Below are 113,808 nucleotides of genomic sequence, written 5' to 3' on the forward strand. Positions count from 1 at the left end.
GAGAGATAGCCGCGGTCGAACTGCATGCCTTCGACGACTTCGAGTTCGGTCTCGGCGGTCTTGGCTTCCTCGACCGTGATGACGCCCTCATTGCCGACCTTCTGCATCGCTTCGGCGATCATCGAGCCGACCGAAGCATCGCCATTGCCGGCGATGGTGCCGACCTGGGCAACCTCTTCCGAGGTCTTGATCTTCTTGGCGTTCTTGATCAGCGTCGCGACGACGTCGCTAACCGCGAGATCGATGCCGCGCTTCAGGTCCATCGGGTTCATGCCGGCGGCAACCGCCTTGTGGCCTTCCTGGACGATCGACTGCGCCAGAACGGTCGCGGTCGTGGTGCCGTCGCCGGCGATGTCGTTGGTCTTCGAAGCAACTTCGCGGACCATCTGCGCGCCCATGTTCTCGAACTTGTCGGAAAGTTCGATTTCCTTGGCGACGGTGACGCCGTCCTTGGTGATGCGCGGGGCGCCGAACGACTTGTCGAGGACGACGTTGCGGCCCTTGGGGCCGAGCGTGACCTTCACAGCGTCGGCGAGGATGTTGACGCCGCGCAGCATGCGCTCACGGGCATCGCGAGAAAATTTTACGTCTTTGGCAGCCATTTTTAGCTCCTGGCAGGGGCTTGAATTGAGCCCGGGGTTTAAGTGATGGTGAGGCCGATATTCAGCCGATGATGCCCATGATGTCGGATTCCTTCATGATCAAAAGGTCTTCGCCATTGAGCTTGACTTCGGTGCCCGACCACTTGCCGAACAGGATGCGATCGCCGGCCTTGACGTCCAGCGGCACGAGCTTGCCGGCTTCGTCACGGGCGCCGGAACCAACGGCGATGATGTCGCCTTCCTGCGGCTTTTCCTTAGCCGTGTCGGGGATGATGATCCCGCCGGAGGTCTTGGATTCGGATTCGACCCGACGAACGACCACGCGGTCATGCAGCGGCCGGAAATTCGACTTTGCCATTTTGGATATCCCTGGTGCGGAGGTTGAAAGGTTCTCCGTTGCCGGAGCGTGGTTAGCACTCGCCAGTGGAGAGTGCTAACGTGGCGCTGAAATAGGCTGCGGGCTCGTACTAGTCAAGACGTACGAGGGGACGGCCGAAGAGCAAAGGATTTGGAATCGGCGCGGAAGGCTCGCCCCCGTACGGTGCATCCAACTGCCTTAGCGAGCGTTTCGGCCGTAAGCTCTGGGCCAACTTTCGTCTCTGTTTGGAATGTGAAATTATGTGAAATTAATGGCCGAGCAGTCGGCCGGAATCGATGGCCAGCCAAACAGTCTTGAGCTTTTTGCAATTCATCATAACCTAAGTGGCATCGCCAAAAGGAGCGCTTATCGCAATCGATGGTCTGCAAATGCCTGCCGAAGCGCCTGGCAATCCTAAAGCAAGGCGCTCGCAATTTGCTTGTTCGGTAGGTTCCGATCAGCAGGTCGAGAGGAATGCTCGTTTTGAGGACGATGTTTGGGAATTTCGTGATCGAGGTGGATTGTTTCCGTGGTGAGGTTTGCGTCGGCGATTAGATAGACAAGATGGCGCGCCCGTCCAGTGCGCCTACCGCGCGAATCTCTCCCTTCACGAATTCCGCCGTGAACGCAGCGCGTTGAGCCGCAACGGCACCGGAAAGCCTTGACGATCATGCCGGGTACTGGCGTGTGCTGCGATGTTGTAGGTGGTCAGGCGGGCCTTGACGTCATTGCGACGGTAAATGAGCAGCGGGGACCGGGTGGGGGGCTTGGGGTTAGTCCCCGCTGCTTTGAGCTGCCTTCGCAGGGTGCAGTGGCAGCACAACTAAATAGTGACTGAGCGATGACAGGACCCAGACAGCGGAGCCTTGGGCACCCTGTCAGTCTTACATCGGCTAGTGCCGCCCCCAAGGCTACCCGGGCGGGTGTCTCAAGAGTGCGGCGGGGACGGACCTTCAAAGATTGCGACTTCCGCACCCCAGCCTACACTCCGGCCTGACGCGCGTGCCCACCCAATGACGAGTGCCCACCCAATTGACCCCAGCGTCAAGCGACAGGTCATTAGTAGCCGATAAAGATCGCCCCCAAATCGGCCCCTTGGGCTAGCTCGGATAGACAATTCGGGTGAGCGGGTTCAACGGGGTCAAAAGGAGGGGTCGGAATATCCGGGCCAAATTTTCTTACGACCCATCGGATAACAGGCTCATGCGTGGCACCCCCCGTGCCCCTTCGGTTTCACCACACAGGCCCGAGCGAGACGACCGCCAGACGCCGAGAGGCTGCCCGGTGGCGGTACCTCAGACCGACATGAGCACGCGCTGGCGGGCTATCCTTGTCCAGCGGTTGGAGTGCGGAGTGTGCGTAGGGCATACCAATCGGGACGCCTACTTGCGGCTGTCGTCAGTGCAACGTAGCTACCGGGTAACGAAATGGAGGGGTCTATGTTTCTATGGCCGCATTGCGCTCCTGGTCCTCAGGCCGCTCCCGGTAGCGCCCTTCCTGCTTGGCCTTTCGGATACCCTGGGCCTGCCGCCGCCGCCTGTCGTCATAGTCCTTGCGGGCAATCGCAGCGATCATGTCCAGCATCATCCCGTTGATGGCCTCCTGCATCCGGCCGGTGAACTCGTCGGTTCCGCTTGAAGCCATGCTCCAGGAGGTGGGGAGGTCGAGACTGGTCTTCGTCTGCGCGATGTGGATCACCGGCTTCGACGTGCCAACCTGCTCGACGATCCATCTCGACAAGCCAATGAAGAACCACACTCTGATGCAGACGATCGCGCGCGCGAACCGAGTTGCGCCCGGCAAACAAGCGGGTCAGCGCGGATCGATCCGCTGCGCGACCAAACGCAGTCGTTGCGCGTGTGCAAGGTCGAGGAGGCGATCTTCAAGTTTACGGATCCCAACATTGCGGGGAAATCCAAGCTCACGCGGCGACTCGCGCCCGGTCGGCCGGATTTCGCAATAACCATCCGCAGGAAACATCGCGGAGCGAACCGACGCCGGCAGACGATCAATGACAAGCGTCTGAATTGTGACGACCTGCTCGCGCCGATAGGCGCCTTCGGCGACATCCCGCCAACGAACGCGTCCGCGCTGGCGAACCCAACGGACCTCGGCGACGGTGATATGCATATAGTCGCCGGCAATGGCCAGGCCACGATCAGATCCATCGCAGCTTCGTTGCGCACCGGGACGACCGCGGCGACGGAGCACATAGCCTTCGGCCTGTTGGCCTTCGCGATACATCGGTTTTCGCGCGCAAGCGTCCACACCGCGTCTGCCGCTCCCTTCGCGCTGCTGTATTCCTCTATGAGCCTATCGCGATCGCCTCCCGCATGGCGACGTCCATTGACGCTGCATGCTCTCTGCGTAGCCGAAAGGCCTCGAGGAATCGCTGGTGCAAGGAAGAGACTGCCATCCGGAACTCGTTCACAATGTCGTTGATCACTGCTTGTGCGACAGAGGGGTTGGCGGGCCTTCGCTCTTAATGATCTTGAGTGAAACGGAGCCGGGTCGGCTGCTTACGTCGACCGCTTAGGAAGAGGCGACCGTCGCGCGTTGGGCCGAGCAGTACGGAAACGGCTGCAGAGAGATAGCACGCGGGTATAGATATTGGGACATGCGAACAGCGTGTCGGAGGAGCACCGTGTCGATGTCACCATCGGCATCGACGTAGATGCAGCGCATCAGCTTCACCAGTTTGCCTGTCTCTGCGTGTCTTCTCGATCGTTTCCCCGACCAGATGGAGAGGCATTCTAATTTTTCCGTACTTCAGTACGTACTGCCGAGAAAGCCTTTCTTGGGTCGTCTTCCGAAGCGGAAACGTTGAAGGACAGAGGATCATTGGGCCTATGTGTCCACGCTAGCACGGTGATTCATCCAAAAAAATGCACGACAAGCTCCATCGAACAGGAGATTTGTCGTCAACCTGCCAGCGTATTACGTGATGTTGCTAGCACCGAAGAATTTCAAGCATCAAAGACTTGCCAATGAACGAACTCAAAAAGGTGTGCCCACACAATGTCACAGCAAATGAGAATGCGAAGCTTTGGCCGATCGAGGATCGACAGGATTCGACACGACACCCATCTCCTGCCAGCCCATTCCCGTCTACTCGACCTAGGGCTGTCGAGCATGAGCAAGACCGTCCTTGCCTTATGGTCTGTGAACTCCGGCGTTGACCTCGCCGAATGGCAGTCGTAAGTAATGCAGTCAAAAGTGTGCATACCGCGACGGCGACCACATTGTTTTAGTCTTTTCAACAGTCTAAGAATCTGACGGTATTCTTGACGGCATTCCTTGGAAAGATGATAAGATTTTACCAATCAAAACAAGCAGTTATAGACCTAATTGATCATTGAGTGGGAATAGGGGAAACGGCGGCAACAACGAGGGCCTAGCACGTCAGCGTCTCTGCCAGTGTCCCTGCACCAATTATCCTTTACCGCTTCGATCGCCCTTCCGTAGCAACCTGGCAACACTGAAACGCGGCTAAGCGCGAATGTAAAGCGTCCTCAGAACCGCGTAGAGCCTTGGCGTACAGCGGCGCGCAAATAGGCGGGTTTGGACCAGCGACAATGGTCGCGGAAGGTATTGGGACGCTCTGCTGCGGGGCGCGAAGAAGAGGCGAGCATGTCGTCACCGGATCTGGAATCCGTGGGCCAACGGATCGCGATCGTCGACGAAAATCGTGTTGTGGCCGATAATCCGCGCCCAGCCGCCGACACTGGGCTTGATGCCCTTGAAGGGACCTATGTCTGCCTCCGCCTCGACGCGGCCTTCGAACACAGTGCCGATCAGGCTTTCCTGGCGGAAGGTGTCGCCGACCTTCAGTCGTCCCTTGCCATGGAGTTGCGCCATGCGCGCCGAAGTTCCAGTCCCGCCTGGCGAACGGTCGATCGCCTTGTCGCCGTAGAACACCGCGCCGCGGCCGTCGGCGTTGCTGCTCGAGGGCGCATCGCACCAGATGGCGTGGTGCACGCCGCGTATTTTCTCGTCTTCGGGATGGACTGGATCGCAGATCGGCTCGAGCGCATCGCGAAGACTGCGGCTGAGGTCCACGATATCGCTCGCCGACATGCCGTCCAGGCCCTGCCATGATTTCTGCGGCTCGACGACAGCATAGTAGTTGCCGCCATAGGCGATGTCGACGATGAGCCGACCGAGACCAGGGACTTCGACGGCGATATCAGCGGCATGCAGATAGCTGGCAACGTTGAACATCCGGACGGAGTCCACGAACTCACCAGGCTTCTCGTACTGGATATCAACCCTGCCGGCCGGAGTCTCGATCGAGAGCTTACCCGGCACACTGGGCGTTACCAGGCCTTCTTCGATTGCTGCCGTCACGAGACCGATCGTGCCGGCGCCGCACATCGGCAGGCAGCCGCTGACCTCGATGAATATGACGGCGAAATCACAGTCCTCGCGGTACGCCGGATAGATGATCGCACCCGACATGATGTCGTGCCCCCGCGGCTCGAACATCAGTGCCCGCCGGATCCAGTCATGATCGCGTACGAACAGGTCACGCCGCTCGGCGATGGGAATATGAGGCAGCAGGGGACCACCTCCGGCGACCAGGCGCACGGGATTGCCGCAGGTGTGGCAATCGATACAGAAGAAACTGCGGCGCACGGGAATTCCCTTTTCGGTTCAGGCGGCCTTCGCCGCACCAGGCGCCTGGCTGCGCTGCAGCACTCCCCTGGAGACCCTGTCGAGGAGGATGGCGACGGCGACGATCGACAGCCCAGCCCTGAGGCCGAGGCCCATTTCCATCCGCGTCAATCCCCGCGTCACCTCGGCTCCGAGACCGCCTGCTCCGACGAGGCCGGCCAGGACGACCATGGCCAGCGACAACAGGATGCACTGGTTGAGACCGACCAGCAGTGTCGGGGTAGCCGAGGGAATTTCGATCTTGAACAGAATCGACCGCGGCGAGGCGCCGGTGGCTTGCCCGAGTTCCAGGAGGTCTTTCGGCACCTGGTTGAAGGCCAGGGTGGTCAGGCGCAGCATTGGAGGTATGCCGTAGACAATGGTGGCGATGATCGCCGGAACGCGGCCGAGGCTGAAGATCATCACGGCAGGGATGAGATAGACCCACGGCGGCACGGTCTGCATGATGTCCAGCACCGGTCGGATCGCGGCCTCGAACTTCCTGTAGCGCGATGCCAGGATGCCAAGCGGGAAGGCGATCGACACGGAAATGATCACCGCAACCGTCACCAGCGCCAGCGTCTGCATCGAAGCGGTCCAAAAGCCCGCCAGCAAGCAGAACGTAAGCGCGATCGCGGTCACCACCGCGACCCGGACGCTGACGAAGAATGCGGCGAGAAGGACAGCCACTGCGATCGTCGCGTAAGGCGGCGGATAGAGCAGCGCGGTTTCGATGCCGCCCAGCACCGCCTCGATCAGCTTGGTCACCGTGTCGAAGAACGGATGGAAGTTCTTGTTCAGCCAATCCACAACGGGGGCCAGGTAAGCCCCCGGCGAAAACCGGAACAGATCAGGGTTCATCTTGCGCCTCCCTCGGCGCGATGCGCCGCGCTCTGCGTGAACCTGTCGAGCACCATGGTCAGGATGACGATCGCGATCGCGGCATTGATCGACGTGGCGATGTCGAGCGTACGCACGGCTGTGTAGATCGTCTCTCCGAGACCTCCCGAACCGACGATGCCGGCGATGACGACCATCCCGAACGCCATCATCAGGCTCTGGTTGATCCCGGCCATCACGCTTGGGATGGCGAAAGGCAGCCTGATCTTGATGAACATCTGCCAAGGTGTCAGGCCGGTTGCCTGGCCGAGCTCGATGAATTCGTGCGGCGTCATCCGGATGCCCAGGGACGTGAGCCGGATGGCGGGCGGCATCGCGACGATGACGGTAGCAACGAGCGCGGTCGCCGGCCCATAGCCGAGCAGCGCGATCGCAGGGAGGAGGTAGATGTAAGGCGGCAAGGTCTGGATCAGGTCGAGCACGGGCTCGAGAAATCGGTCGAACGACCTGACGAAACCGGCCACGAGCCCGGTGGGAATACCGACGACAAGGGCGAGGATGGTGGCGGTGGTCACTAGGGCCAATGTGCTCATGGTTTCGGTCCAGAGCCCCATGACCGCGCAGAAGATCAGGGCAAGTCCCGCGAGGACGCCGGACAGGGCGTTGATCAATCGCCAGCCGAGCAGTGCCGCGATGATCGCGATCACGTAAAACGGTGCGAGCTGCAGGAGCCAAAGGACGCCGTCGTAAGTCCCTTCAAGCACGGTCCTGAAAAAGTCGAACAACCATTCGCCGTTGTCGCTGATCCAACCGAGCGCGGTGTCCGTCCAGGCATCGAAAGTGTCCGTAATGAATGCAGTGTCCATTTCGATCTCCCGATTTATGCCGCGGCGAGTTCTCCCGCGGGCGCCCCGGCAACACCGCGCAGCAAGCCACGGATGGTGACGACACCAACGACGGTGCCGTTCTCGATGACCGCGACCGCATCGCGGTCGGACTTCATGGTGAGGTCGATGAGTTCGCCGATGTCGGCCTCCGGCGAAGTCCGAAGCAGCGCGTTGACGTCGCAATGCGGGTGCGAACTCTTGAACTCGGCTACGGGTCGCATCACGGAGTGCGCCTTGACCAGGTGAATCCTGGATATGCCCGCCACGAAATCGGAGACGTAGTCATCGGCGGGTTTGGTTACGATCTCCTCAGCCGTTCCGACCTGGACGATGACACCGTCCTTCATGATGGCAATGCGGTCGCCGATGCGGATGGCTTCCTCGAGGTCGTGGGTAATGAAGACGGCCGACTTGCCGAGCGACTTGGTGAGGTTGCGAAATTCGTCTTGCAGTTGGCGACGGATCAGAGGGTCGAGAGCACTGAACGGTTCGTCCATGAGGATGATTTCGGGGTCTGCCGCCAGCGCCCGAGCGAGGCCGACGCGCTGCTGCATGCCGCCGGACAGTTCGGCGGGATACCGCGACGTCCAGTCGGCAAGCCTCACCTTTTCGAGCGTTGCACGAGCGATCCTGTTGCGCTCGTCTTTCGCAACGCCACGTACCTCAAGACCGAAGGCGGCATTCTCGAGAACCGTCCGGTGAGGGAGAAGCGCCACGCTCTGAAACACCATGCCGATGTTGCGGGCGCGCATATCGCGAAGGTCGGCCGCACTCAGCTTGGCGATCTCCTTTCCCTTCACCGTGATCTTGCCGAGGCTGGGTTCAATCAGACGATTGAGGAGCCGGATCAGCGTCGACTTGCCACTCCCCGAGAGCCCCATGATGCAGAAGATCTCGCCGCGGCGGACCTGCAGGCTGGCGTCGGAGACACCCACCACGCAGTCGAATTCCTGCAGCACCTGCTTCTTGGATAGCCCACGTTCGGTTATGGCCTTGACGGCGGTCTGGGCACGACCACCGAAAATCTTCCATACGGACTGGCAGTCGACCAGAACTTCGCTGGTGGCATTCATCGCAGTGTTCATCGCTTTCCCCACGGGCCGGCTTGGCGGCGGCCCTTCATGTTTTCATAGCTCCGGGACGGGCCGCCGATGTCGGCGGCCCGCCGTTTCGACAATTATTCGGCCTTGATGTTCTCCCAGCGCTTCAGGAGGTCGGCATGGCTGTCGGTCCAGGCCTTGATGGCCTCGTCCATGGTCTTGCCTTCGTTGACGGCGGAGTTGATCGCGGTGATGTCGGCAAGCGGCACGTAGACGCTGGCGATCACTTCGCGTGCATGCGGATTGTCGGCGGAGAAGCCCTTCTTGCCGATCCAATAGTAGCTCTGCGGCGGTGGGAAGACCGCCTTTGGGTCCTTGAGGAACTTCACGTCATACTTCTGCATCATCCAGGAGGGCTCCCAGATCGTGACGGCGATCCATTCCTTGCGGTCGACAGCCGACTTGAGCGCCGCGGTCATGGCAGCGGTGCTGCCTTCCACGAGTTGCAGTTTCAGGTCGTATGCCTTCACCGAGTTCGCGGTGTCGCGCATCAGGCCGGATCCCGGCTCGATGCCGACGATCTTGCCGCCGAACTTGTCGGCGTTGTCATTCAGCTGGTCCATGGAGTCGATCGTCACGTATTTCGGCACCGCCACGCCCTGGAACAGGCCATGCGAAACCGGAGAGATCTTCTCGAGCTTTTTCTTGTTCTTGTCCCAATAGTCCTGGGCGACGTAATCGGTCTGCGAGGCGAGGATCTGGATGTCGCCCTTGCTCAGCGCGGCGTAGGCGATGCCCCATTCGGAGAAGTCCACCACCTTCACGGTGTAGCCGGAATCTTCGAGCACCTTTTTGGTGATGCCGGTGATGGGGGTGAGGTCCTCCCAGGACATCGTGCCCACGGTAATGGTCTTTTCTTCGGTGTGGGCGGACAACATCGTCATACCGACCATCGCGGCAGCGCAGAGCGCTTTCCACAACGTCTTCATTCTACTCACTCCTTTTGTTTATCGTTCCCATTCTCATTTGAAGACTTTGCGGTCGGCTCAGTCTTCATATTGCGCGGCGGGGGCTCATCCCTCGCGGCCTGCACGCAATTCCTGCAATCGGATCACGGTGTTGACGCCGAGCCATGCGAGCGGCTCCGGTGGGAGCCTCGCGGGTTCCGGCTGATCCGAGAATTTGTCGAGCATGTCCGAGCGGGTACCGGTCGCCAGATCGGCGGCCATGACGCCCGCGAGCGTGCTTTTCACGGTCCCGAGACCGTTCTCACAGCACGCGGAGTAGAGGCCCTGTTCGATTTCGCCGAAGGCGGGCACATGGTTCCGGCTGAGGCAAAGCCGTCCGGCCCAGACATGCTCGAACGGCACGTCCTTGAGGTCGGGAAACCTGGCGTCCAGGGAAGTCCGCTGCTCGGCGGCGATCCCGGCCAAGCGCCTTTCGCCCACCTCGACGCCCCAGTCGTAGGTGAACCGCGTCCGAATCACGATGCGCGAGGACCCATCGATTGTGATCTTCCTGACGGTCGCCCCCATTGGATCGGCCGGAAGCAACGCCCACCTGTCCTTGCCCGTGGACCGCAAGGTGAAAAGGGTAGTCATCGATGCATAGGTGAAGATGTGCATCAAACGACCACGGAAGTGACCGAAATCCTCGATATGGCCGTTGACGCCCAGGATGACTTTCGGCGCGGTCACGCTTCCGCGACGCGATACGGCCCTCCACATCCCGCCCTGGCGCTCGAGTCCAAGCACCGGCGAGTGCTCGAATATATCGGCCTTCGATGCCAGCCCCGCGGCGAAGCCGCGGATATAGTCGGCGGGCTGGATCATCACGGCGCCCGGCGTGTAGAGACCTCCCAGATAGTAGGACGATCCGGTGATCTCCCGCATCTCGTCCGCATCCAGGAAGCGGTGCTCCTCGCCGATGTTCGAGAGCGAGCGGCCATAGTTCGCATTGAGCTTTATTCCACGCTCTGTCGCCGCGGCATTGATCTTGCCCGACGGATCGAAGGTGAGCACGGACATGCCGTATTCCGCCGCGGCGTCGGCGGCGAAGGAAATCGCAAAACGATTCTGGGCGATCTCCACCTTCGTCGCGGTTTCGCTGGCGACGGAATATTCGCCCGACGACAGATTGTGCGGGACGTCGATCATGTAGCCGGAGTTTCGGCCCGAGGTCCCTTTGGCGATCTCTCCCGCCTCCAGCAGGACGATCTTGTCGCGAGGCCGCAGTTGACGCAGCCGCCGCGCCGCGGAAAGGCCCGCGAAGCCCGCCCCGATGATCAGCCAGTCGGCCGACACGTCGCCATCGAGCGTCCGGACGGGGAAGCTGCGTCTGCTGAGCGCCTCCCATCCCGAGGTTCCGGATTCCGCCGGAAGACGCTTGACGACGATGTTGTTCACCGGATGGTCTCGTCCACCGAACGATCCGAGACGTCGATCCAGACCGTCTTCAATTCACAGTAATTGTCATGCGCGAAGACCGACTTGTCGCGTCCGCCGAAACCGGATTCCTTGTAGCCGCCGAACGGCGTTGTCGCGTCGCCTTCGCCGAAGCAGTTGACGGTCACGACGCCCGCCCGGATTTCGCGCGAAAGCTTGATCGCCTTGCGCAGGCTTGCGGTGTAGACGGACGCAGTCAGCCCGTAGTTCGTGTCGTTGGCGAGCGCCACGGCTTCGGCAAGCGAATTGAACGTGGTGACCGAAAGGATCGGTCCGAAAATCTCCTCCTGAAACAGGCGGCTCACAGGTGTAACACCATCGACGACGGTCGGTTCGATGTAGATGCCCTTGTGCGTGGCGCCGCCATGGGCGATGGCGAGCTTTTCGGTCTTCACGTCAGCGAGGAAGGATTTCACCTTCTCGAAATGGCTCTTGCTGACCAGCGCGCCGATGCGATTTTCCGGATCGAGCGGATCGCCCGTCTTCCACTCGCGCATGTAGGCGCCGATCCGCTGCAGCAACTCGTCCTTGATGCTGGCGTGAACGATGAGCCGTGACGTGGCCGAGCAGTTCTCGCCCATGTTCCAGAACGCGCCGTTGACCACCTGTTCGGCGACGAGGTCGAGGTCTTCGGCATCCTCGAGAACCACAGCCGGGTTCTTGCCGCCGCATTCGAGGACGACGCGTTTGAGATTGGAGTCCGCCGCATAGCGCAGGAAGCGCCGACCCGTCGGTGTCGATCCGGTGAACGCCACCATGTCGACGCCCATATGCATGCCGATCGGTTCGCCTACATCCTTGCCGCCGCCTGTGACAACATTGAAGACGCCCGCTGGGATACCCGCCTCATGCGCCAGCTCGGCGACACGAAGCGTAGTCAGCGTCGTCTCCTGAGCCGGTTTCACGATCACCGAGCATCCGGCGGCAAGCGCCGGACCGATTTTCCAGGCCAGCATCAGCAACGGAAAATTCCACGGCAGGACGCAACCGACGACGCCAACCGGTTCGCGCACAACCATGGTCAGTGCGTTCGAGCCCACGGGAGCCGTGTTGTCATAGAGCTTGTCGATCAGTTCGGCATGCCAGCGGATGGTGTGGATCGTGTCTGGAATGTCGACGGTCTGGCATTCGCGGACCGGCTTGCCGCTGTCGAGGCTCTCCATGACCGCAAGTTCGTGGCGGTTGCGTTCCATGAGCTTCGCAAATTTGAGCATCACGGCCTTGCGCTCGCCAGGCGAGCGCAAATGCCAGCGGCCGTCGTCGAAGGCTTGCCTGGCCTTGGCGACGGCGAAATCGACATCGCTAGCGTCGCATGCCGCGACCTCGGCAAGCGTGTCGCCCGTCGCCGGATTGGTCGTCTTGAATGTCTTGCCGGAGTTTGCAGGACGGAACGCCCCGTCAATGAAGGCATTGGTCGGAAACTGAAGGTCCGCGGCGATCGCCTTGTATTCGGCAGCGGTCAAAGGTTCATGCATGGTTTGCTCCCGACGTGATCTGGGCGACCGTGCGCTTCAAGGTGGCGACGACAGTTTGGAGAGTTCGCTTTTCTTCCGAATTGAGGGGACGCAGCGGCGCCCGCACGGGGCCGGCTTTGAGGCCGATCAGCTCACAGCCGTGCTTGATCGACTGAACGAACTTTCCGCATTCGAGGAAATCCATGAGCGGCAGCATCGCCGTCATGATGGCGCGGCCCTTGTCGAAATTCCTTTCGAGCACGCAGGCCTCGTAGAGCGCGACATGCTCGCGCGGCAGAAAATTGGAGCCGGCGCAGACCCAACTCCTGGCACCCCATGCAAAGAATTCGAGAGCCTGGTCGTCCCAGCCGCAAGAGAGCGCGATATTGGGGAACTTCCGCGCCAGCAAATGGACGTTGCCCATCTCGCCGGAGCTCTCTTTGATGGCGACGACGTTCCTGGACCTGCCGACGCGGGAGAAATAGTCCTCCCGCATCGTCACGCCCATGCGGGCCGGATAGTTGTAGAGCATGATCGGGAGGTTCGCCGCGCGGTCGACAGTGAGGGCGTGAACCGCATTCTCACGCTCGGTCGGCAGAGCGTATGGAGGCGACGACACGAGGATGGCGTCAGCACCGATCTCCTTTGCCGCCTTGGCATATTCGACCGAGTCTTCGGTCTTGGTAGAGCCCGTTCCAATGATGAGCGGAAGCCGGGTGCCAATCACCTGCTTGGCATAGGCGGCGAGATCGAAGCGCTCCTGGGTGCTCTGGGCGTAGTATTCACCCGTCGATCCACCAACGATGATGCCGTGGACGCCCGCTTCGATGAGCGACTCGAGCACCGCCGCGAAGGCGTCGCGGTCTATCTCCCCGTCCGGGTCGAGAGGTGTGATGGCCGGGGTGTAGATACCTTCGAACTTCAAGACAGTTCTCCATCAGTGGAGTGGCCATTTCGACCAATGCGTCCTTGGGGCGCATGAGACCGTCTGCGAATTCTCATGCGAGAATTCTCAGCGCTCAGAACCGGTCGATCGCACTTGATGTCTTGGAAAATTGCACACGACCGCGAGGGAGTCAATGCATTGTATTATCTATGTACACATTATTTATATTTTGATAACACACGACCTGCTCGCAAGAGCGAGCCTGGGACGGGCTGGGTTCGGCTGAATGTGCCTGTGCCTTTCACTGCCGGCAAACTGCCTAAGCGCGTGACCAGAGCGGGGTCGCGGTAGAGGGGGCAAGCCCACAAGACCAGAAGTAACGAGCGGCGCATCTCGAGCCGTTTAAGGTGATTTCAGCAAAAGGGTGTGATTCTAACCGGAGGGTTAGGCGCTAGTGCTGAAAGTTGAGGTCCTCGAATTTCGCCGGGTCGCTAATGGCGTTGCGTTCAAGAATCGCCAACGAGTGCATCCGCCTTCAATCCTTGGGGCGCGATAAACATCTCCATGTTTTCGCGCGACAGTTCCCAGTGCTCGAACACGAGATCGACAACGGCGTCCTCTTCGTGAGCGCCGATAGCGGAGATGAAGCCGTCGTGATGCTCGACCGCTATCTGGAGTCGCTTGCGCATGTCAGCGTTGCGTGGTCGGAAGAAGGTGTGACCGATACGAGCGTGGTCTATCAAAAGCCTGCCGAGACTTGGCTGAAGGTAGACATTGCCGGACATCTCGCCAATGATCTCGTGAAATCGGTTGTTCTCGAGCACCATGGAAAGCGCGTCGCTGGACATACTTGCCTTGCGGAAACGCTCCTGTGTGTCCTTCAGATCCGAAAGCTGTGATGGTTTGAAATTCTGGACGGCCAATCGGCCGATCGCTGCGTAGATCATGGGCGCGACCAGGAAAAAATGCCGAAGTGTCGAATGGTTCATCGGAACAACCCGGGCTCCCCTGTTCGCCCGAATTTCGATGTATCCTTCGCCCTCCAATCTGCGGAAGATTTCCCTGACCGGGGTCCGCGAAAGGCCGTAGCGCTCGCTTAGCGCCATCTCATCGAGATCCTCGTCAGGATCAAGTTCCATCGTCAGGATGCGACGCTTCAGATCATCGTAGAGATTGCCCTTGCTGCCCTTCATTGCGCACCTTCGGAATGGTTCTGATAGTCAAACATCTATTGCGACAGGAAGAATCGCATGCGGTGGTCAGCGAGTCAACGGATTGTATTTTCTTGGTACACAATATATAACCCGTCATCGATGGCTCACCCGCCAGAAGGGAGACAGCCGAATCCGTCCCACTGCGATCGAGCAAGGCCCAACGATAGCCCAGGAAAAAGGAATGCCCAAGAAGTTCGCGTTTCTCCTGGTTCGCGACTTTACCCTCTCGCCGCTCTCGCTCTTCATCGACACGCTGCGCTTGGCTGGCGATGAGGGCGACCGGAGCCGCAAGATCGAATTCGACTGGCAGATCGTCGGCGAACGCGGCCTGCCGATCAGGGCGAGTTGCGGCGTCGAATTGCTTCCGACGAAGGAGATCGGCAATCCGGAGGACTTTGACAACGTCGTCGTGGTCGGCGGCCTGCTCGACACCAACCGTGCCCTCAGTTCAGAGAAAGAGGCATTCCTCTTGCGGGCCGCCGAGAAACGAGTGCCTCTTACCGCGCTTTGCACGGGAAGTTTCGTGCTTGCCCGTTACGGCTTGCTAGATGGCTATAGCGCCGCCGTCAGCTGGTTCCACATCAAGGATTTTCGGGCTGAGTTCCCCGACGTGAACGCGCATGCCGATAGTCTGTTTTCCGTCGACCGTGGCCGCTCAACATGTGCCGGAGGCACGGGCGCGGCTGACCTTGCCGGCTTTTTCGTGTCGCAATTCATCGGTCAGAAAGCGGCGGAAAAAGCCGCCAAGATACTCGTCCTTGATCGCATTCGAAACATCAGAGACGTGCAACCCGTCGGGGATCTTTTTCCCGAAGCGTCGAGCCGTGCGGTCAAGCGGGCCCTGCTGTTGATGGAAAGCAATCTCCAGGCGAAAGTCTCGATCACCGAGATCGCAGCCCAGTTGAATTGTTCCAGGCGTCAGCTGGAACGTGTTTTTGGAACTGAATTGGGTGTCAGCCCGATGGCGGCGTATCTCGCGCTACGCGTGCATTATGCGAAGTCTTTGCTGGAAGACAGCGACTTGCAGATAGGGGAAATCGCGTACCGATGCGGTTTCGAGAATGCTGGTCATTTCAGCCGGGTATTCCGTCAGCACACCGGTATGACGCCTACCCACCTTAGGCATCCGACCCGCTCGGTCCGCATTCCCGCAAAAGAATGATTTATCACCCTGCCGGTGACGGCCATGATGACAGCTTTGCGTTGGCGATTGAACGTTCGACTTCGGCGAGAAACCGGGCGCGCCTTGGTATCCATCATACCCGGAGAACGTGCGTCGTCTCTTCCATTTCTGCGCGAGGCAGAAGGCTGGACAGCCCATGGACTTTGCAGCCATTCCCGCTTGCACCGTTGTACGTCAGTTTGCGACAGAAGCCGACGTTCCCGCATTTACCCCAATTCTTCCCCTAAACAAGCACGACCCGGCAAGCGTCGCCGGCGATCTCCTGCGCGTCGGTCGCGCGATATGGACAGCCCCGCTAAAAGTGGGGCGTAGGCGGCGAGTTTGCGGGATACGAACTCGGTGAGGAGCCGCACGCGCTTCGTCTTGCGTGTCTCCCCCTGAGTGAGAACCCAGATCGGTCCATACAGGTGTAGGTTGGTACCTGGCACCCTCTCCAACAAGGGATCGGTATCTCCGACGAAACACGGGAGCGTCGTGATGCCTATACCTTGCCGGACCGCCGCGATCTGCGCTTCGAAATCCATAGTCCGGAACGGAGTCCCAGTCGTGCGAAGTTCTCCCTCGCGGGTCCAGTCCGGTACTCCATGACCGCTTATGGCGATCCACCTGGGATCCGGCCCGCCCGCCTGCCACTCGGCTAGTCGATCGCCGGACATGTAGAAGCCGCCGAACAGCTCCGGCCCCTTCAGGCCGTGAAGATTGAGCGGCAGGGCTTCGCGGTCGTAGACGACGCGGATCGCCACGTCGGCCTCTCGGTTGGTCAGGTTTGCCAGCTCGCCGGACGACAAGATTTCCATCTCGATGCCCGGATGCAGGCGTACGAAATCCGCGAAGTCCGGCATGAGCAGGTGTGCTGCGAGGGGCGCCGGCAGCGTCACCCGCAGAAGCCCGCGCACGCTTTGATCGCGCCCCAAGACGCGCGTTTCCAGTTGGTGCGACGACGCTTGCATCTGGTCCGCGAACTCGAGGACCTCCTCGCCCGCAGCTGTTAAGCGGTAGCCCGAAGGCAGCTTTTCGAACATCTGCGCCCCGAGGCGGTCCTCGAGCTGGGCGATGCGTCGCAGCACGGTCGCGTGGTTCACTCCGAGACGTTTGGCGGCGGCCCGCACTGAGCCTCCTTGCGCGGCGGCAAGAAAGTAGCGAACGTCATCCCAGTCGATCATGGTGCATTTCCGCGCCGCGCAGTCGGCTTCCGATGCTCATTCTAACATACGGAGCCGGAGTTTGCGCGAACATCGTGGCGTTTGATTATCGGTATGGATCGTTTTCGCACCACCGATGTGCGCTATTGCTCACTGTCTGGCTGACTTCGGCAGGGCCATGTTGAGCTTCTCGGGAAGACGTCCCGTCCGGTCAAAGACCCGAAATAGCGAAACGAAGGATACACGATATGCCCAGATTGAATGGAAAGACCGCCGTGATCACGGGTGGCGCCACCGGCATCGGCCTCGCCGCTGCAAAGCGCTTCATCGAGGAGGGCGCTTTCGTCTTCATCTTCGGCCGTCGGCAGGATGCGCTCGACGCCGCCCTCGTCGAGCTCGGGTCCAATGCCCGCGCGGTGCAGGGCTCGGTCTCCGATGAGGCCGATCTCGACAAGCTTTACGCGGCGGTGAAGACCGAGCGCGGAACCCTCGACATCGTCTTTGCGAACGCTGGGGTAGGAAGCCAGCTTAAGCTCGGCGAGATCACCGCCGAGCACATCGACGAAACCTTCGACGTCAATGTGAAGGGTACGATCTTCACGGTCCAGAAGGCGCTGCCGCTGATGGGCGAAGGCGGCTCGATCATCCTGACCGGATCGAGCGCCGGCACCACGGGCGCCCCGGCGTTCACCGCCTACAGCGCAAGCAAGGCGGCTGTGCGCAACCTCGCACGAACCTGGGCAGAGGATCTCAAGGGCACCGGCATCCGGGTAAACGTCCTGTCGCCCGGGGCCATCGCGACCGAACTCGCGACCGAAGCGCTCGGAGAGGGCGGCTTGAAGGCTTACGGCTCAATGACTGCGTTTCAGCGCATGGGCGATCCGGCAGAGCTCGGGGCGGCGGCGGCCTTCCTCGCCTCGTCGGACAGCAGCTTCATGACCGCCAGCGAGGTAGCCGTCGACGGCGGCCTAGCCCAACTCTGACCCGCTTCGCCTGGACGGGTTCCATTCGATATTCAGCGCCCGACCGGGCGTGGTAAAACAAAGGAAAATAAACATGAGCTACGCAATTATCGGCTTCGGCAATACCGGCCAGGGCTTGGCCAAGGCGTTTGCCCGCAAGGGCATCGACGTATCCGTGGCAACCACGCGCGACCCGGAAAGCTTTGCAGCCGATGCGGCCGCGATCGGGCCTACGATCATCCCCAAGACGCTGGCGGAGGCAGTCAAAGCGGACATCATCTTTTTGGCAGTTCGTTTCGAGGCGCACCCGGATGTCGCGAACGCGCTGCCCACCTGGCAGGGGAAGACCATCGTCGATGCGACCAATGCCTATGGCGTACCCCCTGAGGAACTGGGGGGACAGCCGTCTTCCAAGTTCATAGCGCAGGCTTTCTCTGGTGCAAGACTGGTCAAGGGCTTCAACCATCTGATCACTGCCACCCTTGACCAAGATCCCGCCGTACATGGTGGCAAGAGAGTCGTGTTCCTGGCGAGCGACGATGAAGACGCTGCAGCGCAGATTGGTACGCTCGCGGAAAATCTCGGCTTCGCGCCGATCAAGCTAGGCGGGCTTTCGGAAGGCGGACTGCTCGTGCAGGCGCGCGGGAACAGCTGGGGCCGGCTGATCTTCAAGGACCTGGTCAAGTTCGACTGATGAACATGACGTCCCACCGGCAGGGACACGATGCACGCATCGGATCGAGCATGATCCGATGCGTGCGGCCGAGGTGACGCCTGGAAGCAAAGGATGAAGTGCTCCGCCTCTCGTCAGCAGTATGATGAATACTTAGTTTTGACGGTCGAGCGCAGCAGAAGCCTATCCGGTCGACGGGTTCGCCAGGATGGAGCCCGTAATGATGCGAAAGAGATGATCGGCCCGCGGCGCGAATGAGGGTTGGTCGACCGCCCATCCGAGAGCCGTCATCAGGGCGAACAGGTCATCCCCATTCATGTCGGGCCGCGCCGCGCCTTCGGCCTGTGCACGGAGCAGCAGTCGCGCGCTCGCCGAGTGCACCGCAGCGCATGAAGCATAAAGAGCGGAGTCCGGGTTCGTGTGGGCGGCGGCCATCATGGCGACGACGCCCCTATAGCTTTGGGCGAACACCAACCATTCCTGGAACCAGGAGATGAGCGCCTCGTCGGGTGAGTTCGACGTTTCGAGTTCATCTGCCTTCTGAGTCAGTGCGTCCAGATTCGTACACAGCAGCGCGTCGAACAGGGCTTCTCGCGTCGGGAAATGACGAAGCAGCGTGGCTAACCCGACCTCGGCTCGACGGGCGATATCGCGCATCGATGCGTCGGCGCCGTGCTGGGTGACGACCTCACGCGCGACCGCAAGGATGTGGCTGTAATTTTTTTTGGCGTCGGCTCGCATAGGTCACCTTGATAATCGGATCAGTGATCCAGATATACGGATCAGTGGTCCACAAGTGTATATGGAGCCGGAGGCGCTTTCCGGCAACCCGAAAAGCGAAGTCATGGGAACACGAACATGAGCACTATCAGCATCATCGGCTCAGGCGGTATGGCCGCAGCGATCGGCGATCTTGCCGCCAAGGCCGGACACACCGTCGAGGTGATGAGCCGCGACGCCACCAAGTCGCGGGCGCTGGCCGAGCAGGTCGGAGCCGGCGCGACGACCGGAACGTTTGGCGCCGCCCCGGTCGGGGACATTGTCATCCTGGCGGTTCCTTATTCGGCCGTTCTCGACGTGGTGAAGCAGTACGGCGAAAAACTGGCAGGCAAGCTCATCGTCGACATCACCAACCCCATCAAATCCGACTTCACGGGTTTCTTGACTCCTGAAGACAGTTTCGGCGCGCAGGAGATCGCCAAGGTTGCTCCTGCCAATGCCACTATCGTCAAGGCGTTCAACACCCAGAACGCCCAGGTCTTGGCTGCCGGTCCTATCGGGGGCCATCCATTGGACGTGTTCATCGCCGGGGACGACTCTCAGGCGAAGGCGCGCGTCTCGGCGTTCATCGACAGCCTCGGGCTACGTCCGATGGATACCGGGCGGCTGATTATGGCGCGGACGCTGGAGCACGCCTGCATGCTGTGGCTGGGCCTCATGACCCGCTCCATCAAACATACCAACTTCTCAATCCGCGTCAGCCTCTCGGCTGAGCCCGCGGCACCACGTCTCGCATCACATTACCCAAGGAGCAGCAGCATGCGCGTTTTAGTTACTGGCGGGACCGGTCATATCGGTTCGCACATCATTCCCGAGCTCATCGCGGCCGGACATGAGGTCATTGGCCTGGTCCGGTCGGACACGTCCGCGACGGCGGTGTCGGCGCTCGGCGCCAAGGTACGTCGCGGGGATATCACCGACCTCGACGGGCTCAAGGCGGCGGCGGCGGAGTCTGACGGCGTCATCCACGTCGCGCACAGGCAGGATCTGCTTCCGTCCGGCGGGATCGACGCCGTGGCCGCCGCGGAGCTCCAGATCATGCTCGCCTACGGCGAGGCGCTGGCGGGGACCGGAAAGCCGCTCGTCGTCTCGGGGAGCATCGGCTCGGCGGGGTGGGAAGGCCTGGGCCGGCCAGCCACCGAGAAAGATCCGGCTCTTCCCGGCGGCGAAGCATACAAGGGCACCCTGCGGGTTCGTAACGCCGTGGAACTCGCCGTGATCGGCCTCGCGGAGCGGGGCGTGCGGTCTTCGGTCGTCCGAATTCCTCCCATCGCGCACAGCACGACCGATGCCGGCTTCCTCCAGCTGCTGATCGGTCTCGCGAAGGAGAAGGGCGTTATCGGTTACCCCGGTGACGGCGCGAACCTCTGGCCGGCTGTGCATGCCCGCGACCTGGCCTCCCTTTTCCGCCTGGCGCTGGAGAAGGGGCCGGCTGGCAAATATTGGCACGGGATTGAGGGCGACGGCATCCGGTTCCGCGAGATCGCCGAGGCCATTGGCAGCCGTATGGGCATGCCCGCTGTGCCCATCCCTGCGGACGTACTGATGCTGCCTGGCTTCTTCGGCTTTCTCGCGAATTTGGTCGCGCTGGACCTTCCGGCGTCCAACGCCATCACCCGCCAGACTCTCGGCTGGTATCCAGGTCAGCCGGGCCTGATCGAGGACCTCGACAACGGCCATTACTTTCCGGCGGGTCGTATCGCGATCCCGTAATTCGTCAAACCAATAAACGGATCCCCCGTCTAGCGACCACCAGCAATACCCCCACTCAATAGGAGACTACACATGAGCACTATCAGCATCATCGGCTCAGGAACGATGGCCGCCGCTATCGCGGTCCGTACCGCCAAGGCCGGACACACTGTCGAGGTTGTCAGCCGCGACCCCGCCAAGGCGCGGGCGCTCGCCGACCAACTTGGAGCTGGAGCGACCACTGGGATATACGGAGCCGCCCCCGCGGGCGACATCGTCATCCTCGCCGTGCCGTACAGCGGTGCAGCGGCGGCGGTAGCCGACTTTGGGAAAGCGCTCGATGGCAAGGTAATCGTCGACATCGCCAACCCGGTTACCCCCGACCTCTCCGGCCTCGTCACGCCCCACGGCAGTTCTGGCGCGCAGGAGACCGCAAAGGGCCTCCCCGCCGGCGCGCATGTTGTGAAGGCGTTCAACACGATCTTTGGTCACGTGCTTGCGAAGGGTGGACGCCTCGACGCGTTCATCGCAGCCGACGATGCGGAGGCGAAAGCGCGCGTCTCGACGTTCCTCGAGAGTCTCGGGCTGCGTCCGCTCGACGTGGGCGGCTTGCACATGGCCCAGACGCTGGAGGCGCTCGGTTTGATGATGATTGGCCTCGCCAAAAACGGCGCCGGCACCTGGGACTTCGCCATGAACGTCGATATCGGCTGAATCACCGACATCAGCCCTCACCGGCAGATCCGCAATACCACTGGAAGCAAGTCATCTCACGTTTGGAGCGGACATCGGAGGTCAATTCGTATTGGACCGGTCGGCCGGTCTTCTGCTGCACTACAGCCAAGGAATCAATCATGATCACTCCCTTCCAGATTCCCTATGATACGGACCAGGCCGCTGACCTTCGTGGCCGCCTCGCACGGACGCGTTGGGCCGACGCGGTAACTGACGACTGGACCATGGGAACCGAGCGCGGCGTCCTCAACCAGTTCATCGATTTCTGGCGTGACGGCTATGACTGGGCACAGCGGCGAGATCGGCTCAACCAGCTGCCTCATTTTCGGACGACGGTCGATGGCCACGGCATACACTTTCTGCATTTTCGCAGCGCACAAAGTGGATCGATCCCGCTACTGCTGATGAACGGTTGGCCGTCCAGCTTCGTGGAGTTTCAGCGTATAGCGCCGCTGCTTACCCGGGGAAAGCCGGCGTTCGATGTCGTGATCCCCACCATGCCCGGCTTCGGCTACTCGGACAGGCCAACCCGGCCCTACGAGGCGGAGCCCAGTGACCTTTATCCGAAGTTAATGACGATGCTGGGCTATGGGCGGTTCGTCGTGGCTGGGACTGACATCGGCTCCGGCCTTGCCACCCGGATAGCGCTTCGGCATCCGGCGCGTTTGCTGGCTCTCCATGTCTCGACGGTCGCGCCGAAGCCGATTCCAGAAGATGCGTCGCCCCTGTCGAAGTCCGAGATCGACTATGACGAGCGCCTCCAACTGTGGAGCCGGGAGGAAGGGGGCTATCAGGCGATCCAGAGCTCGAGGCCACAAACTCTCGCCTTTGGGCTTGCCGACAGTCCTGTTGGCCTGGCCTCGTGGATTGTCGAGAAGTTCCGGGCCTGGATGGACTGCGATGGCGACGTCTTCTCTGTCTGGCCACTCGAAGACCTGGCTGACGCTCTGACGATCTACTGGATGACCAACACGATCGGGTCGTCTGTCCGCTACTATTACGATGCCGCCCGGCTGCGGCCGCCGCTGCGGGCGGATGACTTCGTGCATGTCCCCACCGCCGTCGCGATGTGGCCACATGATCTGGCGCTCGCGCCGCGCGAGCGGGCCGAGCGGCTCTACAATGTGCAGAGTTACACCGTCTTTCCGCGTGGCGGGCATTTTCCGGCCTGGGAAACGCCGGAACTCTACGCCGACGATTTGCGAAAGATCGCGCTCGCCGCGATCTGAACGAACAAGCGTGTTCCGCTTCACCCGCTGGCGGGCACGGCTTGTGGAGATTGCCCGCCAGCGGCGTGCCGAGCAGGCGCGGCTGGCCAAGCTCGAAGAACAGCGGGTGGAATATTTCGATCGCAAGCTGGCGCAGGCAGAGCAGCGTGATCGACTACGGACGTTTCTGATGACGCTTCCCCCTGACTCCATCTCCGAGGAAGCGTCTGTTCGCTCTATCACCGGGCGGTACGGCACGAGGGCTCCTTCGGTCGAGCAGGCAGTCCAGGTATTTGCGAGGCAACAAGGCGAAATCGTCGTACCGAGCGGCGCTGCCGCAGTCAAATCATTGCAGCCGGCTGTTGTGGCGCAGCACCAGGCCGACCGCGCCGAGCAAGGCATCGTTCTGCGTGTGCTTGCCAATGATTATCCGCGTGCGCAGGGCGGGCGCGATATCGCGGGACTTGATGAGCGTGTGGCGTTCATATGACGTGATCAGCGGTGCCAGGAGAATGTCGCCTGCCAACGCCATGCGGCCACCGATGATGATGAGCGGCGGATTGATCACCGAGCCGATCAGACCAAGACCGCGGCCGGCGAAGTCCGCGGTGTCCTCGATCATCCGTAGCGCCCCGACGTCGCCCTGTTCAGCCATCATGATCACCTCGTCCATCGTCACCGGCCGCCGCACGATGCGCGAAATCTGCTCCAGCGGCCGGGCAAAACTCGCATAGAGCTCCAGGCATCCGCGATTGCCGCACCGGCAAAGATCGCCGCCGGGATCGATGCTGATATGCCCGAATTCGCCGGCGCCGCCGGCGGTTCCGGTCACCAGCCTGCCATGCTGGACTATGGCCCCGCCGACGCCGAGATCGATCTTGAACAGGACGAAATCGTCTTGGCCGACGGCCGCGCCCCACATCAGCTCGGCAATGGCCGAGCAGTTGCTCTCGTTGTCGGCGAAAATCGGCTGTTCGAGAACCGGCCCGAACACATCGCGGATGTTGACCCCGGCCCAGGTCGGAACAATACTCGCACGCTGCACCACGCCTTCGCGGCTGACAGGGCCCGAGACGGAAACCCCAACCCCCAGGAGCCCCGCCATCGGCAGACCGTTCTCTTCGTAGCATTGGGCAATTGCTGATTTGGCGAACTCGGCCGCCTGTTGTGGCTGGTAGTCCAGACCCATGGGAAGAGTTTGTTCGGCAATGACAGAATGCGAGACGTCGGCAACGATGCACCGCATCTCGTCGAGGCCCAGATGGATCCCGACGCAGGTGCCCGCAACAGGATTGAGCGTCAAGGTCGCGGCAGGCCTGCCAATGCCCCTGGCCCCGTCGTGATGGGCCGAGGATTCGATCACCATTCCGGATTTTTTCAAGCCGTTGAGCGCCGTTGAGACCGTCGATCGCGCCAAGCCGGTGATATGCGCGATTTGCGAGGCAGAAAGCACGCCGCGCTCACGCAGGCAGCGCACGATCAGGCTCTCCGGTGATGCGGAGGGCCTGTCGATCAGCCAGTTTCTAAGCGAAGGTTTGTTCATGATGAGCACAAAGGACGTTGACTGATAGCTCAAATATGTCATCTTGGAAAGAACGGAGATACTGCATCCCCGTCTGCGACGACCTCAAATTGTCTGCGACGAGCTCAAAACTGCGTCCACAAGCGGTCGATACGAACCGTGCATCACCTATGGGAGTGAAACGATGGAATATCTGAGGACGGCCGTTGCGGCCGCTACGGCGTACACCCTTGTTGCGGGAGCCGCGTTCGCTGAGCCCAAGACCAACCTGTTGCATCAATGGGCGTCCGGATCGGACGCCCAGGCTATTGCCAAGCTCGGTGAGATGTTTACCGCCAAGGGTGGCGCCTGGCAGCAGACCTCCATCGCCGGCCACACGGCCAACACGCTGGCGAAACTGCGCGCCGACGTGATCGCCGGCAATGCACCCCCCGCGGTACAGCTCAAGGGACCCGAGATCGCCGAATGGAACGAGACCGGCATGACCGCCAATCTCGACGAACTGGCGACGGCGGAAAACTGGGAAAAGGTCGTCGCTCCCGAATTGCTGCCGGTGATGAAGCCGACCGGCAGCTGGGTGGCGGCGCCGATGAATATCCATCGCATCAACTGGCTGTGGGCATCGCCGAAGGTAATGCAGGAAGCAGGCGTCGCCGAGGTGCCGAAGACATGGGCAGACTTCAACGCCGCCTGCGACAAGGTCGTGGCATCGGGCAAGATCTGCATCTCGCACTCGACCGCGGACTGGACCGATTCGACGGTGTTCGAGGTCGTCGTCTACGGAATGGATCTCGATCTCTTCAAGAAGGCCTTCGTCGAGGGTGACGTCGAGGCGATGCGCAGCGACGGCATGGTCAAGGCCTTCGAACAGTTCCGCACCATGACGACGAAATATATGGACCCCGGCATGAACGGGCGCGACTGGGATAGCATGTCGCATCTGGTCGGCCGCGGCGAGGCCGCCTTCCACATCATGGGCGACTGGACGCTCGGCCTGCTCACGGCCGGCGGCTTCAAGGAGGGCACCGACTACATCTGCGCCCAGGCGCCGACTGATTGGGGCAAGCCGGGCTTCATCCTGAATTCCGACTCGGTCGTGTTCTTCCAGCAGAAGGATCCGGACTACGTCGAGGGGCAGAAACTGCTCGCCAGCACCATCCTGTCGCCCGAGTTCCAGACGGTTTTCAATCAGACCAAGGGCTCGATCCCGGCCCGTCTCGACGTCGATCTTTCGAACGGCTTCAATCCCTGCCAGCAGCTCTCCCAGAAGGATCTGCAGGCGTCGATCGATGGCGGCACGCTTGTCCGGTCGATGGCGCATAACATGACGATCCCGCAGAAGGTGCGCGGCGCGATCATGGATACGGTCACCGAATTCGTGGCGACGCCGGACATGACCGCGCAGGACGCAGCCAGCGCGATGGCCGATGCGGCCGAAGCGCAGATGTGAAGACGCTGCCGATGATGTCGCGCGTCGCCCGGCCCCGACTTCGCCGGAGCAGAAGATGTCAACGCGTGACCTGACCGTACCGGTTGCGGCTACCGCAACCCCGTGGCGACAGCGCCTGGGCACGATGGTGCCCATTCTGGTGCTGGCGCCGTCGCTTGCGGCGAGTTTCATCTACGTCTTCGTCTTCACGCTCTGGACGCTCTATCTCTCGCTCTCCAGTTCGTCGCTGATGCCGACCTATGGGTTCGTCGGTCTGGACAATTACGCTTCGCTCTGGGCGAACCGGCGCTGGAACATCGCCTACACCAACCTTTTTCTGTTCAGCGGCTTCTATATCGTCGGCTCGATGGCCATCGGACTGCTTCTGGCGATCCTGATCGACCAGCGCGTTCGCGGCGAGGCGGTCTGGCGCACCATCTTCCTCTATCCGCTGGCAGTCTCCTTCATCGTCACCGGCACGGTGTGGAGTTGGCTCTATAATCCCGTCGACGGCATCCAGGCCTTCGTGCGGGGGCTCGGTTGGACCGACTTCAGCTTCGCCCTGACGGCCAACCGCAACACCGCAATCTATGCGGTGGTCATAACCGGTATCTGGCAGTCGTCCGGCTTCGCAATGGCGCTTTTCCTGGCTGGCCTGCGATCGGTCGATCCGGATCTCATCAAAGCAGCGCAGATCGACGGTGCGTCGGTTTCCCGAACCTATCGGAAGGTCATCCTGCCGACGATCGCCCCGATTTTTCTGGCGGTGGCCGTCATCCAGATCCAGTTCGCCATCAAGACCTTCGACCTGGTGGCGGCGTTGACGCGGGGTGGGCCAGGTGTGTCGACTACCTTCCCGGCGATCTATGTCTACGACCTGATGTTCCAGCGTGGGCAGATCGGCGAGGGTGCCGCCGCGGCGATGATGATGCTCGCTGCCCTCGCGGTTGTGCTGGTGCCCTATTCCTTGTGGATCGTTTGGCGCAGGCGGGCGGAGGGCCGCAATGGCTGAAATTGTCACCAACGCCCGGCATGATCCCGAAGCGGCCGCGGCTACGCGGCGATATTTCTGGGGTCGCTTCCTTGTCTATGCGGTGCTGACGCTTTTCGCCGTCATCTACCTTGCACCGCTGCTGGTCGTCGTCTTCAACTCGTTGCGGGAGCAGTCCGACATTGCCCGTAACGGCCTCATCTCGCTGCCGCGCAGCTTCCGCCTCGACGCGTGGGCGCAGGCTTGGGGCACCTATTGTGTCAGCGGCACCTGCGAAGGCATGAAGCGCAATTTCTTCAATTCGCTCTGGATGACGATCCCAGCAACGCTCATCTCCACGCTCCTCGGCGCCATGAACGGCTATGTGCTGTCGAAATGGCGTTTCAAGGGCTCGGAAATTCTGTTCAACCTGATGCTGCTCGGCGTCTTCATGCCCGGCCAGATCTCGCTGATGCCGTGGGCGTTCCTGCTCGGCAAGCTCGGCCTGACCAATTCGACGTATGGTCTGGTGTTGATTCACGTCGTCCAGGGCGTCTCGTTCACCACCCTGTTCTGCCGCAACTTCTACGTCAGCATACCGGATGACCTTATCAAGGCGGCACGCATCGACGGCGCCGGCTTCTGGCGGATTTTCCGCAAAATCATCCTGCCGCTGTCGCCGCCGATTTTGATCGTCACCGTCATCTGGCAATTCACCGGCATCTGGAACGAGTATCTGTTCGGCGTCGTCTTCACCTCGGGCCAGCAGCAGCCGATTACGGCGGCTTTGGTCGCTCTTACTGCCGGCGGCACGACCGCCCGTGCTTACGATGTGATGAGCGCAGCCGTGCTGATCGGCGCGCTGCCGCCGCTGCTGATCTACCTGTTCGGTGGAAAATACTTCGTGCGCGGCCTGACACAAGGCGCCATCAAGTGAGGCGCCATCAAATGAGGCATCGCCCATGTCCGCGCTGATGATCCGCGACCTTCACAAGAGCTATGGCGGGCTCGAGATTCTGGCCGGCATCAATCTCGAGGCGCGAACCGGGGAGTTCGTCGCCCTCGTCGGCCCGTCGGGATGCGGCAAGTCAACCCTGCTCGCCATGATCGCCGGCCTGGAAACCGTCACCTCGGGCGAGATCTGGATCGGCGACCGGCTGGTGAACTCCGTGCAGCCCAAGGACCGCGACATAGCGATGGTGTTCCAGTCCTATGCCCTCTATCCGACCATGACGGTGCGCCAGAACATCACCTTCGGCATGGAGAGCCGAGGCGTGCCCAAAGCGGAGCAGGCGGAAGCCGTAAAGCGGGTTGCCGTACTGCTGCAGATCGAGCAGTTGCTCAACCGCAAGCCCGGGCAATTGTCGGGTGGCCAGCGGCAGCGCGTTGCGATGGGGCGCGCCCTGGTACGCGACCCAAAATTGTTTTTGTTCGACGAGCCGCTGTCCAATCTCGACGCCAAGCTGCGCGTCGACATGCGCACGGAAATCAAGAAGCTTCACCATCGCGTCGGCAAGACGACGGTGTACGTCACTCACGATCAGGTCGAGGCGATGACGCTCGCGTCCCGCATTGCGGTGATGAACCAGGGCTCGGTGCAGCAGTTCGACACGCCGAAGCGGATCTATGACCGGCCGACCAACATGTTCGTGGCCGGTTTCATGGGATCGCCGGCGATGAATTTCATTCCCGCCCGGCTTACCGGCTCAACCAGCATCGCAGTGCGCGCCGCTGACGGCGGCGACGCCACTCTTGCTCTTGCCCTTGCCGCGCCACTGCCTGTCGGTGCGCCAAAGGATGTGGTGCTCGGTGTTCGGCCCGAACACATCTACCGTTTCACGGCGGACCTGAAGTCGCGCAAACCTGCTGTCGAGTCCATGCAGGCGCCGGTCGAACTGGTCGAGCCGACCGGCGCCGAGACGCTTGCCGTCCTCAGGCTAGGCGACCTGGAGATCACCGGCCGATTCGAGCCGGATGACGCTCCCGTCATGGGCGAGACGATAACGCTCGGCATCGACATGTCGCGCGCCTGTCTGTTCGATCCAGCAACCAGGGCGCTTCTGTGATCTGATGTCCATGCAATTCGCGACTTACCCGAGCTTGACCGATCGCGTCGTGCTGATCTCCGGCGGCGCCTCCGGGATCGGCGCCGATATGGTTCGCGCTTTCGTGGCGAATGGCGCCCGCGTATGCTTCCTCGATGTGCAGGATGGACCCGCGGAGGCGCTGGTGCGCGAGCTCGGTGGCGTCGCCAAACAGGCCCCCCTGTACCTCCATTGCGATGTGACGGACGTTGATGCGCTGCAGGCTTCGGTAGAAGACGTGCGCGCTAGGCTCGGTCCGGTCGCCGTTCTGGTAAACAACGCTGCCGATGATCAGCGCCAACCCGTTGACGCGGTGACGTCAGAATATTGGGACCGCAGCTTCGACGTCAATCTCCGGCATCACTTCTTCGCTGCGCAGGCGGTGCATCCGCATATGAAGGAAATCGGCTTCGGCTCGATCATAAACTTCTCTTCCATCGCCTGGCGTTTCGGCGCGGACCAGATGGTGGCCTATGCCACCGCCAAGGGGGCTGTGGTGGCGCTGACGCGCGCATTAGCGCGGTCGTTCGGATCCGACAACATCCGCGTCAATGCAGTCGAACCCGGCGCCGTCATCACCGAGCGGCAGCGCCAGCTGTGGTTCAGGACCCAGGACGCAATCGACCAGACGGTGCAACGGCAATTGATCCGCCGCGTCCTGCTGGGCGAAGAGATTGCGCGGACCGTGCTCTTCCTTGCCGCCGATGACAGCCGCATGATCACCAAGCAGTCCATCGCCGTCGATGCCGGTCTGCGTTGATGCGATCGACTCTACATCTTTCAACGGGACTGCCAAGCTGATGCTTCGTTTCGGCCTCAACCCATACGGACTGACCTACACTCTCGGCCTGCAGGGGCGCGATACGCCGCGGCACAATCCGGACGGGACGGGGCTGGAAGGCTTCATGGCGCTTGCGCAGGAACTGGGCGCACGCACGCTCGAGATCTATGAACCATGGCTGACCGACTTGCCGGACGCCGAAATCGTCGAGCTGCGCAGGCGTCTGGCCGCGCTCGACATCGTCCCGGTGGTCAGTGGCGGACTTCTGATGGCCGGTCCGTTGGACAGCGCGTTTCGGGCGGCGCGCCTGCTCGAGGCGACAACGATCCGTATCGCACTGACCCCCGTCCTGTGCGGCGACCGCAACCTGTGGGGCCCGAAATGGAGCGAGTTCAACGCGACGATCCGCGCTGCCTTGACGGAATGGGGGCCGCGTGCGGCGGCTGAGGGCCGGGTGCTCGGCATCGAAAACCATCAGGACTTCGGCAGCGACGAACTGGTCGCGTTCTGCGAACTCGGTGGGCCGGGCGTCGGCATCACCTACGACACCGGCAACACCTTCCCTGTCGGCGAGGCGCCGCTTGCCTTCACGCGGCGCATCGCACCGCACGTCCGCCATGTCCACCTCAAGGACTATCGCGTGCAGTTCACCGATGAGGGCTATCGTCTGGTCCGCTGCGCGATCGGCGACGGCGCCGTGCCCTTCGCCGGACTGGCAGCCATCCTCGCCGAGCATCACGACACGCTGACCGCCGTGCTCGAGCCGGGCGCGCTGGAAGCCCGCCACGTTCGCTGTCTCAGCGACGACTGGTGGAACGGGTATGCGCCGAAGACTGCGCGCGAGTTCGCCGCCTGCCTGAGTGCTGCGCGCGTAAACCGCCTTGCTGACGACGCCGACTACCGGACGCCGTGGGAGCGCGACGATGACGGCGCGCTGGTTTCGTATGAGCTCGACATGATCCGGCGCAGCGCCGCCAACATGAAGAAGTTCGATTTCATTGCAATGGAGAAATCAGCATGACTGCCCGAGAACTCAGCGGCCTGACTGCCTTCGTGACCGGCTCGGGACGCGGCCTCGGCCGCGTCATGGCCGCCCGCCTGGCCGAACTCGGCGCAAACGTCGCCATCCACGATCTCGACTGGACCCGGCCGTCGCAATATGGCGAATTCGCAGACCTCGGCGAATCCGCCAGGGGTCTGGAAAAGCATGGGACACGGGTAACCGCGGTTACGGGCAACATCGGTGACAGGCAAGCCGTTGCCGAAATGAAGAGGAAGATCGAAGCGGAGCTCGGCGATGTGCACGTTCTGGTCAACTGCGCCGGCGGCGACATCGGCGCCAAGGGGGTAAAGCCCAGTCCCAACAACGCGCTCGACATCGACTATGAAGACATCAAGGTGCTGACCGAGAACAATCTCATCGGCACGATGCTGGTCTGCCAGGCGTTCATTCCGCCCATGGTCAAACGCGGCTCAGGCTCGGTGATCAACATTGCCTCAGCGGCAGCGCATATCGGATGCTCGCCGGAGGTGGTCTACTCCACGCTCAAGGCGGCCGTCGTGCATTATACGCGTTGCCTCGCCAAGGAACTGATCGACGATGGCGTGCGCATCAATGCGGTGAGCCCCGGCGCCACCAAGACGGCACGGTTCCAGGCGAGCCGCGTCGTCGATCCGGAGCGCATGGATTCGAGCAAGAAATCGCTGAACCGCTATGCCGAGCCTGAAGAGATCGCCGAAGCGGTGGCCTTCCTCGCCGGTCCGCGCGCGCGTTTCATCAACGGGCAGGTCATTCGCGTCGATGGCGGCTTCACCATCTTCCCAGGTTGAATCGCGGCCGGCACGCGAACTGTCGGGCTGAGCGCACCCCAATGAGCAGGGCCGCGACGGCCCATTTGCCGACCTTACTTCGTTGATGAGTTGCGACGTGCTCGCAGAGCTCGGGAATCGACGGTGAAGTTCGGCAACACGTCGATTCTCCTGGCGACACGCTGACGTTACAGCCCGCCTGTATGCACCCACGCAATGGCTCAGATTTGTCTGGGTCGGTCTACTCGGCGCCCTGAGAAGGCGAAGATTCCGGATCGAGGCGCTTGGGCCACCGTGCGCCTGGGCAGAGCGAAACGGTCCGGTCTATAAGCTCAGAGGCGCAACATTAGAGGTTGGGGGAACAGATGAGGGAAGAGAACGACATTCAGAAGTTGGTGCGCACGCTGCGTGCTCGAGCCCCTGACGACGCGGCTGAATTGCTAGCCCGAGAGTCTCCCGAGTTCATCCGCGACGCACTAATGTTGTTACCGGATAGGCACGCCCATAAGGTGGCGGAGTATTTGCCATCGCAAAGGAGGCCCATCAAATATCATACCGACGGCAAGGATCTCGCGATCCCCGAGGCCATCGTCGAGCTGATGGATCCGATCCCCGCCAGCGTTGCTGTCGGGACGACGGTAGCCGCCGCTGTCGAAGCCGTCAGGCGCGCGCAGGTGCCGAGCGAGTTGACTTACCTCTACATCACGGACGAGGGCGATAGACTGGTTGGCCTAGTGGTCTTGCGCGATCTGATGCTGAGTGAGGCCGACGCGACGGTGGATCAGATTATGCTGGCGAGTCCGTTCGTCCTTCACGTCGATATGCCTTTGAGCGAAGCCTGCAAGGCGGCGGTACGCCGTCACTACCCGGTCTATCCCGTGGTGGACGCGGAGAACCGGCTGCTCGGGCAGGTTCGCGGCTGGCGGCTGTTCGAGCAGCAAATCATCGAGATTTCTGCCCAGCCTGGCCAGATGGTGGGTGTCCAGAAGGAGGAGCGTTCTTTCACTCCGCTATTTTCAGCCTTCTTGAAACGTCATCCGTGGCTGCAGCTCAACCTGCTGACGGCCTTCATAGCCGCTTTCGTGGTCGGCTCGTTCACAGGCACGATCGAGAAGATCGTCGCGTTGGCGGCGTTCCTCCCGGTGTTGGCCGGACAGAGCGGAAACACCGGCTGTCAGGCGCTGGCTATTACGCTGCGTGGCCTCGCCTTAGGGGATGTGGACAAACGACCGAAGCTGCACTTGGTGCTGAGGGAGGGAGCGCTCGGGATCGCCAACGGCTTGCTCGTCGGTCTGGTGGCGGCTGCGGCCATGTGGTTCTACGCTTCACGGCAGCCGGAGTCGGCATCCCAGGCGCCCATGCTGGCGCTTGTCATCCTGCTCGCCATGTCCGGATCGTGCCTCATGTCCGGGATCTCCGGCGTGCTGATCCCGTTGGGCCTGCGGCGGGTCGGCGCCGATCCGGCCGTGGCTTCCGCGATCTTCCTCACGACGGTGACCGATATTGTAGGCATGGGCTTGATGCTGGGACTGGCCACCATGCTTGTGCTGTAGGCACGCTCGACGGACGTGATCGCGGACGAGGACGTTGTTGCCTATGAAGTGACCTCGTCGGCGTTCAACAAGATAACAAAGGCTAAGCCGCACATCGCGCAGGCCGTCCTGAGAAGCATCGCTCGCCAGCTCTCCGAGCGCTTGCGCACCGCGGCGGAAGACCTTCGGATGAGCTCCATGTGACCCTGATGCGTCGTGCGGCGACCAGATACGTGGAGAATCGCGCAAACAATATTGATCTTGTCGGCTGCGCAATCCACCGCTGATTATGATTTTGATTAGTTGCCGTTTGTAGCGAATACTTGCTGGAAGCCAAGCAACGCTGAGAAGATGTTTGACCAACCAGCGTAGGCGAAATGCGAATGAACGCGATAGTTTGTTGCGCAGCTGCAACAGCTGCTGAAGACTCGGAGGTTTCCTGACAGTTCTGTCGCTTTTTTTCGTGCAGGCGTGCTAGATCCGCTGCACTAGTCGGGTTGGGGTGGGTTCTCGGCATGCATTCCTCGTTTTCAATGATCCTCGGCTTCGCCGCGGCGCTGCTTTGTACCGGCATATTGCCGGCCGGCGCACAAGGTCTCTATCCGGCCTATGACGATGCGTTTTCGGCCCGCATTGCCAATCCGACCGACAACGGAGCGCTAGCTCAATTCGTCACAGTTGCCGTCAACGCAGGGCAGTACGATCAGGCGATCTCGTCGATCGAGCAGTATCTCATCAAACATCCTCGCGATGCGCGCGCCCGGCTCTCGGCCAGCCGGTTGTATTATCATGTCGGCTCCTATGAATTGGCCCGGCGGCAGGCGCAGTACGGCCTCGAGGTCGGGGACCTGTCCGCGGATGAGCAGCAGGAAGCCGTTCGCCTGCTCGCCCGCATCGAGCGCGCGTTACGTGGCGTCACTTGGGAAATCGCTCTGACTGGCGGCATGTTCAGCGCATCCACCGATTTTGAGCCGGGCGGGGCCGAAGACGACCGCACCTTGGTCTCGCCCTATGGGCGGGCGGAAGGCTTTATCCGATGGGATCTCGGGACGCCAAGTGCTGATGCACTTGTCCTCTCGGGCTCGCTGGCAGCGACAGAGCGCTTTTTCACCAAAGACCTGTCGGTTCCCGGTGCCGAGGAGACTTTTATCCACGGGAACGCCGCCATTACCTTGGACAAGGGACTGCCCAACAGCGGGATCGATTCGCTACGGCTGCTACTTTCCGCGTTCGCCGTCACAGATCGCTTCGACAGCGACGTTCACGAGACCGGCGTCGGTCTAAGTGGGCGCTTCCTCGTGCGCCCCACCGTCGAGACGACGCTTTTTGCAGGTGCCGGCTACATCGATCTAAGCAGCTCGAAAGGCATCTTCGCCGATAGCAGGGTCTTCTATGAGGCAGGCGGCAGCTACCGCTTCCGCAATGGCCAGGCGCTCGGACTGCGCCTAGTCGGCTCGACTGACTTCGCCTCCGGAGCTGACGAAATCGGCCGCAGCTACATGGGAGAGGTCCGCTACGGCGGCGTGCTGATGGAAGTACCGGACCTGTTCGCATGGTCTCACCAGGTCGCCGTCTCGGCCGGCCACAGCGACACTCCCGACTTGTCCGTCGGCATCGGCACGAACATAGAGAGCGACTTCTGGCGCATTGCCTCGGAAAGCGATTTTCAGCTCACTGAATGGCAGAAGGTCAGTGTCGACCTCGCCTATCGCGAAACCGACTTCGAGATCGCCAGCGGCGACCGAAATTCATTCGAATTGCTCGTGAGCTACACGTTGACGCTCAACTGAAAGAGGCCGCGATGAGGACCCTGTATCGTCAGATAGCCACTTGTATCGCCTGCCTTGCCTTTGCGGCACCATCTGGCGCTGAAACGGTTGGGTCCATGACGGCCTACCAGACCAACATTATCCGCAATCACGGCGAGGCGATGAACGTCGGCGCTGGCGTCGAACTCGGCGACCAGCTGCGCAGCAATATCACCGGTCTCGGAATGCTCGTGTTCCGGGACGAGTCGAGCGCCAAGATTGGTCCGAACACCAGCCTGACGATCGATGAATTCGTCTACAATCCGGGGTCCCGATCAGGAAAGATCGACATCAGGATGAACAGCGGCCTGGCCCGTTTCTACGGGGGCCAGGTTTCGAAAGGCGGCGACATGCAAGTTGCGACGCCACACATGGTGCTCGGAGCCAGAGGTGGCATCATTGAGGTGCTTGTGATTGCTGGTCAGACCGTCGGCATACTGCGCGCCGGCCGCATGACCTGCATGATGAATGGTCGCAAGCTCGTGATCACAAACCCGGGCCACGCCTGCACGTCGGACAACGACAAACTGCTGACCGGCTACGGCGGTATCGACGCGTTCCCGATTTTGGACAGCATCGATCGAATAGCCGGCACCGGCCTGCCAGGCGAACCGGGTCCGGGGCTGAACGTAAGCGCGATTTGTGCGTCAGCACTCGGCAATTCGCTCAAAGCCTGCAAATCCACCGACGGCGCATTGCCCGGCGTGGCCATGGAGTTCCCTGACAGCCCAACGCCCCCTGTAGGCAGTGGGGTGGATGATGAGGATGATGACTGCTTTCCCGACTGCCGGTAAGGCTGGCCGAGCGGCATGAGCCCCTCGCTTGATTGGCGGCGGGCTGCCAGGCGGAAAATACCTGGTCTTGCGGTCGTACTCTTGCTGCTCGCTTGCCATTTTGCTTTCGACGGGCCGCTGTCGCGCCTGCGCGAGCGCACGTACGACCTCTACCAGTCCCTCGCCCCGCGCCAGGCGACGAGCAATCCTGTTGTCATTGTCTCGATAGACGACGCGAGCCTTAAGGCATATGGGCGATGGCCTTGGAACCGTGGCCTTTTGGCCGATCTGGTCGATGGTGTCGCCGAGTCCGGTGCCGCGGTGATCGGGCTTGCGCTGGTGCTGCCCGAGCCTGATATCTCTCCTGATGGCATCGCCGGAGACAAGCGCCTCGCCAGCGCACTGGCGAAAAATCGAACGGCGCTCGCCGTCAGCCTGGGCAACGAGGTGACGGTTTCAGACGCAGAGCCCAAAGCCGGCTGGTCGATCGTCGGGCAGGTACCCGAGACGCTTCCTGGCTTCACCGGTCTGACAGGCTCCCTTCCTGATTTCTCGAGCGCCGCTGCAGGCCTCGGCGTAATTCGCACTTTGCCCGATCCCGACGGCGTACTACGCCATGTGCCGCTGCTCTGGCTCCGAAATACGGCTCAAGGCGTGCAGCTCTGGCCGTCGTTCGCGCTCGAACTCCTGCGCCTCTACGCCGGAGAGAGCGGCTACGTAGCCCGGATGAATGTCGCCGGGTTTGACGCGCTCAGGATGGCCGGGACCATTGTGCCACTTGAGCCGCAGGGCAGCATCCGCCTTTGGGAAACCGACACCAACACGCCGCGCATATCTGCCACTAATATCCTTTCGGGTCGCGGCGATCCGCTGCTACGGAACGCCATCGCCATTGTTGATCTGTCAGCCGTGGGATTGACGCAGTATCTGCCCACCCCGGCGCGTCCGGCGCGACCAGGCGTGGACATCCACGCTGATGCAATCGGCCAGATCCTTGCCGGGCGCTATCTTGTAGAGCCAACGCAAGCGCGTACGCTGGAGCGGCTGTGGTTGGTCCTCAGTGGCATCGTTTTCATCGGGCTTTCCGGAGTGCTCGCCCAGCGTGTCATGCTTGGCGCCCTCGCTCTGGCGCTCCTGGCTGCCACGCCCTTCGCGTTCGGCGCTCTCGAATACAGCCTGCAGGGTAAGCTCTATGACCCACTGCAGCCGGCGCTTGCGACGATCCTCGTAGCTGGCTTCGAAGGCTATGCCCTCTACACGCGCAGCGAGCAGCGCCGGTCCACCCTGGCACGGCAGTTTTCCCAATATCTGTCGCCCTCCGTGGTGCAGCGCCTCGCAAATTCGGACACCGAAGCGATCCTGTCCGGCGAGAAGCGCGAGATCACAATCCTGCTGAGTGACATACGCGGCTTCACGGCGATGAGCGAACAACTCGATGCCCAGGAAATCGGAAAGGTGGTCAATCACTTCCTCGGCCTTGCGACCGATGAGATACTCAAGCGCGACGGGACCATCGATAAGTTCATGGGCGATGCCGTGCTAGCTTTCTGGAACGCGCCGCTTGATCAGCCAGATCATCGCGAGCGCGCGCTCGAAGCCGGGCTCGCCCTGATCGAACGGGTCAAGCGGGAAAACGCCGCGCTCACCGCGCGCGGGCACCCCCCTATCGAAATCGGCGTCGCCATCGAGACTGGCATCTGCTCCGTCGGGAATTTCGGCTCCGAACGGCGCTTCGATTACACCGCGATCGGCTCGCCGGTGAACCGCACGGCACGGCTCGAGTCAACGACCAAAAAGCTGAGCATCCCCCTGGTGCTTGGTCCCGGATTTGCGGAGGGAGCGTCGATGCCGGTTGTCCAGGCGGGTGCCTTCGAACTCCAAGGCTTCAAGGGTGAGGTGCCGGTTTTCACCGTTCCGGAGATACACCCCTCGTCGCGATCTGCCGAGGCAGTGTGATGCTTGGCACCAGTTCAACTCGCTATGTCATTGGCAGCCGGCGAGCGGAAGCCAAGGGCGGCGGAAATACGATGGGCGGCCCGGGCCACCATGTCGCCCAGTTCGCTTATACGCTCTTCCGGCACCCGGTTTTCCGGGGCAGCGATGTTCAGCGCCGCGATTATCTTACCCGGCGCCACGAACACCGGTGCGGTGATCGAAATCAGATCGTCGTTGATCTCGCCGCGACTGACGAAAAACTTCGCCTTGCGGATTTGCTCGAGCCCGCCCCTAAGAAGCCGAGGATCGGTCACCGTTTTCTTGGTGAAGCGCTTCAACGGGCCGGAAAGAATGGCCTCGCGCTCCTCATCACCCATATGGGCCAGGAACGCCTTGCTCGAACCGGCATGTAGCGGACGCCGCCGGCCGACAATCGCATTGACTCGAAGGTCCCGCTTCGGCTCCCATTTGGCGACGCAAAGGCTTTCCTGGTCATCGCGGATCCGCAACTGGGTGGTTTCGCCGATCTTCTGACCGAGTTCTTCCAGAACAGGGTTTGCTATGCGGATCAGGTCCATCTGTTCGCTGGCGGCGTGGCCCAGCATCAATGCAGCGAGGCCGAGGCGATAGCCTTTTCCATCCGATGATCGCGCCAGCAAGCCGCGCCGCACCAGCGTCTGCAAAAGCCGGAAAGCGCGCGCCTTGCTGTCGCCGGAACGCCGCGCGATTTCGGAAACGCCAAGATCTGCCTCGCCGGCCACAGTCTGCAACAAACTGATCGCGCGATCGACGGAATCGACCGTGTACCGGGTATCTGCTTGATCGGTCATTTCTCACTTCCTCGCCAAAGCGTCTTGTGCAGGAGGTTAAACGAAAAAATTTGTATCGTCTAGAGAAACGATGGTTTATCTGTGTTGACAAATAGTGAAGCTTTCGTTTCACTCGCTGTCAGGAAGGAGGCCGGCACCATCAGCGGATCCCAAGCTGGGCTCGATCATGGCAAGCGGCAGCGGAAGAACTCCTCCGATGGAACTATCCAGAGTGGACACGGAGAAAACCAATGATGAACCGGACAATATCGCGCCGTGCGCTGATGCAATGGGCGCTCGGCGGTGCCGCCGTCTTGCAAGGCATTGGCTGGACGGGGCTTGCCCACGCCGCGGCAAATGGCCAGCTGCGGATCGGCATGGCTGCTCCGCCGACGACGCTAGACCCGCATCTGAAGAGCAATGCGCCGAACAACGCGCTTGCCACCCACATCTACGACACGCTTGTCATCAACGACGAAAAATCGATCTCCAGACCGGGGCTGGCGACGGCCTGGCGCGTGGTCGACGACACCCATTGGGAGTTCGACCTGCGGCCGGACGTGCGCTTCAGCGACGGTGAGCCGCTCACTGTAGACGACATCGTCGTCTCATTCGACCGGGCCAACACCATCGACAGCACGGCGTCGTTCCGGACCTACACGCGCAACATCAAGTCGATCACCTCGCCCCAAACCGGCAAGCTTCTCATCGAAACCAAGCAGCCGGAGCCGCTTCTGCCCAATTCGCTCAGTCGCATTCGCATCATCCGCGCCAAGTTCAAGGATACCCCGAGCGATCAGTTCAACAACGGCACCGCGGCGATCGGAACTGGCCCCTATGTGCTGAAGGAATATGTTTCCGGCAACCGTGTCGCGCTTTCCGCCAATCCCAACTACTGGGGACCGAGGCCTGCTTTGCCGGACGTCGAGCTCCGCATCGTCACCGATGCCGGCGCGCGGCTTGCCAACCTGCTCGCCGGCGATCTCGATCTCGTCGAACAGGTGCCCTACGAGGGTGTTGCCCGCGTCGAACAAGACGAGCGCTTTCACATCATCCGCGGCGTATCGAGCCGGGTGGTCTTCTTCTCGCTGGACACGTTCAGGGACGTGACGCCCTTCATCAGCGGCAAGGATGGCAAGCCGCTCGACCGCAACCCGCTGAAGGATCTGCGTGTGCGGCAGGCGCTGTCCATGGCGGTCGACCGCAGCGCCATTGTCGAGCGCTTGATGCAGGGCAATGCCATTGTCGCTTCACAGTTTCTGCCCGCCGGCGCACCGGGCACCTCGGCTGCTATCAAACCCGTTCCATTCGACGCTGCAAAAGCCACGGCCCTGCTTGCCGAGGCCGGCTACCCCGATGGCTTCCGCCTGACGATCCACGGGCCCAATAATCGTATCGTCAACGATTCGAAGATCGTGCAGGCCGTGGCCCAGATGTTCTCTCGCATCGGCCTGGAAGTCAGCGTCGAGGTCATGCCCTGGTCGGTCTATGCCGACAAGGCGGATGCCCATGAGTTCAGCGTCAATCTGGACTCCTGGGGCGTCAACACAGGCGAATCCTCGAACCCGATGACAGCTCTGGTCGCGACGCAGAATCCGGACGCCGGTATGGGCATCGCCAATTCGGGCCGCTACTCCAATCCCGATCTCGATGCCAAACTGGCTGTGGCGAAGCGGACGCTGGACGACACCAAACGCGAAATGATGCTCTCGGAGCTCAGCGACATCGTCTTCAACGACGTCGCCCTGATTCCGCTGCACCATGAGGTTCTCGTCGTGGCTGCCCGAAAGGACCTTCAGTTCACGACGCGGGCCGACCAGTATACGCTGGCCATGAACGCCAAGATTGTCTGAGGAGGTGTAGACTTGACGAGCATCGCCACGGGATCTGTTGCGGATCGCGGTCGCGCTACATACGATCTTGGCGCGACCGCCATCTTTGCTTCCAAATCGGACCCACGCTTCCACTATTGCCTGTATGTACCGCCCGCGGTTGGGGAAGGCGCCCAAGTCGACCTGCTGGTGGCCGTCCATGGTACCGGCCGCACCTCGTTCCTGGGTTTCCGTGATGCGTTCGCCGAGTTCGGACGCTGGAACGACTGCGCCATTTTGTGCCCGGTGTTTCCAATGGGCGTTCTCGGCGACGATGCCCGCAGCGGATACAAATACATGATCGAGGGCGACATCCGCTACGATCAGGTGCTGCTCGCGATAGTCGAGGAAGTCGTCGCGAAATACCGTCAGGACTGGACCCGCTTCGCTATGTTCGGATTTTCCGGCGGCGGGCATTTCACCCATCGCTTCGCCATCCTTCATCCCGACAGGCTATGGGCGGCGTCGATCGGCGCACCGGGATCGGTGACCCTGCTCGATCCCACGCGGGACTGGTGGGTGGGCATTCGCGACCTGCCGGAGAAGTTCGGCATCACCTTCGACGCCGCCGCGCTGGCAAAAGTGCCTGTCCAGATGATCGTCGGCGATGCCGACCTGGAGACCTGGGAAATCACGCACGCCCAGGGCAGCACCCATTGGATGCCGGGCGCCAACGATGCAGGACAAACGAGGCCGGAGCGCCTCAGGACGTTGTGTCGATCGTTCGAGGAAGCGGGTGTGCGCGTACGCTTCGATTTGCTGCCCGGGGTAGCCCACGAACGCGACGCGGTTCTCGATCCGGTCAAGGATTTCCTGGCCCAGGCGCTCAAGGAACGACGGAACGCATCAAGATGAATGCAATGATCGTTGCGCCGCAGCCGGAGGCGGTCGAGGCGGGCGCGCTGGTGCTCAAACGCGGCGGCAACGCCGTCGATGCGGCGATCGCCTGCGCTTTCATGCAAGGCGTCGTCGACCCTCAAATGGCGGGCATCGGGGGCTTTGGCTCGATGCAGGTCTATATGCCGCGACGCGGCGTGCACGAGGTGCTAGAATTCTACGCCAGGGCGCCGCTCAAAGCGTCGCCTGAAATGTGGAGCGACCTTCTGGTCGGCCAGTCGCGCGACGGCTTCGCCTTTCTGCTGGAAGGCGGCATCAGCGAGATCGGCTATCTCGCCGTCTGCACGCCGGGCAGTGTCAAGGGCTATGCCGAGGCGGTGGCGAGATACGGCACTTTTGAATGGGCCGACGTCGTCGCACCCGCCGCCAAGCAGGCGAGGCGCGGCTTTATGGTCCGCCCGCATGTCCATTGGTACTGGGCCCAGGACGGCGTAGATACCGGCGAAGTGCGGACCCTTGTCAAGCTGCGCTTCAGCAACACGGGGCGCGCCATCTATTTTCGCCCGGACGGCGCGGTCAAGCTGCCAGGCGACGTCGTCGTCAACACCGACCTCGCCCAAACGCTCGAGCGCATCGCGGCCGCCGGTCCGGACATTTTCTACAAGGGCGAGATCGCCGAAGAAATCGCCGCCGACATGGCCGCCAACGGCGGCCTTATCGGGAAGGATGATCTGGCGCGCTATGAGCTATCCACCGCGCAACCGCTCTGGGGCGAGTATCGTGGCTACGATATCGCGACCAGCCCGCCGCCCGCCAGCGGCATATCCATGCTGCAATTGCTCCACATCCTCGAGCATTTTGATGTCGGAGCCATGGAGCATGACGGTGCCGAGCACATCGTCCTGCTGGCGGAGGCGATGAAGCGCATGACCATCGACAAGGACCGCCATCTCGGCGATCCTGCCTATGTCGACGTGCCGGTCGCGCGGCTGCTGTCCCGCGACTATTGCAGCGGGCTCGCCGCCGAGATCAAGGCCGGGCTGCGCGCCAGGATCGAGCGCGTCGATGACCGGTCGCCGCGCGACACGACCCATATTTCGGTGGTCGACCGTGAGGGCAATGCCGTCGCCTTGACCCATACGCTGGGCAGTCCCTCGGGGGCGATCACCGATGGCCTGGGATTCATGTACAACGGAACGATGAGCCGCTTCGACCCAAGGCCGGGCCGGGCCGGATCGCTGGCTCCCGGCAAGCGGCGGGCCAGCTCTGCGGCGCCCACAATCGTATTCAAGGACGACCGGCCGGTGATCGTCATGGGAGCGCCCGGCGGCAGCTATATCGCGCCGTCCATGGCGCAGGGGCTGATGAATCTCATTGATTTCGATATGAGCATGTCGGAAGCGGTGGCCGCCCCGAGGATCGTGGCGGTGTCGAACACAATCGACGTCTCCAATCGCATTCCGCGCTATGTCACTGAAGAAATCGAGGGCCGGGGCTACGAGGTGAAGCGCTCCTGGCAAAGTTATGCTTTTGCCGCCCTCCACGGCATCCAGATCGAAGACGGAATTTGCCGCGGCGGCGCCGATCCGCAGCGCGACGGCATGGCGATGGCGGTGCCGGCGTGATCTGCCGCGCACAGACGACCGGCGACCCTTTCCGGCAATCAGGCTGCGGAGCGATGCTATGACCGCAGCCGTCGCGCGCCGGCTGCTCCAGGCCGTGATGGTCATGTTCGCCATGACGGTTATCGTCTTCATCGCGATCAACGTCATCGGCGATCCCGTCGACATTTTGATCTCGCCCGACGCCGATCAGATCGAGCGCGCGCGCGTCGTCCAGGCACTCGGGCTCGACCTGCCGCTTTGGCAGCAGTACCTCCGCTTCCTCTGGGCAGCGCTGCATGGCGACCTTGGCGAGAGCTACGTCTACAACGAGCCGGCGATCAGGGTGATCCTGCAGCGACTGCCGGCAACACTCGAACTGGCCGTCTCTGCCATCCTCATTGCCATCGTCGTCGGCGTGCCGCTCGGGCTTTATGCCGGACTGCGGCCGGATGGCATCTTGAGCCGCGTCATCATGACCGTCAGCATCCTCGGCTTCTCGTTGCCGACCTTCTGGGTCGGGCTGGTGCTGATCATGTTTTTCGGCGTGCAGCTCGGCTGGTTGCCGAGCGGCGGGCGCGGCCAGACCGCCGAACTGTTCGGTGTCCAATGGGCGTTCCTGACCAAAGACGGCCTTGCCCACCTGATCCTGCCGGCGGTGAACCTCGCCTTGTTCGACGCCTGCCTCATTCTGCGCCTGACGCGCGCCGGCGTCGCCGAAGTCCTGCCGCTCGATTTCGTCAAGTTCGCGCGGGCCAAGGGCCTCAGGGAAACGCGCGTGATCGGCGTCCACGTCTCGAAGAACATCATGATCCCGGTGGTGACCATCATCGGCCTGGAATTCGGCTCTATCGTCGCCTTCTCGGTCGTCACCGAAAGCGTGTTCAGCTGGCCTGGCATGGGCAAGTTGATCATCGACAGCATCAACGTGCTCGACCGTCCGATCATCACCGCATACTTGATGGCGATCGTCGCCTTCTTCGTCATCATCAATCTCGTCGTCGACCTGACCTATACGGCACTCGACCCGCGGGTGCGGCTCCAGGGCGAGGGACCGTGACATGAGCGTCGACACCTTGCCGCCACCGATGCCTACCGAGGCCGAGAAGGGTGAAGAGGCGCCGTTTCGAGTGCTCGTGCGGGCATTCTTCCGCTCGCCTGCCGCCATTGCCGGTTTCGTGCTGCTGACCGCGATCATCGGGCTGGCGCTGCTCGCGCCGCTTATAGCGCCGCAAAATCCCTACGACCTCAACCAGCTCGACATCATGGACAGCCGCCTGCCGCCCGGCTCGCAATCGATGACGGGCATGATTTTCTGGCTCGGCACCGACGACCAGGGTCGTGACATGCTTTCCGGCATCATCTACGGCCTGCGCATATCGCTCGGCGTCGGCGTCAGCTCGGCGCTTTTCGCCGCGCTGTTCGGCGCCTCTTTAGGCCTGCTCGCCGCCTATGTCGGCGGTCGGACCGAGACGGCGATCATGCGCATCGTCGATCTGCAACTCTCCTTCCCCTCCATTCTCGTTGCACTGATGATCCTCGCCTTTCTCGGCAAGGGAATCCTCAACGTCGTACTCGCTCTGGTGATCGTCGAATGGGCGACCTATGCACGTGCCGCGCGCGGCACGGCGCTGGTGGAGCGGCGCAAGGAATACATGGAGGCGGCAGAGTCGCTCGCCATTCCGCGATGGCGCATCCTGTTCGTCCATCTTCTGCCCAACTGCCTGCCGCCGCTGATCGTGATCGCGACGGTGCAGGTGGCGCGCGCCATCTCGCTGGAGGCGACCTTGTCCTTCCTTGGCCTCGGTGTGCCGATCACCGAGCCCAGTCTCGGCCTGCTGGTCGCCAACGGCTATCAGTACATGCTCTCGGGCATGACGTGGATCAGTTTCTATCCCGGCGTGGCGCTGCTGATTACCGTGGTTGCGATCAACCTCGTCGGTGATCGGCTCCGCGACGTGCTCAACCCGCGGGGGCGCGAATGAATGCGACCGTGCTCGAAGTCCGCGATCTCAGGACCCATTTCGGACAAGCAAAAGCCGTCGACGGCGTCTCGTTCAGCGTCGCGCGCGGCGAGGTTCTGGGTCTCGTCGGTGAAAGCGGGTCCGGCAAATCGGTCACCGGCTTTTCCATCATCGGCCTTGTCGATCCGCCAGGCACGATCGTCGGCGGCCAGATCGTCTTCGACGGCCGCGACATCACCCGCTCCAGCCGCGAGGAGATGCGAGCGCTGCGCGGGCGCCGCATGGCGATGATCTTCCAGGATCCGATGATGACGCTGAACCCGGTCCTGCGCATCGACACGCAGATGATCGAGGCGGTGCAGGCGCATGAAAACGTCTCGCGCATGGACGCCAGGGCGCGGGCGCGCGACGCGCTCGGCATGGTCGGGATCCCGAGTCCGGATGAGCGGCTGCAGGCCTATCCACATCAGTTTTCCGGCGGCATGCGCCAGCGCGTCGTTATCGCTATTGCGCTGCTGCACCGGCCGGACTTCATCATCGCCGACGAGCCGACCACCGCGCTTGATGTGACGATCCAGGCACAGATTCTCGCCGAGATGCAAAAGCTCGTGGCGCAGAACAACACGTCGCTGATCTGGATCACGCATGATCTCGCCGTCGTCTCGCGGCTCGCCGACCGGATCGCCGTGATGTATGCGGGCCGCATCGTCGAATCCGGCCCAGTGTCGGACGTTCTCGCCCGTCCGTTGCACCCTTATACCGCCGGTCTGATCGACTCCGTTCCCAGCCGCAACCGGCGTGGCGAGCGGCTTCGGCAGATCCCTGGAATGGCGCCCAGTGTTGCGCGGCTGCCGGCCGGATGCGCTTTCGCCCCGCGCTGCGCGCGCGCCGACGCGGCGTGTGCCCAGGCGGTGCCTCTGCTCACTGCTGGCCCGCGCGAGCACCGCTGCGTTCATCCCTTGCCGGAGTTCCGCGTATGATCCCCTCCACTCCGGTTGCGGCAGACATTCAAAGCTCCTCAGCGGGTTCTAGCGGGATGGCACCGCTGATCGAGCTGAACGAGATTTCTCACAGCTTCGGCACGCGGCCGGATCTCGCGGCCCGTTTGGCGATCTCGTTCAAACTCGCCAAACCGACGGCAAGCGTGCAGGCGATCGACGGTGTCAGCCTCGCCGTTCGCAGGGGCGAGGTTCTGGGCCTCGTTGGCGAGTCGGGATGCGGCAAGTCCACACTGGGGCGGATCGTCGCCGGCATCGTGGCGCCCAGCAAGGGATCGGTATCATGGCGCGGCAAGGACTTGAAGGCGCTTCCGCCGCTCGAACGGCGTGAGGCCAAGCTGCGCGTGCAGATGATATTCCAGAATCCCTACGCCTCGCTCAATCCGCGCCGCAAAGCGGCCGATATCGTCAGCGAGGCGCCGCGCGTACACGGGCTGGTTGAGGGCGATCTCGGTACCTTTGTCGATCAACAGTTCCGGCGTGCGGGTCTCGATCCGGCGCTAAAACACCGCTTTCCGCATCAGTTCAGCGGCGGCCAGCGCCAGCGGATCGGCATTGCGCGCGCGCTCGCCGTGCAGCCGGAATTTCTCGTCTGCGATGAGGCCGTTGCCGCTTTGGACGTCTCGATCCAGGCGCAAATCCTCAATCTCTTCATGGACCTGCGCGAGAGGCTGAACCTCACTTACTTGTTCATCAGCCACGATCTCGGAGTGGTCGAGCACATCTCCGATCGGGTGGCGATCATGTATCTCGGCCGCATTGTCGAAGAGGCTCCGGCCGAGGAGATCTTTGCACGGGCCAACCATCCCTACACGCAGGCGCTTCTCGCCGAGGTGCCGCGGATCGAAACCACCAAACGCGGCTTTGCCGCGATCAAGGGTGAATTGCCGAGTCCGCTCTCGCCGCCGAGCGGATGTCATTTCCACCCGCGCTGCCCGCACGCGATGCCTCGTTGCCGCACCGAAGCGCCCCGACTGAAGGTGGTTGCTGCCGGACACAAGAGCGCATGCCACCTCAATGACGCCGTCGCCTGAACGCCTTGGAATTTTTTGAGATGACCGACCTCCAGGCGTTCCAGTCCGTGACCGATGACATGGTCCTCTGCCGCGATATCATGGTGACGATGCGCGATGGGGTAAGACTGGCGACCGACGTCTACCGACCGGCAAGGGGAGGCCGCGCGCTGGACCGGCCAGCTCCCGTCATCGTTGAGCGGACGCCTTATGGCAAGGCGATGGCATCGCGCGCCGAAGTCGAGGTCAGCATGACCGAACCGATGGATCGCGCGACGGTCGCCGAGCATTTCGTGCGCCATGGCTATATCGTCGTCTACCAGGACTGCCGCGGCCGCTACGGCTCGGAAGGCGAGTTCGTCAAATATCGCTCCGAAGGTCCGGACGGCTACGACACGCTTGCATGGATCGCAGCCCAGCCCTGGTGCAATGGCCGGATCGGCACCATGGGCCTTTCCTATGCTGCGCATACCCAAATGGCGGCGGCGTGCCTTGCGCCGCCGGCTCTTGCGACCATGATCCTCGATTCCGGCGGATTCTCTAACGCCTTCACCTGCGGCATCCGCCAAGGCGGCGCGTTCGAGCTGAAACAGGCGACCTGGGCCTACCGGGAAGCCCGCGAGAGCGCCGTCGCCGCCGGCGACGAGTTGGCCCGAAAGGCGCTCGAAGCGGAAAACCTGCATCGCTGGTTCGGCAAAATGCCCTGGTCGGAGGGCCGTTCCCCGCTCCGCTGGGCTCCGGACTACGAGGCTTACCTGCTGGAGCAGTGGCGGCACGAGACCTTCGACGGCTTCTGGAAGCAGGTCGGCATTCATGCAGCGGGCTTCTACGACGCCATTCCCCACATTCCGATCGCCCTGATCTCGAGCTGGTTCGACGTCTATGTCCCGACGACGTTCGAGAATTTCGCCGGCCTTGCACGCAATGGCAAACGGCCGCTCGCCTTGATCATGGGTCCGGGTCTGCACGGCGATCGCAATCTGACCTTTGCCGGCGACGTCGATTTCGGACCGAACGCTCCGCTCGGCGGCAATGTGGCGGCGAGCTGGCTGGAGTTTCGTCGCCGCTGGTTCGATCGCTGGCTGAGGAGCGGGCCGGAGGACAATCTCGACGAGGAGCCGATCCGCCTTTTTGTCATGGGCGGGGGAAAGGGCACGAAAACTGAAACGGGCCGTCTCGATCACGGCGGGCGCTGGATCAAAGCCAAGCGGTGGCCGCTGCCGGACATGACCGAGCAAACCTATTACCTGCACCCCAACGGCAGGCTTTCGGAGGCCTTTCCCGCGCCCGACGCCGCCGCGCTAAGCTATGATTTCGATCCCGCCGACGCGGTCCCGACCATTGGCGGCGCGCTGACCAGCGGTCAGCCGATCTTCACAGGGGGCGGCTTCGACCAGAGAGAGGACGAGAGGTTCTTCGGCTGCCGCAATTTCGGACTGCCGCTTTCCGCCCGTCTCGATGTCCTCTCCTTCGAGACCGAGCCGCTTGCCGACGATTTGACCGTGCTCGGAAGGGTGGCGGTGGATCTCTGGGCGACGACCGATGCGCCAGACACCGACTTCACCGCGAAACTGATCGACGTCCATCCACCGAGCGCCGACTATCCGACGGGCTTTGCCTTGAACCTGTCAGACGGGATTTTCCGCTGTCGTTTCCGGCATTCATTCGAAAGAGCCGAGCTCGTGAAACCTGGCGAGATCATGCGGCTTCACATCGAGCTGTTTGCGACCGCCAATCTGTTCCGTGCCGGCCATCGGCTGCGGCTGGACATCTCTTCGAGCAATTTTCCGAAGTTCGACGTCAATCCGAACACCGGTGCGCCGGCGGGGCTCGGCCGTAGCCGGCAAGTGGCGCGCAACACGGTTTTCCTCGATGCAACGAGGCCATCGCGGCTGATCGTGGAGAGATTATGAGCAAATCGGGCGGGCTCTAAGCCCAGCACAATCAGCTTGCGCAAAGACAGGCCGCTGTGGGGCATGGGCCTCAATCGTATTTGGCGACAAAGCGTCCGACGGCGGCGAGGCAGTCGTCCTTCTCCTCGACATGCGGCATATGGCTGGAATTTGGGAAGACCATGCCTTCGACGTCGGGAATATGATCGAGAAAGGGCTGGACGCAGGCTTCGGTCGCTTCGTCGTAAAATCCGCGGAACGCCAGCGTCGGCGCCTCGATCAGATGCAGGCGCTCGACGATGGTCCAGTTCCGCATCGTGCCGATGACGTGGAATTCATTGGGTCCGTTCATGGTGTGATAAACCGTCGGATCCGCGTCGATTGCCGCGAATGTCCGGGCGACCTCCCGCGGCGTTGGACGGACACGGCAGACGTGGCGGTCATAGAAGGCTTTGGTTGCCGCAACATAATCCGGGTGATCGGTGGTCCCGGCTGCCTCGTGCCGGTCAAGCGCGAGTTGCACATCGGCCGGCAGCCCGGCCCGCAATTGCAGCGCGCCTTCCACCCATAGCGCCATCGAGGCCAGCGAATTGGCCAGGATCAATGCCTTGAGCCCGGCAGGGCGTCGCACGGCATGTTCGGCCGAGAGTATGCCGCCCCAGGACTGGCCGAGCAGGGCGTAACGCTCGGCAATGCCAATGTGGGCGAGCAGCGCATCGAGTTCGCCCAAAAAGAAATCGACGGTCCAGAAGTCGCCGCCCTTGTCGGGCAGATGGGTCGATTTGCCGTTGCCGATCTGATCGTAGTGGATGACCGCCCGCCCGGTATCGGCAAGCTCCTTGAACGAATCGACATAGTCGTGGGTGCAGCCCGGCCCGCCGTGAGCGATGACCAATGGCAGCTTGCCCGAGTTGAGATCTCCGATCACGCGATACCAGGTGCGGTAGCCCCGGTAGTCGCTGAATCCTTCGGTGGTCGCATGTGCCGTCACAGTTCCAAGCTCCGGGTCATGGCGCGGCAGGAACCAAAGTGACGGACCCTCCCAAGCCTTGTTTGCGGCCGACGGTACTAAGCGGCCCGGCGCATTTACAGCTAGCACTATTTATAGGTTTGCCGTGGCGGGAGGAGCCCTCAGGCGGAGCGCCTCAATGCTCCGGCTCGAGCAGCCGGTAGTGGGCAGCCAGCGCGATGGCGTGGAAGCGGTTGCGCGCGCCAAGCTTGCGTGTCGCCGCGTTGAGATGCAGCGTTGCTGTCGGCACCGCGCGGCCAATCTCGCGCGCGACCTGCTTGGCCGTCAGTCCGGCGGCGGCGAGGCGCAGGCACTGGCGCTCGCGCGACGTCAGGTGGACGTATGGGCAGGTGCGGATGCCGGCATCGAAACCGGCGTAGACGGAGTCGTGCAAGAGATGGCCCAGATCGCCGATTTCGGCGATTAACTGCCTTGCTTCGGCCTCGAACCCTGGCTCTGGGTCGGCGCGGATCGCGGTGAAGGTGGCCAGATCCCCACCGGCAAGACGGATGGGCACGGTGACGCCGCAGGTCATCCTGGTATCGAGCAGATAGCTGATCACCGGATCATGCCTGGACCGAAGCACATGCTGCATGACGGTGCTCTGAACGCCCTTGTGCGACCAGAGGAACGGCCTCGATACGGCGAGCGCGGCTTCCTGCACCGGGTCAAGCTGATAATAGCCGCCTTTGCACCAGAGATCCTGCATGTCGCGCGGCACGTTGTGCAGAGCCATCAGCGACGGGGTGATCAGGTCGCCCTCATGGCTGACCGGCACGGGCGTATAGTCATAGATGAATGAGGTGAAACCGACGGGCTCCAGCACATCGGTCGCCACCGCCATGGCGGCGTCGATGCTCATTCCCGTTCGGAACCGGCTCTCTAGATCGCCTGAAAAGCCCTGCATGCGACAAGCTTACCCGCTGGCCATTGCTTGTCAAATAGCCATGTCACCCGCGTGCCCAATAAATAGGCTTAAGGCTGGCCTCTCCGACCTATCTATCTTAATAGCTATCCTGCTCGGCTTCGCTGGTCGTAGTCTTTTCCGATTGGGCGAAGGTGCGCAGACCCACCCGCGACCCAGATCATTTCCAGCCACGCCGCGGTCGTCGATTGCGTATAGCGTGGCCAGTCGACACGCTTTCCACGAGGAAACACAGCCATGCGACCCCAGAAGGCACTTGCAGTCCAAAAGGCACTGGCAGCGTTGATACCCGGCCTGGCTCTGCTCGGCATGACGATCGTGTCGCCGCCGAGCACTGCCTTGGCCGCGGAAGGCAAGCTTGGCGGCACGCTCCGCTTGCTGGCCAACGCCGCTGCCGGCACCGCCGATCCGCATATCAATTACACGCTGCAGTTTTTCCAGATGAACTATATTCTCTACGATGGTCTGGTGACCTACAAAAAGGCCGGCGACAAGACCGGCTTCGAGGTGGTCGCAGATCTCGCCGAAACCCTGCCGAAGGTCGAAAACAGCGGCAAGACCTACGTCTTCAAGCTGCGCAAAGGCATCAAGTTCGCCGACGGCTCGGACGTCACCAGCAAGGATGTGGTGGCTTCGTTCCAGCGCATCTTCAAGATCAGCGGGCCGACGGCCGGGACCTTCTACAACGGCATCGTCGGCGCCGATGCGTGTTTGAAAACCCCGGCGACATGCACCCTCGATGGCGGCCTGTCGGTTGACGACGCAGCCGGAACGATCACCTTCAACCTGGTCCAGCCGGATGCCGAGTTCCTGCAGAAGATCGCCATTCCGCACGCGGCGATCCTGCCGGCGGGCGCGCCGCTCAAGGATGCCGGCACTGATCCGATCCCGGGCACTGGGCCCTACATGATCGCGAGCTATGACCCGAACAAGCTGATGAAAATGGTGCGCAATCCTCACTTCAAGGAATGGAGCAAGGAAGCCCAGCCGGCAGGGTATCCCGACGAGATCGACTATGAATTCGGCCTCACCGACGAAGCGGCGGTGACGGCGGTCGAGAACGGGCAGGCGGACTGGATGTTCGATCCGCCGCCGGCGGACCGTCTCGGCGAACTCGGCACCAAATATGCCAAGCAGGTCACGGTGCATCCGCTGATGGCGATGTGGTATGCGCCGTTGAACAACAATCTGGCGCCGTTCAACGACATCCGTGTTCGCCAGGCGGTGAACTTCGCCATCGACCGCGCCGCGATCATCAAGCTCTTTGGCGGCAGCAATCTGGCGCAGCCGGCTTGCCAGATCCTGCCGCCGGGCTTCCCGTCATTCGCGCCTTATTGCCCATTCACCGCCAATCCGGGCGAAAAGTGGTCGGCGCCGGATATGGACAAGGCCAAACAACTGGTTGCTGAATCGGGAACCGCTGGTCAGGAGGTGACGATCATCACCGAGGACAGCAGCGTCTCGAAGTCGATCGGGGTCTATCTGCAGGACGTGCTCAACCAGCTCGGCTACAAGACATCGGTCAAGCCGATCTCGCAGAACATCCAGTTCACCTACATCCAGAACACCAACAACAAGGTGCAGATCTCGGTCTCGCAATGGTTCCAGGATTACCCGGCGCCATCCAATTTTCTGGAAGTGCTGTTCAGCTGTGCCTCATTCACGCCGGGCTCGGACGCCTCGGTCAACATTTCCGGGTTCTGCGACACATCGATCGACGCGTCGATGGCCGAAGCAGAGACAGCCACCATCGCCGACCCAGCCAATGGCGCAACGCTGTGGACGGCCATCGACAAGGCGGTGACGGACAAGGCCCCGGTCGCTGTTTTGTTCACACCCAAGCGGGTCGATGTCGTCTCTTCCAGGCTGAAGAACTTCACCTTCAGCCCGCAATTCTACTGGATCGTCAGCCAGTCCTGGGTCGAATGATCCCCTCGAGCCAATGCGACGGAGTGCCACCGGCGCTCCGTCGCATTTCCTTTTCCGCCGGATCAGCGCATCTTCCAGGTCGAGATTTTTGCCAGGCAATCCCGTTTATGGTCCCCCGTTCATGGTCAATGTCATTGCGGACCAGCCTGCCGCCCCGGTCCGCCAGGCCGCCGCTGGCCCATGGCGCACGGCATGGCGCAAGCTTAAAGCCGATCGTTCGGCAATAGCGGCGTTCGGTGTGCTCGTCGTCATCGTCATCGCTTCGCTGGCGGCGCCGCTTTATGCGCAATACATCGCCCACACGGATCCTTTCGTAACCAATCTCAACGGCGAGATCGTCATCGATGGGGTGACCCAGCCGGTACTGCAGGCTTCCACCGAAGGCCTTGGCCTCGGCATGACGCCGATTGGGCCGACCTGGCGGATCGGCCCGTATCTGCTCGGCGCCGACAATCAGGGCCGAGACGTCGCGGCGCGGCTGCTTTATGGCGGGCGGGATTCGCTGTTGATCTCTGGCGCTGCGGCTGTGCTGTGCCTCGTCCTGGCGACCTTTCTGGGGGTTGTTTCCGGGTTCTTCGGCGGCATTGTCGACGTCGGCCTGTCGCGTATTCTCGACGTGCTCTGGGCGTTCCCGGTTTTCCTGCTGGCGATTTCGCTGTCGATCGTGCTGATCGCGCAGAGCATCCAGATCGGTCCGTTCGAAATCCGCTCCGGCAGCCTGTGGCTGCCGATCTTCATCATCGGCATCGTCTATGTGCCCTATGTGGCACGGCCGATCCGTGGCCATGTCCTGACCTTGATGCAGGCCGAATTCGTCACCGCGGCGATCGGGCTTGGCGCGTCGCCCTGGCGCATCCTGCTGCGCGACATCATGCCAAATGTGGTGACGCGCATCATCGTTTTCGTGCCGTTGATCCTGGCACTCAACATGATGACCGAATCCTCGCTGTCGTTTCTGTCGATCGGCGTGCAACCGCCGGACGCCAGCTGGGGCACGATCATCCAGGACGGTCAGGGCCTGCTCTATTCCAGGCCGATCGTGGCGCTGGCGCCCGGGCTTGCCATTGTCATCACTGTGCTGGCTCTCAACATTCTCGGCGACGGCGTGCGCGATGCGCTCGATCCGAAATCCTCGCCGAGGGGCATCTAGTGCTTGCCGCCATGAGTTTTCGGCTCGGCCAGATGGTGCTGGTCATGTTCGGCATCAGCATCGTCGCTTTCCTGATCTTCTTCGCCACGCCCGGTGCCGATCCCTCGGCGCGCATTGCCGGCCGCAACGCCTCCCAGGAGACATTGGTCCAGGTCCGCCACGATTTCGGTCTCGATCGGCCATTGCCGGTGCAATACGGGCTGATGATGAATCGGCTTTTCGTCAGCCGCGACCTCACCTCCTTCGTCAATCGCGGGCAGCGCGTGATTCCTGCGGTGACAGGGGCCATTCCGGTTACGCTGTCGCTGGTCGGCGGCGCGGCGGTGCTGTGGGTGCTCGGCGGACTGATCGTCGGGGTGATCGCCGGCGCGACGCGCGGCACATTCATCGACCGGGCGCTGATGATCCTGAGCCTGATTGGAGTGTCCGTTCCGGTCTTCTGGCTCGGCGAGGTCGCCAATCTGCTGACACAGAGCCGCTGGCATGACACCTGGCTGTTTTCTTGGGTTCCTCCGCTCGGCTACATCCCCCTGACACAGGACCCCTGGGGCTGGTTCAAGGCGCTCGTCATTCCGTGGTTCACGCTGGCGACGCTTTATGTCGGCCTTTACGGACGGGTGCTGAGGGCAAGTCTGATCGAGATGATGCAGGAGGATTTTATCCGCACCGCGCGGGCCAAGGGGATCGGCGAGCGGCGGGTTTTGCTGCATCACGGCCTCAGGACGTCACTGGTGGCATTCGTCACCATGTTCGGTCTCGATTTCGGTGCCTTGGTCGGCGGCGGCGCGCTGTTGACCGAAGTGGTCTTCGGGCTGCAGGGCGTCGGGAAATTGACCTATGAGGCACTGCAGACCCTCGACCTGCCGATGATCCTTGCCACGGTGATCTACGCCTCGTTTTTCGTGGTGATGGCAAACTTCGTCGTCGATGTCGTCTTCGTCTTTATCGACCCGAGGGCTCGCGATGTCCGTTAACGCTCCCCTTCTCGTCGTCGAGGGTCTCACCGTATCCTTCCGCAGCGACGCGGGGCTGGTGCGGGCTGTGGCAGGCGTCTCGTTTGCCGTCGAGCAGCGGGAGATCGTCGGTGTCGTCGGTGAGTCCGGTTCCGGCAAAAGCCAGACCTTGCTGGCCATCATGGGGCTGATCGACAGCCCCAATGCCGTCGTCTCCGGTTCAATCCGCTTCATGGGGCAGGAGCTCGTCGGGCTCAACCGGCGTGCGCTCGATGCCATTCGCGGCCGCCAGATCGCGATGATCTTCCAGGATCCGATGTCGGCGCTCACCCCGGTGCATACGATCGGCAACCAGATCGGCGAGCAGGTGCGTGCGCATGAGAAAGTGTCGGCGCGGGCGGCGCGGGCGAGGGCGGTGCAGTTGCTGGATGCGGTCGGCATTGCCAATCCTGATCGGGTCGTCGACGGCTATCCGCACCAGCTCTCCGGTGGCATGCGCCAGCGTGCGGTGATTGCGATGGCGCTCTCGTGCAACCCGGCGCTGCTTGTCGCGGATGAACCGACCACGGCCCTGGACGTGACCGTGCAGGCGCAGATCCTCGAACTGATCGGACGGCTGCGCGATCAGTTCGGCTCGGCGGTGATCCTGGTCACACACGATCTTGGCGTCGTCGCCCAGGTCGCGGATCGGGTCTTGGTCATGTATGGCGGACGCTTCGTCGAGGAGGGCCGCAAGAGCAGCGTGTTCCGAACGCCGCTGCATCCTTACACCTGGGGCCTGTTCGGCTCGATCCCGCCGATGGATGGTGAGCGTCCGGCACGGCTCGCCGCGATTCCGGGAGCTCCGCCGTCCCTCTCCAACCTGCCGAAAGGCTGCGCGTTCGGTCCGCGCTGTGCGTTCCGCCACGATGCCTGCATTGTCCAGCCCCCGCTTGTCGGCGGGAACGGCCATCGTGCTGCTTGCGCATTGCCGGAAACCAGCCGCAAGTTTCATATCCGCGAGGTTGCCAGCATCGAGACGCCAATATGAGCGGCGTGCTGCGGGAGCGCCCGCTGCTCCGGACCAGCGACCTGTCGAAACATTATCACGTCGGCCGCTCGATCTTGCCGGCGCAGCGCCGGAGGGTCCAGGCGGTCGACACGGTATCGCTCGACATCTGGCCCGGGGAAACGCTTGGCATTGTCGGGGAGTCAGGTTGCGGCAAATCCACCCTTGGCCGCTGCCTGGTGCGCCTGACCGATATCACCTCCGGTTCTCTGGAGTTCGAGGGCCGCGACATTACCGACGCGTCCCAGCGTCAGCTCCGTCCGTTGCGGCGACAGATGCAGATGGTCTTTCAGGATCCGAGCGCCTCGCTCAATCCACGTCGGCGGGTCGGCGATCTGCTGGCCGATCCGTTCCGCATCCATGAGCGCCTCTCGGCATCGGAAATGACGGACCGCGTCGCCGAGCTTCTGCGCCGGGTCGAATTGTCCCCCGAACACGCGTCGCGCTATCCCCACGAATTCTCGGGCGGCCAGCGGCAGCGGATCGGCATTGCTCGCGCGCTGGCGCTCCGGCCAAGGCTGATCGTGGCCGACGAGCCGGTCTCGGCGCTCGACGTTTCGATCCAGGCCCAGATCGTCAATCTGCTGGCCGATCTGCGCGAGGAGTTCAACCTGACCTATGTATTCATCGCCCATGATCTATCCGTGGTGCGCCAGATTTCGACGCGCGTGGCCGTCATGTGTCTGGGATCGGTCGTGGAGAGCGGGCCGACCGATCTGGTCTTTGCGGCGCCCAGGCACCACTACACCACGGCACTCCGTTCCGCGGTGCCGATACCCAGTATCGATCGGGCGCGACGCGAGCGGCTTGTCCTGAAGGGTGACTTGCCGAGCCCGATGAACCCACCCTCCGGCTGCCGGTTTCACACCCGCTGCCCGGCCGTCACTTCCACGTGCCGCAACGAGCGTCCGCTGCTGCAGAGCACGGGAGACGGTCGCCTGGTTGCCTGCCATCATCCAGGGGGCGGATAAGGCGCGGGATTCTCGCTCGGAGAGGTGGTTGCGTGTGGCAGCGAAGTCGAAGCCCCAACGGTCAAGAGTGCTCCCGTCCGCTCAATCGGGCGCGGCTGTGCCGAGCGCGGCGGCCACGACATCGGCGAGGCCACGGCCGGCGCTGCCGTCCTCGTCGAGGCGCGGATTGTAGATGGTGACCTCGATCCCGACCGCCTTGCCGCTCGCCAGGATGATGCGGAGCGCCGCCGACAGCTCGTCCCACGACAGCCCGCCCGGTACGCGGAAATCGACCGCCGGCATGATCGCATCGTCGAGACAATCGGCGTCGAGATGGATGAAGAAGCCGTCGAGTTCCGCCCGCGTCAGGTGGCCAACCGCCGCTTGGGCGGCGGATTCGACGCCCAGGCGGCGGATGGCGTGCAGATCGTAAGCCATGAGCTCTGCTGGCAAAGGCTGGCTGCCGTATTCGGCCTGGTCCTCGTGGTCGCGATACGCGAAGGCGACAGTGTCCTCGGAGCGAACCAACGGGCGGCGGCCCTCCAGGTCGGTCAGCAGCGCCGGCCCGTAGCCGGTGACGAAGGCCAGCTCCATCGACGCGCCTTCGCTGTTGGGCTCCGCTTCCGGCTGGAAGAAATCGGCGTGGCCGTCGATGAAGAACAGGCCGTAGCGGCCGCGCCGGCGCAGCGCGAGCATCGGACCCAGCAGGATCGTACAGTCGCCGCCCAGCACCACCGGGAATTCGCGGGCGTGCAGCACCTCCTCCACGGCGTCGGCGAGCTTGGGTGACCACGCCGCGATCGCCTTGGCATTCAGCGTCAGGGTGGCCGGGTCGGGCTTCGGGTCTTTCGGCGGGACGGCCAGCCGCCCGGCGCGGCGCGCATGGATGCGTTCGGCGAGGCCCTGTTCCAGCAGCCGACCGGGCAAGGCTTCAACGCCGTCGGTCGCCAGACCCAGCGAGGACGGCGCTTCAAGGATGGCATAGCGGCGGGTCGGCATCAGGTGCTCCCAGGTATCGCGGGTGAAAGCCGGCGTAACGCCAGCGTAGCTTCAGTACGTGGGCGAGACCGAGGAAATTTCAAGCCGCCGCCCAGCCGATGCCGTCGGGCGCGGCAACGCGCAGCATCTCCGCATTGTTGCTGCGAAAATTGCTGCCCACGGCCACTCGTACCTCGCCGATTTTGCCGGCAAGGCCTATCTTCTGGTGAGCGACCCGAACCACGAAGGAGATCGACGATGAATGCAAAAGCTGCAGCGGCCGAAGCGTTCGTGCGCGAGCCGGCGGCCGGCTCGACGCTCAACGTTTTGGGTATCACCCATATCTACAAAGCCACCGGTGCCGAGACCGCCGGGTCCTTCTCGCTCTGGGAGTCCATGGTTCCGCCGGGCGCGGCAACGCCACCGCACATCCATGCCCGAGAGGATGAAGGCTTCTATGTGCTGAGCGGCGAACTCGTCATCGAATTCGAGGGCGAGTCCGCGCCCCGTCGCGTTGCGCCCGGCGGTTTCTTCTTCGGCGCACGCGGCCGGCGCCACGCCATCCGCAATGACGCCGACAAGCCAGCTCGCGTGCTCGTCTTCTGCGCGCCGAGTTGCGGCCTTGATCAGATGTTCGCGGAAATGGACGCCGCGACCGCCGCCGGCACGCCAGAGATGGCAAAGGTCGTGGCCATCGCCGCCAAATACGGCGTCACCATCGAGGCACCGGCTGCCTGAGATCCGTTCCAGACCGCCAGCGCGCCTGTCAGGCCGGAAACAGAAATGCGGCGGCGGGATCGAAAAAAATCTGCTGTCCGCGCGAGGCGACGCCGTCCTTTGGTTGCGCCATGTCGGATGTCGGCCTGACGTCGATCTCCTGGCCGGCGGCCGTGCGCGCGATGACGCGCCGCCGCTCGCCGAAGAAGGCGGTGTCGATGAATTCGACCGCAAGCCCGGCAGTGGCAGGGCCGGGTCTCAGTCGAAACGCTTCCGGCCGCACCATCAGCCGGGTCTTCTGGCCTTGGCTGAAGTCCTGATCGATCCTCACGCCGGAGACAACCGAGCCATCGGCCAGGCGGATCGTGGCGGCGCCGTTGACGGTTTCAAGATGCTCGGCCGGCAGGAAATTGGAATTTCCGATGAAACTGGCCACGAATTCGCTCGCAGGTCTCAGATAGAGGTCCTCACCGGTGCCGATCTGCTCGATGCGCCCGTCCCGAAACAGCGCGATGCGATCCGAAAGATGCAGCGCCTCGTCCTGATCGTGGGTGACGTAAAGGATCGTTACGCCGGTTTCGCGGTGGATACGCCGTATCTCGGCCTGGATTTCCTCGCGCAGCTTCTTGTCGAGCGCCGAAAGCGGCTCGTCCATCAGAAGGATCGGCGGATCGTAGGCGAGCGCCCTGGCAAGCGCCACGCGCTGCTGCTGTCCGCCGGAAAGCGCGCCGGGATATCGGCCGCCGAAACTCTCGAGCCGCACCAGCGACAGCATTTCGGCGACTTTTCGTTTCACCTCGGCGTCCGGCCGGCGGCGCACGCGCAACGGAAAGGCAATGTTCTCGGCGACGGTGAGATGCTGGAACAGCGTGTAGCGCTGGAACACCATGCCGATGTTGCGCTTGTGCGACGGCACCGACAGCAGCGACCTGCCCTTGAGAAGAACGTCGCCGGATGTCGGCTGCTGAAAGCCGGCGATTGCGTAGAGCGTCGTCGACTTGCCAGAGCCGGAAGGGCCGAGAAAGGTCAGGAATTCGCCTTTTGGTATATCGATCGTGACATCCTGCACGGCGACGAAGCTGCCGAACGCCTTGCGCAGGTCGCGAATGGAGAGGAACGGTTCGGTCATTTCGACAATTTCCGCCGAATGAGTGCGGTTACGATCATCAGGCCCAGCGTCAGGAGAACGAGAAGGCTGGAGGCCGCGGCGATGACCGGGCTGAGATCCTGGCGCAGGCTGCCCCAGATCTTGACCGGCAAGGTCTGCAAGGTGGGGCTGGCCATGAAGATCGCGACCACCACCTCGTCCCACGAGGCGAGGAAGGCAAAGATCGCCGCCGAAAAAATCCCGATCTTGATCGCCGGCAAGGTCACCCGGAGTTTTGCTTCGAATGGGCTTGCGCCGCAGACGATCGCCGCGTCCTCGATGGATTTGTCAAAGCCTTCGAGTGCCGCGGTGATCGGAATGATGGCGAACGGCAATGCCAGGACCGTGTGGGCGATTACAAAGCCTGCCGTGGTGCCGCCGAGCCCGATCCGCAGGAAGAATGCATAGATGGCGATGGCGAAGACGACGACCGGCAGCACCATTGGCGTCAGCAGCAGGCCGCGAAGCGTGTTGCGCCCGCGAAACTGTCCCCGGACCAGGGCGAAAGAAGCCAGTAGCCCGATGACGACGGCAAGAATTGCGGCCATGGCGGCGATGCGCGCGCTGGTCAGCGCCGCTTCGAGCCAGGCCGGATCGGCGAAGAGCTCCTCATACCATTTCAGCGTCCAGCCTGGTGGCGGAAAAGCCAGCCACCGCGACGACCCGAACGACAGAAGCACGATGAAAACAACCGGCAGCAGCAGAAACGCCGCGACCAGGCCGGTGAAACCCAGAAGTGCTGCACGCAGCCAGCCGAGCCGGTCGTAGTCGAGCAGCATCTCAGATGCCTCCTGTCATGCGCTTGGCGCCGACGAGACGCAGCTGCAGCGCGTAGAGCGCCATGGTCACCAAAAGCAGGATGAAAGCCGCCGCGCTTCCGAGCCCCCAGTTGAGCAAGGACTGGATCATCTGGGCAATCATTGCGGCGAGCATCATGTTGGAGGTGCCGCCGAGCAGCGTTGGTGTCACGAAATAGCCGAGCGACATGACGAAAACCATCAGGCCGCCTGCAGCGATTCCGGGAAGCGACAAGGGCAGCAGGATGCGGCGGAAGGCGTCGAAGGGGCTGGCACCGCACAGAGCGGCGGCGCGCAGCGTCATCGGATCGATGGCGCGCAGCGTTCCGACCAGTGGCAGTATCATGAAGGGCAGCATGATGTAGACCATGCCGATGGTGACGCCGGTCAGGTTGTTGATCAGCGGCAGCGGCTCGCTGATCAGGCCGATATCCATCAGCGTCCGATTGATGACGCCGGTGCGTTGGAGCAGCACCATCCAGGCATAGGTGCGGGTGAGCAGATTGGTCCACATCGACAGGATGATGATGCCGAAGACGATCGAGCCGAGGGCAGGCGGCATGATCGCCAGCATCCAGGCGACCGGAAACGCCACGACCACGGTTACGGCGGTGACGACGGTGGCGACCAGAAAGGTGTTGAAGAAGACCCGCGCATAGGTGCCGTCGCCAAACAGGATTGCGTAGTTCTGCAGGCCCGGCACCGGTTCGGTCACGCTGCGCAACAGCAGCGCAACAACCGGCACCACGAAGAACAGGGCGATAAGGGTTAGCGCCGGTAGGGCGCCGCCGATACCGTCGGGCCTTCGGAGGATTGGCTGTCGATGAAGAAAATTGCCCGACATGGCGATGATCCCGGCAGCTCAGGCGGGACGCCCTAGCGACGCCCCGCCGGTTCATGGGTGAGGTCGGCGGCTATTTGGCCTGCCAGGCGTACCAGCGCTCGGCGATCTTGTCGCGGTTTTCAGCCCAGTAGTTCATGTCGAGGTTGATCTGCCCGTCGACATAGGCGTCCGGCAGCGACTTGACGACATCGGCCGGCATTTCGGCCTTGGCTGCCGTGTTGATGGGGGCGTAGCCGCTTGCTTCGGCAAACATGGCCTGGCTTTTCGCGCTTGTCGCTGTGGCCAGGAATTTCATCGCGCTCGCCTTGTTCTTCGAACCCTTGGGGATGACGAGCACGTCGGCGGCAGTCATGTTCTGTTTCCAGGATGCGCCGACATCGGCGCCGTCCTGCTCGAGGGCGAAGACCCGTCCATTCCAGAGCTGCCCGAAGGCTGCTTCACCGGAGGCGATCAGCTGCTGCGACTGCGCGCCGCTGTCCCACCAGACGATTTCCGATTTGATCGTGTCGAGTTTCTTGAACGCCCTGTCGAGGTCGAGCGGATAGAGTTTGTCCGCCGGCACGCCGTCGGCCAACAGCGCAATCTCGATGACGCCCGGTGCCGACCATTTGTAAAAGGTGCGTTTGCCGGGAAATTTCGTCAGGTCGAACATGTCGGCCCAGCCGGTTGGCTCAGCCGACACCGCCCCTTTGTTCCAGGCAAGAACGAAGGAGTAGTAGAAGCTGCCGACCGCATGCTCGGTGGTGAAGCGAGGATCGAGATCAGCTTTCGGCACGACGTTGAAATCGATCGGCTCGAGCAGGCCGTCCTTGGCCGCTTTGATGGCGAAATCCATCTCGACATCGACGACATCCCAGGCGACGCTGCCGCCTTCCACCATGGCCTTCAGCTTGCCGTAGTCGGTCGGGCCGTCCTGCAGGACCTTGATGCCGGAACTGGCTTCGAACGGAGCAGCCCAGGATTTGGTCTGCGCCTCCTGGGTGGTTCCGCCCCAGCTGGTGAACACCATTTCATCGGCGTGTGCGGCAGTGGCTGCCAGGAGTGCGGCCAAAATGCCGGTCAAAATCAGTTTCATCTCATTCTCCTCTGTTGGTTGCTTTCTTGTTTTTGTGAAATTGCGCGTTGACGCTGCCTCATCGCATGACGAACGGATCCGGGATCGGCTCGTCGGATACGCGTATCCACACCGACTTCGAGCGCGTGTAGTCGCGGATGGCGTCGAGCCCGCCCTCGCGGCCGAACCCCGACTGACCATAGCCGCCGAACGGCACGAGCGGCGAAACGGCGCGGTATGTGTTGACCCAGACGATGCCGGCATGGATGTCGCGCGCCATGCGGTGCGCCTTGGCGAGATTGGTGGTGAACACGCCCGAAGCGAGGCCGAACGCCGTATCGTTGGCAAGCGCCAGGGCTTCGGCTTCCGTGTCGAAGGTGAGAACGCTGAGCACCGGACCGAACAATTCCTCGCGCACGCAGGGCAGCGCTGAATCCTCGGCATCGATGATGGTCGGTGCGTAGTAGAAGCCGTGCGGATGATTGTCGGGCCTTTTTCCGCCGGTGACCAACGTCCCGCCATTGGCGAGGCTCTCGGCAACGATCTTCTCGATCCATTCCCGCTGACGTGGCGTTGCCAGCGGTCCCATTTCGGTGGCTGGATCCTGCGGATCACCAATTTTGATGGCCTCGGCCTTGTGCTTCAGCCTGTCCAGGAACTCGGCCTTTATCGAACGCTCGACAAGCAGCCGGGAGCCGGCGACGCAGCTTTGTCCAGACGCTGCGAAAATCCCGGCCACCACCGCGTTGGCCGCGCTGTCCAAGTCGGCGTCGGCGAAAACGACAACCGGACTTTTCCCGCCCAGCTCCAGCGTCGTATAGGCGAGATTTTCCGCCGTGTTGCGGACGATAGCGCGAGCGGTCGAAGGCCCGCCGGTGAAGGCGACGCGTGAAACCAGCGGATGACTTGTCAGGCGCCGGCCGCAATCGTGCCCGAACCCGGTCAGTATGTTGACGCTCCCGGCGGGAAATCCGGCCTCATGAACGAGTTCGGCGAAGGCCAGCAGCGGCGCTGGACCGTCCTCCGAGGCTTTCAGGACGACCGTGCAGCCGGCGGCCAGCGCCGGGCCGAGCTTGACGGCCGAAAGGAAGAGCTGCGAATTCCACGGCACGACGGCGGCGACGACGCCGATCGGCTCGCGTCGGATGGTGACGTCCATATCGGCCTTGTCGATCGGCACATGCGAGCCTTCATGCTTGTCGGCAAGCCCGCCATAGTAGCGATAATAGTCGCCGACATAGGCGATCTGGGCGCGGGTCTCGCGGATGATCTTGCCGGTGTCGCGCGTTTCCAGTTCGGCTAGGCGGCCGGCATTGGCGACGACCAGGTCGCCGAGGCGCATCAGCAGCTTGCCGCGCGCCGTCGCCGTCAGCGAGGCCCACGCGGCCGAGTGCAGCGTCCGGTGCGCCGCCTCGACGGCGCGGTCGACATCGGCCTCGGTTGCGGCGGGCATCGTCGCCCAGGGCGCTCCGGTTGATGGATCGATGCTTTCGAAGGTGGCTGTCGGCGTATCGAACGCCCCATCTATGAAGTTGCTGAAGGCCACAAGGGTCATTGCGGCCTCCCATGCCCGAAGGCCGGCATCACCTTGTCGACGAACAGCTGCAGCGACTTCTTCTTGCGCTCGTGCGGCAGACCGCTATCGATCCAGATCGAGTACTGGTCATAGCCGAGCGCCTCATATGCCTTAAGCCGGGTGATCACCTCTTCGGCTTCGCCGATGACCAGGTTCTGTCGGATTTTGTCCGGCGCATATTGCGGCATTGCTGCGATCTCGTCGTCGGAGAGCGCTTCCAATATGCCTTGGCGAACCGGCTTCTTGTTCTGGAACCACGCGCCGAACTGGCAGTAGAACAGCGACAGGTCCCTCGTCAGTTGCTCCGCATCGGCGGCGTCTTCGGCAACGAATGTGTGCATCAGCAGCATGATCTCGGGGCGGGCCATGTCGGGATGCGCCGCGCACGCCGCGTTGAAGCGCTCCATCAGGCTGGTTACTTCGTCGTCGCCGGAGGCGAGCGGCGTCACCTGGACGTTGCAGCCGTTGGAGACGGCGAAGTCGTGCGAGTTCGGATCGCGCGCCGCCACCCAGATCGGCGGGTGCGGCTTTTGCACCGGCTTAGGCGACGAGGTGCTCGAGGGAAACGACCAGAATTCGCCGGACATCTCGAAATCGCCTTCCCAGAGGCCCTTGATGGCCGGGATGATCTCGCGCATGCGCTGGCCCGCGCCCCAGGCGTCGAGCCCAGGGAACAGGCGTTGGTACTCGTAGCTGTAGGCGCCGCGGGCGATGCCGATGTCGAGCCGGCCGCCGGTGACGACATCGGTCATGGCTGCCTCGCCGGCGAGCTTGATCGGATGCCAGAACGGCGCGATGACGGTTCCTGTGCCGAGCCGGATGCGCTTCGTCCTGGCGCCGAGATAGGCGATGTTGATGAACGGGTTTGGCGAGATGGTGAACTCCATGCCGTGGTGTTCGCCGATCCAGGCCGTCTCGAAGCCTGCCGCCTCGGCCATCACGACCAACTCCTCAAGCTCATCGATGAGGTCGGCATGCGGCTTTGCCGGGTCCGAGCGTTCCATATGGACGAAGAGCGAGAACTTCATATCTGTTGACCCGGACTGGAAGTGTTGATTGCTACCGGCTTGGCGAGCGGACGGACTTCACCTTCGACCTCGTTGCCGACATAGACTCCAAACGCATCCTCCCGACATTCGCGAACATAGCGGGCGAGCATCGAGCGCACGGCAGCGTCGGCGATGTTCAGTCCGGCAATCCTGTCGATGTCGACGAGCCGGACCTGGCGATCGCTGGAGTGGGGCGCGGCTACCGTGCCGCGGTAGTAGACATGCGTTCGCGATGGGCTTGCGGCGTCGTCCCAGACCGCAAACAGGAATCCGAGATGAGCCTCGATGGCTTTCGCAGCGAGGCGTCCCCTAAGGCTTCGCGTGTCGCCGGGCGCCCCGAGCCCTCGGCCCGCCGGCAGTTCGAAAAAGCCGTCGGCGGTTTCGAGGAACAGCACGCGGCCTTCGTCTTCGAGGATGGCGCCGACCTCCATGTCGGGCGGCGCGGCCGCCAGTGCTTCCTGGCTGAGGCCGGGCGAGACGTAGGCGCCACGGCAATAGCCGAGGGGCTGCGATGAATTGTGGGAGAATTCGCGAACGCGGCCGATGAGGATCGAATGGTCGCCGGCGTCGACCAATTGCTCCATGTCACAGTCGAACGTCGCCACCGATCCAGCGAGCAGCGGGCTGCCGGTCGGGCCGAAGCGCCACTCGACAGCCGAGAACTTGTCCTGCGATTTCGAAGCGAAGACGCCGGACGCGGCTCGCTGTTCCTCCGAGAGCACGTTGACGGCAAAGCATTTCGAGGTCGAAAACACCGGATGACCCAGCGCTTTCTTGGCGATGCAGACCAGCACAAGCGGCGGATCGAGCGAAACGGATGTAAACGAATTGGCGGTGAAGCCTAGAGGCTCTCCTTCCGGCCCGATCGCGGTGACGATTGTAACGCCGGTCAGGAAGGAACCGAGCGCCCGCCTGAATTCGCCCGCGTCGAAGGCTGTGTCCATTGCCGGTCGCGCCGATGTGCTTGCGCCGTCGTTGCTCTCGAGAAAATCGACAATGCGCCGTGTGACCACGTCAGGCGAGGCTACGGCCATCATATGTCGTTCGCCCTCCAGAACGACGCAGTGACCGCGCGGCGCGAGGCGTGCCATCGCCGCCGACATCGCAGGCGAGGAATTCCTGTCCTGCGAGCCGGTCATGAACAGGGCCGGCATTGCGAGACCGGAAAGACGATCGCCATGCGCCGCATCGGCATGGGCGAAAAGTCGATAGGTGCGCGCATAGCCCTCGGAGTTGACGCTTTGCAGTGCCACGCGCGTCATCCTTGCCGCCTCGGCCAGGCTGTCGGGGACCGGGTTGCCGAACCAGCGCGCGATCGTTGCGTCCGTCCCCGACGGGTTTTCCGCGCCATTCAGTTCGGCGGCGCGCTCGCGCACTGCCTGCGCAAGCTCCGCCGGGCGGCGAAAAACCGCATTGAGCGAGACGAGGCTACGAACCCGTTCGGGTGCATTGAGAGCGATTTCCTGCCCGACCAGCGCCCCCATTGAATGGCCAACGATCGAGACGGCATCCAGGCCAAGGTGATCGAGAAGCCGAATTGCCTGTCCGGCATAATCGGCAAGGCTGGCGTCCTCGGGCGGCAACGGCGACTGGCCGTGTCCCAGGATGTCGATTGCGATCACATCCCATCTGTTTTTCATCAGCTCGATCTGGGGTGCCCAGATTGCCGCGTTCATGCCGACACCGTGGATGAGAAGGACCGGCGCGCCGGATCCGGCACGGATGAAACCGGTGCCGTCAGGCGCCGTTCCGCGATGCCAGCCACGGTCCGTCAGCTCAGCCATGCAGGTCGCCGACCTCCTTGAGATCCTGGTAGCGGTCGCCGATGCGATGATGCGGTCGTCCGCCGATCGAGGCGCCAAGCGCCACCACCAACTCGTCCGGCGCCGGCGCGTCGCCGATCTGGAAGTGCACCGTCAGGTAGTGCGAACGTCGGCCTTCATCGTTCTTGTCCATGAGCGGGATCATGATCGGCGTGTTCGGCCCGCCGCGCAGGTTGGTGAAGGCAAGATAGGTCTTGGCGCCGACGGCACGCCGATAGTGGTTGCCGAAATGCAGCGTGTGGATGAGCGCCGAGGCATGCTCGATCTCGCCTGATGTGCCGCAGATTGCGGCCTTGCCGTAGCCTTCGATCGCTTCGCCGGATCCGGCAACTGCGAGGATTTCATGGGTCAGCATCTCCCCCAGAACCGGCGCATAGGCGCGGATCTCGGGCGAAAGGTCCTCGGTGAAACCGCGCCCGGCCCAGGGGTTGTCGAGCACCGCCGCCACGCCGATCAGGCGCAGCGGCCGGGGGGCCGCCTTGCCGCCTTCGATTAGCGTGTTCTCGACATGGGTGACGATCTTTCGAATGGCCGGCTTCATCGAATCCTCGGTGTCGGGTCGGCTGAGGCATCCGGAAAAGTTCCGCTTTTGCCTAGCCGTCTTATGGTATACCATACTATTGAAGACCAAATCCCTTGTCAACGGATCGTCGAATCTGTTTCTTGCGGATGCTGGGAGTATATGAATTGGCCGACGACACACTGAGGATCGAACGATCCGCCAAGACGCTGAGAACGCTGGCGCTGGAGCGCATGCGCGACGCGATCATGGGGTTTCACTTCCAGCCTGGCGAACGGTTGGTCGAGCGGCCGCTTTGCGACCAGCTCGGCGTCAGTCGCTCGGTGGTGCGCGAGGTCCTGCGGCAGTTGGAGACCGAGGGCCTCGTCCAGATGATACCTGGCCATGGACCCGCGGTGGCCAGGCCGGATCTCAGCCGCACCGACGAGATTTATGAACTGCGCGCTCTGATGGAGGGCATCGCGGCGCGCGCCTGCGCGCTGACGGCGACTGAGGGCCAGATCGCCGCGCTTGAGCGCGCGTTCGATGTGCTGCTCAAGGCGTGGGCATCAGCCAATCCGATCGAGGTGATGCGGGCGACCACAAAATTCTACGAGGTGCTTTTCGATGCCGCCGACAAGCGCATCGCCTGGGAGATCGTCCAGGGTCTGAACGTCCGCATCAACCAGCTGCGTTCCATGACCATCGCTTCGGAGAATCGCCGCGATGCCGCAATTGCCGAAATGACCGACATTATGAACGCGATCAAGTCGCGCAACGGCGATGCCGCCGAAGCCGCGGCCCGGCGGCATGTGGAGCAGGCCTGGCGAATTGCGCAACAGACCCTTCGCAACAGCTGAAGCAGAAATTTCACATTACGGAATCGTCCGTCGCCCTCGCAGAGGGCAGTGCTTTCGTCACAATTTCAGGGGCAATATTGTACGGCTTGGTCGTTCTGGGCGCTGTCATGGCGCTGCGCGAACGGCGGCTGCAATGAGAAGGGATACACGATGAGCAAAGGGGCGCCGTCGTCGGCGGATGATTTTCTGACCGGGCTGAAGGGGCAGCGCGTGCTGGTCACGGCAGGCGCCGGCGGCATCGGCCTGGCCATTGCAGAAACGCTGTCGCGGCTCGGCGCGCGCATCGTCGTTTGCGACGTCTCCGACGAGGCGCTGGCCGCCGCTCCGGACAGGATCGCCCTGGTCGCCGCGGTCAAGGCCGATGTCTCGCGCGACGACGACGTCGACCGGCTGTTCGAGACGGTGACGGAAAAGCTCGGCGGCCTCGACGCGCTGATCAACAATGCCGGCATCGCCGGGCCGACCGGCGGCGTCGACGAAATCGATCCGGCGGAGTGGCGCCGCTGCATCGACATCTGCCTGACCGGCCAGTTCCTCTGCGCCAGGCGTGCCGTGCCGCTGATCAAGGCGGCGGGCGGCGGCTCGATCGTCTCGATGTCGTCCGCCGCCGGCCGCCATGGCTACGCTTTCCGCACCCCCTATTCGGCGGCCAAGTTCGGCGTCATCGGTTTCACGCAAAGCCTTGCCAAGGAACTCGGACCGCACGGCATCAGGGTCAACGCCATCCTGCCCGGCATCATCGAGGGACCACGCATCGACAAGGTTATCGCCGACCGGGCCAGACAGCTCGGTGTGTCGAACGAGGAGATGACGCAGCGCTATCTCCACAACATCTCGCTGCGCCGCATAACCAGCCCCTATGACGTCGCCGCGATGGTCGCTTTCCTGTTGTCCGATGCGGCGATCAACATCTCCGGCCAATCGCTCGGCGTCGACGGCAATGTCGAAACCCTTTGAGGAGCCCGACCATGATGAAAGTAGCGATTGTCGGCAGCGGGTTCATCGGGCGGGCCTGGGCGATCAGTTTTGCCCGCGCCGGCCACGATGTGCGGATGTGGGACCAGTCGCCGGCCGCGACCGAAGGTGCGCACGATTACATCGCCGGCGTGCTCGGCGACCTCGCTGCGAATGATCTGCTGCGGGGGCAGGCAATCGACGTCGTGCTTGGTCGCATTGCCGTCGTTGCGGAGCTCGAAGAAGCGCTGGCCGATGCGGTCCATATCCAGGAGAACACGCCGGAAAACCTGGATGTGAAGCGCGAGGTGTTCTCTCGGATCGATGCAATTGCCGCTCCGCAAGCGGTGATCGCCAGTTCCACCTCGGCGTTGCTGCCGTCGAAATTCACCGACGATCTGCAAGGGCGGCACCGCTGCCTAGTCGTGCATCCGATCAATCCGCCCTACCTCATCCCGGCCGCGGAAGTCGTGCCGGCGCCATGGACGTCTTCCGAAACGGTCGAAAGGACCCGCGCCTTCCTCGTCGATGCGGGCCACGCACCGCTGGTGATGAAGCACGAGCTCGACGGCTTCATCATGAACCGCCTGCAGGGCGCGCTGCTGGAGGAGGCTTTTCGACTTGTCGCCGACGGCTATGCCAGCGTCGAGGATGTTGATACCGGCATTCGCGACGGGCTGGCGCTGCGCTGGTCATTCATGGGTCCGTTCGAAACGATCGACCTTAATGCGCCGGGCGGTGTACGCGACTATGTCGAGCGCTATCAATCGATCTATGCCAACATTTTTCCGCAGATGCTGCGCCGCGTCGACTGGGCCGGCGAAGTCATCGAGACGGTGGAGGCCGACCGCCGCAAGCGGCTGCCGCGGGAAGAACTCGGCGAACGGCAGGTTTGGCGCGACCGCCGGCTGATGGCGCTGGCCGCGCACAAGAAAAAATCGGATCAGGAGTTTGGAAGATGACGGAAACAAGCCGCAAGCCCGGTGCTATGCAGACCAGGGGCAAAATTATCATCACCTGTGCGGTGACAGGGGCGATCCATACACCGACCATGTCGCCCTATCTGCCGATCACGCCGGACCAGATCGCGTCCGAGGCGATCGCGGCGGCGGAGGCAGGTGCGGCGATCCTGCACCTGCATGCCCGCGACTCCGAGACCGGCAAGCCCGACCAGACGCCGGCGGCCTTCGCCCGCTTCCTGCCGCGCATCAAGCAGGCCACCAATGCCGCCATCAACATCACCACCGGCGGCAGTCCCTACATGAAGGTCGAGGAACGCGTGCGCCCGGCCGCCGAGTTCAAGCCAGAGGTCGCCTCGCTCAACATGGGCTCAATCAATTTCGGGCTCTATCACCTCGTCGACAAATACGAGACCTTCAAGTTCGACTGGGAAAAGCCGCATCTGGAAGCGACGCGCGACCTGGTCTTCCGCAACTCGTTCAAGGACATCGAATACATCCTTGCGACCTGCTACGACAACGGCACGCGCTTCGAGTTCGAGTGCTACGACATCGCCCATCTCTACAATCTTTCCCACTTCGCCGATCGCGGGCTGGTCAAGCCGCCGTTCTTCGTGCAGTCGGTGTTCGGTCTGCTTGGCGGCATCGGCACGCACCCTGAAGACGTCGCCCATATGAAGCGCACCGCCGACCGGCTGTTCGGCGACCAGTTCCGCTGGTCGGTGCTCGGTGCCGGCGCCAGCCAATTGCGGATCGCGGCGCAATCGGCAGCGCTTGGCGGAAACATCCGCGTCGGGCTCGAAGACAGTCTGTGGGCCGGCAAGGGCAAGCTTGCCAAATCGAACGCCGAGCAGGTGGTGCTTGCCCGCAAGATCATCGAGGGGCTCGGCATGGAAGTGGCGACGCCCGACGAGGCGCGCGAGATCCTGTCACTGAAGGGCGGCGACAAGGTCGAGTTCTGAGGCGGCTCGCCTATCGCCGCACGGTGCCCACAGAGGAGGACGGCATGAAGATCGAAGTCGTGGTGGTCGTTCCGCGCCTCCCCGGCGATGGCGTCCTGCGCGGCAGCCTGCTCGCGATAACCGGCCTTGGCATCAAGGGCGTGGCGGAACCACGCTTCGCCGGATGACGGCAGCTGCAAAAGGGGATAGAGGCGAATAAGGAAAACGAGCGCGCGCTCGATTTCAGATATGGACCCGATGCTTTTCGGCGATCTCGTCCATCGATGGTGGCCACCTCGTTTCATCGCTGGGAGTTTGTCCATGAATTTCGACATTCCCGCCCGCACCGAAGATTACCGCGTCCGCATTGCCGACTTCGTCGAGCGTGAGATCCTGCCGCTCGAGGCCGACAAGACGTCCTATGACGCACATGGAAACATCGCCTTGCCGCTGCTGGAGACGCTTCGTGCCAAGGCGCGTATGGCGGGCCTGTGGTGCCTGCAGCTCAAGCCCGAATCCGGCGGCGCCGGTCTCGGCAAGATGGATATTGCGGTTTGCTATGAGGAGATGAACCGGTCGATCTTCGGGCCCGTGGTGTTCAATTCGGCAGCGCCCGACGATGGCAACATGATGGTGCTGGAGGCGCTCGGCACGCCGGCGCAGAAGGAAAAATGGCTGAAGCCGATCGTCGAGGGCCAGGTACGCTCGGCCTTTGCCATGACCGAACCGCATCCCGGCGGCGGCTCGGACCCTTCGATGATCATGACGCGTGCTGAACGGCGCGGCGACAAATATGTGGTGACCGGCCGCAAATGGTTCATCACCGGCGCCGAGGAGGCCAGCCATTTCATTCTGATCGCGCGAACCTCGGACGATCCGCGCCATGGTCTGTCGGCTCTGATGTTCCACAAGGACCAGCCGGGCTGGCGCATCATGCGCCGCATCGAGATCATGGGCCCGGAGGAGCATGGCGGGCATTGCGAGCTGGAATTCGAGGGGCTCGAAATCCCTGGCGAAGACATGCTGGTTGGCGAGGGCAGGGGCATGAAGGTGACGCAGGTGCGGCTCGGCCCGGCGCGGCTTACCCACTGCATGCGCTGGCTTGGATTGTCCAAGCGCTGCGTTGAGATCGCGCGCGCCTACGCTGCCGAGCGCCATGGTTTCGGCCAGCGCCTCGCCGACCGCGAAAGCGTCCAGCTGAAGCTCGGCGACCTCGCCATGCGCATCGAGATCGGCCGCATCCTGGTGATGAAGGCTGCGTGGGAGCTGGACCGCGGCGGCTTTGCCCGCAAAGAAGTATCGATGGCCAAGGTCCAGGTCGCCAATGTGCTGCATGACGCGGCCGATGTGGCGATCCAGATCAATGGCGCGCGAGGCTATTCGAAGGACACGGTGCTCGAATGGATCTACCGCTATGCGCGCCAGGCGCGGTTGGTCGACGGCGCCGATGAGGTCCACAAGATGGTGCTGAACCGTTTCCTCAACGACGAGGAGAGGGGCTTCTGGCGCTGGACCGTCGAAGGCGAGGCATAGCGGACGCGGGGTGGCATCTCAGGAGGAAAAGATGCCGTTGAATGCGGATTTCGATCCTGCTGCATTGAAGGGCTTTCTCGCGAACCGCTTCGGCGATGCCGCAATGACGCTCGAGCGGATCGGCGGCGGGCAGTCCAACCCCACCTACTTCGTCGACTATGGTGCGCATCGCATGGTGCTGCGCAAGAAACCGGCCGGGCCGATCCTGCGCGGGGCGCATGCCGTCGACCGCGAGTTCCGCGTGCTTGAAGCTCTCGCAGCGACCAACGTGCCGGTGCCGCGGCCGGTGCTCTATAACGCCGGCGCCGAGCCGCTCGGCACGTCGTTCTACCTGATGGAGCGGCTGGACGGTCGCGTCTTCCACGACTGTTCGCTGCCTGGCCTCGTCCCCGCGGAGCGACGCGCCATCTATTTCGGCATGGCCGAAGCGATGGCCAAGCTGCATGCTGTCCGTCCCGACGCGGTCGGTCTCGGCGATTACGGCCGGCCCGGCAACTATTTCGAGCGCCAGATTGGCCGCTGGACCCGGCAGCTCAGGGAATCGCCGAGTGACAGAATTCCGGCACTCGAAGCGGTCGCCGACTGGTTGCCGCAGCATCTGCCCACGGATGATGGACGCGTGTCGATCGCCCATGGCGACTTCCGCCTCGGAAATCTGCTGTTCCATCCCGGCAAGCCGGAGGTGATCGGCATTCTCGATTGGGAGCTGTCGACGGTCGGCCATCCGCTCGCCGATCTCGGCTTTTGCTCGATGACCTGGCATTCGACCCCGGACGAATATGGCGGCATCCTCGGCCTCGATCATCCTGCCCTCGGCATCCCCAACCAGCGCGAATTCCTCGACCATTATTTCGCGCATGCCGTGCCCACTGCGCCTCTGCAACGCTTCCACCTGGTTTTTTCGCTGTTCCGTTTCGCGGTGATCTTCGTCGGCATCGCCGACCGGGCGCGGGCAGGCAGCGCGGCGTCGGCCGATGCGGCCGGCAAGTGGCCGCTCGCCGGTCGCTTTGCCGCGCGTGCTCAAGAGATCATCCAAGGAGCGAGACCGTGGAGTGGCTCCTCCTGAGGGGAGCGTTCGCGCCTGGTCTTTTCCCTAACCCGCAGCGTCAGCAATCCAGTCCGAGAGGCTTTGCGAAAAACTTCGCGGCACGATGAGTTCGCACGCGGTCTCGCCGGTGCGCAGGAACAGCACGGGCACATGGTGCAAGGATGTCAGCACGGCGCGGCCCGGGGCGGCCGCCGGCGCGCGCCAGTCGACAGTGATGCATCTGGAGAGGACCGGCGCAACGTCGGCCCCAGCCATTCTGAAACGCACGCGACCCTCGTCGAGAGAAACCGAACAGCCGAGATCCGGATCGACGGCAAGCGAAGGTGCTTGCGCGCCGTCGTCGAGAGCCAGCCACAAGCGGCGAGGCGCGACGCGGATGACGAGAAAACCTTTGTGACGGACCGTCTCTCCGACCGAGGCAGGAAGTTTCGTGCCGAGTGATGCCGAAAGGTTCGATTCGAATTGCGCCAGCGCCCCGTCCCAGCCCTCGATCTGGATGAGCGGACAATCGGCCACAGACAGGCTGAACTCCTGCGAAGACATAATACTAGCCATGCAGCCGCTCCCCCTGCGGATCGAGGAATACCGGCAAGACGATGCGGGCACGCACCGTTTCGGGCTTCATCGGATAGACGGCCACGACCTCGCTTCCTTCGCTAGCGACATCGCCGGCAAGCAAGGCCAGCCCGATATAGTGGCCGCGTTCGGGGCTGAAGGTGACGGAAGTCACGCGGCCGCGCCCGTGGCCGTAAGGTTTCTCGCCCGGCAGAAACAGGATGGCGCCACCGCGAAGGCGTTTTCCCTCCTCGATGCATTCCAGTCCGACCAGGCGCTGGCGGTCGGGCGCCTGGAAGGCGGGGCGCCGTCGCAGCACGTCCCCGACGAAGCCGGTACGCTTGCCGGCCATGCGGCCGAGGCCAAGATCGTCGAGCGTCGTGCGCCCATCGATTTCAGGTCCGGCGACATGGCCCTTTTCGACGCGCAGCGCGCCGAGCGCCTCGACGCCGTAAGGTTTCAGGTCGAGCGGCCTGCCTGCTTCGAGCAGGCGGCTCCAAAGCTGTTCACCGGCAGTTGCGCCGACATAGATTTCGTAGGCGCGCTCGCCGGAATAACTGAGACGCAGGATGCGGAGCGCACGGCCCTGCCATTCGCTTTCGAGCAATCCCATATGCGCAAGTGCCGCGTCGGAAACATCGAGAGCGGGAAATGCCGCAGCAAGAATTGCACGGCTTTTCGGTCCGGCAACCGACATCGCCGCCCATTCATCGCTCACCGAGGTCACCGCTACGCGCAAATCCGGCCAGGCCATATCGAGCAGGAATTCAAGACGCGACAGCACGTCGGCGGCCTTGGCGGTCGAGGTGGTCATGAAGAACCGGCTCTCGGCCAGCCGCGTCGTGGTGCCGTCGTCGAAGACGATGCCGTCGTCGCGCAGCATGACGCCGTAGCGCGCACGGCCAACCGGCAGTTTGGCAAAGCCGTTGGCGTAGATGCGATCGAGGAAAATCGCGGCATCCGGGCCCTGGACGTCGATCTTGCCGAGAGTGGAGATGTCCATCAGGCCAGCGGCCTGGCGCACACTCCGCATTTCGGCGACATAGGCTTCGTTCACGTCGAGCCCGGATTGGCTGTAGAAATAGGGCCGCATCCAGAGCCCGACCTCCAGCATCTCGGCGCCGTTCGCCATGTGCCAGTCGTGCATCGGCGTGCGGCGGATCGGCTTGAAATGATGGCCGATGGCGCGCCCGGCAAGCGCACCGATGGCGACCGGCGTATACGGCGGTCGAAAGGTCGTGGCGCCGGTCTCGGGGATGGTTGTGTTGCGCAGGGCCGCCATCGCGGCAAGCGCCGCAAAATTGCTGGTCTTGCCTTGGTCGGTGCCCATGCCGAGCGTGGTGTAGCGCTTCAGGTGCTCGACCGATTGATAGCCCTCGCGATGGGCGATCTCGATATCCCCGGTCGTCACATCCATCTGGAAATCGACGAAGGCTTTTCCACGTCCGAGAGAAGGGATTTCGCGAAACGGGGCCGTGGCGGTCTCGCCAAGATCGAGTTTTGACGGAGCGGGCACCGGCGCCGACTTGCCGCAGAACGATGCCGCCGCGGTGCCGGCGCGATGACCGTCCTCGATGACATCGGCGGTCGAAAAAATTCCCATCATCGAGCCGGCGCCGAACCGGTCCGCCGGAAACGCGCCCGGCACGAAGCCGCCAACGTCGTCGCGATATTGAGGTTTGACGCCCAGATGCGAGGTGAGATGCACGGTCGGCGACCAGCCGCCGGACACGCAGACCAGGTCGCAGGCGACCTCGGACTGGCCGTCCGCTCCGTTGAGCGTTGCACGCCTGACGGCATGGCCGCCGTTAAGGTCGACGATGCGCGTTGCGGCCCGCACCACCACGCCGAGCCGTGCGGCTTCTGCGGCAAGCGCTGTGGACAGCGCTGCGCGAACATCGGCAACCGTCACCTCTGCGCCGCCTGCGGCATAGTCGAAGGCGGCGCGCCAGGCGCTGTCATTACCGGTGGCGACGACTATTTTCTTGCCGAGCAGGACGGCGAAACGGTTGAGGTAGGTCCGGGCGGCCGACGCAAGCATCACGCCGGGTCGGTCGTTGTTCGAGAATACCATTGGTCGCTCGATGGCACCGGTGGCGAAAACGATCGAGCGGGCGCGAAGCATGGTCAATGTCTGCAGCACTTCGCCGGCCGGCCGCGGATTGGCTGGGTCGCGTTGCCCGACCAGTCCGATGACATTGCCGTCATAGATGCCGAAAGCGGTCGTCCGCTTCATCACGGCGACGGTTTTGAAGCCGTCCAGCTCGGCCTCGGCCTGTCTGAGCCATGCGGCCGCAGCGCTGTCGGAAGCTTCCGCCAGAAGCTGGCCGCCGAGCAGGAAATCCTGTTCGATCAGCGCCACCCGCGCGCCGGCCGCTGCGGCAGCACGCGCCGCCGACAATCCTGCAGGGCCGCCGCCGATGATGGCGACATCGGCAAAGGCATGACTGATGTCGTAGCGGTCTGAGTCGGGATCGGTGCCGGCTCTGCCAAGCCCGGCCGCCTTGCGAATGAAGTGCTCGTAGAACATCCAGGCGCGGCGCGTCGGGCCCATGAAGGTCTTGTAGTAGAAGCCGGCCGACAGGAACGGCGCCAACAGGCCGTTGACGCTTTGCACGTCAAAGGCAAGCGAAGGCCAGCGGTTCTGGCTTTCCGCGACTAGGCCGTCTTGGAGTTCCAGCGTCGTCGCCGGCAGGTTCGGCTGGCGCCTGCCTGCGGTTGCAAGCGTGACCAGTGCATTCGGCTCCTCGGCCCCGGCGGAAAAAATGCCGCGCGGACGATGATACTTGAAGCTGCGCCCGACCAGCGTGACGCCGTTGGCGAGCAGCGCGGAGGCAAGCGTGTCGCCGCGATATCCGATCAGGCTCCGGCCGTCGAAGGTAAACTCGACCGGCTGCTCGCGGTCGATACGGCCGCCCATCGACAACCGCTTGTGGTTCGAACTCATGCCGGTGATTTCCTGGCGGGTGATTTCTTGGCCGACAATTGCCTGGCGAGATCGACGGATGCGATGGCGTGGTTGCGCGTGTCGCGTTCGACCACCAGCCATTGGCGGCAGCCGGTCACGTGCTGCCAGAACTCGCGGTGCAGGCCAGCCGGATTTGTCCTGACATAGACGTAACGGTACCAGGCCTCGGGATCGGGATCGTCGTGCGCCGGACGCGTGACGGAAGCGTCGCCGCCGTAGCGGAACTCGTCATGGTCGCGCAGACCGCAGCAGGGGCATTCGATGCGCAGCATTGTCTTGCGCCTCCTATTGCAGCCAGGCTGAGGGGCCGGCGCCAGCCTCGTCGAGCGTGTGGCCGGTGCGGAAACGATCGAGCCTGTAGGCTGCGATCAACGGGTGCGGCTTGCCGGTGGCGATCGTGTGGGCGAAGCACCAGCCGGAAGCCGGCGTCGCCTTGAAGCCGCCATAGCACCAGCCGCCGTTGAGATAGAGTCCCTCGATCGGCGTCGGGCAGATGATCGGGCTGGCATCGGGCGTCATGTCCATGACGCCGCCCCAATGGCGCAGCAGTCGGATGCGCGAAATGCACGGCATCAGAGCGATCGCCGCCTCCGCCACTTCGCGCACGACGCCCAGATTGCCGCGCTGGGCGTAGGAATTGTAGCCGTCGAGATTGCCGCCGAAGACCAGCCCGCCCTTGTCCGACTGGCTGACGTAGAAATGATCGGCGCCATAGGCGACAACATGGTCCACCAACGGCTTCAGCGGTTCGGTGACAAAGGCCTGCAAGACGTGGCTTTCGATCGGCAGTTCCAGGCCGGCCTTGGCGCCGAGCACGGATGTATGACCGGCAACAGCGAGGCCGACCTTGCCGGCGCCGATCCGGCCTTTCGTCGTTTCGACGCCGACGATCCTGTCGCCGTCGCGGAGGAAGCCTGTCACCTCGCAGTTCTGGATAATGTCGACGCCATGGCCGTCGGCGGCGCGCGCATAGCCCCAGGCGACCGCGTCGTGGCGCGCCGTGCCCGCCCGGCGCTGGAAGATGGCGCCATGGATCGGAAAGCGGGCGGTGTCGGAAAAATCGAGATAGGACACGAGACGGCGCACCTCGTCGCGGTCAAGGATGTCGGCATCGATGCCGTTCAGCCGCATGATGTTGGCGCGGTGGCTGAAGCCGTCGAGCTGGTCGGCGGAATGCGCGGTGACGAGTTGGCCACGCTGCGAGAACATGACGTTGAAATTCAGCGCCCGCGACATGTTCTCCCAGAGTTTCATCGAGAATTCGTAGAACTGGGTGTTGCCGTCGAGCAGGTAGTTGGAGCGGATGACGGTGGTGTTGCGGCCGACATTGCCGCCGCCGACATAGCCCTTTTCGAGCACCGCGACGTTGCGGATGCCGTGGTTCTCGGCGAGGTAGAAGGCGGTAGCGAGGCCGTGTCCACCGCCGCCGATAACGATCACGTCGTAGGACGGTTTTGGCTCCGCTGCCCGCCAGGCGCGCTGCCAGTTCTTCTGGCCAGACAGCGCGTTGCGGAAAATCGAAAATGCCGAGTAGCGTGCCATCCCTGCGGCCTATCGAACGATCGGGCCGGCCGGCGTGCGGGTAAGCACTTCGGCGCCCGCATCGGTCAGAAGCACGGTGTTGGAGACGAAGTCATCGCCGCGACCGGTGCCCATCAGCCACGACAGGATGTGGAAGCTCATCCCGGTCTCGATTTCGAGATCGGAATCGTGCCTCAAGCCGGTCACCGAATTGCCGCCAGTCCATGATGGCGGCTGTCCGGCGCCGACAAGGTAGCCGCAGTGATGGCGGCGATAATGGGAAAGACCGGCCTCGTCGGCGACGGTCTGCCAGGCGGCGTAGACGTCGCGCGCCCTGGCGCCGGGCCTGAGTGCCTCGACGACGGCATCGAACGCCCTGGCGGTCACCTCCGCCATCGCGGCGTCTTCGTCGCTGATATGGCCGATGCGAACGAGCCGGCCGAGCGGCGCGTGATAACGCGAGATGCAGCCGGACAGTTCGACGAAGACCGGCTCGCCCTTGCGGTAGATCCCGTCGCCCCAGGTCGTATGCTCTTCGCCCAGGCGCGCGGCCGGGCGGATGAACGGGCCGAAGCCCGGAGCATGACCGCCGGCGCGGATCATCGCCGCAACGCACTGGGCTGCGACCTCCTGTTCGGAGGCACCGTCCGAGATCGCGGCGATCGCGGCGCCGGCGGCGGCGTCGGTCACTTGTGCCGCCTGACGCATCAGTGCCTGTTCCTCAGCGCTCTTCACTCGCCGCATCCTGTCGACCAGCCCGGAAACATCGCTCCATCTGGCATCGGCCTGCGTCTGGAGTGCGACGGCAAGCCCATGGCTGAGGCCGGCCGTCCAGTATTCAAGGCCGATCCGCTTGCCGGACAGGCTGAGCTCCGCAAGCACCCGCGCGGCAAGGTCGGCCGCCGTTTCGCTGTCGGAATGGCCGCGGAATTCCGCTGCCGTCACCTGTTTCTCGATCGTCACCCTTTCCATCGAGCGGGTGACCAGGACAGGTTTCCCTTCGAGCGGGACGATCAGCAGGTGAGGGGCAAAATATCCCCAGTGATCGAGCCCGGTGAGGTAAAAGACGTTCTCCGGCGAAGCAAAGACCGCAGCGTCGAGCTCGCGCTCGGCCAGCGCTGTGCGGACCCTGACAAGGCGGCCGGCGATTTCGGCTTCGGAAAACGGATTACGGTCCATCAGGCGTCCTCGTTCTGGTTACCGGTTTCGTTGCCGGCATGATCTTTCGTCAGTGACCGGCTTCCAGCCCCATGCTCAGTCGATGACGATGAGTTCGCGCGCCACGTCGCAGAGGCGTTCGCCGCCGCGATCCGTGACGACAAAGGATTCCGAGATGGCGATGCCGAAATCGTCGAGCCAAACGCCGGCCATGAAATGGAAGCACATCCCGGACTGCATCTCGGTGGTGTCGCCGGGACGAAGACTTGCGGTGCGTTCGCCCCAATCGGGCGGGTAGGCGAGCCCGACCGGATAGCCGACGCGGCTCTCCTTCTTCAGCCCGTTCTTCCTCAACACTGCCTGCCAGGCGGCTTCCACCTCTTCGGCGGTGTAGCCGGGGCGGGCCTTCTCAAGGCCGGCGTCGACGCCCTCGACAATCGCCTTGGCCATGTCGACGAGGGCTTGCGGCGGCTTGCCGAAATGCACGGTCCGCGTCAGCGCCGCATGATAGCGCCGCCGCACCCCGGCGATCTCCAGAATGGCGAGGCCGCTGTCCGGCAGCGGCGCGTCGGACCATGTCAGATGCGGCGTGCTGGTGCCCTCGCCGACGGGCATCAGCGGACAGATCGCGGCATAGTCGCCGCCCGCTCCGGGCACGCCCGTGATCTGTGCGTGATAGATTTCCGCAATGACATGGTTCTGCGGCACGCCGGGCCGCATTTTTTCTATGCCGCGTTTCATGGCGTGTGTGCAGATCGCACCGGCCTCGCGGATCAGCACCAGCTCGGCTTCGGATTTGACCAGCCGCGCCCAGTTGACGAGATCGTGGTTGTTGGCGAAGTGCGCGTCAGGCAGCCCGCTGACGAGATGGGCATGGCAGCGCGCGGTGTAATAATGCGCGTCCATCTCGACGCCGATGCGGGCGTTTCCCCAGCCACGCGACCGGATCAGCTGGGCGAGTTCGTCATAGGGGTGTTCGACGGGCTGCTGCACCAGCCGTTCCGAGAACGGCACGATGTTCTTCTCCGGCAGGCCGGTGGTCAGGCGTGCGCTCCTGGCGTCCTGCGCCCTGCCGAACCAGATCGGCCGGTCTTCCCTGAGATGGACGAGCACGCATTGCGGAACATAGAACGACCATCCGTCATAGCCGGTCAGCCAGCACATATTAGCTGGGTCCTGACAGATGATGAGGTCGAAGCCGGCCTTCTCCATGCGTGACTTCACGCCGGCCAGGCGCTGCGCATACTCCGCTTGCGTGAAAGTCCCGAAACCGCTCGCGCTCGCCACCGAAATCCCACCTGCCAGTACGCTGGTTTTTTCTTAAATTGTGCACAACTGGCAATAATGTGTGGTCTGATTACGAATTATTACCAGATTTCTGTAGTTTTTATATCTTAGCTTGCACAATGTCTAGGGCAGTTGTATACGTCTTGACAGGCAGGTGTCGACCTCGAAGAAGGCCGCGCCCGGGAATATCAGTCAGTTGTTCAATGGGAGAAAAGCATGTTCAAATCATCGATATCGCGCCGGATGGTCGTGAAAGCCGCCGCCTGCCTCGCGCTTGCCGCGACATCATTCACGGCGCTGCCCGCTTATGCGGAAACCACCCTCGAACAGGCCAAGAAGGACGGCTATATCCGCGTCGGCTTTGCCAACGAGGCGCCGTTCGGTTACGCCACGCCTGACGGCAAGCTGACCGGCGAAGCGCCGGAAGTTGCCAAGGCGGTACTCGCCAAGATGGGTATCGCGCAGGTTGACGGCGTGCTGACCGAGTTCGGCTCGCTTATCCCAGGTCTCAAGGCCGGCCGCTTCGATATCATCGCCGCCGGCATGTTCATCAATCCGAAGCGCTGCGCCGAGATCAATTTCTCCGAGCCGTCCTACGGCATCGGTCAGGCCATGCTGGTGGCAAAAGGCAATCCGAAGGGCGTGAAGGACTTTTCCAGCATCAAGGAAAACCCGGATCTCAAGCTCGCCGTGATGGCCGGCGCCGTCGAGGGCGGCTATGCCAAGGACGCTGGTGTCGCCGCCGGGCAGATCGTTGCCTTGCCCGACCAGTCCAGTCTGGTCGCCGCCGTCCAGTCGGGCCGTGCCGACGCTGCCGCGCTAACCGCTCTTTCGATCGCCGACATGGCCAAGAAGGCCGACGGCGTCGAATCGACCAAGCCGTTCGGCGAGGTTGCCGGCAAGTCGGTGAAAGGCCATGGCGGCTTCGGCTTCCGCAAGGAAGATACCGACCTGCAGGAGGCGTTCAACGCCGAGCTGAAGACGTTCCTCGGTTCGCCGGAGCACATCGCGCTGGTCGAGCCGCTCGGCTTCGGCAAGGACTACCTGCCCAACAAGACCACCGCGGAGCTTTGCGCGGGCAAATAGGTTCCCAACTGCTGGCGGCGCGAAAGCGCCGCCCCTTTTTCCTGGGGGAATCCGCATGGGAATCCGTACGCTCGTTGCCATGCTGGTCGTCGCGCTTGTCGTGATCGGTGCCTTGGCAACGCAGGAATCTTACAAAGTGTTTATGCCGGGGCTGCTGCAAGGCGCGGTCCTGACGATCGAGATCGCTATCCTCGGCAGCCTGCTGGCAATCGTCATGGGCGTGCTGGCGGCGCTGGCAAGGATGTATGGCCCGGCGCCGCTCAAATGGCTGGCCACGGTCTATGTCGAGATCTTCCGCGGCACCTCGGCGCTGGTGCAATTGTTTTGGCTGTTTTTTGTGCTGCCGCAATTCGGTGTCACGCTCAACGCATTTCTGGTTGCTGTCCTGGCGCTCGGCCTGAACGTTGGTGCTTACGGATCGGAAGTCGTGCGCGGCGCGATCCAGTCCGTCGCCCGCGGACAGTGGGAGGCGTCTACCGCATTGAACATGAGCCGCCCACAGATGCTGCGCCGGATCATCCTGCCGCAGGCTTTCGTCGCCATGATCCCGCCTTGGGGCAATCTGTTCATCGAGCTTTTGAAATCGACAGCGCTGGTCTCGCTGATCACGCTCTCGGACCTCGCCTTCAAGGCGCAGCAAATGAACCAGAACACGTTCAAGACCATTCCGATCTTCACCCTCGTCCTGCTGATGTACTTGGCAATGTCGCTGGTCGTGACCATTGGCATGCGGCTTCTCGAAAGGCGGGCTTCGCTCGGATTGGCGCGGGGGAAGGCAGCATGATCTGGGACTGGGCATTTGCTTTTGAAATCCTGCCGGTGCTCGCCAGCGCTGCCATCGTTTCCATCGAGGCGACGCTGATCGGGTTTGCGCTTGCCGCCTCGCTTGGCCTGGTGCTGGCGGTGGTCCGCATCGCCGTGCCGTGGACCGGCTGGACGATTTCGGTGCTGGTCGAACTGATCCGGTCGACCCCGTTGCTGATCCAGATATTCTTTCTCTATTTCGTCTTTCCGAAATTCGGTGTCGTGCTCGACGCCTTCACCGCCGGGGTGCTTGCCATCGGTATCCACTACGCTGCCTATTGTTCCGAGGTCTATCGCGCCGGTTTCGACAACATCCATCGCGGCCAGTGGGAAGCCTCGGTCGCCCTCAATCTGTCAGCCTGGACGACGTTCCGCGACATCATCATTCCGCAGGCGATCCCGCCGATCGTTCCGGCGCTCGGCAACTATCTGGTTGCCTTGTTCAAGGAGACGCCATTGCTTTCCGCAATCGCCGTGCTGGAGCTGATGCAGACCGCCAAGATCATCGGCTCCGAAACCTTCCGCTACACTGAGCCGATGACGCTGGTCGGCCTGTTCTTCCTTGCCATGAGCCTGGTTTCTGCCGCGCTCATTCGCTCCCTCGAAGGCTTGCTCAACCGGAGGACCATGCGATGACGGAACAACCGATGGTCCGCTTCGACAATGTTTCGAAACGCTACGGCGCGCTGACCGTTCTCGACGGGCTCAATCTGGACATAGCACGCGGCGAGAAGGTTTCTATCATCGGGCCGTCCGGCTCCGGCAAGACCACGGTGCTGCGCATGTTGATGACGCTGGAGACGATCAATGACGGCGTCATCTGGGTCGAAGGCGAGCCGCTCACCCACATGGAGAGGAACGGCAAGCTTGTTCCCGCCGATCTCGCGCACATCCGCAAGATCCGCGCCAAGATCGGCATGGTGTTCCAGTCGTTCAACCTGTTCCCGCACATGACGGCGATGCAGAACTGCATCGAGGCGCCGATAACCGTGCTCGGCATGAAGCGGGCCGATGCCGAGGCGCGTGCGGCCGAGCTGCTCGACATGGTCGGCCTGTCGGAGAAGAAGGACCACTATCCCTCGCAGCTTTCCGGCGGCCAGCAGCAGCGTGTCGCCATCGCCCGCGCTTGCGCCATGCGGCCCAAGATCATGCTGTTCGACGAGGTGACCTCGGCACTCGACCCCGAACTCGTCGGCGAGGTGCTTGAAGTCATCCGAAAACTCGGCAGGGAACATGACCTCACCATGCTGATGGTCACCCACCAGATGGGATTTGCCAAGGAATTCTCCGATCGCGTCTGCTTTTTCCATGCCGGCAAGATCTGCGAGCAGGGGCCGCCAAACGAGTTGTTCGGCGCCCCCAAGAACGAGCGGACGCGGCAGTTCCTGCACGCTGTCCTGGAGGCTGGATGACGCTTGAGACCGATGCCGCGCCCCTGGCCGCGACCGCCGCACCGCCGCGCCCGCTCTCGGCGCGGGAGCGGTTCGAGCGTATCTACCGGATATTGCGCGACCGCATCTGCCTGCTCGACTATGCGCCCGGCAGCCATCTCTCCGAGGAAGAGCTTGCCCAGGAATTCCAGATCAGCCGCACGCCGGTTCGCCGTGTCCTGGCGCGCCTCGAATCCGAGGGTCTGGTTCAATCCGTCCATGGCGTCGGCACGATCGTCACCGACGTCGACATCGAGGAATTGCAGCAGGTCTATCACTTGCGCCTGGAGCTGGCGCTCCTCGTCGGCAAGCTTTCGCCGATCCCGCGCACGGCGGACGACCTCGACCGGATCAGGGCACTCATCGCGCGCTGCGATTCCGATGTGCTCAATCCCGACCAGCGCGCTTTCCTGCGCCTCAACATGGATTTTTTCTACGAGCTCACCGCGATGACCGGCAACCAGCCGCTGCGCGAGATCAGCGAGCGCCTGTATTTTCAGGTCGCGCGCGTCGTCCTAAAGATGATGCCGCAGTTGGGCCTGGTCGAGGAGTTCACTGCGTTCCGCCGGGAAATGGAAGAGGTGCTTGCCGCCGCCGAGATCGGCGACTGGGAGTCGATCGGGCACATCAGGCGAGCTCATATCTCGATGAGCTTTCGCCGCATGATGCGTCATGCAGGCGAGGTCAACCTCTCCGGCGGAACTCTTTAATTCACGTTTGACCTGGCGCACGCCCGGGTCACGACCGGTGGGCACCGCTTCGTCGGCCGGCGACCAGCTTCATCCAGGGCGCAAAATGGAAGGCGCTCATCAGCAGGTACATCATCGCCATTTCGTTCAGCGGCGACGCATCTTGCGCCGCGCAGATCATGTCAGCATCACCGGTAACGGCCGTCAGCAGCGCCATGATTGCGAAGGTGGGCGCGGCCGCCAGCGATAGCCAGTCGGCCGCGCCACGGGCGGCGACTTCGTCGCTTGGGAAATCGGCAGATCCGCTGCCTTCGGGCGGCATCTTCTGGTCAGGGTGGAGTGTCATCGAGACGTCATCCCTTTTCGACACGGCGCGCTGGTTGTTGGTGCTGAGATAGATTAGGACCGGACATCGAAAGGTGAGAGTGACAAGTGTGACGGGATTCCGATGGACTCGCTGATCACCGCTGCAGCGCGCGCCCTTGCGACGGGTGATCCCCTTGGCGCTTTGAAGCGGGTCGCCCTGCGTGAGGATGCGCCTGCGCTTGCGCTGCGCGGCATCGCGATGGCGCAGCTCGGCGATCTCGTCCGAGCAAAGGCTCTTCTCAAAAGTGCTGCGCGCGCCTTCGGTCCGAAAGAGGCAGTGGCCCGCGCGAGGTGCGTCGTCGCCGAAGCCGAGATCGCGCTCGTCTCGCGCGACCTCGGCTGGCCGGCGAAGGCACTCGACGCCGCGCGGTCGACGCTTGAAAAGCACGGCGACCACGTCAATGCCGCGCATGCGCGCAATCTCGAAGCGCGGCGCCTGCTCCTGATCGGACGCCTCGATGAGGCCGAGAGCAGGCTCGCCGGCTTCGACCCGACGACGCTCCCACCCGCGTCGAGGGCCGCCCACGAGCTGGTGATTGCGGGGGTCGCGCTACGCCGCCTCCGGACCAAGGCGGCGCGTGCTGCGCTCGGGCGGGCCGCGCACGCGGCGGGCCAGGCGGACATTCCAGCGCTGACGGCCGAGGTTGAAGGCGCATCCCTGGTGATGGACACGCCCGCGGCGCGCCTGATCGCGCGCGGGGTTGAGCGCCCGCTCCTGCTCGAGGAGGTCGAAGCGCTGCTGGCGTCGGGGGCACTCGTCGTCGACGCCTGCCGCAATATCGTGCGGGACGCCGGCATGATCGTCTCGCTGGCGACGCGCCCGGTCCTGTTCGCGCTTGCGCGTGCGCTGGGCGAAGCCTGGCCCGCAGACGTGCCGCGGAGCACGCTCGTCGCACGCGCCTTCGGCGGCAAGCACGCCGATGAATCGCATCGCGCCCGGTTGCGGGTCGAAGTCGGTCGGCTTCGGGTGGAGTTGCGGTCACTGGCGGATGTGAGCGCGACCAAGCGAGGCTTTGCGCTTAAGCCGCGCCGCCCACGCGATGTCGTGGTGCTGGCGCCGCCCGCCGACGAGCCGCATGCAGCGGTGCTCGCCTTCCTCGCCGACGGCGAGTCGTGGTCGAGCTCGGCGCTCGCAATTGCGCTCGGAGCCAGCTCGCGCACCGTGCAGCGCTCGCTCGAGCAGCTTGCGGCAGCAGGCAAGGTGCAGTCGTTCGGCCGCGGGCGAGCGCGCCGCTGGATGACCCCGCCGGTGCCGGGATTCCCGACAATCTTGTTACTCCCCGGCTCACTGTCGGGTTACTAGTGTCGTGGACAATTCAACAGATCTGAGCCTGGAGGAGAAGCATGAAACGATCTGCAGCCGAAGTCCTGCGCGAATATGGACCCTTTCCGGATGTCGACCAGGTGGCTGGGGTTACGTTCGACGGTCAGCAGGTCTGGTTTGCGTCAGGAGACAGACTGAACGCCCTGGATCCTGCGAGCGGCAAGGTGGTGCGCGCGATCGATGTCGCCGCGCACGCAGGAACGGCCTTCGACGGCCAGCACCTGTTCCAGATCGCCGAAGATCGCATTCAGAAGATCGATCCCAACACTGGCCGCGTGCTCGCCACGATTCCGGCGCCAGGTGGCGGCGGCGACTCCGGACTCGCCTGGGCCGAAGGCTCACTTTGGGTGGGGCAGAATCGCGGTCGCAAAATCCATCAGATCGACCCCCAGACAGGGGCAGTTCTTCGCACAATCGATTCCAACCGTATCGTCACAGGGGTCACCTGGATCGACGGCGAACTCTGGCACGGCACCTGGGAAGGTGACGAGAGCGACGTCAGGCGGATAGATCCTGAAACCGGAAAGGTCCTGGAGAAGCTTGAGATGCCGCCTGGAACAGGCGTGTCGGGGCTCGAGTCCGATGGTGGCGATCAGTTCTTCTGCGGCGGTGGAAACAGCGGCAAGGTGAGAGCCATCCGCCGACCAAGGCGAGGCTCCACGAGCAGTTAACCGAAGCGGCTCGCGGGCCCGCTTTCCGCTTTGACGAACCGTCCGCCGGAGCGGCCATCAACGTGGCGGACCGGATCGCTGGAGCCCTTAAGCGCTGCTGGGCTTGGCGCGGCGTTCGACGATGTAGATGTGGTCGGCCACCAGGACCACATCGCCATGCTGGTTGATCACCTCGCAGCGCTCGATGACGCGACCCGACTCCGGCCGCTTTGGGTCGTCTTGCTTGGCCGAGATGGTGGTGCGAGTCTTGATCGTATCGCCGATGAACACCGGCTTGATGAAGCGCAACCTGTCATAGCCATAGGAGAACGCGACCGGGTTGATGACGCTTGCCGTCAGTCCGACGCCGACCGAGAAGACCAGCGTGCCATGGGCGATGCGCTGGCCGAACGGCGTCGTCTTCATGAACTCGGCGTCCATGTGGTGAGGGAAGAAATCGCCGGTATGGCCGGCATGCACGACGAAGTCGGTCTCGGTGATGGTGCGCCCGCTGGTCATGCGCGACGAGCCGATCTGGTAGTCCTCGAAATAGACAGTCTGCTCCATGTCAGGGCCTCGCCGCGATCGGTGTTGCCGGTGCCGCGCTCGATTGGTACGCGGCCTCGACCAGCGCCATGGTGCTCCAGGCGTCCTCGACGGAACTGACAAGCTCGGCGTCTTCGCCTGAGGCGTAGCGTTGGACATTGGCCATGCGGCCGACGAATGCGTCCGGAAACCATTCGCCGACGAGCGGCACCGTAACCCAGTCTGAGCCGCCCCTGGGACAAATTTCAAGGACATCGGGCTCGCCGCGCGGATAGTCGAGGTTGAGCCCGAGCTTGAGATAGGCGGCGCCCTCGGTTCCGCAGATGCGGAACTCGCAGGCCTGGTGTTTTCGGCCAAATTTATGATCATGATTGATCGACAGTGCACAGCGCACAATATCGCCATAGTCGAGGATCGCGCTGGTGCGGGTTTGCGCAACCTTATGGCCGGGATGACCGAGCGTCCTGGCGTGAACGCCCCTGGGATCGCCGAGCAATTGCCGGATCAGGTCGAGATAATGAATCGAATGCATGGCGATCTCGACGCGCGGCGCCTTCAGCAGGAATTCCCACAGCTGCCAGGGTGTCGCCAGCGCCAGCCAGGCGTCGAAGTCGACGACGTCGCCCAGCCAGCCCCTGGCGATCGCATCCTTCAGCGCCAGCATCATCGGCGCGAAGCGAAGCTGGAAATTCACCGCCGCTTTCAGATTTTTGGCGCGGCAGATTTCGAGGATCTCGGTGGCCTCGCTGAGGTCGCTGCCCATCGGCTTCTGGATCAGCGCTACGGCGCCGTCGGGCAGCGCCCTGAGCACACCGGCATGATGAGCCGGCGGCGTCGCCAGGTCGAAGATGACGCCGTCGATTGACGCAGCCTCCTCGATCGACCGGTAAGCGGTGACGCCCCAGTTGGCCGCGAGTTTTTCCGCCTTGGCGTGGTCGGGATCGAAAAGCCCGGCGACCGGAAAGCCGGCTTTCCGATAGGCCGGGAAATGCGCGTCGCCGACGATCGAGCCGGCGCCGAAAATCACGATCGGCCGCGGCTTCGATGGCTTCGCCCAGGACTGGGAGAGCGAGGCAGGATCGAAAACGCCTTCAGTCATGATGGAAGACTTCGTCCATCGATGCCCACCATTCGCCCTCCTTGCGGGTCGGCAGCGGCTCCTGGCAAGGCATGCACAGCGCCCACCATTCCTTTGTCTTGGGATCGGCGGCCATCTTCGCCATGTCGGCGGCATAGTCGGTGCCGTGGTACTCGAAAGTGCTGAACAAGAGGTGCTCCGGCTCCTTGAGATAGATCGAATAGTTCCTGATGTTGCAGGCGGAAATCATCGCCAGCACTTCAGGCCAGACGGCTGCGTGAAGCCGCACATATTCGGTGACCTTTTCCGGCTTGAGGCCGAGCACCATTGCCATCCGCTGCATGTCCGGCTCCTGTTTCACTATCGTCGTTATGAATGCCGCGATGCGTTGCGTTGCACCGGCGGTGATCTGCCCACTATTTACATGCAAACAAATAATTTACACAATCACCAAGCCGATGGTCCTTTCGGATGCTGACCACGGGGAGTGACTATGGCGGAGGACGAGGACGATGACCGCTATCGCGCGCCGGCGCTCGACAAGGGTCTCGACATCCTTGAGCTTCTGGCCGGCGTCGATGGCGGCCTGACCCAGGCGGAAATCGCCAAAAAGCTCGACCGAAGCCCCAACGAGTTCTACCGCATGCTGGATCGGCTGGTGCGGCGCGGCTACGTCACGCGGCCGGATGGCGACCGTTACTCGCTGACGCTCAAGCTGTTTGGCCTGGCGCATCTGCACGCGCCGGTGCGGCGGCTGGTTTCCTATGCGACGCCGCTGATGCGCGAGCTTGCCGAGGCCTCGCAGCAGGCAAACCAGCTTGTCGTCTTCGACCGCGGTTCTGCCGTGGTGATCGCCCAGCAGGAGGCGCCGGACTATTGGGGCATCTCGATTCGCGTCGGCGCGCATGTCAGCCTGTTCGACACCGGGTCCGGACATGTGCTGCTGGCGTTCCGCTCGCCGGAAGAGCGGCGGATGATGATCTCCGAACATCTGCGCAGCGCCCACAAGCCGCCTCAATCGCCAGACTTCTTTGCCCGTCTCGACCAGATCCGACAACGCGGCTATGAAATGATGGCATCGATGCAGACCGCCGGTGTATTCAACCTGTCGGCACCCGTGCTTGGCTCGGACGGCAGGGCGATCGCCGTGCTGTCGATCCCCTACATAACCTTGATCAACGCACCCAGGGCGCCCGACATTACGAGGACCATAGAACTGTTGCTGGCAGCGGCCGAAAAGCTGTCGCAGCTGGCGGGAGCCGCTGCCAAGCAGGCAACTGATTGAACAATTTCTGCGTGAGATGATTTTGAAACGGCGAAGGAGGAGCGCGCCATCATGATCTTCGATACCCATCTGCATCTGATCGACCAGTCGGCGTTGCGCTACCCTTGGCTCTCCAACGTGCCGGCGCTGAACCGCGATTTCCCGTACGACGAATATTCGGTCCAGGCTCGCCGCGCCGGCATAGAGGGCGCGTTGCACATGGAGGTCGATGTCGATCCAGCCGATATCGAGGCTGAGACCAGTCACGTAAAGGCGCTGTCACACCAGAAGGACAGCTTGCTGCGCGGGGCAATAGCCTCCTGCCGTCTGGAAGAGCCGGGCTTTGCCGCCTATCTCGAGCGCCAGCGCACCGATCCTTTCGTCAGGGGTTTTCGCCGTGTGCTCCACGTCGTGCCGGACGAGCTTTCGGAAGGCGCGCTGTTTCGCGAAAACATCAAGCGGCTTGCCGGCACCAAACTGACCTTCGACCTCGTCGTCCTGCCGCATCAGATCCGCAAGGCGATTGCGCTTGCCGATCTCGCGCCAGACGTGCAGTTCGTGCTCGACCATTGCGGCGTGCCCGACATCAAGGGCAGCAGTGAGCATCCCTGGCGCGAGCATATGGCGGAGATCGCGCGGCGCCCGAACGTCGTCGGCAAAATTTCCGGTGTGGTCGCCTATGCGGACGCTGGATCCTGGACAGTCGAAACGCTGCGTTCCTATGTCGAGCACACCATCCAATGCTTTGGCTGGGACCGGGTCGTGTGGGGCAGCGACTGGCCGGTCTGCACGCTTGGCGGCGGACTAGCCACCTGGATTGCGGCGACACATGCGCTGCTGGCCGGAGCAAGCATCGATGAACGGCAAAAGCTGCTCTCCGCCAATGCGAAGCGGCTGTGGAATTTGTAGAGTAGTTAGCGAACTCCGCCTCAGCTCAGCGCCGAGTGCCGGAGACTCTCCACAAACAGGCGGTTGAGATCGGCGACGACGCGGCCGGCATCGTGCCTTTCGGTCAGGCCGAGATTGATACGATCGGAGGCCGCCTGCTGGAAGGCCATGTAGCCATCGTGGCGTGGCCTGACCCAGGCCCTCTCGAGCGTGGCGCGGGTGTCCTTGTAGAAATTGCCGGCGGCTGCGTTGACGGCGGCATCGTCCCAGGCTGCGGCATGGCCGGGCTGGCCGCCGGCCGACGCATAGGGGCCGCGCTGCACCTCGCGGCTGGCGATCCAGTAGGCAAAGTCGATGGCCTCTTGCGTGGCCTTCGAAAAGGCCGACACGGCAATGCCGGTTCCGCCGAGCGCCGACCCGACTACACCGGCGTCGCCGGCAGGCGGAATGTCGGCGAAGGCAAGGCGGCTGCTGCGGAATCCGGCGATGGCATAGGAAACGTAGCCGTAGATCAGCGGCGCGCAGGCGATCCGCGTGCCGGAGCTGGCCATCTCCTCCAGGACGCCGATCGGGTCCATGCCAAGGCAGGTCGGATCGACAAGAGCCGCGATCTCACGCATCATCTCGAAAACGCGGCCGCCGATGTCAGGGTTTATGTGGTCGCCAGGCTCTTCGACGGCGGGCCTGCCAAGATTGCCGGCAAGCGTGTAGAACACCATCAGCGAATGCGGCGGCCTGAGCGGCAGCAGCACGCGCCCTTGCCGCGCCAGGTCGAGCACCTCGGACCAGTTCGCCGGCGCGGCGGAAAGCATGTCCGGCCGCCACGCCTGCACCTGGCTGGCCGTGTCGATCGGAAACGCCCACTGCCGGCCTTGCCAGTTGTAGCTAGGATAGGACTGGCCGACGCTGCCTGCCGCCAGTGCCGCGCGTTCCTCTCCACGCCCCACAACGTCGAGCGGCGCCAGACAAGTCTCGGCGGTGATCTGGCCGACATGCGGATGATCGATGACGATCAAATCGTAGGCACGGGCCAGGTCCTCGACCGGAAACGATTCGAAATCCTGCAGCGAGCGCTTGTCCCATTCGATGGTGACGCCGGTCTGCTGCTTCCACAGTCCCGAACAGGCGACCATCGGGTCGTAGCCGCGCGGATGGCTCCAGGTCATGCCTTTGAGCGTCACGTCGCTCACAGCCCGAATTCTTCGCGGATCTTTGCGCTGTGCTCGCCGATCCGCGGCGCCGCCCGCTCGACCTTGGCGCGGACGCCATCGACCCGCAGAGGCGAACGCGTGGTGAGGATCGAGACGTGATCCTCGCGCGTCACTGTCTGCAGCATGTCGAGCACCTGAAAACCTTCGCTGGCCATCATTTCCGGCCAGGTCAGCACCCTGGCGCACCAGATGTCGGCGGGCTCGAGGATGGCAAGCCATTCGTCGACCGTCTTCGTCGCGATTTTTTGCGCAATGATCGCCTTGATCTCGTCGCGGGCGGTGAACCAGGTCGACGGCTGATCGCGATAGGGCGCAAGCTGTTCGAGTTCCAATAGGTCGGCCAGCTTCGGGATCGGCGTCATGGCAATGGCCAGATAGCCGTCCTTGGCCGGATAGACGCCGTAAGGCGCCGACAGATAGGCATGGGCGCTGCGGAACGCCGATCGCCGTGGCAGGCGGCGTCCGTCATTGAGATGCGTGGTCAGCACCTCGAACTGGAAGTCGACCAGCGCTTCGAGCAGGCTGGTCTCGACATGGCTGCCGGTGCCGGTCAGGCCGCGCCGCACCAGTGCGGCAAGGATGCCTTGCGTGGCGGCGGCGCCGGCCAGCATGTCGGCAATCGCCAGGCCGAACGGCACCGGTCCCTGGTCCTCGTCGCCGTTCAGCCACATCACGCCGGAACGCGCCTGCGCCAGCAGGTCCTGCCCGGGCCGCTTGACCCAGGGGCCTTCCTCGCCATAGCCGCTGATCGAGGCATAGACCAGGCGTGGATTGATCTTGCGCACCGCCTCGTAGTCAAGGCCAAGGCGCTCGATGACGCCGGGCCGGAAATTCTGGATCAGCACGTCGGCCTTGGCCAGCAGGCTGCGCAGCGCCGCCAGATCGGCCTCGTCCTTGAGGTCGATGGCAAAGCTTTCCTTGGCCCGGTTGATGGCGTGGAAGATGGTGGAATCGCCGCCGATCTCGGTGTCGCTGAGATAGAGCCGGCGCGACAGGTCACCGCCATCGGGGCGCTCGATCTTGATGACGCGGGCGCCGAGGTCGAGCAGCCGCAGCGAGCAGTAGGGCCCGGACAGGAACTGGCTCAGGTCGACGACGACGAGCCCGGTCAGCGGCAATTCAGCAATGGCAGCCATCGCCTATGTCTCCGTCTTGCCGGCGAAATCGGCCGGATTCCGGCACTTCACCGTCTACAGGTGCTCGCAATAAAGCCAAGCGCCCCTTCACCCTTGAAAACTTCATAGCTGGCGCGGATCAGCCCCATCGCCTTGTATCGGGTTTCGTGTCGAGATTGGATCGCACGATCGGTTCCCTGCGTTGATCTTCTCTAGTGAATAGCATTTTCACATATGGGATTGTGTTTCAAGCGTGAACAAGCGAAATTTGCCGCGATCCGCTGCGGCTGAGTGTCAGCGGAGCAAGGGGGGATTTCGATGCAGGACGCCTGTCTGGTCTTCGTCGGCAGCCTCAACCGCGAGGCGCCTTATTTTCAGGGCGCGCGCGGCGTTGGGCTCGGTGTCTACAGTTTCGACGAAGAGACGCTGGAGACGAGGAAACTGGCCGAGACGGGTGACGTCGACAATCCGACCTTCCTGTCGGTGACGCCGGACGGCTCACATGTCTATGCCAACTCCGAAGTGTTCACCTGGCGCGAAGGCGTGGTCTCGGCCTACCATTTCGACAGGCAAACCGCCGCGCTCTCCTACATCAACAAGCAGCCGACGCTTGGCAGCATCACGGCGCACAACACCGTCACGCGCGACGGGACGAAGCTCCTGGTCGCCAATTACGGCATGGGCGAAGGCGGCCCCGATCGCTCGCTCGTCGTCTATGGATTGCGCGACGATGGCGGCTTGACCGCGCCGTTGTCGAGCGTCGCCCATAGGGGAACTGGTCCCGACGCAGTTCGTCAGGAACGTCCCCATGCCCACAGCGTCACCGAGACGATTGCCGGTGGCGTGACGATGGTCGCCGATCTCGGCATCGATCGGCTTGTCTCGTACCGCATCGGGCCCGACGGCGGCCTGACCAGACTGGCGGAGTCGGCGCTTGCGCCCGGCGCCGGGCCACGTCACGTGGCGCTGCATCCGGGCGGGCGCTTCGTATTCGTCATGAACGAACTGGATTCGACGGTCGTCTCGCTTGCGCTGGACGAAGCGTCGGGCAGGCTCACCGAGATCGACACGAAGCCGGCCGTGCCGGCCGCGGCGCGCGACGGCAATCATTGCGCCGACATCCAGATATCGCCCGACGGCCGCTTCCTCTATGGCTCCAACCGCGGCCATGACAGTGTCGTGGTGTTTTCCGTCGACCAGCAGACGGGCACGCTTGCGCTGGTCGACCATGCGCCGTGCGGGGGCGCTACGCCGCGCAATCTGGCACTGACGCCCTCGGGTCGCCATCTCTTCTCGGCCAACCAGAACGCCGACCGCATCTCGATTTTCGCACGCGATGCGGCCACGGGTCGGCTGGCCGACACCGGGCGGTTTATCGATATCGGCACGCCGATGTGCGTGAAGATCGTGCGTTGAAAGCCTTGCTCTCCTTCCAGCAGCGAGGGCGTGCACAGTCCTGTGATTTCGGCTGAGCCATCAGCGTGGTAGCTTGCAGTCGTTCCGCTGCGGAGCCGCAATGCGTACCAAGCTCCTAGAAATCACCCTTGCTATGCTGGTGCTGGTCGGCGGCCTTCCAGCCGGCCATGCGCAAGTGGCCGAACGGCCGTCGCCTTCGGGCGGCGTTCTGTCGCTGCTCCCGCCGCCCCAGGTCTCAGATCATTCGATCGTGATCGCGGGACGCACGCTCAACTATCAGGCAAGGGCCGGCACGCTGTCGTTGCTATCCGGCAAGGGCGACGTCACCGCGGAAATCTTTCATGTCGCCTACACGCTGCGTCCCGAGCCAAGCCGGGAACCTGATCCCCGCCGCCCGATCACTTTCGTATTCAACGGTGGTCCCGGAGCGGCTTCCGCCTATCTGCATCTTGGCGCGCTTGGTCCACGCGTGATGGCGACAGCGGCCGATGGAAGTTTTCTCCCACCGCCGCAGCGGCTTTTGGACAACCCGAACACCTGGCTCGACATGACCGACTTGGTCTTTGTCGATCCCGTCGGAACCGGTTACAGCCGCGAAGCATCCGGCACCGAGGCACGCAGCTTCTGGGGCGTCAATCAGGACGCCGCCGCGATGGGCGCCTTCATCCGGCTCTATCTGGCACAGGCGGGCCGCACAGCGTCGCCGGTGTTTCTTGCCGGCGAAAGCTATGGCGGGTTTCGGGCGGCACTGCTTGCCAAGACGCTCCAGGATGATATCGGCATCAGCCCTCGCGGCATCGTGCTCATCTCGCCGGCGCTCGAATTCACGCTCGTGCGGCCCGACGAGTTCCAGCCGCTTCACTGGGCGCTTGAGCTGCCGTCGCTGGCGGCGGTGCGCCTGCGCAGCCAAAGCGTCACCGGTTCCGAACTGCGGGAGCGGTTGGCCGATGTCGAACGCTATGCGCTTGGCGACTATCTCGTCGCGCTTGCCAGCGGGCTCGAACAGGGCGGGCGTCTGGCGAGCCCGCGCGTTGCTGAAATCACCGGCCTGCCGCTCGAACTCGTGAAACGAAACTTTGCACGCATTCCCACCGCGCTCTTCGCCAAGGAGTTTGCGCGGGCAAGGGGCAATGTTCTCAGCGTCTATGACGGCACGATCGAAACGGCAGACGTTGCCCCGGAAAGTCCAAGGCCCAGCGGCCCTGATCCGGTGCTCGACCGAAGCGTGCCGGCGCTCACTTCCGCCTTTGTCAGCTATGTCAGGGAGGAACTGAAATTCCGTACCGATCTAAGCTATCGGCTTCTCAACCGTGAAATCAGCGGAAATTGGGATTACGGGACGAGCCCGACGCGTCAGGGCTATACCGGCGTGATGGATGACCTTCAGCAGGCGCGCGCGCTAAATCCCGGCCTCGGCGTTTTGATCGTCAACGGCTACACCGACCTGGTGACACCTTATCTGGTGTCACGCTATCTTGTCGGCCAGGTTCCTTCGCTTCCCGGCGCAACGCCTATCCGCCTTGAACTGCTGGAAGGCGGCCACATGATGTATTTCAGGCCGGAGAGCCGGCGCGCGCTGAGAGAGGCCGCGTCCGAGCTTTACCAAGCGCCGAAATGAGCGCGTAAAAGAGACAAATCCGCCTCGTCGCATGAGAGGCGGATGACGCAACACGAACCGGCGAGGCGAACAAGTCGATGACATCTCAGCCTGCAGAACTGACCTGGCTCAACCCGCCACCGCATCATGCCTTCGGCGACAGCACCGTGCATGTTCGGACTGGCAAGGAAACCGATTTCTGGCGCGAGACTTTTTATGACTTCTGGCGTGACAATGGCCACTTCCTTCACCGGCAGGTCGAGGGCGATTTCAGCGCCGAGGTCACCGTCAAGGGGGACTACAAGGTGCTCTATGATCAGGCCGGTTTGATGGTCCGGCTGAGCGAGACGCATTGGGTCAAGGCCGGCATCGAGTTCACCGACGGGCTCGCCTATTTTTCCGTCGTCGTCACCAATGATGCTTCCGACTGGTCGTTGGTCAGCATCCCGGCCGGTCCGGACGGAGTCAGGATCCGGCTGACCCGCCATGCCGAGACAATCCGCGTTCAGTATCGCGATGCCTCCGACCATCGCTGGAAGCCGGTGCGGCTCGCATACTTCCCGCCCTCGAAAACAGTCGAGGTCGGCATGATGTGCTGTTCGCCGCAACGCGAAGGTTTCGAAGTCACATTCAGCGATTTTTCAGTCGGCCCGGCGATCTCGAGGGAACTCCACGACTGACGCGTCCTGTCACCGGACCGGGGCGACGCTTCACAGCAGTATCGTTCCGACAGCCGAATTGCGGTCGAAGAAGCTAGAGGGCATTCGCCTCATCCCGGTCGAACTTGAAATCGGCGGGAAGGCGGCCGCGGAAGGCGCGAAGCCGCTTCAGCAATTCCTCGCGCGCAGGTTTGCGCGCGACGCCGAGTTCTCGGGCATCGGCGACATGGATCTCAATCTCATCGCCTTCCCTGAGTTCGAGGGCCTCGACCACAACGGCGGGAAGACGGATGGCGAGGCTGTTGCCCCACCTGGCGACCTTCATCACACTCTCCTATGCATGCATATGCGCCATGGTTGGGCGCTGCCCGGGCGGCCGACCTTCTGGCCGGCCGATCCAGTAGCATCCGTCAGCCCGGATGCTTGAAAGTTTCGCCAAACCAGTTCCGCCACTTGGGCTCGCCCTCGGCGGCGCGCTGCTCGGCGTCGTCGCCATAAAGATACAGGGCCATGCTGGCATTTGCGCTGCCATCGATATCATAGGTTCCGATCAGGGCAATGCCGGGAGCAGGCGCAGTCAGGCGCAGCGCGATGAAGCGCTGCTTGTCGTCCTGCCGCACGCGTTCGACTATGCCAGATAGTCTCTCCGGCTGCTGCGGGCCATTCCGCTGCTCGCCGACATTTGCGCCGGCCAGTCCGAGCGTCTCGGTAAGTTGCCTCCAAATCGAGAGTTGGTCGGCCTTCGTGCTGGCCATGACGCTGAAGCTGGCGGCGTTTTCGCCAGCGAAGTGCGAAAGGTAAATGCGCAGCACCTCGAAAAAGCCGGGCCAGCCGCTCTCGAACCCTTCCAACTGATCATCCCAATCGTCGGTCGAGGCAAACAGCGAATGGACCATGCGGACGACGCAACGATCACCCGACCGGCTGGTCACGGTGATCTCCGTTGCGACAGGCGGCGCGCCTTCGCTCCAGTCGCGTTCGACATAGCCGAAACGGAACGGCGGCTCCCAAATCGTCACTTCGCCGGTGGACGCGCCATTGGGACCGAAGTCGAAATGAAGCCTGCCGCCGACATGCTCGTCGATCGTGGTTTTTGTGAACCAGGCAGTGTTGCCGGGACCCGTCGCAATGGCCCGCCACACCTGCTCGGGTGTGCCGGGCGTGATGAACTCCATCTCGACCCAACGCTTTCCGGTTTCATCTTTCTTGATCGGCATGGGAACTCCTTTCAGGGTTTGGCGTCCTCACAGTCGGGGCCGGGTGCGGTACGACGCCACTACGAGCCGATGCGGCCGCCAAAGCTCAAGCATACTCATTTTCGTATTGACAAAATATTTTGTCAACACGCTGATGGCTGAAAGCGGCTATGGCGCGTCGTCGCCGTGTCGTGTGATCTGAGCGTTCGCAATCGAGCCGAATTCATGAAGAGAGGGCGAACCTGAGACCGCAAAACTCTTAATGCAATGACATTGCAGCGCCTGGCCGTGAGTGTGCCATGGAACAGCCGTTCGGACGTTATTTGCCTGCCGGCCGCCAAACGCAGCGCTGACTTTCCGCCAATGGCATCGAGATTGGATCGAGCGTTGCTTTGATCGCAACAACCTGCGTGTCACCGTAAAAGCCTGATCCAAGCCTGAGGCAGGAGGAGGTTGACCATGGCCAGGATTGTACCCGTGCTCGATCTCAGCCGTCTCGAACAGGGCGCGTCGGAGCGTCGGACCTTTCTGTTCGATCTGCGCACGGCGGCCCGCGATGTCGGCTTCTTCTATCTTAGCGGCCATGGAATTTCGGCTGTGGAGATCGACGAGGTGCTCGACGCCTCGCGGCGGTTCTTTGCCTTGCCGGAAGCCGACAAGCTGGCCATAGAAATGGTCAAGTCCCCGCAATTCCGCGGCTACACGCGCACCGGTGGCGAACTGACCAGGGGCAAGGCCGATTGGCGCGAACAGCTCGACATCGGCGTCGAGCGTCGACCCATACCAAAGGGGCCGGGCATTCCTGCCTGGACGCGGCTGCAAGGGCCGAACCAATGGCCTTCGGCCCTGCCGCAACTCAAGCCGGCACTGCTGGCATGGCAGACCAGGGCGACGGCGGTGGCAGTCCGCCTGCTGAAGGCCTTCGCGCTGTCGCTCGACCAGGCCGAGGATGCTTTCGATCCGATCTATAGCGGTGAGCCCAACCATCGCATGAAGATCGTGCGCTATCCCGGACGCGACGCAACCGGCGGCGACCAGGGCGTCGGCGCACACAAGGACGGCGGTTTCCTGACGCTCCTGCTTCAGGACGACAACAAGGGGCTGCAGGTCGAATATGACGGAAGCTGGGTGAATGTGGATCCGATCCCCGGAACGCTGGTGCTCAACATCGGCGAACTCCTCGAACTGGCATCGAACGGCTATCTCAGGGCAACGGTTCACCGTGTCGTGACGCCGCCGGCCGGTGTCGAGCGGATTTCCGTTCCGTTTTTCTTCAGCGCCCGGCTCGATGCGACGATCCCGCTGCTGACCCTGCCTGAAGAACTGGCTGCCGAGGCGCGTGGACCGGCGAGCGATCCGGACAATCCGCTGTTTCGCGACGTCGGCACCAACGTGCTGAAAAGTCGCCTGCGCTCGCATCCTGACGTGGCGCGCCGGCACTATGCCGATCTGCCAGAGACAAGGGTTGAGACAAGGGCGTCACCCGTCTGAAGTGGTCAGAGCACATAGAACAGGAATTTTCGTCGTCCCGCCGGCTTTTGGAATTTTGTTCGTCGCCAACCCGCTCAAACAAGCTCAAACAGGTAACACCGTTCGGCGGTTTCCTCCCATCCGCTGAACGGTGTTCCCCTCTGAAGGTGTAAACCTTCTTTTGGCCGGGCCGTATTCGAGCCCGGCCATTTTTTTCCGCGCTCCCTTGGCGAAGGCGCCAGAGCCGATTCTTCAAAAAGCGCGTCATAAGGAATTCACGCGACGCGCTTTAAGTTCTTTGTTTTTATGCATGTCGTCATCCCAAAACCGCTGCGCACTTTTGGGCGAAATGCGTTAGCTTCCCGCCAACGACAATCCACGGGCGCGTTCGCACAGCAGGGCAAGCAATTCGCTGCGCCGCGCTTCCGGTGTGTCGACCGGCAACACGAAGCAAAGAGTCTTGTTGATGGCGCCGTAGCTATCGCGGATGGGCGCGGCCATGCACCACGTGAAGCGGTCGGCGAGGGCGACGGTCTCGCTGAAACCTTGCCGGCGGGCCAAGGCGACATCGCTGAAGAATTCGGCTGGCGCAATGACGCGGCCGTCGGGCAGCTTGTAGTCGCCAGGCGGGATGAAGTCCTTCAGCTCTTCCTCGCTCATATGGCCGAGCAGGAGCCGCCCGGACGCCGTCCACGGGATCGGCACCTCGACCCCGACATCGCTTGAAATCCGGAACGGGCCGGAAGAATCACGGCAATCGAGAACGATGTATTTGTTCCCGCGCAGGCCGCACAACTGCACGGTCTCGCCGGTTTCCGCCGCCATCTTGTCCAGCGTCTCGATAATGCGCCGGTAGTGGGCGTTGTGATGCGAGTAGGCCCAGCCGAACAGATGCATAGCCCGACCGAAATAGACGTAGCCTTCCGTCCCGACGTTTTCGAGCATTTCGGCTTCGAGCAGGCTGTTGACGATTTCGTAAGTGGTCGAACGCGGTGCGCCGATCATCTTGGCGATGTCGCCGACGCGCATCGGCGCGCGGTGCCGCAAAAGCGCTTCCAGCAGCATGATGACGCGGTCGATGCCGCGGCGGCGTTCGCCATTGCGCGGCTCGGCGCCAGCTTCCGTTTCGATCAGACCAGTAGCTCCATCGCTCATGTCGGCCGCATCCGCGTAAAAATCAATTCGGCCCTCGTCTCAAGACGCTTGAAAGATGTCAAGGCTCAGTCTAGCATCCCATTTGTCTGATATACAGACCCATTGTCTGAAATATCAGACAATAACGAGCCAGGCGCAGAACGTTCTGACGAGAAAAACAGGCGGTTTCCGGATGCGGCAACCGGCGGGTTTTCTCGTCCGGACCCCGCACGTCCAGGCATAACCTCAGAAGGGAACAATCATGACGAAATCATCGTTTTTCGCATCCGCCAGCGCCCTTTGCCTCGGTCTCCTACTAAGCCTCGGCACCGGTTCGCAGGCCAATGCGGCCGCCAAATGCATCAAGGGCGACCGCAAGGCGCCGTACACGATCGGCTGGGCCAACATTTATTCAGTGCCGACCTGGATGAAGCAGACACAGGGCACGATCGAAGCCGAGGTCGAGACCCTGAAGAAGCAGGGGCTGGTCGACAAGCTTGTCGTAACCGACGCCCAGGGCGACGCAAACGTCCAGATCCAGCAGATCCAGTCGATGATCGATTCCGACGTTGACGCCATCATCCTGATTGCCGGCTCGTCGACCGCGCCGGCGCGTGTGCTGGCGGATGCCTGCGCCAAGGGCATCGCCATCATCAACTTCGACAGCCTCGTCGACACGGACCAGGTGACCGCCAAGGTCAACACCGATTCCGCCCAGTGGGGCGATCAGGCGGCCAAGTTCCTGATCGACGCGATCGGCGGCAAGGGCAAGATCCTCATCCTCAACGGCCCAGCCGGCGTTTCGGTCAGCGACGATCGGCGCAAAGGCGCTGACGCGGCGCTCAAGGCCCATCCTGACGTGACGGTCCTTGCCGAGACCAATACACCCTACAATGTCGCGCCTGCACAGGAAGCCGTCACCAGCCTGCTGTTCGCCAATCCCGAGATCGACGGGATACTGTCGCTCGGCGGCGCCTTGTCGGCGGGCGCGGTGCTCGCCCTCGACAAGCAGGGCCGCGAACAAGTGCCGATCACCGGCGAGAATGCCCGCCAATTCCTCGAACTCTGGAAGGAAAAGGGCCTCAAGAGCTGGGCAACCATGCAGCCGAACTGGCTCGGCGCTTTCGCCACCTACACCGCCGTCCAGGCGCTGGAAGGCAAGGATGTGCCGGCTTTTGTCAAGATCCCGCTGCCGGTGATCGACAATTCCAATATCGATCAGTACCTCGCACGGGCGGCCGACTTTCCGGCCGACGGCTATATCTATTCGCCCTACGACGAGGAGTTGTTCAAGAAACTTCTGGCTGAGCAATAAGCCTGAAAGGTCGCAGAAAGTGCTGGCCACGGCTCCGCTTCTTGCCGCGCGGGGGGTGTCGAAGTCCTTCTTCGGCAATCCCGTCCTGCGCGATGTTTCCATCGCTCTCCAGCCGGGCCGCGTGCATGCGCTGCTCGGCGAGAACGGCGCCGGAAAGTCGACGCTGATCAACCTTTTGTCCGGTGCCTTGCGCCCGGACGGCGGGGCGATCGAGGTCGATGGGCGCCCGGTGTCGCGCATGAGCCCTGCCTATGCGCAACAGGCAGGGATTGCCGTCGTCCAGCAGGAACTCAGCCTGACGGCCAGCCTCTCCATCGCCGAGAACATCGGCCTTGGCGCCTATCCGCGCCGGTTCGGTTTGCTCGACTATCCCGAACTCGCAGTGCGGGCCAGGGCAGCATGCGATCTTGTCGGACTTCACGAACCGCTCTCGATGCCGGTCGGACAATTGTCGCTTGGCCGCCGGCAGATGGTGGAGATCGCCAAGGCGCTTTACCGCCGGCCGCGCGTGCTCATTCTCGACGAACCCACTTCGTCGCTTTCGGCAACCGAAACGAAAGTCCTGACGGACCTGTTGGAGAGGCTGCGCGGCGAGGGCATCGCCATTCTCTACATTTCGCACCGGCTGAACGAAGTCATGGCGCTGTGCCAGCACGTCACCGTCCTGAAGGACGGCACCTGCACGGCGGACCGCACCCTGGAAGGAACCGACGCCAGAGGACTGGTACGGCTGATGGTCGGGCGCGACCCCGGCGACCTCTTTCCGCATTGGCAGCCTTCGGCATCGGCTGCCAACGCCATTTCGGTTCGCAATTTTTCGGCCGGCCTGATGCGCGACGTCGATCTCGACATCAGGACGGGTGAGGTGCTTGGCATCGGAGGCCTGGTCGGGCAAGGGCAGGAAGATTTGTTGCTCGGCCTCTACGGTGCCATTCCGGCCAGGACGGCATCCGCGATCGTTAAGGGGGCTTCGGGTTTGCCCAGCGGTGTGCCGAAAGCCAACGCGCTTGGCCTCGCCTATGTCCCGGCCGACCGCAAGCGCGAGGGCCTGCACCTGATCCATTCCATCATCACCAACATGATGCTGCCCGCTTTCGCAAGACTGCCGGCGCTGAAGCTGCGCAGCCGCCGTGCCGAGCGCGAGACGGCAAGAGGTCTCGCTGCCCAGCTTGGTATCAAGGGCGACCTCGACCGGCCGGCGCAGGCCCTCTCGGGCGGCAACCAGCAGAAGGTCGCGCTGGCGAAATGGATGCCGCACGACCCGCTTGTGCTTCTCCTCAATGACCCGACGCGCGGCGTCGATGTCGAGACCAAGCGCGAAATCTACATGATGCTTCGCAACTTCGCCGCCGCCGGCAAGGCGGTCGTGCTGCTCAGTTCCGACACACCCGAACTGGTGCACCTTTGCGACCGCGTCGCGGTGGTCCGGGAGGGTCACATCGTTGCCATGCTCGAGCGCGGCGCGCTGAGCGAGGAAGCGATCGTTTCCGCCGCGATGGGCGCCGAACAGCGAAAGGTGGCGGCGTGAATACGGTGGCTCCCTCAGGGCAAGCCGGCGCTCTCTACTGGCCGGTTCAACTGCGCCGCAATGTCGGCGTGCGCAGCCTGTTCGCCGTGGTTATGGCGTTCCTCGTCGCCTATGGCTTCCTCTTTCCTGGCCTCTTGACCGCTTCCGGCTTCGCCAAATTCACCCAGAGCTGGTTTCCGCTGGCGCTGGTCGCCATGGCCCAGGCGATCCTCATGCTCACTGGTGGCATCAGCCTGGCGATCGGCGCAATGGTCAGCCTGGGCGCGGTGATCGCCGCGACGACGATGACCGGGCCGCTGGGCGTAGCCGGCGGTGCCGCTGCGGTGGCGCTGACCGGTGTCGGCATCGGTGCCGCAACCGGGTTCATTGTCGTGAAACTTCGGTTGCCGGCGATCGTGGTGACGCTCGCCGGCTCCTTCATCATCGGCGGTGCTGCGCTGCTCATCCTGCCGAGACCCGGCGGCGCCATTCCGGAATGGCTGTCGGACCTGCTTGCCGGCAACACGCCCGCAGCCTTCGTGCTGCTGATGCTCATAGTCCTTCTGTGGAAGCTCTATCTCGCCACGCCGCTTGGTTTGAGCCTCTATGCTGCCGGCGAGAATCCCGTCGGCGCCTATCGCTCCGGCGTGCCGGTCGATGGCGCACGGATAGCGGCTTACGCGATCAGTGGCCTGCTTTGCACAGGCGCCGGTCTGTTCGTTGCCGCGCAAACGGGTTCGGGTGATCCGGTCATCGGCACGGCCTTCACGCTGAATTCCATCGCCGCCGCCGTGCTCGGCGGCATCGGCTTCCTCGGCGGTCAAGGCACGATGCGCGGCGCTCTTGCCGGCAGCCTGCTGCTCAGCCTGATGATCAGTGTGATGTTCTTCCTCGGCTTCACGCCGGTCGCCCAGTATGTCGCACAAGGCCTCATCATCATCGGGGCGGTCGCCACCCCGCAATTCCGCAAGGTGCAGCAATGACAGCATGGAAAGAGAGCGCAGGCGGCAGGCGCGCCCTGACAATCCTGCGCAGCCGGCCTTTTCTCACCGTTGCCATCGTTGCCGCGGTGTGGATCGTCGCGAGCTTCGTTTCGCGTGGCTTCGGCGCCTATGGCCATTTGCGCTATCTGGTCGAACTGGCCGCGGTAATTGGCCTGGTTGCGGCGGGCCAGACCTTCGTGGTGATTGCCGGTGGCATCGACCTTTCCGTCGCGGCTATCGTCACAGTGAGCGCCGTCAGCCTGCCGCTGCTGTCGTGGCAGGGGGATCCGACCGGGCTCACCGCCGTCCTTGCCGTCCTTGCGTTGACGACGACAATCGGTCTGGTGAACGGGCTGGGCGTGGCGCTGTTGCGCGTCCATCCGATGATCATGACCCTGGCCATGGCGACATTCCTGCAGGGTCTGCTGATCATCATCGCCGGCGGCAGCGCCGTGACCGCCGAAAACCCGCTGGTCCGCTGGCTCGGCAATGCGCGGCCGGCCGGTATTCCCGCAGGTGTGCTCTTGTGGGTGGCCGTCTCCGTGATCGTTCTGGCCGCAATGCATGCCACATCCTTTGGCGCACGGCTCTTCGCCATGGGCGCCAATCCGCTCGCCGCGGCACTGTCGGGGGTTCCAGTAACCTCGACGACGCTGGCGGTCTACGGCATCAGCGGCTTCAATTCAGGGCTTGCGGGCGTGCTGGTGCTCGGCATGAACGGGCAAGGCTATGTCGGGATCGGCGATCCCTATCTGCTCGCCTCGATTGCGGCCGTGGTGCTCGGCGGCACCTCGATCCTCGGCGGGCTCGGCACCTATGCCGGCACCATCCCCGGCGCCATCCTGCTGGTCACGATTACGGCTCTCATAACCGTCGTCAACGCATCGCCGGGCTGGCGCAGCATCCTGTTCGGTTCGCTGATCCTGGGGCTGCTGCTTCTCTCAGGCAGGGAGCAGGCCCGCCGATGACATATCGTCAAGCCGGTAGATGCGCCTTGCGTTGCCGAAGAACAGCGCCGTCTGCTCGTCTGCGGAAAGCTCCCCGGCAATGGCCTTGAAGCTGTCATATACTGCATCGAACGACGCGTGCAGACCGGCCACCGGGAAGTCACTGCCGAACATCGCTCGCCGCGTGCCGAAACAGTCGATGCAATGCATGACAACCGGCTTCAGGCTGTCGAGCGTCCAGTCATGATCGTAGGCGACCAGATCCGATATCTTGATGGCGACGTTGTCACACTGGGACAAACGCCGAACCCCTTCGCGCCACGCCCGCATTCCGTCGGCGTCGCGATCGATCGGGCTGCCGCAGTGGTTGAGAACGAACTGCTGGTTCGGATAGGCCGCTGCAAGGCGCGCTGCACCGGCGAGCTGGCGCGGAAACACCATCAGGTCGAAAACCAGCCGGTGGCCGGCAAGCAGCGCCAGGCCGGCGCGCCAGGCCGGATCGTTCATGATGTCATCACGGGCAGCGAAACGGCGGGCGGGATCGGGATCCCAGCTCAGTATGTCGCGCACGCCGACGACACGGTCGAATGCCGCCTGCGCCTCGACCAGCGCCGGCGCTTGGCGGTTCGCCAGCGGGACGTGAACGACGTAGCGGGCGGCCGCGCCCCGCGACTTGTCGAGCGTTTCAAGCCATCGCGTTTCGCCGACGCAGTCATCCCCGGCCCAACCGGCCTCGACATGGACGGCGGCGACGACATTGTGCCGGCTGGCGTCGCGCAAATAGTCCTCAGGAAGATAGTTTCGCCGCAAGGGGCCCAGCTCGCCCAGGCCGCCGCGTTCGCCAGCCGTTGTGGCGAGCCAGGGATGGCGGCCGAGGCCGAGATCCCAAAGATGATGGTGGGCATCGATGATCGGTCCGGAGTAAGGCTTTGGCACGCATCTCTCTCATGCTGTGGCCGGCATCGGAAATCGAACCGGACTTCATCCTGCGAAGGCGAAAGGACTAGCATCGGATGACCGAAAACTCACCCGTACTGTCGCTCGCGACCCCTGAAAATTTCCTGCTCGACGATCGCATCCGCGGCGTGCCGCCCGGCACCTTCGGGCTGGACAGCAGCCTTGTCGCATCTGAGCGCTGGCATCCGGCTGACGGGCGCATGTCGTTGCCGGTGTTGACCCTCGACGAGGAGGCCTTCATCGCCAATAGTGATCTGTTTCTGCGCTACGCGCGCGAACAGGGCGCCATGATCGCGCCGCATGCCAAAACCCCGATGGCGCCAGACCTTGCTCGATCGTTGGTAGAAGCCGGAGCATGGAGCACGACCGTCGCGGATATTAGGCAGGCCGCAGTGATGCTCAGGGCCGGCCTCACACGGCTGATCATCGCCAACGAGGTTGGTGGATCAGGCGGTGCGAACCGGCTCGCGGCGCTGGTTGGCGCCTGGCCAGGCGTCGAGCTCTTCGTCTTCGCCGACTCGATCGCCGCCGTGAATGCGCTTGCCGAAGCCTGGCGGGCCAATGCGACGCTGCCGCCGTTGCGCGTGATCGTCGACCTCGGTGCGGGGAGGGCAGGCGCGCGGACCACGACGCAAGCCGAGGCGATCGCCGATGCAGTTGATGCGGCCGGCGGACGGCTGCTGATCGCCGGCGTCGCAGCCTACGAAGGTGCCGCGGCGCAACCCGATCCTGGCCGCACTGATGCGGCGATCTCGGCTCTGCTGGCGATGACCGCCGACATGTTCCTGCGGCTGCGCGCCCGCGTCGGCGGCGACGTGCCGCTGGTCGTCACGGCCGGCGGCTCTGTGTTCTTCGACAAAGTGGTCGCAGCACTTTCGCCCACCGTTTCCAGGGACAGCAATGCGACGCTGGTGTTGCGCAGCGGCGCCATCTTCTTCCACGACCATGGCATCTATGACCGCTCGCTTGTTGCACTCGATGCCCGCAAGGGTTTTGCGGTCGGCGGCGTCGGTGCTTCCGCACGAAATTCGTTTCGTCCGGCTTTGCGCCTGTGGGCCGAGGTGCTGTCGCGGCCGGAGGCCGGCCTTGCGATATGCGGCATGGGCATGCGCGACGTGTCGTTCGATCAGGGCTTTCCGATGGTGCTCGCGGTCTTCCGGGCCGGGAAGCCGCTGCCGATACCACGCGCCGAGGTCTTCAAGCTCAACGACCAGCACGCCTTCCTGACAATCGCGCCGGGCGACGACATTGCCGTTGGCGACGTCGTTGAATTCGGCATCTCCCATCCCTGCACCTGCCTCGATCGCTATCGCGTGATCTTCGGCGTCGACGCGGCCGGGCATGTCCGCCACGCCTTTCCCACCTATTTCGGCTGACCGGAGCTTGCGGCGGCCCCAAAGAAACCTCGAAAGGATCCGATATGATCAAGTATTTCCAGTCCGGCTCCCGCATGTCGCAGGCGGTCGTCTATGGCGGCCTCGTCCACATCGCAGGCCAGGTAGCCGACAATCGCAAGGCCGGCATCGAAGACCAGACCAGCGATGTGCTCTCAAAGATCGAGGCGCTTTTGGTCGAGGCCGGCAGCAGCAAGTCAAAGCTTGTGGCGGTCAACGTCTTCCTGCCGCAGATCGGCGACTTCGACGCTATGAACAGCGTCTACGATGCCTGGGTGGATCCTCAACGCCTGCCGGCGCGGGCCTGCGTCGAGGCGCGTCTCGCCGATCCCGACCTCCGCATCGAGGTCACCGCGATCGCCGCCGCCTGAGTTGCCGCCATGCACACCGGCCTCACCCATACGCTCGACTTCGACCGGGACGGCAAGACATCAGGTTATCTCAGCATTCCGTTCTCGATAGACCGTTCGCCCTATTTCCAGGTCAAGGTCCCGATCTGCCTCATACGCAACGGTGAAGGCCCGTCGCTGCTTCTGATGGCCGGCAATCACGGTGACGAATATGAGGGCGAGCTGTCGCTGGCAAAGCTGATCCGCCGGCTCGATCCCAAGCGGCTCAAGGGCCGCGTCACCGTCCTGCCGATGGCGAACGCACCGGCGGTCATGGCCGCCAAACGCTGTTCGCCGCTCGATGGCGGCAATCTCAACCGCGCCTTTCCCGGCGATCCGTCGGGCGCGCCGACAAGCCGGCTTGCCAATTTCCTGGAGACGGAACTGTTTCCCCGCCACGACGTCATCTTCGATATTCATTCGGGCGGCACCTCGATGGAGCATCTTCCCACGGCGCTCGTCGAGCGCAATAGCGATCCCGACCGCCACAGGCGCGGGGTGGAGCTGATGCGGACGCTCGGCATGCCGTATGGGTTCGTGGCCGACAATGGTCAGGCCTCGCCGACCTCGCTGGGCGCAGCCCGCCGGGCCGGTGCCATTGGCGTCAGCGGCGAGTTCGGCGGCGGCGGCACCGCAACAGTCGATACGATGGCGATTACCGCTCGCGCGATCGACAATCTGATGGTCGCCGTCGGCGTGGTCGAGGCGCCGGTTCTTTCGCCGGAGTCAAAGCCTTCGACGCCGACGCGACTGCTCTCGCTTTCCCGGCACGGTCAGGGCCTGTACGCCACCCGCCGCGGCTGGTTCGAACCCGCCGTCAGGCTCGGCGACGGCGTGAGCGCCGGACAATTGGCCGGCTGGTATCACGACCTCGAGCGGCTCGATCTCGCCGAGGAGGCCCTGCATTTCGCCGAAAGCGGTATCGTACTTTCGCGCCGGCTGCACACGATGTGCGAGGCAGGAGATTGCCTTTTGCAGATCGCCGAACCGGTGGAAGGCTGACAGGGAAACCAACCGGCGTTTGCTCACGGCGCCATTGCAGAAAACTGAGGATATTTCATGCAGCTTTCGATGTGGACCTACCCCTGGGATGTCCAGGATCTGGGCTTGGAGACAGTCGAACGCGATCTCGTCGAGCGCGCCAGGCTCAACATGATCAGTCTCGCGACCTCCTATCATGCCGGTCGCTTCCTGCAGCCGCGCAGCCCACGCCGCAAAGCCTATTTCCCGGAGGACGGCACGATCTACTTCAAGCCAACCGCCGCCCGATGGGCCGATCTCGTGATCCAGCCGAAGGTGGCCGAAATGATCACGGAAGGTGGCGACGTTCTGGCCGAACTTATCCAACGGCGCGAGGCAGGCGGCCTCCAGGTGTCGTGCTGGACGGTCTGCCTGCACAATACCCGCCTCGGCATGCTTTATCCGCAGGCCGTCACCCGCAACGCCTTTGGCGATCCCAATTATTACAATCTGTGCCCGTCGCATCCGGATGCGCGCGCTTATGTCCGCGCGCTCGTGGCCGACGTTACGCACACTTATAAGCCGGACAGAATCGAACTTGAAAGCCCGTCCTTCATGGGCTTTGCCCATGAATACCATCATGAGAAGGATGGTGTCGGGCTGACGCCGGAAGACGACTTTCTTCTGTCGCTGTGCTTCTGTCCGTCCTGCCTCGCCCGCGCCGCTTGTGCCGGTATCGAAGGCCAGGCGGCGCGTGACCTCGTCAAGCAGTGGATTGCCGAGGCGTGCGAGCGCGCGGTGCCTGAACGGCGCTTTCCAGAGTTTCCCGCAAGTGGCCTCGACACCTTTTTGCCCTGGCCGCATCTCCACGCCTATCTGTTGTGGCGGTTCGAGCCGGTGACCAGTCTTGTCGCCGAACTGCGCGAGGTTGCCGATCCGGGGACCCGTGTCCTCGTCATCGACCTGCGAGACGGCTGGCTCGGCGGCTGCGATCTGGCAGCGCTCGGCAAGGTTTGCGACGGGGCGATCCTTTGTGCCTACGACATGCAGGCCGGCGACGTGACGGGCCTTATGGCGGCTGGCCGCACCGCGCTCGGGGCAGAGAAATTCCTCGGCGCCGGCTACCGGCTCTTTTATCCGGAAATGGCAGGCCCTGAAATTCTCGCCGCCAAGGTGAAGCCGGCGCTGGCGCCGGACGTCGACGGTATCAATTTTTACAATTACGGCCTTGTCCCCGCCGCACGACTCGATTGGGTGCGTGCAGCACGACCTGGCTGAACAAAACGATCCGTGTGCCGCAGTCGAAAGCGCGTCGCGGCTGAATGGATTCATGCGAGGCGCTTTAAGTCATTGTTATGCATGACAGCGCTGTCCTGCCTCGCGACCTGTCATTTCCCTCGGCTCCATCACCTCGTGCTATCCAGGCCGGGCTGACGCGCAGCGAGAGGATGGACGCGATCGCTGGCCTCGTTCTGAACCTGGCAGCCCTTAGCAAACACCCTGCTCGGAGATTGAGGGGGCTGCCAGACCGACGATAGCCCGGTGTTTCGCCAGGCAGCGCATGACACGGCGCTTCAGCGCGTGTGCCGCACAAGATAGGGTTCGACCAAGGCGCGTATGTCCGCAGCGGGTTCCGCTTCGCCGGCGGCGCGCAGCGCCCGTTCGTAGCGTGCATAGTCGTCGACCGCGCCTTCAAAATCACCGCGCGACAGCCGCTCCCTGATCAGCGCCTTGCAGACGGGGCCGGCATCCGGATAGAGGTCCAACGCCCTCAAATAGATCGAGCGCGCTTCCTGGGTGTTGCCGGATGTCTCCAGCCGCTGGCCGATCCGCAATCCAAGATCGACCAGATCGCGACGCACTTTTTCAGCGGCGGCGAACGACCAGAAGCTGGCTCGCTCGTGCAGAAACAGCGGACCGGGGAATGCGAGGAAGAGCGCTTCCGCTTCCGGTCGCAGCCCGGCTGCCTCGCCATTGGCTGTCGTCACGGATTTGAGCCGTGCATCCCAGTCGGCGAGGTCGACCCAGACCTTGTCCGACGCGAGGCGAAGCTTGCCTTCGCGCTGAACGATGAGGTCGGTCCGCCCGAGCAGCTTGCGCAGCCGATGCAGCGCCTGCTCGCATGCCGCCCGCGCCTGGTCACCGTCGAGGTCGGGCCACAGCCAGTCCTGAACGGTCTCCAGCGAGCAGGTGTTGTCTTTCGAGATCGCCAGTACCCGCAGGATGTCGAGAGCCTTCGTCGGTGGCTTGGCGCCGAGATTAAGAGGGTTTCCATCGAGTTCGAGCCGAAAGCCTCCGAGGACGTGGACCTTGAGCGGCCATGGCCAGGCCGTGGGCCGCCGTTGCGGCGCGTCCAATCGGCGTTCCCGGATAAGCGACCGGCAAAGCTTGGGCTCGATGCCGCGCTCAAGCGCATCGCCAAGCAGATCGGCGAGCAATTCCGGAACGTTGAGGAGTACCATTGGCCAGCTGACGTCGCGCAGCGCCTCCATGAAGACCTTCAGCCGATCGCCGTAGCGTGGACCCTGGTCCCACAGGCTCTCCAGCGCGGCCGCTGCAAGAATGCATATCTCGGTCCGTTTGCGAGCGCCGCCATCCAGCCGCGGCAGCAGGTCGCTGAGAAGCGCAGCGGCTTCGCGAGGCTTCCTGTCCGCCAGCAGCACCTGGAACTTCGTGATGCAGTGGGCCCAGCGCTCGACCATGGGCTCGTTGGCGGCCTCGCTCGCCGCCATGAAGCGCTCGCAATCCTCATAGGCTGCCGCGAAATCGCCTTGCCTGGCATGAAGCGCGGCACAGCAATTGGCGACGATGGCGACCTGTGTGCTGAAACGGCTGTCGGCGATCTCGGCCAGGCGCTCGACCACCTGATCGAGCTCGGCAAAGTCGTTGCGGAACTTCATCTGCATCTGAAGATGATACAGGCCACCGAACTCCACACCCTTGAGCGACTCGCGCTCACCGATGGCGATCGCCTCCCGCAACGCCGCTTCGGCCGACGGGTAGGGAAAACCCCGTCTCTTATACGGGAAGTAACGGCCACTCTTGGCGCCAAACTCAACCAGCCACATGCCGAGCACCCAAGGCAGCACCTCCTTGTCGCTCAAATCCTCGACAACGCTGTCGACGGCCTTGGTGAACAGATCGGCCCGCATGACCGATACCGAATGCTCGATCAGCGTTTCGCTGGCAAGCAGACGCAATCCGCTTGGGTCGTGCTCGGGATTCCGGGTCAGCCGCTCCAGCAGTTCGGTTTCCAGCGCTTGCCCGGCCGGGCTGTTGCGGTAGTAGTCGTCGCCGAAGTTCAGCGCCCGCACCATGCCGATGCGCACCAGCATCGCTTCCTCGGAAGGCAGTTCCGGCAGGCCGCGCTCGATGATCTCGAACGCCCGGCGGGTCCAGGCCGAAAGACCCTCATAGGTGCGCCAACTGTCCGTCTTGACCAGAACCGCGCGCGACACCGCAAGACACAGACCGCGCAGATCGTCGGCCGCGCCAAAGGCATGCCATGCCTTCGACAGCCAGTGCTCTGCCGCGGCGTCGTTCGGCATGTGGGCCACGCCCAGCCAATAGAAATGCCAGCCGTTCATGAACGCTTCCGGCAACCGGCCGGCCCATTCGATGAAGGTCGTTCGATGTCCCTGCGCCAGCACGGTCTCCGCCCGGCTCAGCATGAGCCCGCTCGCCTGGTCCCAATCCTCTGCCTGCAAGGCGAGGTGTATGGCTTCGTCATGACGACCGGCGTCGGCGAGCACCTTCGCCGCCCTTTGTTTGAGCGACTTCTGCTCTTCTGCCGTCACCCGCTGCGCGAAGCGTCGGTCGAGGAAATCCCGCAAGAGGTCGTGCAGGTGGAAAACGTCGCGGCTGTTTTCCGTTCGCGTGACCAGCAACTGCCGCCTGTAGAGCCTGTCGAGCAGCTTGCCCGCTTCGCTCGACCCGATCATCACGTCCGCCAGTTCGGCGCTGATTTCGGGCAGCAGATTGAGTTTCAGCAGCATGTCCTGGTCGGCGGCGGGAAGGGAAAGGAAGAAATGGCGGCCGAGAACGTCCGACAGGGCATTCTGCCCGCCGGGTGCTGTCCCGGTCGTGTCATCAGGGCCGACCGCCGAGCCGTGATCGGCGAGGAGAACCAGCCCGATCGCCCAGCCGCGCGCCGCTTCGACATCGACTGGAACGGCGCCGTTCCTCGACCGCAGCTTGACGAAATCGCGCGCTTCCGCTGTTGAGAATTCGAGCGCCAACCTGTCTACGATGGCCATCTGGCCCTTGAGAACGAGGTCGCCCAGTTCCTCCTGAGGCAGCGTGCGCGAGACGCAGATGCAGCGGACCGTGTCAGGAAGTTCACGGAACATCACCGAAAGCACCGCCCGGAATTCGGGCGTGTCGGCGTCCTGCAAATCGTCGAGGACCAGAATGGTGCCGGGCTTCAACCGCGCGAAGTAGGCTCTGAAGAAGCGCCTGGCGAATTCCTTCGGCTGCTCGGCATACTCGACGCCGAACACCGGCATGTCTCCAACCGCGGGTGAGGCGAGTGACTGCGCCAGATATTGAAAGAAGCGCGCGATATCCTGGTCGCCCTCGTCGATGCGGAACCACACATGCGATGCCGCGACGCTTTCGAGGTAGTCGATGACCGCCGTCGTCTTGCCGTAGCCGGCCGGCGCAGCCACCCAGCAGACGCTCGAACGCGATTTTTGACCGATCGCTTCGAGAACGCGGTTCCGCCTCAATATCCTGGCGCTGCGCGGCGCCGCCAGCTTGGCGATCCGGCCTGTGCCCGAGGGCGGGCGCCTCGCATCGGCGTCAATGGCGTCTAGGGCGGT

Annotated in this window: 105 protein-coding genes and 3 pseudogenes (1 of these 108 only partly in view); 62 read left to right on the forward strand and 46 right to left on the reverse strand. The window is 63.0% G+C overall.

The window, feature by feature from the left end; translation table 11 throughout:
* The 3 genes and pseudogenes from AC0L2R_RS26570 to AC0L2R_RS26580 all read right to left on the reverse strand — a co-directional run.
* Positions 1-602, reverse strand: a 602-nt coding sequence (locus tag AC0L2R_RS26570; protein ID WP_473512423.1) for a TCP-1/cpn60 chaperonin family protein, incomplete at its 3' end; no start/stop codon positions are given.
* A gap of 61 nt (positions 603-663) precedes the next feature.
* The gene (groES, locus tag AC0L2R_RS26575; protein ID WP_008871949.1) at positions 664-960 is read right to left on the reverse strand and encodes a co-chaperone GroES; all 297 of its coding nucleotides are present in this window, start codon (positions 958-960) and stop codon (positions 664-666) included.
* Positions 961-2,406: 1,446 nt separating this feature from the next.
* Positions 2,407-2,631, reverse strand: a pseudogene (locus tag AC0L2R_RS26580) (recombinase family protein); the annotation flags it as partial.
* A 16-nt stretch (positions 2,632-2,647) separates the two neighbouring features.
* Between AC0L2R_RS26580 and AC0L2R_RS26585 the strand changes: the two are divergent.
* Positions 2,648-2,713: pseudogene (locus tag AC0L2R_RS26585) on the forward strand (hypothetical protein); the annotation flags it as partial.
* 59 nt (positions 2,714-2,772) lie between these two features.
* On the opposite strand, the gene AC0L2R_RS26590 reads toward AC0L2R_RS26585, so the two are convergent.
* From AC0L2R_RS26590 to AC0L2R_RS26635, 10 genes are all read right to left on the reverse strand, one after another.
* Positions 2,773-3,204, reverse strand: a complete 432-nt coding sequence (locus AC0L2R_RS26590) for a hypothetical protein (protein ID WP_473512573.1) — start codon at positions 3,202-3,204, stop codon at positions 2,773-2,775.
* Positions 3,205-4,596: 1,392 nt separating this feature from the next.
* Entirely contained in the window at positions 4,597-5,595 is a 999-nt protein-coding gene (locus AC0L2R_RS26595; protein WP_473512425.1) for a 4-hydroxyproline epimerase, read from the reverse strand.
* Positions 5,596-5,613: 18 nt separating this feature from the next.
* Positions 5,614-6,474 carry an ABC transporter permease gene (locus AC0L2R_RS26600; protein ID WP_473512427.1) on the reverse strand — a complete coding sequence of 287 codons (861 nt, stop codon included), beginning with the start codon at positions 6,472-6,474 and terminating at the stop codon, positions 5,614-5,616.
* Positions 6,471-7,319, reverse strand: a complete 849-nt coding sequence (locus AC0L2R_RS26605) for an ABC transporter permease (protein ID WP_473512428.1) — start codon at positions 7,317-7,319, stop codon at positions 6,471-6,473. Before AC0L2R_RS26605 ends, AC0L2R_RS26600 begins: the two co-directional genes overlap by 4 nt.
* Positions 7,320-7,333: 14 nt before the next feature.
* Positions 7,334-8,425 carry a quaternary amine ABC transporter ATP-binding protein gene (locus AC0L2R_RS26610; protein ID WP_473512429.1) on the reverse strand — a complete coding sequence of 364 codons (1,092 nt, stop codon included), beginning with the start codon at positions 8,423-8,425 and terminating at the stop codon, positions 7,334-7,336.
* A 92-nt stretch (positions 8,426-8,517) separates the two neighbouring features.
* Positions 8,518-9,369 (reverse strand): glycine betaine ABC transporter substrate-binding protein, encoded by an 852-nt coding sequence (locus tag AC0L2R_RS26615; RefSeq protein WP_473512430.1) that lies wholly within the window; start codon positions 9,367-9,369, stop codon positions 8,518-8,520.
* A gap of 84 nt (positions 9,370-9,453) precedes the next feature.
* Positions 9,454-10,785, reverse strand: coding sequence for an NAD(P)/FAD-dependent oxidoreductase (locus tag AC0L2R_RS26620; RefSeq protein WP_473512432.1), 1,332 nt, complete (start codon positions 10,783-10,785; stop codon positions 9,454-9,456).
* On the reverse strand, positions 10,782-12,299 hold the full coding sequence (locus AC0L2R_RS26625; RefSeq protein WP_473512433.1) for an aldehyde dehydrogenase: 1,518 nt from the start codon (positions 12,297-12,299) through the stop codon (positions 10,782-10,784). The genes AC0L2R_RS26620 and AC0L2R_RS26625 overlap by 4 nt, the downstream gene beginning before the upstream one ends.
* Positions 12,292-13,203, reverse strand: a complete 912-nt coding sequence (locus AC0L2R_RS26630; RefSeq protein WP_473512435.1) for a dihydrodipicolinate synthase family protein — start codon at positions 13,201-13,203, stop codon at positions 12,292-12,294. The genes AC0L2R_RS26625 and AC0L2R_RS26630 overlap by 8 nt, the downstream gene beginning before the upstream one ends.
* A gap of 467 nt (positions 13,204-13,670) precedes the next feature.
* Entirely contained in the window at positions 13,671-14,357 is a 687-nt protein-coding gene (locus AC0L2R_RS26635; RefSeq protein WP_473512437.1) for a GntR family transcriptional regulator, read from the reverse strand.
* A gap of 202 nt (positions 14,358-14,559) precedes the next feature.
* Between AC0L2R_RS26635 and AC0L2R_RS26640 the strand changes: the two genes are divergently transcribed.
* The gene (locus AC0L2R_RS26640; RefSeq protein WP_473512439.1) at positions 14,560-15,540 is read left to right on the forward strand and encodes a GlxA family transcriptional regulator; all 981 of its coding nucleotides are present in this window, start codon (positions 14,560-14,562) and stop codon (positions 15,538-15,540) included.
* A gap of 227 nt (positions 15,541-15,767) precedes the next feature.
* Here the strand turns inward: AC0L2R_RS26640 and AC0L2R_RS26645 are convergent, their stop codons facing one another.
* Complete coding sequence (locus AC0L2R_RS26645) at positions 15,768-16,724, reverse strand: LysR family transcriptional regulator (protein WP_473512441.1); 957 nt, start codon at positions 16,722-16,724, stop codon at positions 15,768-15,770.
* A gap of 227 nt (positions 16,725-16,951) precedes the next feature.
* On the opposite strand from AC0L2R_RS26645, the gene AC0L2R_RS26650 reads away from it, so the two are divergent.
* Both AC0L2R_RS26650 and AC0L2R_RS26655 read left to right on the forward strand, forming a co-directional pair.
* On the forward strand, positions 16,952-17,686 hold the full coding sequence (locus AC0L2R_RS26650) for an SDR family NAD(P)-dependent oxidoreductase (RefSeq protein WP_473512443.1): 735 nt from the start codon (positions 16,952-16,954) through the stop codon (positions 17,684-17,686).
* Between the two features lie 73 nt (positions 17,687-17,759).
* On the forward strand, positions 17,760-18,359 hold the full coding sequence (locus tag AC0L2R_RS26655) for an NADPH-dependent F420 reductase (RefSeq protein ID WP_473512444.1): 600 nt from the start codon (positions 17,760-17,762) through the stop codon (positions 18,357-18,359).
* A gap of 162 nt (positions 18,360-18,521) precedes the next feature.
* On the opposite strand, the gene AC0L2R_RS26660 is transcribed toward AC0L2R_RS26655, so the two are convergent.
* Positions 18,522-19,079: a TetR/AcrR family transcriptional regulator gene (locus AC0L2R_RS26660; protein WP_473512446.1), complete on the reverse strand. Its 558-nt coding sequence runs from the start codon at positions 19,077-19,079 to the stop codon at positions 18,522-18,524.
* Between the two features lie 117 nt (positions 19,080-19,196).
* On the opposite strand from AC0L2R_RS26660, the gene AC0L2R_RS26665 reads away from it, so the two are divergent.
* The 3 genes from AC0L2R_RS26665 (at position 19,197) to AC0L2R_RS26675 (ending at position 22,774) form a co-directional block, all read left to right on the forward strand.
* Positions 19,197-20,831, forward strand: a complete 1,635-nt coding sequence (locus tag AC0L2R_RS26665) for an NAD(P)-binding domain-containing protein (RefSeq protein ID WP_473512448.1) — start codon at positions 19,197-19,199, stop codon at positions 20,829-20,831.
* Between the two features lie 72 nt (positions 20,832-20,903).
* Complete coding sequence (locus AC0L2R_RS26670; RefSeq protein WP_287218194.1) at positions 20,904-21,524, forward strand: NADPH-dependent F420 reductase; 621 nt, start codon at positions 20,904-20,906, stop codon at positions 21,522-21,524.
* A gap of 140 nt (positions 21,525-21,664) precedes the next feature.
* Positions 21,665-22,774, forward strand: a complete 1,110-nt coding sequence (locus tag AC0L2R_RS26675; protein ID WP_473512449.1) for an epoxide hydrolase family protein — start codon at positions 21,665-21,667, stop codon at positions 22,772-22,774.
* Positions 22,775-23,099: 325 nt separating this feature from the next.
* Here AC0L2R_RS26675 and AC0L2R_RS26680 read toward each other — a convergent pair whose 3' ends face one another.
* Positions 23,100-24,338, reverse strand: coding sequence for an ROK family transcriptional regulator (locus AC0L2R_RS26680; protein WP_473512451.1), 1,239 nt, complete (start codon positions 24,336-24,338; stop codon positions 23,100-23,102).
* Between the two features lie 121 nt (positions 24,339-24,459).
* On the opposite strand from AC0L2R_RS26680, the gene AC0L2R_RS26685 reads away from it, so the two are divergent.
* From AC0L2R_RS26685 to AC0L2R_RS26740, 12 genes are all read left to right on the forward strand, one after another.
* Positions 24,460-25,725, forward strand: coding sequence for an ABC transporter substrate-binding protein (locus tag AC0L2R_RS26685; RefSeq protein WP_473512453.1), 1,266 nt, complete (start codon positions 24,460-24,462; stop codon positions 25,723-25,725).
* A 55-nt stretch (positions 25,726-25,780) separates the two neighbouring features.
* Positions 25,781-26,716: a carbohydrate ABC transporter permease gene (locus tag AC0L2R_RS26690; protein WP_473512454.1), complete on the forward strand. Its 936-nt coding sequence runs from the start codon at positions 25,781-25,783 to the stop codon at positions 26,714-26,716.
* Positions 26,709-27,611, forward strand: a complete 903-nt coding sequence (locus AC0L2R_RS26695) for a carbohydrate ABC transporter permease (protein WP_128179643.1) — start codon at positions 26,709-26,711, stop codon at positions 27,609-27,611. Before AC0L2R_RS26690 ends, AC0L2R_RS26695 begins: the two co-directional genes overlap by 8 nt.
* A 25-nt stretch (positions 27,612-27,636) precedes the next feature.
* Complete coding sequence (locus AC0L2R_RS26700) at positions 27,637-28,740, forward strand: ABC transporter ATP-binding protein (RefSeq protein WP_473512455.1); 1,104 nt, start codon at positions 27,637-27,639, stop codon at positions 28,738-28,740.
* A gap of 10 nt (positions 28,741-28,750) precedes the next feature.
* A complete protein-coding gene (locus AC0L2R_RS26705) occupies positions 28,751-29,518 on the forward strand; it encodes an SDR family NAD(P)-dependent oxidoreductase (RefSeq protein WP_473512456.1) in 768 nt (255 codons plus the stop codon).
* A 40-nt stretch (positions 29,519-29,558) separates the two neighbouring features.
* Positions 29,559-30,560 (forward strand): sugar phosphate isomerase/epimerase family protein, encoded by a 1,002-nt coding sequence (locus AC0L2R_RS26710; RefSeq protein ID WP_473512458.1) that lies wholly within the window; start codon positions 29,559-29,561, stop codon positions 30,558-30,560.
* A complete protein-coding gene (locus AC0L2R_RS26715) occupies positions 30,557-31,369 on the forward strand; it encodes an SDR family NAD(P)-dependent oxidoreductase (protein ID WP_473493074.1) in 813 nt (270 codons plus the stop codon). Before AC0L2R_RS26710 ends, AC0L2R_RS26715 begins: the two co-directional genes overlap by 4 nt.
* 344 nt (positions 31,370-31,713) lie before the next feature.
* Positions 31,714-32,901 carry a magnesium transporter gene (locus AC0L2R_RS26720; protein ID WP_473512460.1) on the forward strand — a complete coding sequence of 396 codons (1,188 nt, stop codon included), beginning with the start codon at positions 31,714-31,716 and terminating at the stop codon, positions 32,899-32,901.
* 15 nt (positions 32,902-32,916) lie between these two features.
* Positions 32,917-33,084, forward strand: coding sequence for a hypothetical protein (locus AC0L2R_RS26725; RefSeq protein WP_473512461.1), 168 nt, complete (start codon positions 32,917-32,919; stop codon positions 33,082-33,084).
* Between the two features lie 329 nt (positions 33,085-33,413).
* The gene (locus AC0L2R_RS26730; protein ID WP_473512463.1) at positions 33,414-34,670 is read left to right on the forward strand and encodes a tetratricopeptide repeat protein; all 1,257 of its coding nucleotides are present in this window, start codon (positions 33,414-33,416) and stop codon (positions 34,668-34,670) included.
* A 95-nt stretch (positions 34,671-34,765) separates the two neighbouring features.
* The gene (locus tag AC0L2R_RS26735; RefSeq protein WP_027152473.1) at positions 34,766-35,482 is read left to right on the forward strand and encodes a FecR domain-containing protein; all 717 of its coding nucleotides are present in this window, start codon (positions 34,766-34,768) and stop codon (positions 35,480-35,482) included.
* 15 nt (positions 35,483-35,497) lie between these two features.
* Complete coding sequence (locus AC0L2R_RS26740) at positions 35,498-37,417, forward strand: CHASE2 domain-containing protein (protein ID WP_473512465.1); 1,920 nt, start codon at positions 35,498-35,500, stop codon at positions 37,415-37,417.
* Positions 37,418-37,431: 14 nt separating this feature from the next.
* On the opposite strand, the gene AC0L2R_RS26745 is transcribed toward AC0L2R_RS26740, so the two are convergent.
* On the reverse strand, positions 37,432-38,226 hold the full coding sequence (locus tag AC0L2R_RS26745) for an IclR family transcriptional regulator (protein ID WP_091597394.1): 795 nt from the start codon (positions 38,224-38,226) through the stop codon (positions 37,432-37,434).
* A 230-nt stretch (positions 38,227-38,456) separates the two neighbouring features.
* On the opposite strand from AC0L2R_RS26745, the gene AC0L2R_RS26750 reads away from it, so the two are divergent.
* Genes AC0L2R_RS26750 through AC0L2R_RS26785 form a run of 8 tightly spaced genes read left to right on the forward strand, consistent with a single transcriptional unit; the run spans position 38,457 to position 48,402 of the window.
* The gene (locus tag AC0L2R_RS26750) at positions 38,457-40,058 is read left to right on the forward strand and encodes an ABC transporter substrate-binding protein (RefSeq protein WP_473512466.1); all 1,602 of its coding nucleotides are present in this window, start codon (positions 38,457-38,459) and stop codon (positions 40,056-40,058) included.
* A gap of 12 nt (positions 40,059-40,070) precedes the next feature.
* Positions 40,071-40,931 (forward strand): alpha/beta hydrolase, encoded by an 861-nt coding sequence (locus AC0L2R_RS26755; protein WP_128179654.1) that lies wholly within the window; start codon positions 40,071-40,073, stop codon positions 40,929-40,931.
* Positions 40,928-42,538 (forward strand): gamma-glutamyltransferase, encoded by a 1,611-nt coding sequence (gene ggt, locus AC0L2R_RS26760; RefSeq protein WP_473512467.1) that lies wholly within the window; start codon positions 40,928-40,930, stop codon positions 42,536-42,538. Before AC0L2R_RS26755 ends, ggt begins: the two co-directional genes overlap by 4 nt.
* Positions 42,539-42,596: 58 nt before the next feature.
* Positions 42,597-43,574, forward strand: coding sequence for an ABC transporter permease (locus tag AC0L2R_RS26765; protein WP_091597385.1), 978 nt, complete (start codon positions 42,597-42,599; stop codon positions 43,572-43,574).
* A 1-nt stretch (position 43,575) separates the two neighbouring features.
* Entirely contained in the window at positions 43,576-44,499 is a 924-nt protein-coding gene (locus AC0L2R_RS26770) for an ABC transporter permease (protein ID WP_413468470.1), read from the forward strand.
* Positions 44,496-45,458, forward strand: a complete 963-nt coding sequence (locus AC0L2R_RS26775; RefSeq protein WP_091597382.1) for an ABC transporter ATP-binding protein — start codon at positions 44,496-44,498, stop codon at positions 45,456-45,458. The genes AC0L2R_RS26770 and AC0L2R_RS26775 overlap by 4 nt, the downstream gene beginning before the upstream one ends.
* A 56-nt stretch (positions 45,459-45,514) precedes the next feature.
* Complete coding sequence (locus tag AC0L2R_RS26780; protein WP_473512571.1) at positions 45,515-46,510, forward strand: ABC transporter ATP-binding protein; 996 nt, start codon at positions 45,515-45,517, stop codon at positions 46,508-46,510.
* 20 nt (positions 46,511-46,530) lie between these two features.
* Positions 46,531-48,402, forward strand: a complete 1,872-nt coding sequence (locus tag AC0L2R_RS26785) for a CocE/NonD family hydrolase (RefSeq protein WP_473512469.1) — start codon at positions 46,531-46,533, stop codon at positions 48,400-48,402.
* 70 nt (positions 48,403-48,472) lie between these two features.
* Here the strand turns inward: AC0L2R_RS26785 and AC0L2R_RS26790 are convergent, their stop codons facing one another.
* Complete coding sequence (locus tag AC0L2R_RS26790) at positions 48,473-49,372, reverse strand: proline iminopeptidase-family hydrolase (protein WP_473512471.1); 900 nt, start codon at positions 49,370-49,372, stop codon at positions 48,473-48,475.
* A gap of 154 nt (positions 49,373-49,526) precedes the next feature.
* On the reverse strand, positions 49,527-50,252 hold the full coding sequence (locus tag AC0L2R_RS26795; protein ID WP_287171679.1) for a LuxR family transcriptional regulator: 726 nt from the start codon (positions 50,250-50,252) through the stop codon (positions 49,527-49,529).
* A 300-nt stretch (positions 50,253-50,552) separates the two neighbouring features.
* Between AC0L2R_RS26795 and AC0L2R_RS26800 the strand changes: the two genes are divergently transcribed.
* The 5 genes from AC0L2R_RS26800 (at position 50,553) to AC0L2R_RS26820 (ending at position 56,366) form a co-directional block, all read left to right on the forward strand.
* Entirely contained in the window at positions 50,553-52,244 is a 1,692-nt protein-coding gene (locus AC0L2R_RS26800; RefSeq protein ID WP_473512473.1) for an ABC transporter substrate-binding protein, read from the forward strand.
* Positions 52,245-52,365: 121 nt separating this feature from the next.
* On the forward strand, positions 52,366-53,394 hold the full coding sequence (locus tag AC0L2R_RS26805) for an ABC transporter permease (protein WP_287226308.1): 1,029 nt from the start codon (positions 52,366-52,368) through the stop codon (positions 53,392-53,394).
* An 11-nt stretch (positions 53,395-53,405) separates the two neighbouring features.
* Positions 53,406-54,368 carry an ABC transporter permease gene (locus tag AC0L2R_RS26810; protein WP_473512475.1) on the forward strand — a complete coding sequence of 321 codons (963 nt, stop codon included), beginning with the start codon at positions 53,406-53,408 and terminating at the stop codon, positions 54,366-54,368.
* The gene (locus tag AC0L2R_RS26815) at positions 54,358-55,377 is read left to right on the forward strand and encodes an ABC transporter ATP-binding protein (RefSeq protein WP_473512476.1); all 1,020 of its coding nucleotides are present in this window, start codon (positions 54,358-54,360) and stop codon (positions 55,375-55,377) included. Before AC0L2R_RS26810 ends, AC0L2R_RS26815 begins: the two co-directional genes overlap by 11 nt.
* Positions 55,374-56,366: an ABC transporter ATP-binding protein gene (locus AC0L2R_RS26820; protein ID WP_473512478.1), complete on the forward strand. Its 993-nt coding sequence runs from the start codon at positions 55,374-55,376 to the stop codon at positions 56,364-56,366. The genes AC0L2R_RS26815 and AC0L2R_RS26820 overlap by 4 nt, the downstream gene beginning before the upstream one ends.
* 81 nt (positions 56,367-56,447) lie before the next feature.
* Here the strand turns inward: AC0L2R_RS26820 and AC0L2R_RS26825 are convergent, their stop codons facing one another.
* Positions 56,448-57,344, reverse strand: coding sequence for an arginase family protein (locus AC0L2R_RS26825; protein WP_473512480.1), 897 nt, complete (start codon positions 57,342-57,344; stop codon positions 56,448-56,450).
* 58 nt (positions 57,345-57,402) lie between these two features.
* Between AC0L2R_RS26825 and AC0L2R_RS26830 the strand changes: the two genes are divergently transcribed.
* Together AC0L2R_RS26830 and AC0L2R_RS26835 are read left to right on the forward strand one after the other, a co-directional pair.
* Positions 57,403-57,585, forward strand: a complete 183-nt coding sequence (locus AC0L2R_RS26830; protein WP_473512482.1) for a hypothetical protein — start codon at positions 57,403-57,405, stop codon at positions 57,583-57,585.
* On the forward strand, positions 57,582-58,061 hold the full coding sequence (locus AC0L2R_RS26835; protein ID WP_473512484.1) for a cupin domain-containing protein: 480 nt from the start codon (positions 57,582-57,584) through the stop codon (positions 58,059-58,061). Before AC0L2R_RS26830 ends, AC0L2R_RS26835 begins: the two co-directional genes overlap by 4 nt.
* Before the next feature lie 28 nt (positions 58,062-58,089).
* Here AC0L2R_RS26835 and AC0L2R_RS26840 read toward each other — a convergent pair whose 3' ends face one another.
* From AC0L2R_RS26840 to AC0L2R_RS26875, 8 genes are all read right to left on the reverse strand, one after another.
* Positions 58,090-59,169: an ABC transporter ATP-binding protein gene (locus AC0L2R_RS26840; protein WP_473512486.1), complete on the reverse strand. Its 1,080-nt coding sequence runs from the start codon at positions 59,167-59,169 to the stop codon at positions 58,090-58,092.
* Positions 59,166-59,966, reverse strand: coding sequence for an ABC transporter permease (locus tag AC0L2R_RS26845; protein WP_473512488.1), 801 nt, complete (start codon positions 59,964-59,966; stop codon positions 59,166-59,168). Before AC0L2R_RS26845 ends, AC0L2R_RS26840 begins: the two co-directional genes overlap by 4 nt.
* Before the next feature lies 1 nt (position 59,967).
* Positions 59,968-60,828 carry an ABC transporter permease gene (locus tag AC0L2R_RS26850; RefSeq protein ID WP_473512490.1) on the reverse strand — a complete coding sequence of 287 codons (861 nt, stop codon included), beginning with the start codon at positions 60,826-60,828 and terminating at the stop codon, positions 59,968-59,970.
* A gap of 70 nt (positions 60,829-60,898) precedes the next feature.
* On the reverse strand, positions 60,899-61,903 hold the full coding sequence (locus AC0L2R_RS26855; RefSeq protein ID WP_473512492.1) for an ABC transporter substrate-binding protein: 1,005 nt from the start codon (positions 61,901-61,903) through the stop codon (positions 60,899-60,901).
* A gap of 58 nt (positions 61,904-61,961) precedes the next feature.
* A complete protein-coding gene (locus tag AC0L2R_RS26860) occupies positions 61,962-63,437 on the reverse strand; it encodes an aldehyde dehydrogenase (protein WP_473512493.1) in 1,476 nt (491 codons plus the stop codon).
* A complete protein-coding gene (locus tag AC0L2R_RS26865) occupies positions 63,434-64,486 on the reverse strand; it encodes an LLM class flavin-dependent oxidoreductase (RefSeq protein WP_473512494.1) in 1,053 nt (350 codons plus the stop codon). Before AC0L2R_RS26865 ends, AC0L2R_RS26860 begins: the two co-directional genes overlap by 4 nt.
* Positions 64,483-66,291 (reverse strand): alpha/beta fold hydrolase, encoded by a 1,809-nt coding sequence (locus AC0L2R_RS26870; protein WP_473512496.1) that lies wholly within the window; start codon positions 66,289-66,291, stop codon positions 64,483-64,485. Before AC0L2R_RS26870 ends, AC0L2R_RS26865 begins: the two co-directional genes overlap by 4 nt.
* A complete protein-coding gene (locus AC0L2R_RS26875) occupies positions 66,284-66,871 on the reverse strand; it encodes an amino acid synthesis family protein (protein ID WP_023800447.1) in 588 nt (195 codons plus the stop codon). The genes AC0L2R_RS26870 and AC0L2R_RS26875 overlap by 8 nt, the downstream gene beginning before the upstream one ends.
* A gap of 146 nt (positions 66,872-67,017) precedes the next feature.
* On the opposite strand from AC0L2R_RS26875, the gene AC0L2R_RS26880 reads away from it, so the two are divergent.
* From AC0L2R_RS26880 to AC0L2R_RS26910, 7 genes are all read left to right on the forward strand, one after another.
* Positions 67,018-67,689 (forward strand): GntR family transcriptional regulator, encoded by a 672-nt coding sequence (locus AC0L2R_RS26880; protein WP_091597522.1) that lies wholly within the window; start codon positions 67,018-67,020, stop codon positions 67,687-67,689.
* A gap of 150 nt (positions 67,690-67,839) precedes the next feature.
* Positions 67,840-68,646, forward strand: a complete 807-nt coding sequence (locus AC0L2R_RS26885) for an SDR family oxidoreductase (RefSeq protein ID WP_473512498.1) — start codon at positions 67,840-67,842, stop codon at positions 68,644-68,646.
* 11 nt (positions 68,647-68,657) lie between these two features.
* Entirely contained in the window at positions 68,658-69,605 is a 948-nt protein-coding gene (locus tag AC0L2R_RS26890) for a 3-hydroxyacyl-CoA dehydrogenase (RefSeq protein ID WP_473512500.1), read from the forward strand.
* Positions 69,602-70,564, forward strand: coding sequence for a 3,5-dioxohexanoate:acetyl-CoA acetone transferase (gene kce / locus AC0L2R_RS26895; protein ID WP_473512502.1), 963 nt, complete (start codon positions 69,602-69,604; stop codon positions 70,562-70,564). The genes AC0L2R_RS26890 and kce overlap by 4 nt, the downstream gene beginning before the upstream one ends.
* Before the next feature lie 44 nt (positions 70,565-70,608).
* Positions 70,609-70,731: a hypothetical protein gene (locus AC0L2R_RS26900; RefSeq protein WP_473512504.1), complete on the forward strand. Its 123-nt coding sequence runs from the start codon at positions 70,609-70,611 to the stop codon at positions 70,729-70,731.
* A gap of 133 nt (positions 70,732-70,864) precedes the next feature.
* On the forward strand, positions 70,865-72,076 hold the full coding sequence (locus AC0L2R_RS26905; protein ID WP_473512505.1) for an acyl-CoA dehydrogenase family protein: 1,212 nt from the start codon (positions 70,865-70,867) through the stop codon (positions 72,074-72,076).
* A 31-nt stretch (positions 72,077-72,107) separates the two neighbouring features.
* Positions 72,108-73,142 carry a phosphotransferase family protein gene (locus AC0L2R_RS26910; protein ID WP_473512507.1) on the forward strand — a complete coding sequence of 345 codons (1,035 nt, stop codon included), beginning with the start codon at positions 72,108-72,110 and terminating at the stop codon, positions 73,140-73,142.
* A 27-nt stretch (positions 73,143-73,169) separates the two neighbouring features.
* Here the strand turns inward: AC0L2R_RS26910 and AC0L2R_RS26915 are convergent, their stop codons facing one another.
* The 6 genes from AC0L2R_RS26915 to AC0L2R_RS26940 all read right to left on the reverse strand — a co-directional run bounded on the left by AC0L2R_RS26915 (position 73,170) and on the right by AC0L2R_RS26940 (position 80,613).
* A complete protein-coding gene (locus AC0L2R_RS26915; RefSeq protein WP_473512509.1) occupies positions 73,170-73,679 on the reverse strand; it encodes a sarcosine oxidase subunit gamma family protein in 510 nt (169 codons plus the stop codon).
* Positions 73,672-76,626: a sarcosine oxidase subunit alpha family protein gene (locus AC0L2R_RS26920; protein WP_473512510.1), complete on the reverse strand. Its 2,955-nt coding sequence runs from the start codon at positions 76,624-76,626 to the stop codon at positions 73,672-73,674. Before AC0L2R_RS26920 ends, AC0L2R_RS26915 begins: the two co-directional genes overlap by 8 nt.
* Positions 76,623-76,919, reverse strand: a complete 297-nt coding sequence (locus AC0L2R_RS26925; RefSeq protein ID WP_473512511.1) for a sarcosine oxidase subunit delta — start codon at positions 76,917-76,919, stop codon at positions 76,623-76,625. The genes AC0L2R_RS26920 and AC0L2R_RS26925 overlap by 4 nt, the downstream gene beginning before the upstream one ends.
* Before the next feature lie 13 nt (positions 76,920-76,932).
* Positions 76,933-78,189: a sarcosine oxidase subunit beta family protein gene (locus AC0L2R_RS26930; RefSeq protein WP_473512512.1), complete on the reverse strand. Its 1,257-nt coding sequence runs from the start codon at positions 78,187-78,189 to the stop codon at positions 76,933-76,935.
* A gap of 9 nt (positions 78,190-78,198) precedes the next feature.
* A complete protein-coding gene (locus AC0L2R_RS26935; protein ID WP_473512513.1) occupies positions 78,199-79,347 on the reverse strand; it encodes a M24 family metallopeptidase in 1,149 nt (382 codons plus the stop codon).
* Between the two features lie 75 nt (positions 79,348-79,422).
* The gene (locus tag AC0L2R_RS26940) at positions 79,423-80,613 is read right to left on the reverse strand and encodes a M24 family metallopeptidase (protein WP_473512515.1); all 1,191 of its coding nucleotides are present in this window, start codon (positions 80,611-80,613) and stop codon (positions 79,423-79,425) included.
* Positions 80,614-80,829: 216 nt separating this feature from the next.
* On the opposite strand from AC0L2R_RS26940, the gene ehuB reads away from it, so the two are divergent.
* The 5 genes from ehuB to AC0L2R_RS26965 are packed head-to-tail and all read left to right on the forward strand — an operon-like array spanning position 80,830 to position 84,643.
* Positions 80,830-81,699, forward strand: coding sequence for an ectoine/hydroxyectoine ABC transporter substrate-binding protein EhuB (gene ehuB, locus AC0L2R_RS26945; protein WP_023800462.1), 870 nt, complete (start codon positions 80,830-80,832; stop codon positions 81,697-81,699).
* 55 nt (positions 81,700-81,754) lie between these two features.
* A complete protein-coding gene (gene ehuC / locus AC0L2R_RS26950) occupies positions 81,755-82,483 on the forward strand; it encodes an ectoine/hydroxyectoine ABC transporter permease subunit EhuC (RefSeq protein WP_091597301.1) in 729 nt (242 codons plus the stop codon).
* The gene (gene ehuD / locus AC0L2R_RS26955) at positions 82,480-83,139 is read left to right on the forward strand and encodes an ectoine/hydroxyectoine ABC transporter permease subunit EhuD (protein ID WP_023800464.1); all 660 of its coding nucleotides are present in this window, start codon (positions 82,480-82,482) and stop codon (positions 83,137-83,139) included. Before ehuC ends, ehuD begins: the two co-directional genes overlap by 4 nt.
* Positions 83,136-83,915, forward strand: coding sequence for an ectoine/hydroxyectoine ABC transporter ATP-binding protein EhuA (ehuA, locus tag AC0L2R_RS26960; protein WP_027152502.1), 780 nt, complete (start codon positions 83,136-83,138; stop codon positions 83,913-83,915). Before ehuD ends, ehuA begins: the two co-directional genes overlap by 4 nt.
* Positions 83,912-84,643 carry a GntR family transcriptional regulator gene (locus AC0L2R_RS26965; RefSeq protein ID WP_023800466.1) on the forward strand — a complete coding sequence of 244 codons (732 nt, stop codon included), beginning with the start codon at positions 83,912-83,914 and terminating at the stop codon, positions 84,641-84,643. The genes ehuA and AC0L2R_RS26965 overlap by 4 nt, the downstream gene beginning before the upstream one ends.
* 28 nt (positions 84,644-84,671) lie before the next feature.
* Here AC0L2R_RS26965 and AC0L2R_RS26970 read toward each other — a convergent pair whose 3' ends face one another.
* Positions 84,672-84,944, reverse strand: coding sequence for a hypothetical protein (locus AC0L2R_RS26970; RefSeq protein WP_473512517.1), 273 nt, complete (start codon positions 84,942-84,944; stop codon positions 84,672-84,674).
* 126 nt (positions 84,945-85,070) lie between these two features.
* On the opposite strand from AC0L2R_RS26970, the gene AC0L2R_RS26975 reads away from it, so the two are divergent.
* Positions 85,071-86,291 (forward strand): helix-turn-helix domain-containing protein, encoded by a 1,221-nt coding sequence (locus AC0L2R_RS26975; protein ID WP_473512518.1) that lies wholly within the window; start codon positions 85,071-85,073, stop codon positions 86,289-86,291.
* A 41-nt stretch (positions 86,292-86,332) separates the two neighbouring features.
* A complete protein-coding gene (locus tag AC0L2R_RS26980) occupies positions 86,333-86,983 on the forward strand; it encodes a Vgb family protein (protein WP_473512520.1) in 651 nt (216 codons plus the stop codon).
* An 87-nt stretch (positions 86,984-87,070) separates the two neighbouring features.
* Here the strand turns inward: AC0L2R_RS26980 and AC0L2R_RS26985 are convergent, their stop codons facing one another.
* The 3 genes from AC0L2R_RS26985 to AC0L2R_RS26995 are packed head-to-tail and all read right to left on the reverse strand — an operon-like array spanning position 87,071 to position 88,929.
* Positions 87,071-87,529, reverse strand: a complete 459-nt coding sequence (locus tag AC0L2R_RS26985) for a MaoC/PaaZ C-terminal domain-containing protein (RefSeq protein WP_473493119.1) — start codon at positions 87,527-87,529, stop codon at positions 87,071-87,073.
* 1 nt (position 87,530) lies between these two features.
* Positions 87,531-88,607, reverse strand: a complete 1,077-nt coding sequence (locus tag AC0L2R_RS26990; RefSeq protein ID WP_473512521.1) for a Gfo/Idh/MocA family protein — start codon at positions 88,605-88,607, stop codon at positions 87,531-87,533.
* Positions 88,600-88,929 carry an L-rhamnose mutarotase gene (locus AC0L2R_RS26995; RefSeq protein ID WP_473512523.1) on the reverse strand — a complete coding sequence of 110 codons (330 nt, stop codon included), beginning with the start codon at positions 88,927-88,929 and terminating at the stop codon, positions 88,600-88,602. The genes AC0L2R_RS26990 and AC0L2R_RS26995 overlap by 8 nt, the downstream gene beginning before the upstream one ends.
* A gap of 150 nt (positions 88,930-89,079) precedes the next feature.
* Between AC0L2R_RS26995 and AC0L2R_RS27000 the strand changes: the two genes are divergently transcribed.
* Positions 89,080-89,871 (forward strand): IclR family transcriptional regulator, encoded by a 792-nt coding sequence (locus AC0L2R_RS27000; protein ID WP_473512525.1) that lies wholly within the window; start codon positions 89,080-89,082, stop codon positions 89,869-89,871.
* 51 nt (positions 89,872-89,922) lie between these two features.
* Entirely contained in the window at positions 89,923-90,759 is an 837-nt protein-coding gene (locus AC0L2R_RS27005) for an amidohydrolase family protein (RefSeq protein ID WP_473512527.1), read from the forward strand.
* Positions 90,760-90,779: 20 nt separating this feature from the next.
* Here AC0L2R_RS27005 and AC0L2R_RS27010 read toward each other — a convergent pair whose 3' ends face one another.
* The 3 genes and pseudogenes from AC0L2R_RS27010 to AC0L2R_RS27020 all read right to left on the reverse strand — a co-directional run.
* Positions 90,780-91,928 (reverse strand): extracellular solute-binding protein, encoded by a 1,149-nt coding sequence (locus tag AC0L2R_RS27010; RefSeq protein ID WP_473512529.1) that lies wholly within the window; start codon positions 91,926-91,928, stop codon positions 90,780-90,782.
* Positions 91,925-93,085, reverse strand: a complete 1,161-nt coding sequence (locus AC0L2R_RS27015) for a CaiB/BaiF CoA transferase family protein (RefSeq protein ID WP_473512530.1) — start codon at positions 93,083-93,085, stop codon at positions 91,925-91,927. Before AC0L2R_RS27015 ends, AC0L2R_RS27010 begins: the two co-directional genes overlap by 4 nt.
* A 54-nt stretch (positions 93,086-93,139) precedes the next feature.
* Positions 93,140-93,225 (reverse strand): annotated as a pseudogene (locus tag AC0L2R_RS27020) (amine oxidase); the annotation flags it as partial.
* Positions 93,226-93,382: 157 nt separating this feature from the next.
* Between AC0L2R_RS27020 and AC0L2R_RS27025 the strand changes: the two are divergent.
* The 3 genes from AC0L2R_RS27025 (at position 93,383) to AC0L2R_RS27035 (ending at position 96,757) form a co-directional block, all read left to right on the forward strand.
* Positions 93,383-94,480 (forward strand): lactonase family protein, encoded by a 1,098-nt coding sequence (locus tag AC0L2R_RS27025; RefSeq protein ID WP_473512532.1) that lies wholly within the window; start codon positions 93,383-93,385, stop codon positions 94,478-94,480.
* A 100-nt stretch (positions 94,481-94,580) separates the two neighbouring features.
* On the forward strand, positions 94,581-96,098 hold the full coding sequence (locus AC0L2R_RS27030) for a S10 family peptidase (protein WP_473512534.1): 1,518 nt from the start codon (positions 94,581-94,583) through the stop codon (positions 96,096-96,098).
* A gap of 77 nt (positions 96,099-96,175) precedes the next feature.
* A complete protein-coding gene (locus AC0L2R_RS27035) occupies positions 96,176-96,757 on the forward strand; it encodes a DUF1349 domain-containing protein (protein WP_473512536.1) in 582 nt (193 codons plus the stop codon).
* A 73-nt stretch (positions 96,758-96,830) separates the two neighbouring features.
* Here the strand turns inward: AC0L2R_RS27035 and AC0L2R_RS27040 are convergent, their stop codons facing one another.
* Positions 96,831-97,061 (reverse strand): AbrB/MazE/SpoVT family DNA-binding domain-containing protein, encoded by a 231-nt coding sequence (locus tag AC0L2R_RS27040; protein WP_473512537.1) that lies wholly within the window; start codon positions 97,059-97,061, stop codon positions 96,831-96,833.
* 85 nt (positions 97,062-97,146) lie between these two features.
* Positions 97,147-97,953, reverse strand: coding sequence for an SRPBCC family protein (locus tag AC0L2R_RS27045; RefSeq protein ID WP_473512539.1), 807 nt, complete (start codon positions 97,951-97,953; stop codon positions 97,147-97,149).
* A gap of 438 nt (positions 97,954-98,391) precedes the next feature.
* Between AC0L2R_RS27045 and AC0L2R_RS27050 the strand changes: the two genes are divergently transcribed.
* Entirely contained in the window at positions 98,392-99,423 is a 1,032-nt protein-coding gene (locus AC0L2R_RS27050) for an isopenicillin N synthase family dioxygenase (RefSeq protein ID WP_473512541.1), read from the forward strand.
* Between the two features lie 333 nt (positions 99,424-99,756).
* On the opposite strand, the gene AC0L2R_RS27055 is transcribed toward AC0L2R_RS27050, so the two are convergent.
* Positions 99,757-100,557 carry an IclR family transcriptional regulator gene (locus AC0L2R_RS27055; RefSeq protein ID WP_091597273.1) on the reverse strand — a complete coding sequence of 267 codons (801 nt, stop codon included), beginning with the start codon at positions 100,555-100,557 and terminating at the stop codon, positions 99,757-99,759.
* 241 nt (positions 100,558-100,798) lie between these two features.
* On the opposite strand from AC0L2R_RS27055, the gene AC0L2R_RS27060 reads away from it, so the two are divergent.
* Genes AC0L2R_RS27060 through AC0L2R_RS27075 form a run of 4 tightly spaced genes read left to right on the forward strand, consistent with a single transcriptional unit; the run spans position 100,799 to position 105,309 of the window.
* On the forward strand, positions 100,799-101,851 hold the full coding sequence (locus AC0L2R_RS27060) for a substrate-binding domain-containing protein (RefSeq protein ID WP_473512543.1): 1,053 nt from the start codon (positions 100,799-100,801) through the stop codon (positions 101,849-101,851).
* 19 nt (positions 101,852-101,870) lie between these two features.
* The gene (locus tag AC0L2R_RS27065) at positions 101,871-103,379 is read left to right on the forward strand and encodes a sugar ABC transporter ATP-binding protein (protein WP_473512545.1); all 1,509 of its coding nucleotides are present in this window, start codon (positions 101,871-101,873) and stop codon (positions 103,377-103,379) included.
* A gap of 5 nt (positions 103,380-103,384) precedes the next feature.
* Entirely contained in the window at positions 103,385-104,341 is a 957-nt protein-coding gene (locus AC0L2R_RS27070) for an ABC transporter permease (RefSeq protein ID WP_473493159.1), read from the forward strand.
* On the forward strand, positions 104,338-105,309 hold the full coding sequence (locus AC0L2R_RS27075) for an ABC transporter permease (RefSeq protein ID WP_208602530.1): 972 nt from the start codon (positions 104,338-104,340) through the stop codon (positions 105,307-105,309). Before AC0L2R_RS27070 ends, AC0L2R_RS27075 begins: the two co-directional genes overlap by 4 nt.
* Here AC0L2R_RS27075 and AC0L2R_RS27080 read toward each other — a convergent pair.
* Positions 105,283-106,224 (reverse strand): amidohydrolase family protein, encoded by a 942-nt coding sequence (locus AC0L2R_RS27080; protein WP_473512547.1) that lies wholly within the window; start codon positions 106,222-106,224, stop codon positions 105,283-105,285. The genes AC0L2R_RS27075 and AC0L2R_RS27080 overlap by 27 nt on opposite strands.
* A gap of 77 nt (positions 106,225-106,301) precedes the next feature.
* Between AC0L2R_RS27080 and AC0L2R_RS27085 the strand changes: the two genes are divergently transcribed.
* The 4 genes from AC0L2R_RS27085 to AC0L2R_RS27100 are packed head-to-tail and all read left to right on the forward strand — an operon-like array spanning position 106,302 to position 110,266.
* Positions 106,302-107,621: an alanine racemase gene (locus AC0L2R_RS27085; RefSeq protein ID WP_473512549.1), complete on the forward strand. Its 1,320-nt coding sequence runs from the start codon at positions 106,302-106,304 to the stop codon at positions 107,619-107,621.
* A gap of 44 nt (positions 107,622-107,665) precedes the next feature.
* Positions 107,666-108,010, forward strand: coding sequence for a RidA family protein (locus AC0L2R_RS27090; RefSeq protein ID WP_473493134.1), 345 nt, complete (start codon positions 107,666-107,668; stop codon positions 108,008-108,010).
* Positions 108,011-108,019: 9 nt separating this feature from the next.
* Positions 108,020-109,030: a succinylglutamate desuccinylase/aspartoacylase family protein gene (locus tag AC0L2R_RS27095; RefSeq protein WP_473512551.1), complete on the forward strand. Its 1,011-nt coding sequence runs from the start codon at positions 108,020-108,022 to the stop codon at positions 109,028-109,030.
* A gap of 57 nt (positions 109,031-109,087) precedes the next feature.
* Positions 109,088-110,266, forward strand: coding sequence for a hypothetical protein (locus AC0L2R_RS27100; protein ID WP_473512552.1), 1,179 nt, complete (start codon positions 109,088-109,090; stop codon positions 110,264-110,266).
* A 296-nt stretch (positions 110,267-110,562) separates the two neighbouring features.
* Here AC0L2R_RS27100 and AC0L2R_RS27105 read toward each other — a convergent pair whose 3' ends face one another.
* Positions 110,563-113,808, reverse strand: the 3' portion of a protein-coding gene (locus tag AC0L2R_RS27105; protein ID WP_473512554.1) for a winged helix-turn-helix domain-containing protein. Its footprint extends 3 nt past the window's final position; the window shows 3,246 of its 3,249 coding nt (coding positions 4-3,249); its start codon lies beyond the right edge, outside the window — the gene reads right to left on this strand; it ends in the stop codon at positions 110,563-110,565.

The sequence above is a fragment of the Mesorhizobium sp. WSM4820 genome (assembly GCF_055811075.1).

Coding starts and splice junctions, on each gene's coding strand:
- groES (WP_008871949.1), bottom strand. CDS start 960: ATGGCAAAGTCGAATTTCCGGCCGCTGCATGACCGCGTGGTCGTTCGT.
- AC0L2R_RS26590 (WP_473512573.1), bottom strand. CDS start 3,204: ATGTATCGCGAAGGCCAACAGGCCGAAGGCTATGTGCTCCGTCGCCGC.
- AC0L2R_RS26600 (WP_473512427.1), bottom strand. CDS start 6,474: ATGAACCCTGATCTGTTCCGGTTTTCGCCGGGGGCTTACCTGGCCCCC.
- AC0L2R_RS26605 (WP_473512428.1), bottom strand. CDS start 7,319: ATGGACACTGCATTCATTACGGACACTTTCGATGCCTGGACGGACACC.
- AC0L2R_RS26610 (WP_473512429.1), bottom strand. CDS start 8,425: ATGAACACTGCGATGAATGCCACCAGCGAAGTTCTGGTCGACTGCCAG.
- AC0L2R_RS26615 (WP_473512430.1), bottom strand. CDS start 9,369: ATGAAGACGTTGTGGAAAGCGCTCTGCGCTGCCGCGATGGTCGGTATG.
- AC0L2R_RS26625 (WP_473512433.1), bottom strand. CDS start 12,299: ATGCATGAACCTTTGACCGCTGCCGAATACAAGGCGATCGCCGCGGAC.
- AC0L2R_RS26635 (WP_473512437.1), bottom strand. CDS start 14,357: ATGAAGGGCAGCAAGGGCAATCTCTACGATGATCTGAAGCGTCGCATC.
- AC0L2R_RS26640 (WP_473512439.1), top strand. CDS start 14,560: ATGCCCAAGAAGTTCGCGTTTCTCCTGGTTCGCGACTTTACCCTCTCG.
- AC0L2R_RS26645 (WP_473512441.1), bottom strand. CDS start 16,724: ATGATCGACTGGGATGACGTTCGCTACTTTCTTGCCGCCGCGCAAGGA.
- AC0L2R_RS26650 (WP_473512443.1), top strand. CDS start 16,952: ATGCCCAGATTGAATGGAAAGACCGCCGTGATCACGGGTGGCGCCACC.
- AC0L2R_RS26655 (WP_473512444.1), top strand. CDS start 17,760: ATGAGCTACGCAATTATCGGCTTCGGCAATACCGGCCAGGGCTTGGCC.
- AC0L2R_RS26660 (WP_473512446.1), bottom strand. CDS start 19,079: ATGCGAGCCGACGCCAAAAAAAATTACAGCCACATCCTTGCGGTCGCG.
- AC0L2R_RS26665 (WP_473512448.1), top strand. CDS start 19,197: ATGAGCACTATCAGCATCATCGGCTCAGGCGGTATGGCCGCAGCGATC.
- AC0L2R_RS26670 (WP_287218194.1), top strand. CDS start 20,904: ATGAGCACTATCAGCATCATCGGCTCAGGAACGATGGCCGCCGCTATC.
- AC0L2R_RS26675 (WP_473512449.1), top strand. CDS start 21,665: ATGATCACTCCCTTCCAGATTCCCTATGATACGGACCAGGCCGCTGAC.
- AC0L2R_RS26680 (WP_473512451.1), bottom strand. CDS start 24,338: ATGACATATTTGAGCTATCAGTCAACGTCCTTTGTGCTCATCATGAAC.
- AC0L2R_RS26685 (WP_473512453.1), top strand. CDS start 24,460: ATGGAATATCTGAGGACGGCCGTTGCGGCCGCTACGGCGTACACCCTT.
- AC0L2R_RS26690 (WP_473512454.1), top strand. CDS start 25,781: ATGTCAACGCGTGACCTGACCGTACCGGTTGCGGCTACCGCAACCCCG.
- AC0L2R_RS26695 (WP_128179643.1), top strand. CDS start 26,709: ATGGCTGAAATTGTCACCAACGCCCGGCATGATCCCGAAGCGGCCGCG.
- AC0L2R_RS26700 (WP_473512455.1), top strand. CDS start 27,637: ATGTCCGCGCTGATGATCCGCGACCTTCACAAGAGCTATGGCGGGCTC.
- AC0L2R_RS26705 (WP_473512456.1), top strand. CDS start 28,751: ATGCAATTCGCGACTTACCCGAGCTTGACCGATCGCGTCGTGCTGATC.
- AC0L2R_RS26710 (WP_473512458.1), top strand. CDS start 29,559: ATGCTTCGTTTCGGCCTCAACCCATACGGACTGACCTACACTCTCGGC.
- AC0L2R_RS26715 (WP_473493074.1), top strand. CDS start 30,557: ATGACTGCCCGAGAACTCAGCGGCCTGACTGCCTTCGTGACCGGCTCG.
- AC0L2R_RS26720 (WP_473512460.1), top strand. CDS start 31,714: ATGAGGGAAGAGAACGACATTCAGAAGTTGGTGCGCACGCTGCGTGCT.
- AC0L2R_RS26730 (WP_473512463.1), top strand. CDS start 33,414: ATGATCCTCGGCTTCGCCGCGGCGCTGCTTTGTACCGGCATATTGCCG.
- AC0L2R_RS26735 (WP_027152473.1), top strand. CDS start 34,766: ATGACGGCCTACCAGACCAACATTATCCGCAATCACGGCGAGGCGATG.
- AC0L2R_RS26740 (WP_473512465.1), top strand. CDS start 35,498: ATGAGCCCCTCGCTTGATTGGCGGCGGGCTGCCAGGCGGAAAATACCT.
- AC0L2R_RS26745 (WP_091597394.1), bottom strand. CDS start 38,226: ATGACCGATCAAGCAGATACCCGGTACACGGTCGATTCCGTCGATCGC.
- AC0L2R_RS26750 (WP_473512466.1), top strand. CDS start 38,457: ATGATGAACCGGACAATATCGCGCCGTGCGCTGATGCAATGGGCGCTC.
- ggt (WP_473512467.1), top strand. CDS start 40,928: ATGAATGCAATGATCGTTGCGCCGCAGCCGGAGGCGGTCGAGGCGGGC.
- AC0L2R_RS26765 (WP_091597385.1), top strand. CDS start 42,597: ATGACCGCAGCCGTCGCGCGCCGGCTGCTCCAGGCCGTGATGGTCATG.
- AC0L2R_RS26770 (WP_413468470.1), top strand. CDS start 43,576: ATGAGCGTCGACACCTTGCCGCCACCGATGCCTACCGAGGCCGAGAAG.
- AC0L2R_RS26775 (WP_091597382.1), top strand. CDS start 44,496: ATGAATGCGACCGTGCTCGAAGTCCGCGATCTCAGGACCCATTTCGGA.
- AC0L2R_RS26780 (WP_473512571.1), top strand. CDS start 45,515: ATGGCACCGCTGATCGAGCTGAACGAGATTTCTCACAGCTTCGGCACG.
- AC0L2R_RS26785 (WP_473512469.1), top strand. CDS start 46,531: ATGACCGACCTCCAGGCGTTCCAGTCCGTGACCGATGACATGGTCCTC.
- AC0L2R_RS26795 (WP_287171679.1), bottom strand. CDS start 50,252: ATGAGCATCGACGCCGCCATGGCGGTGGCGACCGATGTGCTGGAGCCC.
- AC0L2R_RS26800 (WP_473512473.1), top strand. CDS start 50,553: ATGCGACCCCAGAAGGCACTTGCAGTCCAAAAGGCACTGGCAGCGTTG.
- AC0L2R_RS26805 (WP_287226308.1), top strand. CDS start 52,366: ATGGTCAATGTCATTGCGGACCAGCCTGCCGCCCCGGTCCGCCAGGCC.
- AC0L2R_RS26810 (WP_473512475.1), top strand. CDS start 53,406: ATGAGTTTTCGGCTCGGCCAGATGGTGCTGGTCATGTTCGGCATCAGC.
- AC0L2R_RS26815 (WP_473512476.1), top strand. CDS start 54,358: ATGTCCGTTAACGCTCCCCTTCTCGTCGTCGAGGGTCTCACCGTATCC.
- AC0L2R_RS26820 (WP_473512478.1), top strand. CDS start 55,374: ATGAGCGGCGTGCTGCGGGAGCGCCCGCTGCTCCGGACCAGCGACCTG.
- AC0L2R_RS26825 (WP_473512480.1), bottom strand. CDS start 57,344: ATGCCGACCCGCCGCTATGCCATCCTTGAAGCGCCGTCCTCGCTGGGT.
- AC0L2R_RS26835 (WP_473512484.1), top strand. CDS start 57,582: ATGAATGCAAAAGCTGCAGCGGCCGAAGCGTTCGTGCGCGAGCCGGCG.
- AC0L2R_RS26840 (WP_473512486.1), bottom strand. CDS start 59,169: ATGACCGAACCGTTCCTCTCCATTCGCGACCTGCGCAAGGCGTTCGGC.
- AC0L2R_RS26845 (WP_473512488.1), bottom strand. CDS start 59,966: ATGCTGCTCGACTACGACCGGCTCGGCTGGCTGCGTGCAGCACTTCTG.
- AC0L2R_RS26850 (WP_473512490.1), bottom strand. CDS start 60,828: ATGTCGGGCAATTTTCTTCATCGACAGCCAATCCTCCGAAGGCCCGAC.
- AC0L2R_RS26855 (WP_473512492.1), bottom strand. CDS start 61,903: ATGAAACTGATTTTGACCGGCATTTTGGCCGCACTCCTGGCAGCCACT.
- AC0L2R_RS26860 (WP_473512493.1), bottom strand. CDS start 63,437: ATGACCCTTGTGGCCTTCAGCAACTTCATAGATGGGGCGTTCGATACG.
- AC0L2R_RS26865 (WP_473512494.1), bottom strand. CDS start 64,486: ATGAAGTTCTCGCTCTTCGTCCATATGGAACGCTCGGACCCGGCAAAG.
- AC0L2R_RS26870 (WP_473512496.1), bottom strand. CDS start 66,291: ATGGCTGAGCTGACGGACCGTGGCTGGCATCGCGGAACGGCGCCTGAC.
- AC0L2R_RS26875 (WP_023800447.1), bottom strand. CDS start 66,871: ATGAAGCCGGCCATTCGAAAGATCGTCACCCATGTCGAGAACACGCTA.
- AC0L2R_RS26885 (WP_473512498.1), top strand. CDS start 67,840: ATGAGCAAAGGGGCGCCGTCGTCGGCGGATGATTTTCTGACCGGGCTG.
- AC0L2R_RS26890 (WP_473512500.1), top strand. CDS start 68,658: ATGATGAAAGTAGCGATTGTCGGCAGCGGGTTCATCGGGCGGGCCTGG.
- kce (WP_473512502.1), top strand. CDS start 69,602: ATGACGGAAACAAGCCGCAAGCCCGGTGCTATGCAGACCAGGGGCAAA.
- AC0L2R_RS26900 (WP_473512504.1), top strand. CDS start 70,609: ATGAAGATCGAAGTCGTGGTGGTCGTTCCGCGCCTCCCCGGCGATGGC.
- AC0L2R_RS26905 (WP_473512505.1), top strand. CDS start 70,865: ATGAATTTCGACATTCCCGCCCGCACCGAAGATTACCGCGTCCGCATT.
- AC0L2R_RS26910 (WP_473512507.1), top strand. CDS start 72,108: ATGCCGTTGAATGCGGATTTCGATCCTGCTGCATTGAAGGGCTTTCTC.
- AC0L2R_RS26915 (WP_473512509.1), bottom strand. CDS start 73,679: ATGGCTAGTATTATGTCTTCGCAGGAGTTCAGCCTGTCTGTGGCCGAT.
- AC0L2R_RS26920 (WP_473512510.1), bottom strand. CDS start 76,626: ATGAGTTCGAACCACAAGCGGTTGTCGATGGGCGGCCGTATCGACCGC.
- AC0L2R_RS26925 (WP_473512511.1), bottom strand. CDS start 76,919: ATGCTGCGCATCGAATGCCCCTGCTGCGGTCTGCGCGACCATGACGAG.
- AC0L2R_RS26930 (WP_473512512.1), bottom strand. CDS start 78,189: ATGGCACGCTACTCGGCATTTTCGATTTTCCGCAACGCGCTGTCTGGC.
- AC0L2R_RS26935 (WP_473512513.1), bottom strand. CDS start 79,347: ATGGACCGTAATCCGTTTTCCGAAGCCGAAATCGCCGGCCGCCTTGTC.
- ehuB (WP_023800462.1), top strand. CDS start 80,830: ATGTTCAAATCATCGATATCGCGCCGGATGGTCGTGAAAGCCGCCGCC.
- ehuC (WP_091597301.1), top strand. CDS start 81,755: ATGGGAATCCGTACGCTCGTTGCCATGCTGGTCGTCGCGCTTGTCGTG.
- ehuD (WP_023800464.1), top strand. CDS start 82,480: ATGATCTGGGACTGGGCATTTGCTTTTGAAATCCTGCCGGTGCTCGCC.
- ehuA (WP_027152502.1), top strand. CDS start 83,136: ATGACGGAACAACCGATGGTCCGCTTCGACAATGTTTCGAAACGCTAC.
- AC0L2R_RS26965 (WP_023800466.1), top strand. CDS start 83,912: ATGACGCTTGAGACCGATGCCGCGCCCCTGGCCGCGACCGCCGCACCG.
- AC0L2R_RS26970 (WP_473512517.1), bottom strand. CDS start 84,944: ATGCCGCCCGAAGGCAGCGGATCTGCCGATTTCCCAAGCGACGAAGTC.
- AC0L2R_RS26975 (WP_473512518.1), top strand. CDS start 85,071: ATGGACTCGCTGATCACCGCTGCAGCGCGCGCCCTTGCGACGGGTGAT.
- AC0L2R_RS26980 (WP_473512520.1), top strand. CDS start 86,333: ATGAAACGATCTGCAGCCGAAGTCCTGCGCGAATATGGACCCTTTCCG.
- AC0L2R_RS26985 (WP_473493119.1), bottom strand. CDS start 87,529: ATGGAGCAGACTGTCTATTTCGAGGACTACCAGATCGGCTCGTCGCGC.
- AC0L2R_RS26990 (WP_473512521.1), bottom strand. CDS start 88,607: ATGACTGAAGGCGTTTTCGATCCTGCCTCGCTCTCCCAGTCCTGGGCG.
- AC0L2R_RS26995 (WP_473512523.1), bottom strand. CDS start 88,929: ATGCAGCGGATGGCAATGGTGCTCGGCCTCAAGCCGGAAAAGGTCACC.
- AC0L2R_RS27000 (WP_473512525.1), top strand. CDS start 89,080: ATGGCGGAGGACGAGGACGATGACCGCTATCGCGCGCCGGCGCTCGAC.
- AC0L2R_RS27005 (WP_473512527.1), top strand. CDS start 89,923: ATGATCTTCGATACCCATCTGCATCTGATCGACCAGTCGGCGTTGCGC.
- AC0L2R_RS27015 (WP_473512530.1), bottom strand. CDS start 93,085: ATGGCTGCCATTGCTGAATTGCCGCTGACCGGGCTCGTCGTCGTCGAC.
- AC0L2R_RS27025 (WP_473512532.1), top strand. CDS start 93,383: ATGCAGGACGCCTGTCTGGTCTTCGTCGGCAGCCTCAACCGCGAGGCG.
- AC0L2R_RS27030 (WP_473512534.1), top strand. CDS start 94,581: ATGCGTACCAAGCTCCTAGAAATCACCCTTGCTATGCTGGTGCTGGTC.
- AC0L2R_RS27035 (WP_473512536.1), top strand. CDS start 96,176: ATGACATCTCAGCCTGCAGAACTGACCTGGCTCAACCCGCCACCGCAT.
- AC0L2R_RS27040 (WP_473512537.1), bottom strand. CDS start 97,061: ATGAAGGTCGCCAGGTGGGGCAACAGCCTCGCCATCCGTCTTCCCGCC.
- AC0L2R_RS27045 (WP_473512539.1), bottom strand. CDS start 97,953: ATGCCGATCAAGAAAGATGAAACCGGAAAGCGTTGGGTCGAGATGGAG.
- AC0L2R_RS27050 (WP_473512541.1), top strand. CDS start 98,392: ATGGCCAGGATTGTACCCGTGCTCGATCTCAGCCGTCTCGAACAGGGC.
- AC0L2R_RS27055 (WP_091597273.1), bottom strand. CDS start 100,557: ATGAGCGATGGAGCTACTGGTCTGATCGAAACGGAAGCTGGCGCCGAG.
- AC0L2R_RS27060 (WP_473512543.1), top strand. CDS start 100,799: ATGACGAAATCATCGTTTTTCGCATCCGCCAGCGCCCTTTGCCTCGGT.
- AC0L2R_RS27075 (WP_208602530.1), top strand. CDS start 104,338: ATGACAGCATGGAAAGAGAGCGCAGGCGGCAGGCGCGCCCTGACAATC.
- AC0L2R_RS27085 (WP_473512549.1), top strand. CDS start 106,302: ATGACCGAAAACTCACCCGTACTGTCGCTCGCGACCCCTGAAAATTTC.
- AC0L2R_RS27090 (WP_473493134.1), top strand. CDS start 107,666: ATGATCAAGTATTTCCAGTCCGGCTCCCGCATGTCGCAGGCGGTCGTC.
- AC0L2R_RS27095 (WP_473512551.1), top strand. CDS start 108,020: ATGCACACCGGCCTCACCCATACGCTCGACTTCGACCGGGACGGCAAG.
- AC0L2R_RS27100 (WP_473512552.1), top strand. CDS start 109,088: ATGCAGCTTTCGATGTGGACCTACCCCTGGGATGTCCAGGATCTGGGC.